Source organism: Actinoplanes subtropicus (genome assembly GCF_000721705.1).
Taxonomy (GTDB): Bacteria; Actinomycetota; Actinomycetes; order Mycobacteriales; family Micromonosporaceae; genus Actinoplanes; species Actinoplanes subtropicus.
Genome location: NZ_JOJL01000011.1, coordinates 1 through 113,281, shown reverse-complemented (window position 1 = coordinate 113,281; position 113,281 = coordinate 1). Strand labels below are relative to the sequence as shown.

101 protein-coding genes and 3 pseudogenes (1 of these 104 cut by a window edge) are annotated in these 113,281 nt (G+C 72.5%); 52 read left to right on the top strand and 52 right to left on the bottom strand.

All coding sequences use genetic code 11. The features are described from left to right. On the top strand, positions 1 to 496 hold the end of the coding sequence (locus IH26_RS0116940; protein ID WP_051808212.1) for an MFS transporter. Its footprint begins 767 nt before the window's first position; only the last 496 of its 1,263 coding nucleotides appear in the window; its start codon lies beyond the left edge, outside the window; its stop codon occupies positions 494 to 496. Between the two features lie 175 nt (positions 497 to 671). Here IH26_RS0116940 and IH26_RS0116935 read toward each other — a convergent pair whose 3' ends face one another. Beyond that, the gene (locus IH26_RS0116935) at positions 672 to 1,472 is read right to left on the bottom strand and encodes a DUF4142 domain-containing protein (RefSeq protein WP_030437169.1); all 801 of its coding nucleotides are present in this window, start codon (positions 1,470 to 1,472) and stop codon (positions 672 to 674) included. A 140-nt stretch (positions 1,473 to 1,612) separates the two neighbouring features. Next, a complete protein-coding gene (locus IH26_RS0116930; RefSeq protein WP_030437168.1) occupies positions 1,613 to 2,194 on the bottom strand; it encodes a TetR/AcrR family transcriptional regulator in 582 nt (193 codons plus the stop codon). 110 nt (positions 2,195 to 2,304) lie between these two features. Between IH26_RS0116930 and IH26_RS0116925 the strand changes: the two genes are divergently transcribed. Beyond that, a complete protein-coding gene (locus tag IH26_RS0116925) occupies positions 2,305 to 3,756 on the top strand; it encodes an MDR family MFS transporter (RefSeq protein WP_051808211.1) in 1,452 nt (483 codons plus the stop codon). Positions 3,757 to 3,803: 47 nt separating this feature from the next. On the opposite strand, the gene IH26_RS0116920 is transcribed toward IH26_RS0116925, so the two are convergent. The 10 genes from IH26_RS0116920 to IH26_RS0116875 all read right to left on the bottom strand — a co-directional run bounded on the left by IH26_RS0116920 (position 3,804) and on the right by IH26_RS0116875 (position 15,743). Next, positions 3,804 to 4,787, bottom strand: coding sequence for an LLM class flavin-dependent oxidoreductase (locus IH26_RS0116920; RefSeq protein WP_030437166.1), 984 nt, complete (start codon positions 4,785 to 4,787; stop codon positions 3,804 to 3,806). Positions 4,788 to 4,892: 105 nt separating this feature from the next. Beyond that, positions 4,893 to 5,588, bottom strand: a complete 696-nt coding sequence (locus tag IH26_RS0116915; RefSeq protein WP_030437165.1) for an endo alpha-1,4 polygalactosaminidase — start codon at positions 5,586 to 5,588, stop codon at positions 4,893 to 4,895. Positions 5,589 to 5,673: 85 nt separating this feature from the next. Further along, positions 5,674 to 6,642, bottom strand: coding sequence for an NAD-dependent epimerase/dehydratase family protein (locus IH26_RS0116910; RefSeq protein ID WP_030437164.1), 969 nt, complete (start codon positions 6,640 to 6,642; stop codon positions 5,674 to 5,676). Further along, positions 6,639 to 7,952, bottom strand: coding sequence for a nucleotide sugar dehydrogenase (locus IH26_RS0116905; RefSeq protein WP_034215440.1), 1,314 nt, complete (start codon positions 7,950 to 7,952; stop codon positions 6,639 to 6,641). The genes IH26_RS0116910 and IH26_RS0116905 overlap by 4 nt, the downstream gene beginning before the upstream one ends. A gap of 19 nt (positions 7,953 to 7,971) precedes the next feature. Next, on the bottom strand, positions 7,972 to 9,018 hold the full coding sequence (locus IH26_RS53620; protein ID WP_245665249.1) for a glycoside hydrolase family 191 protein: 1,047 nt from the start codon (positions 9,016 to 9,018) through the stop codon (positions 7,972 to 7,974). Next, positions 9,015 to 9,893, bottom strand: coding sequence for an NAD-dependent epimerase/dehydratase family protein (locus IH26_RS0116895; RefSeq protein WP_030437161.1), 879 nt, complete (start codon positions 9,891 to 9,893; stop codon positions 9,015 to 9,017). Before IH26_RS0116895 ends, IH26_RS53620 begins: the two co-directional genes overlap by 4 nt. Next, positions 9,890 to 10,618 carry a sugar phosphate nucleotidyltransferase gene (locus IH26_RS0116890; RefSeq protein ID WP_030437160.1) on the bottom strand — a complete coding sequence of 243 codons (729 nt, stop codon included), beginning with the start codon at positions 10,616 to 10,618 and terminating at the stop codon, positions 9,890 to 9,892. The genes IH26_RS0116895 and IH26_RS0116890 overlap by 4 nt, the downstream gene beginning before the upstream one ends. 28 nt (positions 10,619 to 10,646) lie before the next feature. After that, positions 10,647 to 12,098: a hypothetical protein gene (locus IH26_RS0116885; protein WP_030437159.1), complete on the bottom strand. Its 1,452-nt coding sequence runs from the start codon at positions 12,096 to 12,098 to the stop codon at positions 10,647 to 10,649. Continuing rightward, positions 12,095 to 13,594 carry a GT4 family glycosyltransferase PelF gene (pelF, locus tag IH26_RS0116880; RefSeq protein ID WP_245665247.1) on the bottom strand — a complete coding sequence of 500 codons (1,500 nt, stop codon included), beginning with the start codon at positions 13,592 to 13,594 and terminating at the stop codon, positions 12,095 to 12,097. The genes IH26_RS0116885 and pelF overlap by 4 nt, the downstream gene beginning before the upstream one ends. A 28-nt stretch (positions 13,595 to 13,622) precedes the next feature. After that, positions 13,623 to 15,743, bottom strand: a complete 2,121-nt coding sequence (locus IH26_RS0116875) for an Agd3-related carbohydrate-binding protein (protein ID WP_030437157.1) — start codon at positions 15,741 to 15,743, stop codon at positions 13,623 to 13,625. 618 nt (positions 15,744 to 16,361) lie between these two features. On the opposite strand from IH26_RS0116875, the gene IH26_RS0116870 reads away from it, so the two are divergent. From IH26_RS0116870 to IH26_RS0116855, 4 genes and pseudogenes are all read left to right on the top strand, one after another. Continuing rightward, positions 16,362 to 18,998, top strand: coding sequence for a TIM barrel protein (locus IH26_RS0116870; RefSeq protein ID WP_063763698.1), 2,637 nt, complete (start codon positions 16,362 to 16,364; stop codon positions 18,996 to 18,998). Positions 18,999 to 19,071: 73 nt separating this feature from the next. Next, positions 19,072 to 19,545 (top strand): DUF6197 family protein, encoded by a 474-nt coding sequence (locus IH26_RS0116865; RefSeq protein ID WP_157437227.1) that lies wholly within the window; start codon positions 19,072 to 19,074, stop codon positions 19,543 to 19,545. A gap of 1,133 nt (positions 19,546 to 20,678) precedes the next feature. Next, a pseudogene (locus IH26_RS64490) lies at positions 20,679 to 20,828 on the top strand (carbohydrate-binding protein); the annotation flags it as partial. Between the two features lie 125 nt (positions 20,829 to 20,953). After that, complete coding sequence (locus tag IH26_RS0116855) at positions 20,954 to 23,794, top strand: GH92 family glycosyl hydrolase (protein WP_030437153.1); 2,841 nt, start codon at positions 20,954 to 20,956, stop codon at positions 23,792 to 23,794. A 56-nt stretch (positions 23,795 to 23,850) separates the two neighbouring features. On the opposite strand, the gene IH26_RS0116850 is transcribed toward IH26_RS0116855, so the two are convergent. From IH26_RS0116850 to IH26_RS0116835, 4 genes are all read right to left on the bottom strand, one after another. Beyond that, positions 23,851 to 25,446, bottom strand: a complete 1,596-nt coding sequence (locus IH26_RS0116850) for a GMC oxidoreductase (protein WP_030437152.1) — start codon at positions 25,444 to 25,446, stop codon at positions 23,851 to 23,853. A gap of 3 nt (positions 25,447 to 25,449) precedes the next feature. Further along, positions 25,450 to 27,204, bottom strand: coding sequence for a 3-oxosteroid 1-dehydrogenase (kstD, locus tag IH26_RS0116845; protein ID WP_030437151.1), 1,755 nt, complete (start codon positions 27,202 to 27,204; stop codon positions 25,450 to 25,452). Between the two features lie 65 nt (positions 27,205 to 27,269). Next, positions 27,270 to 28,325, bottom strand: coding sequence for an LLM class F420-dependent oxidoreductase (locus IH26_RS0116840; protein ID WP_030437150.1), 1,056 nt, complete (start codon positions 28,323 to 28,325; stop codon positions 27,270 to 27,272). A gap of 1 nt (position 28,326) precedes the next feature. Then, positions 28,327 to 29,421 (bottom strand): Zn-dependent alcohol dehydrogenase, encoded by a 1,095-nt coding sequence (locus IH26_RS0116835; RefSeq protein ID WP_030437149.1) that lies wholly within the window; start codon positions 29,419 to 29,421, stop codon positions 28,327 to 28,329. An 89-nt stretch (positions 29,422 to 29,510) separates the two neighbouring features. Here IH26_RS0116835 and IH26_RS0116830 point away from each other — a divergent pair, with 89 nt between their 5' ends. The 4 genes from IH26_RS0116830 to IH26_RS0116815 are packed head-to-tail and all read left to right on the top strand — an operon-like array spanning position 29,511 to position 32,265. Continuing rightward, positions 29,511 to 30,116 carry a TetR/AcrR family transcriptional regulator gene (locus IH26_RS0116830; protein ID WP_030437148.1) on the top strand — a complete coding sequence of 202 codons (606 nt, stop codon included), beginning with the start codon at positions 29,511 to 29,513 and terminating at the stop codon, positions 30,114 to 30,116. A gap of 46 nt (positions 30,117 to 30,162) precedes the next feature. Then, positions 30,163 to 30,918 (top strand): glucose 1-dehydrogenase, encoded by a 756-nt coding sequence (locus IH26_RS0116825; protein WP_030437147.1) that lies wholly within the window; start codon positions 30,163 to 30,165, stop codon positions 30,916 to 30,918. Between the two features lies 1 nt (position 30,919). Continuing rightward, entirely contained in the window at positions 30,920 to 31,819 is a 900-nt protein-coding gene (locus IH26_RS0116820) for an SDR family NAD(P)-dependent oxidoreductase (protein WP_030437146.1), read from the top strand. Continuing rightward, positions 31,816 to 32,265, top strand: coding sequence for a pyridoxamine 5'-phosphate oxidase family protein (locus tag IH26_RS0116815; RefSeq protein WP_030437145.1), 450 nt, complete (start codon positions 31,816 to 31,818; stop codon positions 32,263 to 32,265). The genes IH26_RS0116820 and IH26_RS0116815 overlap by 4 nt, the downstream gene beginning before the upstream one ends. Here the strand turns inward: IH26_RS0116815 and IH26_RS0116810 are convergent. Further along, entirely contained in the window at positions 32,237 to 32,959 is a 723-nt protein-coding gene (locus IH26_RS0116810) for an SDR family oxidoreductase (protein ID WP_030437144.1), read from the bottom strand. The two genes, IH26_RS0116815 and IH26_RS0116810, sit on opposite strands and share 29 nt — an antisense overlap. 46 nt (positions 32,960 to 33,005) lie before the next feature. Between IH26_RS0116810 and IH26_RS0116805 the strand changes: the two genes are divergently transcribed. Genes IH26_RS0116805 through IH26_RS0116790 form a run of 4 tightly spaced genes read left to right on the top strand, consistent with a single transcriptional unit; the run spans position 33,006 to position 36,310 of the window. Continuing rightward, positions 33,006 to 33,743 (top strand): enoyl-CoA hydratase family protein, encoded by a 738-nt coding sequence (locus IH26_RS0116805; RefSeq protein WP_030437143.1) that lies wholly within the window; start codon positions 33,006 to 33,008, stop codon positions 33,741 to 33,743. 13 nt (positions 33,744 to 33,756) lie between these two features. Continuing rightward, positions 33,757 to 34,575, top strand: coding sequence for a CoA transferase subunit A (locus IH26_RS0116800; protein ID WP_030437142.1), 819 nt, complete (start codon positions 33,757 to 33,759; stop codon positions 34,573 to 34,575). Beyond that, the gene (locus IH26_RS0116795; protein WP_030437141.1) at positions 34,572 to 35,264 is read left to right on the top strand and encodes a CoA-transferase subunit beta; all 693 of its coding nucleotides are present in this window, start codon (positions 34,572 to 34,574) and stop codon (positions 35,262 to 35,264) included. The genes IH26_RS0116800 and IH26_RS0116795 overlap by 4 nt, the downstream gene beginning before the upstream one ends. Then, positions 35,261 to 36,310 (top strand): NAD(P)H-dependent flavin oxidoreductase, encoded by a 1,050-nt coding sequence (locus IH26_RS0116790; protein ID WP_030437140.1) that lies wholly within the window; start codon positions 35,261 to 35,263, stop codon positions 36,308 to 36,310. Before IH26_RS0116795 ends, IH26_RS0116790 begins: the two co-directional genes overlap by 4 nt. On the opposite strand, the gene IH26_RS0116785 is transcribed toward IH26_RS0116790, so the two are convergent. Continuing rightward, the gene (locus IH26_RS0116785; protein WP_030437139.1) at positions 36,294 to 37,427 is read right to left on the bottom strand and encodes an acetyl-CoA C-acetyltransferase; all 1,134 of its coding nucleotides are present in this window, start codon (positions 37,425 to 37,427) and stop codon (positions 36,294 to 36,296) included. The two genes, IH26_RS0116790 and IH26_RS0116785, sit on opposite strands and share 17 nt — an antisense overlap. 68 nt (positions 37,428 to 37,495) lie before the next feature. On the opposite strand from IH26_RS0116785, the gene IH26_RS0116780 reads away from it, so the two are divergent. Genes IH26_RS0116780 through IH26_RS0116770 form a run of 3 tightly spaced genes read left to right on the top strand, consistent with a single transcriptional unit; the run spans position 37,496 to position 40,555 of the window. Then, positions 37,496 to 38,656, top strand: a complete 1,161-nt coding sequence (locus IH26_RS0116780) for an acyl-CoA dehydrogenase family protein (RefSeq protein WP_030437138.1) — start codon at positions 37,496 to 37,498, stop codon at positions 38,654 to 38,656. A 28-nt stretch (positions 38,657 to 38,684) separates the two neighbouring features. After that, positions 38,685 to 39,686 carry an acyl-CoA dehydrogenase family protein gene (locus tag IH26_RS0116775; protein ID WP_030437137.1) on the top strand — a complete coding sequence of 334 codons (1,002 nt, stop codon included), beginning with the start codon at positions 38,685 to 38,687 and terminating at the stop codon, positions 39,684 to 39,686. Next, positions 39,683 to 40,555, top strand: coding sequence for a TIGR03619 family F420-dependent LLM class oxidoreductase (locus IH26_RS0116770; RefSeq protein ID WP_030437136.1), 873 nt, complete (start codon positions 39,683 to 39,685; stop codon positions 40,553 to 40,555). The genes IH26_RS0116775 and IH26_RS0116770 overlap by 4 nt, the downstream gene beginning before the upstream one ends. A 4-nt stretch (positions 40,556 to 40,559) precedes the next feature. Here the strand turns inward: IH26_RS0116770 and IH26_RS0116765 are convergent, their stop codons facing one another. Genes IH26_RS0116765 through IH26_RS0116755 form a run of 3 tightly spaced genes read right to left on the bottom strand, consistent with a single transcriptional unit; the run spans position 40,560 to position 43,632 of the window. After that, positions 40,560 to 41,684 carry a sulfotransferase family protein gene (locus IH26_RS0116765; RefSeq protein ID WP_030437135.1) on the bottom strand — a complete coding sequence of 375 codons (1,125 nt, stop codon included), beginning with the start codon at positions 41,682 to 41,684 and terminating at the stop codon, positions 40,560 to 40,562. A 10-nt stretch (positions 41,685 to 41,694) separates the two neighbouring features. Then, positions 41,695 to 42,471: an SDR family oxidoreductase gene (locus tag IH26_RS0116760; protein WP_030437134.1), complete on the bottom strand. Its 777-nt coding sequence runs from the start codon at positions 42,469 to 42,471 to the stop codon at positions 41,695 to 41,697. Between the two features lie 3 nt (positions 42,472 to 42,474). After that, complete coding sequence (locus IH26_RS0116755) at positions 42,475 to 43,632, bottom strand: hypothetical protein (protein WP_030437133.1); 1,158 nt, start codon at positions 43,630 to 43,632, stop codon at positions 42,475 to 42,477. Between the two features lie 88 nt (positions 43,633 to 43,720). Here IH26_RS0116755 and IH26_RS0116750 point away from each other — a divergent pair, with 88 nt between their 5' ends. Both IH26_RS0116750 and IH26_RS0116745 read left to right on the top strand, forming a co-directional pair. Then, entirely contained in the window at positions 43,721 to 44,701 is a 981-nt protein-coding gene (locus IH26_RS0116750) for an alcohol dehydrogenase catalytic domain-containing protein (protein ID WP_030437132.1), read from the top strand. Positions 44,702 to 44,737: 36 nt separating this feature from the next. Beyond that, on the top strand, positions 44,738 to 45,607 hold the full coding sequence (locus IH26_RS0116745) for a M15 family metallopeptidase (protein ID WP_157437226.1): 870 nt from the start codon (positions 44,738 to 44,740) through the stop codon (positions 45,605 to 45,607). Between the two features lie 5 nt (positions 45,608 to 45,612). On the opposite strand, the gene IH26_RS0116740 is transcribed toward IH26_RS0116745, so the two are convergent. Further along, positions 45,613 to 46,710 carry an NAD(P)H-dependent flavin oxidoreductase gene (locus IH26_RS0116740; protein ID WP_030437130.1) on the bottom strand — a complete coding sequence of 366 codons (1,098 nt, stop codon included), beginning with the start codon at positions 46,708 to 46,710 and terminating at the stop codon, positions 45,613 to 45,615. Beyond that, positions 46,700 to 48,310, bottom strand: a complete 1,611-nt coding sequence (locus IH26_RS0116735; RefSeq protein WP_030437129.1) for an acyl-CoA synthetase — start codon at positions 48,308 to 48,310, stop codon at positions 46,700 to 46,702. Before IH26_RS0116735 ends, IH26_RS0116740 begins: the two co-directional genes overlap by 11 nt. Positions 48,311 to 48,369: 59 nt before the next feature. Here IH26_RS0116735 and IH26_RS0116730 point away from each other — a divergent pair, with 59 nt between their 5' ends. The 5 genes from IH26_RS0116730 (at position 48,370) to IH26_RS0116710 (ending at position 53,288) form a co-directional block, all read left to right on the top strand. After that, complete coding sequence (locus IH26_RS0116730; RefSeq protein ID WP_030437128.1) at positions 48,370 to 49,149, top strand: crotonase/enoyl-CoA hydratase family protein; 780 nt, start codon at positions 48,370 to 48,372, stop codon at positions 49,147 to 49,149. A 128-nt stretch (positions 49,150 to 49,277) separates the two neighbouring features. Continuing rightward, the gene (locus IH26_RS55875; RefSeq protein ID WP_030437127.1) at positions 49,278 to 50,039 is read left to right on the top strand and encodes a cellulose-binding domain-containing protein; all 762 of its coding nucleotides are present in this window, start codon (positions 49,278 to 49,280) and stop codon (positions 50,037 to 50,039) included. 89 nt (positions 50,040 to 50,128) lie between these two features. Then, positions 50,129 to 51,073: a Zn-ribbon domain-containing OB-fold protein gene (locus tag IH26_RS0116720; RefSeq protein WP_030437126.1), complete on the top strand. Its 945-nt coding sequence runs from the start codon at positions 50,129 to 50,131 to the stop codon at positions 51,071 to 51,073. After that, the gene (locus IH26_RS0116715; RefSeq protein ID WP_030437125.1) at positions 51,070 to 52,128 is read left to right on the top strand and encodes a thiolase domain-containing protein; all 1,059 of its coding nucleotides are present in this window, start codon (positions 51,070 to 51,072) and stop codon (positions 52,126 to 52,128) included. Before IH26_RS0116720 ends, IH26_RS0116715 begins: the two co-directional genes overlap by 4 nt. Then, positions 52,125 to 53,288 (top strand): thiolase domain-containing protein, encoded by a 1,164-nt coding sequence (locus IH26_RS0116710; protein WP_030437124.1) that lies wholly within the window; start codon positions 52,125 to 52,127, stop codon positions 53,286 to 53,288. The genes IH26_RS0116715 and IH26_RS0116710 overlap by 4 nt, the downstream gene beginning before the upstream one ends. On the opposite strand, the gene IH26_RS0116705 is transcribed toward IH26_RS0116710, so the two are convergent. Continuing rightward, positions 53,260 to 54,492 (bottom strand): cytochrome P450, encoded by a 1,233-nt coding sequence (locus IH26_RS0116705; protein ID WP_030437123.1) that lies wholly within the window; start codon positions 54,490 to 54,492, stop codon positions 53,260 to 53,262. The genes IH26_RS0116710 and IH26_RS0116705 overlap by 29 nt on opposite strands. A gap of 117 nt (positions 54,493 to 54,609) precedes the next feature. Between IH26_RS0116705 and IH26_RS0116700 the strand changes: the two genes are divergently transcribed. Next, positions 54,610 to 55,725 carry a steroid 3-ketoacyl-CoA thiolase gene (locus IH26_RS0116700; RefSeq protein ID WP_030437122.1) on the top strand — a complete coding sequence of 372 codons (1,116 nt, stop codon included), beginning with the start codon at positions 54,610 to 54,612 and terminating at the stop codon, positions 55,723 to 55,725. On the opposite strand, the gene IH26_RS0116695 is transcribed toward IH26_RS0116700, so the two are convergent. Continuing rightward, on the bottom strand, positions 55,709 to 56,899 hold the full coding sequence (locus tag IH26_RS0116695) for an MATE family efflux transporter (protein ID WP_051808210.1): 1,191 nt from the start codon (positions 56,897 to 56,899) through the stop codon (positions 55,709 to 55,711). The two genes, IH26_RS0116700 and IH26_RS0116695, sit on opposite strands and share 17 nt — an antisense overlap. A gap of 43 nt (positions 56,900 to 56,942) precedes the next feature. Here IH26_RS0116695 and IH26_RS0116690 point away from each other — a divergent pair, with 43 nt between their 5' ends. Both IH26_RS0116690 and IH26_RS53610 read left to right on the top strand, forming a co-directional pair. Next, the gene (locus tag IH26_RS0116690; protein WP_245665245.1) at positions 56,943 to 58,646 is read left to right on the top strand and encodes an MmpA family trehalose lipid delivery protein; all 1,704 of its coding nucleotides are present in this window, start codon (positions 56,943 to 56,945) and stop codon (positions 58,644 to 58,646) included. Further along, positions 58,625 to 58,828 (top strand): hypothetical protein, encoded by a 204-nt coding sequence (locus IH26_RS53610; protein ID WP_034215434.1) that lies wholly within the window; start codon positions 58,625 to 58,627, stop codon positions 58,826 to 58,828. Before IH26_RS0116690 ends, IH26_RS53610 begins: the two co-directional genes overlap by 22 nt. Positions 58,829 to 59,064: 236 nt before the next feature. Here IH26_RS53610 and IH26_RS0116680 read toward each other — a convergent pair whose 3' ends face one another. Together IH26_RS0116680 and pgfA are read right to left on the bottom strand one after the other, a co-directional pair. Further along, positions 59,065 to 60,228, bottom strand: a complete 1,164-nt coding sequence (locus IH26_RS0116680; protein WP_030437119.1) for a glycosyltransferase family 4 protein — start codon at positions 60,226 to 60,228, stop codon at positions 59,065 to 59,067. 16 nt (positions 60,229 to 60,244) lie between these two features. Next, positions 60,245 to 61,297: a cell envelope lipid trafficking protein PgfA gene (gene pgfA / locus IH26_RS0116675; RefSeq protein ID WP_051808208.1), complete on the bottom strand. Its 1,053-nt coding sequence runs from the start codon at positions 61,295 to 61,297 to the stop codon at positions 60,245 to 60,247. Positions 61,298 to 61,371: 74 nt separating this feature from the next. On the opposite strand from pgfA, the pseudogene IH26_RS57925 reads away from it, so the two are divergent. Beyond that, positions 61,372 to 62,511 (top strand): annotated as a pseudogene (locus tag IH26_RS57925) (acyltransferase family protein); the annotation flags it as partial. Here IH26_RS57925 and IH26_RS62870 read toward each other — a convergent pair. Genes IH26_RS62870 through IH26_RS0116655 form a run of 3 tightly spaced genes read right to left on the bottom strand, consistent with a single transcriptional unit; the run spans position 62,493 to position 69,075 of the window. Beyond that, positions 62,493 to 67,103 carry an alpha-(1->3)-arabinofuranosyltransferase domain-containing protein gene (locus IH26_RS62870; RefSeq protein WP_084598871.1) on the bottom strand — a complete coding sequence of 1,537 codons (4,611 nt, stop codon included), beginning with the start codon at positions 67,101 to 67,103 and terminating at the stop codon, positions 62,493 to 62,495. The pseudogene IH26_RS57925 and the gene IH26_RS62870 overlap by 19 nt on opposite strands. Then, positions 67,100 to 67,888, bottom strand: a complete 789-nt coding sequence (locus IH26_RS0116660; RefSeq protein ID WP_030437115.1) for an SDR family oxidoreductase — start codon at positions 67,886 to 67,888, stop codon at positions 67,100 to 67,102. The genes IH26_RS62870 and IH26_RS0116660 overlap by 4 nt, the downstream gene beginning before the upstream one ends. After that, positions 67,885 to 69,075 (bottom strand): acyl-CoA dehydrogenase family protein, encoded by a 1,191-nt coding sequence (locus IH26_RS0116655; protein WP_051808206.1) that lies wholly within the window; start codon positions 69,073 to 69,075, stop codon positions 67,885 to 67,887. Before IH26_RS0116655 ends, IH26_RS0116660 begins: the two co-directional genes overlap by 4 nt. Before the next feature lie 72 nt (positions 69,076 to 69,147). Between IH26_RS0116655 and IH26_RS0116650 the strand changes: the two genes are divergently transcribed. Genes IH26_RS0116650 through IH26_RS0116630 form a run of 5 tightly spaced genes read left to right on the top strand, consistent with a single transcriptional unit; the run spans position 69,148 to position 74,665 of the window. Next, positions 69,148 to 70,671, top strand: coding sequence for a FadD3 family acyl-CoA ligase (locus IH26_RS0116650; RefSeq protein ID WP_030437113.1), 1,524 nt, complete (start codon positions 69,148 to 69,150; stop codon positions 70,669 to 70,671). After that, positions 70,664 to 71,500, top strand: a complete 837-nt coding sequence (locus IH26_RS0116645) for an enoyl-CoA hydratase (protein WP_030437112.1) — start codon at positions 70,664 to 70,666, stop codon at positions 71,498 to 71,500. Before IH26_RS0116650 ends, IH26_RS0116645 begins: the two co-directional genes overlap by 8 nt. 10 nt (positions 71,501 to 71,510) lie before the next feature. After that, entirely contained in the window at positions 71,511 to 72,623 is a 1,113-nt protein-coding gene (locus IH26_RS0116640; RefSeq protein ID WP_030437111.1) for an acyl-CoA dehydrogenase family protein, read from the top strand. A gap of 55 nt (positions 72,624 to 72,678) precedes the next feature. Beyond that, the gene (locus IH26_RS0116635; RefSeq protein ID WP_030437110.1) at positions 72,679 to 73,659 is read left to right on the top strand and encodes an acyl-CoA dehydrogenase family protein; all 981 of its coding nucleotides are present in this window, start codon (positions 72,679 to 72,681) and stop codon (positions 73,657 to 73,659) included. Beyond that, positions 73,646 to 74,665, top strand: a complete 1,020-nt coding sequence (locus IH26_RS0116630) for an acyl-CoA dehydrogenase family protein (protein ID WP_030437109.1) — start codon at positions 73,646 to 73,648, stop codon at positions 74,663 to 74,665. Before IH26_RS0116635 ends, IH26_RS0116630 begins: the two co-directional genes overlap by 14 nt. A gap of 78 nt (positions 74,666 to 74,743) precedes the next feature. On the opposite strand, the gene hsaB is transcribed toward IH26_RS0116630, so the two are convergent. The 4 genes from hsaB to hsaA are packed head-to-tail and all read right to left on the bottom strand — an operon-like array spanning position 74,744 to position 78,209. Then, on the bottom strand, positions 74,744 to 75,304 hold the full coding sequence (gene hsaB, locus IH26_RS0116625) for a 3-hydroxy-9,10-secoandrosta-1,3,5(10)-triene-9,17-dione monooxygenase reductase subunit (RefSeq protein WP_051808205.1): 561 nt from the start codon (positions 75,302 to 75,304) through the stop codon (positions 74,744 to 74,746). 7 nt (positions 75,305 to 75,311) lie between these two features. After that, positions 75,312 to 76,217 (bottom strand): iron-dependent extradiol dioxygenase HsaC, encoded by a 906-nt coding sequence (gene hsaC / locus IH26_RS0116620; protein WP_030437107.1) that lies wholly within the window; start codon positions 76,215 to 76,217, stop codon positions 75,312 to 75,314. Then, positions 76,214 to 77,026, bottom strand: a complete 813-nt coding sequence (gene hsaD / locus IH26_RS0116615; RefSeq protein WP_030437106.1) for a 4,5:9,10-diseco-3-hydroxy-5,9,17-trioxoandrosta-1(10),2-diene-4-oate hydrolase — start codon at positions 77,024 to 77,026, stop codon at positions 76,214 to 76,216. The genes hsaC and hsaD overlap by 4 nt, the downstream gene beginning before the upstream one ends. A gap of 7 nt (positions 77,027 to 77,033) precedes the next feature. Next, positions 77,034 to 78,209, bottom strand: a complete 1,176-nt coding sequence (gene hsaA / locus IH26_RS0116610) for a 3-hydroxy-9,10-secoandrosta-1,3,5(10)-triene-9,17-dione monooxygenase oxygenase subunit (RefSeq protein WP_030437105.1) — start codon at positions 78,207 to 78,209, stop codon at positions 77,034 to 77,036. A 94-nt stretch (positions 78,210 to 78,303) separates the two neighbouring features. On the opposite strand from hsaA, the gene IH26_RS0116605 reads away from it, so the two are divergent. From IH26_RS0116605 to IH26_RS0116595, 3 genes are read left to right on the top strand one after another with little or no spacing between them, the layout of a single operon-like run. Further along, on the top strand, positions 78,304 to 79,437 hold the full coding sequence (locus IH26_RS0116605; protein WP_030437104.1) for a 3-ketosteroid-9-alpha-monooxygenase, oxygenase component: 1,134 nt from the start codon (positions 78,304 to 78,306) through the stop codon (positions 79,435 to 79,437). Next, complete coding sequence (locus IH26_RS0116600) at positions 79,434 to 79,670, top strand: hypothetical protein (RefSeq protein ID WP_157437225.1); 237 nt, start codon at positions 79,434 to 79,436, stop codon at positions 79,668 to 79,670. Before IH26_RS0116605 ends, IH26_RS0116600 begins: the two co-directional genes overlap by 4 nt. Continuing rightward, positions 79,670 to 80,653, top strand: coding sequence for a ferredoxin--NADP reductase (locus IH26_RS0116595; protein ID WP_030437102.1), 984 nt, complete (start codon positions 79,670 to 79,672; stop codon positions 80,651 to 80,653). The genes IH26_RS0116600 and IH26_RS0116595 overlap by 1 nt, the downstream gene beginning before the upstream one ends. Positions 80,654 to 80,727: 74 nt before the next feature. Here IH26_RS0116595 and IH26_RS0116590 read toward each other — a convergent pair whose 3' ends face one another. Continuing rightward, positions 80,728 to 81,771: a LysR family transcriptional regulator gene (locus IH26_RS0116590; RefSeq protein ID WP_051808204.1), complete on the bottom strand. Its 1,044-nt coding sequence runs from the start codon at positions 81,769 to 81,771 to the stop codon at positions 80,728 to 80,730. Between the two features lie 90 nt (positions 81,772 to 81,861). On the opposite strand from IH26_RS0116590, the gene IH26_RS0116585 reads away from it, so the two are divergent. Then, entirely contained in the window at positions 81,862 to 83,022 is a 1,161-nt protein-coding gene (locus tag IH26_RS0116585; RefSeq protein WP_030437100.1) for an NAD(P)/FAD-dependent oxidoreductase, read from the top strand. Beyond that, a complete protein-coding gene (locus IH26_RS0116580; RefSeq protein ID WP_051808203.1) occupies positions 83,019 to 83,891 on the top strand; it encodes a class I SAM-dependent methyltransferase in 873 nt (290 codons plus the stop codon). The genes IH26_RS0116585 and IH26_RS0116580 overlap by 4 nt, the downstream gene beginning before the upstream one ends. Here the strand turns inward: IH26_RS0116580 and dmpG are convergent. Genes dmpG through IH26_RS0116560 form a run of 4 tightly spaced genes read right to left on the bottom strand, consistent with a single transcriptional unit; the run spans position 83,854 to position 88,022 of the window. Continuing rightward, complete coding sequence (gene dmpG / locus IH26_RS0116575) at positions 83,854 to 84,864, bottom strand: 4-hydroxy-2-oxovalerate aldolase (RefSeq protein WP_030437098.1); 1,011 nt, start codon at positions 84,862 to 84,864, stop codon at positions 83,854 to 83,856. The two genes, IH26_RS0116580 and dmpG, sit on opposite strands and share 38 nt — an antisense overlap. Continuing rightward, entirely contained in the window at positions 84,861 to 85,715 is an 855-nt protein-coding gene (locus IH26_RS0116570; RefSeq protein ID WP_030437097.1) for an acetaldehyde dehydrogenase (acetylating), read from the bottom strand. Before IH26_RS0116570 ends, dmpG begins: the two co-directional genes overlap by 4 nt. Beyond that, entirely contained in the window at positions 85,712 to 86,500 is a 789-nt protein-coding gene (locus tag IH26_RS0116565; protein WP_030437096.1) for a 2-keto-4-pentenoate hydratase, read from the bottom strand. The genes IH26_RS0116570 and IH26_RS0116565 overlap by 4 nt, the downstream gene beginning before the upstream one ends. Further along, the gene (locus IH26_RS0116560; protein WP_030437095.1) at positions 86,484 to 88,022 is read right to left on the bottom strand and encodes an FAD-binding protein; all 1,539 of its coding nucleotides are present in this window, start codon (positions 88,020 to 88,022) and stop codon (positions 86,484 to 86,486) included. The genes IH26_RS0116565 and IH26_RS0116560 overlap by 17 nt, the downstream gene beginning before the upstream one ends. 22 nt (positions 88,023 to 88,044) lie before the next feature. On the opposite strand from IH26_RS0116560, the gene kstD (IH26_RS0116555) reads away from it, so the two are divergent. Next, on the top strand, positions 88,045 to 89,733 hold the full coding sequence (gene kstD, locus IH26_RS0116555) for a 3-oxosteroid 1-dehydrogenase (RefSeq protein WP_084598869.1): 1,689 nt from the start codon (positions 88,045 to 88,047) through the stop codon (positions 89,731 to 89,733). Then, positions 89,733 to 90,563: a MaoC/PaaZ C-terminal domain-containing protein gene (locus tag IH26_RS0116550; RefSeq protein ID WP_030437093.1), complete on the top strand. Its 831-nt coding sequence runs from the start codon at positions 89,733 to 89,735 to the stop codon at positions 90,561 to 90,563. Before kstD (IH26_RS0116555) ends, IH26_RS0116550 begins: the two co-directional genes overlap by 1 nt. On the opposite strand, the gene IH26_RS0116545 is transcribed toward IH26_RS0116550, so the two are convergent. From IH26_RS0116545 to IH26_RS0116530, 5 genes and pseudogenes are all read right to left on the bottom strand, one after another. Then, the gene (locus IH26_RS0116545) at positions 90,550 to 91,677 is read right to left on the bottom strand and encodes a lipid-transfer protein (RefSeq protein ID WP_030437092.1); all 1,128 of its coding nucleotides are present in this window, start codon (positions 91,675 to 91,677) and stop codon (positions 90,550 to 90,552) included. The two genes, IH26_RS0116550 and IH26_RS0116545, sit on opposite strands and share 14 nt — an antisense overlap. After that, complete coding sequence (locus IH26_RS62865; protein ID WP_245665271.1) at positions 91,674 to 92,024, bottom strand: hotdog family protein; 351 nt, start codon at positions 92,022 to 92,024, stop codon at positions 91,674 to 91,676. The genes IH26_RS0116545 and IH26_RS62865 overlap by 4 nt, the downstream gene beginning before the upstream one ends. Continuing rightward, positions 92,013 to 92,903, bottom strand: a pseudogene (locus IH26_RS0116540) (bifunctional MaoC family dehydratase N-terminal/OB-fold nucleic acid binding domain-containing protein); the annotation flags it as partial. The pseudogene IH26_RS0116540 and the gene IH26_RS62865, both read right to left, overlap by 12 nt. Before the next feature lie 10 nt (positions 92,904 to 92,913). Further along, on the bottom strand, positions 92,914 to 94,047 hold the full coding sequence (locus IH26_RS0116535; RefSeq protein WP_030437090.1) for an acyl-CoA dehydrogenase family protein: 1,134 nt from the start codon (positions 94,045 to 94,047) through the stop codon (positions 92,914 to 92,916). Further along, positions 94,028 to 94,954: an acyl-CoA dehydrogenase family protein gene (locus tag IH26_RS0116530; protein ID WP_030437407.1), complete on the bottom strand. Its 927-nt coding sequence runs from the start codon at positions 94,952 to 94,954 to the stop codon at positions 94,028 to 94,030. Before IH26_RS0116530 ends, IH26_RS0116535 begins: the two co-directional genes overlap by 20 nt. Before the next feature lie 88 nt (positions 94,955 to 95,042). On the opposite strand from IH26_RS0116530, the gene kstR reads away from it, so the two are divergent. Beyond that, entirely contained in the window at positions 95,043 to 95,663 is a 621-nt protein-coding gene (kstR, locus tag IH26_RS0116525; protein WP_030437089.1) for a cholesterol catabolism transcriptional regulator KstR, read from the top strand. Between the two features lie 7 nt (positions 95,664 to 95,670). On the opposite strand, the gene IH26_RS0116520 is transcribed toward kstR, so the two are convergent. Further along, a complete protein-coding gene (locus IH26_RS0116520; protein ID WP_030437088.1) occupies positions 95,671 to 96,102 on the bottom strand; it encodes a type II toxin-antitoxin system Rv0910 family toxin in 432 nt (143 codons plus the stop codon). An 84-nt stretch (positions 96,103 to 96,186) separates the two neighbouring features. On the opposite strand from IH26_RS0116520, the gene IH26_RS0116515 reads away from it, so the two are divergent. Beyond that, on the top strand, positions 96,187 to 96,825 hold the full coding sequence (locus IH26_RS0116515; protein WP_030437087.1) for a PaaI family thioesterase: 639 nt from the start codon (positions 96,187 to 96,189) through the stop codon (positions 96,823 to 96,825). 121 nt (positions 96,826 to 96,946) lie between these two features. Further along, positions 96,947 to 98,311: a PQQ-binding-like beta-propeller repeat protein gene (locus tag IH26_RS0116510; protein ID WP_030437086.1), complete on the top strand. Its 1,365-nt coding sequence runs from the start codon at positions 96,947 to 96,949 to the stop codon at positions 98,309 to 98,311. 48 nt (positions 98,312 to 98,359) lie between these two features. Here the strand turns inward: IH26_RS0116510 and IH26_RS0116505 are convergent, their stop codons facing one another. Then, a complete protein-coding gene (locus tag IH26_RS0116505) occupies positions 98,360 to 99,448 on the bottom strand; it encodes a hypothetical protein (RefSeq protein WP_030437085.1) in 1,089 nt (362 codons plus the stop codon). Continuing rightward, the gene (locus IH26_RS0116500) at positions 99,445 to 99,960 is read right to left on the bottom strand and encodes a SigE family RNA polymerase sigma factor (RefSeq protein ID WP_342668281.1); all 516 of its coding nucleotides are present in this window, start codon (positions 99,958 to 99,960) and stop codon (positions 99,445 to 99,447) included. Before IH26_RS0116500 ends, IH26_RS0116505 begins: the two co-directional genes overlap by 4 nt. A gap of 97 nt (positions 99,961 to 100,057) precedes the next feature. On the opposite strand from IH26_RS0116500, the gene IH26_RS0116495 reads away from it, so the two are divergent. From IH26_RS0116495 to IH26_RS0116485, 3 genes are all read left to right on the top strand, one after another. Then, the gene (locus IH26_RS0116495) at positions 100,058 to 100,957 is read left to right on the top strand and encodes an SMP-30/gluconolactonase/LRE family protein (RefSeq protein WP_211268662.1); all 900 of its coding nucleotides are present in this window, start codon (positions 100,058 to 100,060) and stop codon (positions 100,955 to 100,957) included. A gap of 77 nt (positions 100,958 to 101,034) precedes the next feature. Next, the gene (locus IH26_RS0116490; protein ID WP_051808245.1) at positions 101,035 to 101,925 is read left to right on the top strand and encodes a glycosyltransferase family 2 protein; all 891 of its coding nucleotides are present in this window, start codon (positions 101,035 to 101,037) and stop codon (positions 101,923 to 101,925) included. Next, on the top strand, positions 101,919 to 102,632 hold the full coding sequence (locus IH26_RS0116485) for a polysaccharide deacetylase family protein (protein ID WP_030437081.1): 714 nt from the start codon (positions 101,919 to 101,921) through the stop codon (positions 102,630 to 102,632). The genes IH26_RS0116490 and IH26_RS0116485 overlap by 7 nt, the downstream gene beginning before the upstream one ends. Here IH26_RS0116485 and IH26_RS0116480 read toward each other — a convergent pair. Together IH26_RS0116480 and IH26_RS0116475 are read right to left on the bottom strand one after the other, a co-directional pair. After that, positions 102,629 to 103,303, bottom strand: coding sequence for a DUF3159 domain-containing protein (locus IH26_RS0116480; RefSeq protein ID WP_030437080.1), 675 nt, complete (start codon positions 103,301 to 103,303; stop codon positions 102,629 to 102,631). The two genes, IH26_RS0116485 and IH26_RS0116480, sit on opposite strands and share 4 nt — an antisense overlap. 51 nt (positions 103,304 to 103,354) lie before the next feature. After that, complete coding sequence (locus IH26_RS0116475) at positions 103,355 to 104,824, bottom strand: phenylacetate--CoA ligase family protein (RefSeq protein ID WP_051808201.1); 1,470 nt, start codon at positions 104,822 to 104,824, stop codon at positions 103,355 to 103,357. 54 nt (positions 104,825 to 104,878) lie between these two features. Here IH26_RS0116475 and IH26_RS0116470 point away from each other — a divergent pair, with 54 nt between their 5' ends. After that, positions 104,879 to 105,295 (top strand): universal stress protein, encoded by a 417-nt coding sequence (locus IH26_RS0116470; protein WP_030437078.1) that lies wholly within the window; start codon positions 104,879 to 104,881, stop codon positions 105,293 to 105,295. Positions 105,296 to 105,532: 237 nt separating this feature from the next. Next, a complete protein-coding gene (locus tag IH26_RS0116465; protein ID WP_169789762.1) occupies positions 105,533 to 106,591 on the top strand; it encodes a lysylphosphatidylglycerol synthase domain-containing protein in 1,059 nt (352 codons plus the stop codon). 85 nt (positions 106,592 to 106,676) lie between these two features. Here IH26_RS0116465 and IH26_RS59790 read toward each other — a convergent pair whose 3' ends face one another. Beyond that, positions 106,677 to 106,826, bottom strand: a complete 150-nt coding sequence (locus tag IH26_RS59790) for a hypothetical protein (protein WP_157437222.1) — start codon at positions 106,824 to 106,826, stop codon at positions 106,677 to 106,679. A gap of 216 nt (positions 106,827 to 107,042) precedes the next feature. Beyond that, entirely contained in the window at positions 107,043 to 109,982 is a 2,940-nt protein-coding gene (locus IH26_RS0116455; RefSeq protein WP_157437221.1) for an ATP-binding protein, read from the bottom strand. A gap of 190 nt (positions 109,983 to 110,172) precedes the next feature. On the opposite strand from IH26_RS0116455, the gene IH26_RS0116450 reads away from it, so the two are divergent. The 4 genes from IH26_RS0116450 to IH26_RS0116435 all read left to right on the top strand — a co-directional run bounded on the left by IH26_RS0116450 (position 110,173) and on the right by IH26_RS0116435 (position 113,061). Then, positions 110,173 to 110,715, top strand: coding sequence for a hypothetical protein (locus tag IH26_RS0116450; protein WP_157437220.1), 543 nt, complete (start codon positions 110,173 to 110,175; stop codon positions 110,713 to 110,715). A 10-nt stretch (positions 110,716 to 110,725) separates the two neighbouring features. Then, positions 110,726 to 111,454: a hypothetical protein gene (locus IH26_RS0116445; RefSeq protein ID WP_051808200.1), complete on the top strand. Its 729-nt coding sequence runs from the start codon at positions 110,726 to 110,728 to the stop codon at positions 111,452 to 111,454. Positions 111,455 to 111,490: 36 nt separating this feature from the next. Continuing rightward, positions 111,491 to 112,186, top strand: a complete 696-nt coding sequence (locus IH26_RS0116440; protein WP_030437073.1) for an NUDIX hydrolase — start codon at positions 111,491 to 111,493, stop codon at positions 112,184 to 112,186. A gap of 275 nt (positions 112,187 to 112,461) precedes the next feature. Next, complete coding sequence (locus IH26_RS0116435) at positions 112,462 to 113,061, top strand: hypothetical protein (RefSeq protein ID WP_030437072.1); 600 nt, start codon at positions 112,462 to 112,464, stop codon at positions 113,059 to 113,061. Between the two features lie 15 nt (positions 113,062 to 113,076). Here IH26_RS0116435 and IH26_RS61295 read toward each other — a convergent pair. After that, the coding region (locus tag IH26_RS61295; RefSeq protein WP_034215422.1) for a hypothetical protein at positions 113,077 to 113,281 on the bottom strand (205 nt) is incomplete at its 5' end.

Here is a 113,281-nt window from a genome sequence, read left to right as displayed (position 1 = left end):
CCCGCTCGGCACGCTCAGTTCCGCGCTCGCCGGCCGCCTGGCCGACCGCTACGGCCGGCGCGCGGTGCTGCCGTTCGGATGCGCGCTCACCGCGATCGGCTTGCTGCTCACGCTGCCCGACCGTCTGCCGTACGTGATCGGCGGCCTGGCCGTGATGACCGCCGGCTTCTTCGTCGTGCACGGCGTGGCCAGCGGCTGGGTGCCGGTCCGCGCCCACCTCGGTGGCGTACCGGCCGGCCAGGCGGCCTCGCTCTACCTGGTCGCGTACTACGCCGGCTCGTCGGTGTTCGGCAGTCTTTCCGGCGTCGCATGGACGCTGGGCGCGTGGCCGGCCGTGGTCCTGCTGGCCGCCGCGTTCGTGGCGCTCAGCAGTCTCCTGGCTGCCGCCCTCCGACGCATCCCGGCTCTGACGCCCGCTCCGCCACCGACGGCCACCGGCCCCGCCGCCACGAACGGGACGCTGACGAGCCCGCCCGCGACACCGACGAGGGCGTGAACCCCGACACACTCACGCCGAGCGAGATACTCGCCAGCAAGATACTCGCGTGGCGAGATACTCGCGTGGCGAGATACTCGCGCGGCGAGAGAAGCGGGCGCCGTGCGCCGACGTCCGCGGAGCGGTGCGCCACGCGCTCGAGCGTCTCTTGGTGCGCGCCGCGGTGGTGGCGTGGCTAGCGCGACGAGGACGTCGGGGAGGGCCGCCGGGTCACGCCCACCGGGTAGACCTCCGCGGAGTGCCGCGGGCGCCGCGACCGGGTGCGCAGCCGCCAGGTCAGGGCCAGCACCACCACCAGCGCGGTGGCCAGCACCCCCAGGCGTACGGGAATGGTTGCCATGAAGGACCCACCACCGGAGCGCGCCTTGGCCATCAGGTCCTGGTTGTACGGCACGCCGCCGGGCAGTTTCGCGGCCGCCGGGGCGGACGCGGCCGGGGTCACCGCGGTCCGCAGCAGGCCCGACTTCTGCAGCAGCGGCAGCTGACCGGTGGTGATCGCTTCCGCCCGTTCGGACAGTTTGCGCACCGCGGCGTTCTTCGTGGTGGCGCGCACCGTGGTCGCCACCGGCAACAGGTCGCTGTCCAACGACCACAGATAATTCACGAAGTACGCGTCGAAAACCGATCCGGTGTGCTGCCGCAGCGTCGCCAACTGGGCCTTCTCGTCGGCCGGCAGCGGATCGGTCAGCGTCAGCTTCAGCGTCGCGGCGGTGGTCCGGGCGAGCGTGCCGAGCTGCGCGTCCTCGGTGTCGACCCGAGCGGCGAGCGTCTTCACCGCGGCGGCCGCGCTCATGTCCTTGGCCAGCGCGGCGGCCGGCGCGACGCCGAGGACCGTGTCGTGCACGCGCCGGACGAAGTCGAGATCGAGCGTGCTGGCCGCGCCGTCCTTCGCCTCCGCGTGTGCCGCCACCGGCGCCGAGGCGAGCAACAGGGCCGCCGCGAACAGGGTGAGGGCGGTTCCGGTGCCAGGCCTCAAAACGGTTCTCCCCACGCTCGACTGAGCCCGGTTCGGGCGGGAGGCAGTCTAGGGACCGATGCTATGAACACCGCCGAACTTACGACTCCTCTAAGGAAATCATGAGGTTTACGGCGAAGCCGGGCACGGCGGCGTGACGCTCAGCAATCGGGCCGGCACACCAGGGGCAGGAAGATCTGGTCGAGGATCTCGGCGAAGAGCCGGTCGGCGGCGGCCTCGTCGAGGACCTGCCACGCGCCGGGACTGCGCAGGCCCTCATAGCGGATCAGGTTGAGCGGCAAGGCGGCCACCCGCTCGGGCAGATCGGCGGTCGGGATCTCGCCGCGGGCGGCCGCGTTGCGCAGGATGGGGGTGATGACCTCGGGAAGGGTGGCGAAGACCTCGCCGCCGAACTCGGGCATCTCGGAGAGCAGGCCGTACAGCAGCTCGGGCGTGTAGTGCCGGGCCCGGGCGGCCATCGCGCGCAGCACGGCGAGGTAGTCACCGCGCAGCGAGCCGGTGTCCGGCACCTCGGGCACCAGCGGGCCGAGGGCGTGCCGGATCGCGGCGACGGTCAGCCGTACCCGGTTGGGCCAGCGGCGGTAGAGCACCTGTTTGCCGGTGTGCGCCCGGGCGGCAACGCCTTCGACGGTCAGCCGCTGGTAACCGTTCTCCCGGATCTCGGCCCACGCCGCCTCCAGGATCGTGGCCTCCAGTTCTTCCCCGCGGCGCCTGCTCGGCACGGCGCACCGCCTTCCTGAGAACCCTGAGAAGAGACGTTGCGTCTCTTACGACCCGAGCCTACCATTCCGACTTAGAGACGCATCGTCTCTTATTCGGGAAAGGGAAGCCCATGAAACACCGAGAGACCAGCCCGCTGGTCGTGGCGCTGGTGATCGTCCTGGGGCTGATCGCCCCGCTGCTGGACACCACGATCGTCAACGTGGCGATCCCCACGCTGCGCCGGGACCTGGGCGCCACGGTTTCCACCATCCAATGGGTCAGCACCGGATATCTGCTGGCCATGGCGATGGCGATCCCGGTGACCGGGTGGGCGTCGCGACGGTTCGGGGCTCGCCGGGTCTGGCTGGCCGCGCTGTGGCTGTTCCTGACCGGTTCGGTGCTCGCCGGCCTCGCCTGGAACACCGGCTCGCTGATCGGTTTCCGCGCGCTGCAGGGCATCGCGGCCGGCCTGCTCATCCCGATCATGCAGACGCTGCTGATCGGGGGCGCCACCGGCGGCGCGGGCGGCGGCGCGCGGATGCGGAACATGATGGCGCTGGTCAGCCTGCCGGCCCTGCTGGGACCGGTGTTCGGACCGGTGATCGGCGGCCTGATCGTCAACCACATGTCCTGGCGGTGGATCTTCTACGTGAACCCGCCGATCTGCCTCGCCGCGATCGTTCTGGCCACGGTCTTTCTGCCGCTCGACGCCGGCCACCGCACCCATCGGCTCGATCTGATCGGTCTGCTCCTGCTCTCCCCCGCTCTGGCCGGCATCGTGTACGGCCTGAGCGAGCTCGGCAACCGCGGTGGCGTCGCCCATCCGGCCGTCCTGCTGCCGCTCATCGGCGGAGCGGTCCTGCTCGGCGTCTTTCTCCGGCAGGCCCTGCGCGCGGCCGAACCCCTGGTCGACCTGCGGCTGTTCAAGGTGCGGACGTTCTCGGCGGCGAGCGTGCTGATGTTCCTCACCGGGATGGCGTCGTTCGGCGCGCTGCTGCTCCTGCCGCTGTACTACCAGCAGCTGCGCGGCGACAGCGTGGTCACCGCGGGGCTGCTGATGATGCCGCAGGGAGTCGGCATCGCGCTGTCCCGGGCCGTCGCCGGGTTCGCCGAACGGTGGGGCGCCCGCGTGGTGGTGCTCACCGCGGTGCTGCTGTCGATCGCCGGGACGCTGCCGTTCGCCTTCGCCGGGCCTCACACCAGCCCGGTCCTGCTCGCGGGCGCCCTGGTCGTCCGGGGCGCCGGGCTGGGCACGGTGATGATGGCGGTGCTGTTCGGCGCGTACGACGGACTGGCCGAGCCGCAGGTCCCGCACGCCAGCACCACCACCCGGATCATGCAGCAGCTGGGCGGGTCGTTCGGCACCGCGATCCTGGCCGTGCTCCTGCAGCGCGGGCTGGCCGCGCACGCCGCCGACCCGGCGGTCGCGTTCGATCACGCCTTCGCCTGGTCGATCGCGCTGAGCCTGCCCGCCCTGATCGCGGCGTTCTTCGTGCCCGGACGTAAGAAGTCCGGTGTTGCGGGGGCGGCGGGCGATCGTGCGCGGATGGGTGGCCGCCCAGTCGTCGCGGATCGGCGTTGAGCGACTCCGAGTGCAGCCGGCCTACGCCCGGACCGCCACGAAATCGTTCACCAATGGCCACCGACGAGCTCGATGGAGTGGATCCGATCGGCGGTCTCCGGCGCCTGATGCGTCGTGATCAGCTCGTCCGCCTGGCAGCTCTTCGCGAAAGCGGTCAGATATTCGGTCACCTCGTCGGCGGTGCCCACCGCGGTGTACCGCGTCATCGAGGCCAGCTGCGAGCCCTGCGGCGAGGCCAGGAACTCGTCGATCTCGGCGTCGGTGAAGTTGCCGCCGAGCGGGCCGCGAGCGATGAAGGCCCGGGTCCGCGCGCGGTAGGCCACCCGCATCTGCTCCACGGCGCGGTCGTGCTCGCCGGCCGCGAACACGTTGACCCCGGCGATCACGTACGGCTGGGCAAGCTGTTCGGACGGCCGGAAGGTGTCCCGATAGGTGTCCACCGCCCGGTGCAGGGCGTCGGGAGCGAAATGCGAGGCGAAGGCGTACGGGAGTCCGAGGCGCGCCGCGAGTTGGGCGCCGAACAGCGACGATCCGAGGAGATACAGCGGGACGATCTCGTCGGCCCGTGGCACTGCCTGCACGCCCGGCACCCGGGTGTGGCCGCTCAGGTAGCCCTGCAGCTCGAGCACGTCGTCGGGGAAGGTGTCGGCCGAGGCCGGGTTGCGGCGCAGGGCGAGCATCGTGTTCTGATCGCTGCCGGGCGCCCGGCCGAGGCCCAGGTCGATCCGGCCCGGGTGCAGCGCGGCGAGCGTGCCGAACTGCTCGGCGATCACCAGCGGCGAGTGGTTGGGCAGCATGATGCCGCCGGCGCCCAGCCGGATCGACTCGGTGTGATCGGCGACATGCCCGATCAGCACGCTGGTCGCCGAGGAGGCGATGGTCGGCATGTTGTGGTGCTCGGCGTACCAGACCCGGCGGAAACCGCTGCGCTCGGCGGCGCGGGCCAGCTCGACGGAGGCGGCGAAGCTGTCCTTGGCGGATTGGCCGCGCCGGATCGGCGCGAGGTCGAGCAGGGAGAGAGCTACTGACACGATCCGACAGTAGCTCTCCGCGGGCGAGTCGATCGGCGCGCCGGCCGCCATGAGCCGCAGCTCACGCCGGCCGGTCAGCCGAGCCGGCCGTCGAGGGCCGCCGCCTCAGACCCGCGACAACGCCCGGTCGCTCACCACGCACTGCATGCCGAACTGCCGCGCCCGGCGGACCGCGAAGTCCGTCAGCCCCGGCGTGTCCGCGTAGTCCAGCGCGTACAGGTCCAGCTGCAACCGCAGCAGTTGCTCGGCGATCTGGGCGTGGAACTCCAGCACGTCCGGCGGCCACGGCGCGTAGCCGTCGTCCGTCCAGCGCGCCGAGAACGACTCGAACACCACCCCGTCGACCAGTTCGGCGAGCCGGGGCAGCATGCCGAAACCGCGGTTGGCCAGCAGGTAGCCGTCCCCGACCTCGGCGCGCAGCGCAGCCACCAGCGTGAGCAGGTGCGGCACGTCCTCCGGGAAGGTCAGCTCCACGTTCAGCGTGTCGAGGAACAGCCCGTCGAAGCCCGCCTCCTTCGCCGCCCGCGCCTGCCCGACCACGTGCTCCACCCACTGCGGGTGTCCGACATGGACGAACGAGCCGCCCCAGTCGGGGTTCTTCTCGGTCCGCTGCCACGGCGCCGGGGGCCCCTGGTCCTCCGACAGCGACAGGTAGCCGAGTGTCTGCACCCCCTCGCCGGACAGGTACTTCAGCTCGGCCGGCGTGTAGAAGTCGGGTTGCAGGACGACCCGCGGGTACTCGGCCAGTTCGATGAGATGGCCGTTGCCGTAGTAGAACCAGATCGGCGGCGTGTCGCTCATGCTGTGCCCTCCTTTGGCATGCCCTTCTGGCCCTCGCCTGCGGCCTGGGCGGGCAGCTTGCGGAGGTGCCGCTCGGTGCAGGCGGTCATGCCGGCCTCCCCTGCGACGCGTACCAGGCGTAGGTGGACAGGACGCCGTCCTCGAGCGACACCTTCGGCTCGTACCCGGTCAGGTCGCGCAGGCGGGTCAGGTCGGGGCAGCGGCGGGTCACCGAGCCGCGCGGCGCCGGCGAGGCCTTGATGGTCGCGCCCGAGCCGGCCACCCGCAGGACGAGCTTGGCGAGATCGCCGATGTTCGTCTCGCCGCGATCGTTGCCGATGTGCACGATCTGACCGGCCGCCTCGGGGGTCGCCATCAGCCGCACCATGGCCTCGACCGCGTCGTCGACGTGGCAGAACGCTCGGAACTGATCGGCACCGGGCACCCGGAACGGGTCCTCGCCGGCCCGCGCGCGCAGCGCCATCTCCGGGATGACGTGGTCGGCGCCCATCCGAGGGCCGTACACGTTGTGGAACCGGCCCACGACCGCCTCGAAGCCCCGGGCCCGGGCGGTGTGCAGGAAAGCGGCTTCCCCGAGGAGTTTGCTCACGGCGTACGCGAATCGGGGTTGGGTGATGTCGGAAATCATCGTGGGCACGTTCTCGGCGGTGGGCACCGCAACCACGCCCGCGTCGACCCCGCCGGCGTAGACCTCGCTGGTGGAGGCGAAGAACACCCGCTCGCCCGGCGCGACCCACTCGACCGTGTGCATGGCCACCAGCGTGTTGACCCGCACCACGCGGGCCGGATCCTGCTCGACGTTGCGCACGCCGACGACCGCGGCGAGCAGGTAGATCTGGTCCCAGCCGTGCGGGAGCGCGGCATACGTGGCCGGATCGGTGAGGTCGGCCGAAACGATCCGGACGCGATCGTCGGCGCACACGGCCGCCAGCTCGGCGTCCCGGCGGCCGCGCGAGAAGTCGTCCACAATGGTCACTTCGCACCCGTCGGCGGCGAGCCGGCGGGCCAGATGCAGGCCGATGAACCCGGCGCCGCCCAGCAGCAGAACCTTCATGCCAGAGCCTTTCCCGTACGCGGAAGGTAGCCGAGAGCCGCATAGCGGATGCCGGCCGCGGCGATCGCCGGGCCGTCCAGCACCCGCCACGAGTCGTAGATGAGCGCCGGGCGGCCGGCGCCGAGCACCTCGGTAACCTCGATCGCCCGGTAGTCGGGATGGTCGTTGATGACCAGGATGGCGTCGCTGTCGGTGAACGCCTTGTCCAGGCTGATCGGCTCGCCGCCGTACTGCCGGATGACGTCGTCGTGCACCATCGGGTCGTGGCCGGTCACGGTGATCCCGGCGGCCGAGAAGATCGGCATCATGGCGGCGATCGGCGTGCCGCGCATGTCGTCGGTCGGCGGCCACCCCTTGTACGCCCAGCCGAGCACGGCGAGCCGGGCGCCGCGCGTCGCGCCCCGCAGTTCCTGAAGCTGCCGCACCACCGTCTCGGCCACGTGGACCGGCAGGAACTCGTTCAGCTCGCGGGCCTTCCCGACCAGGAACGGCCGGTACCCGCCGGAGCTGTCCAGCATGATGTACGGGTCCTTGGAGAGGCAGCCGCCGCCGACGTAGCCCGGCTTGGACAGGTCGGGCCGCGGGTAGCCGAGGTTCGCCGCCCGGATCACCTCGAGCGGGTCCAAGCCGTGCTGCTCGGCGATCAGCGCGATCTCGTTGCCGAACGAGTAGATCAGATCGGTGTGGCAGTTGTTGGAGAGCTTCACCATCTCAGCCGTCTCCAGCTCGGACACCTCGACGACGGTGTTCACCAGCCCGCGGAAGAACTCCGCCCCGGCCCGCCGGCTCGCCTCGTCCAGCCCGCCGACCACCTGCGGCAGCTCGACAAGCTCGCGCAGCGCCTGGCCCTGGATGGTCCGCTCCGGCGCCATCACCAGCCTGACGTCATCGCCCCACGCGGCGCGCAGTTCGGGCAGCACCACCCGGCGGCTCGTGCCGATCGGCACCGTGCTGCGGACGACGACGAGCGTGCCGGGCCGGCAGGTCGCCGCGACGCTCCGGGCCGCGGCCGCCAGGTTGGCCAAGTTCGGTCGGCGCGTGGACTCGTCGACCGGTGTCGAGACACTGATGACGGCCACGTCGACGGTGTCGCGCGGCAACTCGGCGGCGACGTGGATGCCGCGGCCGATCCGGGCCGCGAAGATCTCCGCGACGCCCGGCTCGAAGATGTGCGAGCGGCCCTGCGACAAGCTGTCGATCACCCTGGGCGACACGTCGGCGCCGTGCACGACGAACCCCTTGTCGGCCAGCGCCGCGGTCAGGGTGAGCCCGACGTAGCCGAGCCCGACGACCCCGATCGTCTGAGGCATTCTTCTCCTCCGGTTCCGGTTAGGCGCCGCGTGCGGGACACGGCGGGGTGGTGCGGTCGAGACCCAGCACGGTGACCGTGCCGGCGAAATGTTCGGTCGCGTACCGGGCGCAGGCCGCGCGCACGTCGGCCGGCCGGGTGGCGTAGTCGACGCCGAGCACGAACTTCCCCGCGGCGCGCAGCGCACGGGTCTCGGCGAGGTTCTCCGCGCAGTAGTCCTGGGCGCACCGCTCGTCGGTGGCCTCGTAGAACAGCTCCTCCATGCCGATGCCGTCGATCGCCGCGGTGTATCCCCGCTGGTGGCGCAGCTCGGGCGAGTTCTGCGGGACGATCAGGAAGCCGGGCCGGGCGGCCTTGGCGTACCGGCTGATCCGCACGATCAGTGCGGCCATGTCGCGCGCCAGGGCGGCACGGTCGCGGCCTTGCGTCGCTTTCAGATCGATTTGCTCGTACGCGAGCGGGGTGTCCAGATAGACGCCGTCGAACCCGGCGCGCAACGCCCGGTCGACCCGGGGCCGCACGACCATCGACCACCAGCGCGGATCGTAGTAGCGGGTGAAGTACTCGCCCGGCCACTCCGGCCACGCGTTGGCGATCAGGTCGGGCGCCGCCCGGTGCAGCTGCGAGTACTCCGGCCGGAAGTTCTCGATGCTGCCGATCTCGAAGTAGGCGAGTACGCGCTTTCCCGTGGCGCGGACCCGGGCGATCTCCGCGGCGGTGAAGTAGTCCGCGGCCGCGTCCCGGGCCAGGTCGACCACGATCAGCTGGTACGGCCCGCCGGCCAGCCGATCGAGCCGGCCGCCCGGATAGTCCTGCAACTGATACGCCCAGTCGCGGATGCCGAGCAACGGCGCCGTGGCCGCGGGTGGGCGCGTGACCGGCGGCGCGGGCGTGGCCGTGCGCGGCGACGCCGCCGAGGCCGTGGCCGGTGGCGTGGCGGTGAGCGGCGACGCTGCGGTGGGCGGCGAAGCGGGCGTGCGGGTCACCACGACGACGACCGTGACGGCGAACGCCACGACCACCGCCGCCGCGGCGACCATCCCCGCCGTACGCCATGAACGGGTCATTTCGAGGTTTCGGCGGCCCAGATGTCCTTGATGGACTCCGCCAGGTCGTGGGCGGGCGCCCAGCCCAGGTCACGGCCGGCGCGCGAGATGTCGGCCCGGATCCAGTCGACCGCGGCCGACCGCTGCGGACCCGCACCGGCCTCGTGCACCCTGCCCGTCCAACCCGCCTCGGCCGCGAGCAGCCCGACCGCCTCGCGCACGGTCACCGCCCGGCCGCTGCCGGCGTTGTAGACGCGACCGGGCACCTCCGGCGCCAGCACGATCGCGCGGATGAGCGCGGCCACGTCCCGGACGTCGACGAAATCCCGGTACGCGCCGAGCGGCCCCAGCGTGATCTCCGCCGACCCGATGGCAAGCGCTTCCCTGATCCGCAACGCCGCCCGGCCGAGCACGTTCTCGGCCGGCTGACCGGCGCCGATCGGATTGAACACCCGCACGGCGACCGCGTCGACCTCGCCGGCCAGCGCGAACAGCCGGGTGGCCGCCAGGTGACTCACCCCATAGGCGCCCACCGGCTCGGTCCGATCGTCCTCGGCCACCGACCGCCCGTGCGGCACGACGCCGTACTCCCCCGCCGAGCCGAGCCGGACCAGGCGGGCCGACGGCGCGGCCGCCGCCACCGCCTCGAGCAGCCTCGCCGCCACCATCGTGTTCGCCCGCACCAGTTCCTCGGCGCAGCCTGTGAGCGCTCCCACGCAGCACACCACGGCATCCGGCGCCGCCTCGGCGATCACCCCGGTGAGCTCGGCGACGTCGCCGTGGACCAGGTCGTGCCGGTCCCGGCCGGGGCAGACCACCTCGCCGATGTCCGCCAGCGCCGCGCGCACCCGGCCGCCGATGAACCCGGACGACCCGAACAGCAGGACGCGCCTCATACCGGCTCGCCCTCCCGCTGCCGCAGCAGCTTCCCCCGGTTCTCCTCGAAGCTGCGGTTGGCCTCGTCGTAGTCCTCGGGCCGGCCGATGTCGAGCCAGAACCCCGCGAACGGGTACGTGGCCGGGTTCTCGCCGCGGGCCAGCAGGTCCAGCACGAGCTGGTCGAAGCCGAACGACCGGCCGGGCGGGTACGGCGCCAGCGTCCGCCGGGACATCCCGTACACGCCCATGCTCACCTGATAGCGCAGGTCGGGCTTCTCGCGGAAGCCGACGACACGCGACGCCTCCACGTCGAGCACGCCGAACTCGATCCGGTGGGTGCGCTCGGCGATCGCCACGGTCAGTCCGCTCCCGCTGAGAGTGTGCTGGTTCAGCAGGTCGGCGTAGTCCAGGTCGGTCAGCACGTCACCGTTCATCACCAGGAACTCGTCGGGCAGCTTCTCCTTCAGCGCGAAGAGTGGGCCCACCGTCGACAGTGGCCGGTCCTCCTCGATGTAGTCGACGGTCAGGCCCCAGCGCGATCCGTCGCCGACGAAGGCCTTGATGAGCGGGCCGAGATGGTTGATCGCGAGGACCACCGACGTGAACCCGCAGCCGGCGAGCTGGTCCAGGACGATCTCGAGGATCGCGTGCTTGTCACCGATGGGCATGAGCGGCTTGGGCAGTGTGGTCGTGTACGGCCGCAGCCGTACGCCCTTGCCGCCGGCGAGAATGACCGCTTGCATCGCAGATCTGCCTCCCCAAGGTCGTGATCTACCGGTAGTGCCGGACCTGGCCGAGGATCGGGCGCAGGCCGAGCAGGAACAGGCCCAGCAGCGCGAGGGTGCTGCCGAGGTAGAGCGCCGTGTCGGCCGTCGGAGCGGACGTCCGGCCCAGCAGGGGCGCGGCGCCGAGCCAGGCGCCGATCCCGACGTGCGCCGCCATCGCGGTGAGCAGGCAGGCGCAGAGCCAGCCGAACCGCTCGAAGCCCGCCAGGACGAACGCGGAGTAGTAGGCGCCGCCGAGCACGACGTGCGCGGCGACCATCAGGGCGCCCGGTCCGGTCAGCCGGCCCGCCGCGTCCAGCCCGGCCAGCAGGACGAGGCCGAGCGCGGCCGGTACGGCGAGGCAGGCAAGCGTTTCCCTGCCGATCAGCCACCACATGCCGTGGCCGAACTCCCGCGGGCTGTGGCTGCGGCGGGTGAGCCCGACGGCCTCGGCCTGGAACCGTTCGGCGCGCCACTCGACGAAGCCCATCGCGAGGATGAGCGGCGCCACCGCGATCGCCAGGTCCAGCCGCGAGTTGAGGTACGGCGCCGAGGCGTGCAGCAGCAGGACGGCCGAGCAGAGGCCGTACCAGGTGACGCCGGCCAGTCCGGACAGGTCCGCGCGCGCCGGCCGCTCGTTCTCGCCGTGGCCGCGGGTGGCCAGAAGAGCGAACGCGAACGCCGCGGCCAGGCCGGCGGCCGCGGTGACCAGCGCGGCCGGGCGCATCGCCGGGCCGGCCGCCAGATACGCCAGCCCGGCCAGGACCGCGGGCGCCATCGCCGCTGCCTGGAGCGCCTCGCGGCGGTAGAACATCAGCACCGTGCCGGCCAATTGGTAGGCGAGCTGGCACGCGCAGAGCAGGACCAGCCCCCAGCCGCCGCCGGCCAGGCCGGCCACCGCGAGCCCGGCCAGCGCGCCGGCCGCCGGCGCGGCGAGCAGGGTGACGCGCAGCAGGCGGGCGGCCGCACCCGGCCGGTACGAACCGAGCAGGCGGTACGCGGCGAACGCCACCGAGCCGGCCGCCGTCCAGCCGAACACGCCCGCCACGACCAGCGCCGGGATCACCGCGCGCTGGTCGAGCACCGCGAGCACGGCCGGGAAGACGGCGGCCGGCAGGGCGTAGAGCGGCCCGTGCGCGAGCAACCGCAGCGCGGCGCGCCACCCGTGCGCCGCCCCGGCCGGCTCGGCCGTCGCCTCGGCGGGCGGGCCGAGCCGGCGGAACACCTCGGCGGCGAGGGCGAACACGTCCGGGAATCCGTACTCGACGCGGGCCACCCGATCGGTGCAGCCATCCGCCTCCAGCGCCGCGGCGACCTGCAGGGCGTCGACCGCCCGGGCCAGCGCCGGCCGGACCCGGTCGACCAGTTCGTCGAGCGGATCGGTCGAGACCCGCGGCAGCACGACGGTGTGCTGCGGCGGCGCGGTCTCCTCGACGGATTTCAGCTCGTCGATCGTCATCGCGCGCCGCCCCGGAGGTCGACCGGCACGGCGGGCCGCAGGACGCGTGGCGGCTCGGCGCCCGGCAGCGGCGCGGCCAGTCCCTCGTAGACGTTGCGGTACATCTGCAGCGACTGGCTGAGGGTGAAGTGCTCGATGACCCGGGCGTGCGCCGCGGCGCCGAGGCGGTGCCGCAGCTCGTCGTCGCGGAGCAGCCGCACGCACGCCTCGGCCACCGCGGCGTGGTCGCGCGGCGCGACGACGATGCCGGTGTCGCCGACCGCCTCGGCGACCCCGCCGACGTTGGTGCAGACCGTGGGCCGACCGCACGCCATGGCCTCGACCACGGTGTACGGGAATCCCTCGGAGATGCTGGTCAGCGCCACGATGCTGCCCGCGTGGTAGGCGTCCACGGCGTTGCCGATCCGGCCCTCGAGCACCGCCGCCCCGCCGAGACCGAGCTCGCCGATCAGCCGCTCGCACGACTCGTGGTAGATCCGGTTGACCGCCGGGGTGCCGCCGAAGATCCGCAGCCGCGCGGCCGGGATCTGCTCGCGGACCAGAGCGAACGCGCGGATGAGCGTGTGCAGGTCCTTGAGCGGGTCGATCCGGCCCATGAACGCGATGGTCGGCGCCTCCGGCTCGGCGACGGCCCGCGGGAACTCGGCCGGCTCCACCCCGTTGTACATCGTCCACATGCGTTCCGGGTCGGCCCCGTTGTGCAACTGCCAGCGGCGGTTGTACGCGGAGTGCGGCGCGAGCACATCCGTGATCAGGTACGCCGCGCCGGCCAGCGAGCGGAAGAAGCTCAACGCGAGGACCCGGACCGCGTGCGACGCGTCCTCGTGCAGGTAGGCGATGTACCGCTCGCGCAGGTAGATGCCGTGCTCGCTCATCACCAGCGGGGTACCGTGCCGCCACTTGGCGGTCATCGCGGGCAGGGTGGACAGTCCGTTCATCGAGCAGTGCACGATGTCGGCCTCGACCACCGGGGCGCTCAGCGGCCGCAGCATGTGCTCGATGAGCCAGGCCGCCTCGATCGCGTCGGCCACGGTCGGCGCCGGGCCGGTCTCCTCGACGCGCAGCTCGCGCCACGCGTCGAGGGTCATCCCGACGGCGTCGTTGGACAGCAGCGCGGCGCTCAGGTCGCCGCCCGTGGCCGCGTACTCGTAGAGCCCGCGCAGCGCGAGCAGGAAGAGGCTGCGGCTGGCCGCGGCCTGGTCGCTGCCGGTGGCCTCGAGCGGCGTGACGAGCGCGCGGAGGAACACCTCGTAGGACTCCCGGAACGCCGCGCCCGGCCGCGTCCCGCCCGCGGTGGGACGGCCGGTGCCCCGGCCGCCCCACAGCGGGATGGAATGAACGCGATCGAGATTGTCCGGTGCGGCGAAGACCGCCTTCTCGGTCCCGTCGACGGTCAGCGCCACGACTTCCCAGCGGTAGTCCGGGATGCCGCGGATGAGCTGCTCGCACCAGATGCTCACACCGCCCATCGCGTACGGGTAGGTCCCCTCCGACACCAACGCGACGCGCACGAGGCCCGCCGGCTCAGGCTCGCGGCACGGCGGCGAGCGTCACGGCCGTGTTCGCGCCGAGGGCCACCGGTGTCGTGACGTCACTGCCGTACGTGCGCGACGAGGCACCCTGCACCCCGGTGATCTCGACCGTCCCGGCCAGCGGCGAGGTCACCGTGACCGTGCCCGCCGACCGGTCGTAGACCGGGTCGACGCCCGCGCCGAGCTGGGCGAAGTGCGCGTCCCGCTCCGCCGTGTACCCGGCCAGCGTGGACCAGTCGAGGTTGAGCAGCGGCGTCGTGTAGTACGACGCGTACCGGCTCACGATGTTCTGCACCCAGTCGCCGACCAGCGTCCGGCCGGAGCCGTAGTCGTTGGTGTTGGCGATGTGGAAGGTGTTTGTGTTGATCGATCCCTCGACCACGTGCTGCAGCCCGATGCCGCCCTCGTACGCCACGATCTGGTCGTACGTGCGATCGGTCGGCCAGTACGGGAACTTGCCGTTCGGTCCGTAGAAGGAGTTGTAGAAAGCGGTTTCCTCGTCGGGCGTGGTGACGAAATAGGCGATGTTCGTCGGCCAGTCCGGGACCACCGAGATGCTCGGCTCCATCGGGTGCACGATGTTGGCGTTGTAGTGCGCCGGCACGTGGCTGGCGAACGACATGTTGCCGTGCAGGTACCTGATGTTCAGGTCCTTCGCGGCCTGCAGCAGGTTGGGGTTGGAGCCGGTCAGACCGTGGTCTACGGGCACGCAGGTGTCGCAGTTGGGGTCCTGGGTGTAGACGCCGAGGCCGGAGTACTCCGGGGTCTTCAGCACGTCGTCCGGCGGGGTCAGGCCGATCGCCTTGCCCGCGGTGCGGTTGTTGTTGATCTCGGCGTACGTCGTCGCGTAGTCGGTCGCGTTGAGCTCGGGATGGTTGAGCGTGTGGTTCAGCCACCGGAAGTGCGTCTCGAGGCACTTCGTGGTCGCGGTGAGCTGGGTGGCGTCGCCGTCCGGGCTGCACTGGTTGCCGGCGAACGGGTCGATGTCGGCGCCGTTGTAGGCGAGGTTGTACTCGAACGGGGCCGCCTGCGGGTACTGGGTGCGCAAAGCGATCTGCTGGTTGTCCAGGTTCACCATGTCGTGCGCGGTGACCTGCCAGCCCGGGGTGTACTCGACGTGGCCGTCCGGGTAGTAGTGATCGGACGTGTTGAACCAGTCGTCGATGTCGACGTTCAGGTAGTGCCGCTGCTCACCCAGGTAGAGGCCCTTGGTCGCCCACCGGATGAGACCGGGCACGAGCAGGTCGGACTGCAGCAGGTACTGGTTGGACGTGAACGTGAGCGCGAGCCGCTCCCGCCCGTCGGTGGAGGTGGTGCGCACACCGAGCACATTGGTGCCGTCGGTGAGCGTGGCGTCGGCCGAGCAGCCCGCGACGATGCTGGTCCGATAGACGTACGACTGCTGCACGGGGATCGTGGCGGTCGGCTGGAGATAGTCGAAGACCCCGGCGCCGGCCGGCGTGAGCGAGACGTTGAGCGGGGTGTCGCCGACCGAGGTCTCGCCCGCCGACTGCAGGCAGTAATCCTCCGGCCAGGTGCCGTAGCTGGTGTAGAGCGCGGCCTGGCGCACGCCGTAGTTCCGCTCGTAGGCCCAGAGAATGTTCCACTCCGAGCTGTCCAGGCCGGTGAGGTAGCTGCCGCCCGAGGCGTACAGCTGCATGCTGTTGGTCAGCAGGATCGCGTTGTACCGGCCGACACCGTCGGAGCGCACGAGGGTGTCGGTGGTGACCGTCGTGGTGGCGTCGTACAGCACGTCGTAGGCGACGCCGAGCCGGTCGAGGGTCGCGGTCAGCGTGGGCACGCCGAAGTCGTTGCTGTCGGTGGCGACGACCAGCGCGCGCAGCGCGACACGATCGGTGGCGCCGGCCGCGGCGAGACTCTTGGCGGCGGTACGCGTGACGGCAACCGAGCCGGTGCGCCGCGGCAGCGGGGCGGGCCGCGTCACCTTGGGCGGCGCGACCTGGCCGTAGCCGGCCACCTGCGGCGCGGCGCCGGGGTGCGAGGGGGGCTGGGCGTTCGCGGGGGCCGGCATCGCGGCGACGAGAGCGCCGGCGGCCAGTGTCGCGAGGAGGGTGCGCAGCGCTCGGCGGTACGCGGGACGAACCAGGGCCATCAGGGCGCCTCCTGGCAGATGCGAGTCCATTCGGGGAGCGGGCCGACGGCGAGTCTAAGAGAAACTTAAGGTTCCCTGCCGTCCCGCAATGAAGTCCTCTGCCGGACGCCCGGATTGATTGACACGCATTGACGATGGTGATAGCTGACCGGCTCGTTACCCCGATCGCGCCGTGTTACGCCACGGAAATATCCACCTGACAAGCGAGTTCACGGACATCGATGTCATCACTCGTTAACATTCTTCACGTGATCACCTTCGCACGGGAAGAGCAACCTTTGTCCACTTAGGGCACGGATCATGCTGACTTGGGTGATCTCGGCGGATCCTTGATGCATGCAAAACGGTCCGGTATAGACGGAGGCGGGCGACTCCGGATTCGCGGAAGTTACTCGCGCGTACCATTCCTCTTTGATCATTTTGACAATTCTCGAAAAACACGGTCAGGGCGAAGGCCGCCGTTCGACATTGCCGAACAAAGGCGTTCGAATACGTCGGCCGATCCATTCTCGGGGACCGATCACAGGCCCACTGAGCGGTACCGCTGGACCGCGAGGCGGACCAGGAGCTATCCTCAATGAACTAACCAGTACGTTCACTCGCCGGGAGGGGACGGCCATGGCCGATCACCGGATGTCGATCGCCACCGACTGCCTGTCCGGGACCCTCGAGGACAAGCTGGCCGCCGTCGCGGCGGCCCGGTTCCACGGGGTCGAGCTGGCCGAGAGCGACCTGGTCACCTCGTCCTGGTCGCCGGGACGGATCCGGGAGGAGTGCGCGCGGCGGGGGCTCACGGTCGACGCGTACCAGCCGTTCCCGGACTTCGAGGCGGTCCCGCCGGACACCTTCGCGGCTAATCTGCGCCGGGCCGAGCGCACCTTCGACGTGCTGGAGCGGATCGGCGCCGGAACGGTCGTGGTCTGTTCGTCGACCTCGGCCGACGCGGTGGACGACGACGACCTGGCCGCCGAGCAGTTGCACGCCCTGGCGGCCCGGGCCGAGGCGCGCGGGCTACGGATCGCGTACGAAGCCCTCGCGTGGGGTCGCTTCGTGAACACTTATGCGCACGCCTGGCGGATCGTGCGCCGGGCCGCCCACCCCGCGCTCGGCCTGTGCCTGGACAGCTTCCATGTGCTCTCCCGCGGCGACGATCCGGCCGGGATCCGGGTCATCCCCGGCTCGAAGATCTTCCATCTGCAACTGGCCGACTCGCCGCGGCCGACCATGGACGTGGCCGAGCGCAGCCGGCATCACCGGCTCCTTCCCGGGCTGGGTTCGTTCGACGTCGCCGGGTTCCTCGGCCGGGTGCTCAGCACCGGCTACGATGGGCCGCTCTCGCTCGAGGCGTCCAACGACGTGTACCGGCAGTCGGATCCCCGGCACGCGGCGATCAACGGGATGCGATCGCTGCTGGCGCTGCGGGAGGGTGTGCTCCCGGCCGCGCCGGAGCTGTCGGGCATCGTCTTCACCGAATTGGCGGTCGACCCGGTCTCCGGGCCGGAGGTGGCGCGGGCGCTCGCCGCGCTCGGCTTCGCGCACGCCGGTCAGCATCGCTCGAAGCCGGTCCAGCTGTGGCAGCAAGGGCGGGCGCGGGTGCTGCTGAACTTCGCCGCGGCCCGGGGTGTCGCGCCCGGGACGGCGACGATCGTGGCGCTGGCGGTGGGGACCGCCGATCCGGCCCGGTCGATCGATCGGGCCGAGCGGCTGCTCGCGCCGGTGCTCCCCCGCCTGCGGCAGCCCGGCGAGGCCGATCTGGCGTCGATCGCGGCGCCGGACGGCACCTCGGTCTTCCTGGTGAGCAACGAGGCCTGGCTGCGCGACTTCGAACCGGTCGGCGCTCCCGGCGGTGATCTGATCGGCGGGACCGACCACGTCTCGCTGACCGATTCGGTGGACGACTTCGACGAGGCGACGCTCTTCTACCGGGCCGTGCTCGGCCTGGGCGCCGGCGAGACCGCCGAGATCGCGGCGCCGTTCGGGCCGATCCGCAGCCGGGCGGCGAGCGACCCCGGCCATCGCGTACGGATCACGCTCAACACCGCGCCGATGCGCCGCGGCGACTGGGCGCCGGTGGTCCCCGACCCGCAGCAGGTCGCGTTCGGCACCGCCGACGCGATCGCGAGCGCTCAGGCGATGCGCGCGCTCGGCGCCCCGCTGCTGACCATCCCGGACAACTACTACGCCGACCTCGACGCCCGGCTCGCGCTCCCGCCCGATCTGCTCGCCGCCCTCCGCGCCAACTCGATCCTTTACGATCGCGACGAGCACGGCGCCTACCTGCACTTCTACACCGAGATGCTCGGCCACCGGGTCTGCTTCGCCGTGGTGCAGCGCGTCGACGCGTACGCCGACTACGGCGGCCCGACCGGCGCGCCCGTCCGGATGGCGGCCCACCGCGAGCGCCGGCTGCTCCGGCTGCGGCATTCCGTCCCGGACCAGCGCCACGACTTCTCGCTCGCACACCTGACCGCGCTCAGCCTGTCCCCGCCCGAACTGGTCGACGCCGCGGCCGAGGCCGGCTACCGGTACGTGGGCCTGCGGCTGACCCGGGTCACCCCGGTGGAGCCGCACTACCCGCTCGCGACCGATCCGGGCCTGATGCGGACCACCAAGGTGCGGCTGGCCGCGACCGGGATCGAGGTGCTCGACATCGAGCTCGCCCGGATCGGCCCGGACGACGACCCCCGCGACTTCCAGCGCTTCCTCGAGGCCGGCGCCGAACTGGGCGCCCGGCACGTCATCACCCAGCTGCCCGATCCCGACCGGGCGCGCAAAACCGATCGGTTCGCCCAACTGTGCGAGATGGCCCGGCCGCTCGGGCTCACCGTCGACCTGGAGTTCCCGTCCTGGACCGAGACGCCGGACCTGAACGCGGCCGTCCGGGTGCTGCGCGGCGCCGACCGGCCGAACGCCGGCATCCTGATCGACCTGCTCCATTTCGCGCGCTCCGGATCGAGCGTGGCCGACCTGCGGCAGTTGCCGGCCGAGTGGTTCCACTTCGCGCACGTGTGCGACGCCCCGCCGGGGGTGCCGGCCACCAACGAGGGACTGATCCACACGGCCCGGTTCGAGCGGCTGTTCCCGGGCGAGGGCGGGATCGACATCCACGGGATTCTCGGCGCGCTGCCGCCCGGGCTGCCGTACGCCCTGGAGATCCCGAAAGCCCAGCTCGTCGCCCAGGTCGGCGGCAAGGAGCACGCCCGCCTGGCGATCGCCGCCGCCCGTGCCCACCTGGACCGGCCGGTGGCGGCCTGAGCGGCGGATCACGTCCGGCCTGGCGCGAGCCACTGGAGGCGCGTGACAATCGAGGCCTGACCTGGAGGTGAACGTGCCCGTTATCTCGAAGCTCGCAGCCCCTGGCACCCAGCGTCACCAGGACGCCCTGGCGGTCCTCGACGCGACCCGAGCGGTCGTCGCCCTCGGCTGGACCCAGCGCACCTGGTTCGTCATGGAGACCCCGCGCGGCCGGCGCCGCCTGGCCCAGCGGTTCTTCCCGACCCGGCTGGACCATCGCCGCGTCGTCGAGGCGTGCCTGGTCGGCGCGGTGGTGCATGGCGCGCATCGGCTGAGCTCCCGCCCGGAGTATGCGTACCCGGCCCTCGACGCGCTCTGGAACGCGCTCTTCGATGCCGAGGCCACCGGCGACCCGGTCGGCCCGCTGACCCCGCCGCTGGTCCGGGCCGCCCGGGTCCGCGACCTCACCACCTGGAACGACCGGTCGTACCGGACCAGCCAGGATGTGCTCCGGCTGATCGACCTCGCCACCGCCCGCGTGTCCGGGGCGTACGCCCGGAGGAATTGACGGTCGTCGACGAACCATGACATCTGTCATGGGTGCGCGCCCCCCGAAACGATTAAGAAACTTTGTTAAAGGTTTCGGGAGGCCTCATGAAACGACTGTTCATAGCCGGGGCCGGCGCCCTGGCCCTCACAGCGGCCGGTGTCGCCGTGGCGACGCAGGCCGGCGCCGCCACCCTCAGCAGCAACTGGTACGCCTCCGCCCCCTACCTGATGCCGTTCGACAACAGCCCGCCCGATCCGGTCGAGGTCATGAACGCCACCAGCCAGAAGGCCTTCCAGCTGGCCTTCATCCTGGCCCCGAACGGCGGCGGCTGCTCGCCGACCTGGGACGGCACCCGAGCGGTCTCGTCCGACTCCGACGCCGGCGCGCTGATCGATCGGATCCGCTCGAACGGCGGCGACGTGAGCGTCTCGATCGGCGGCTATGGCGGCACCAAGCTCGGTCAGACCTGCGGCACGCCGGAGGCGACCGCGGCCGCCTATCAGCAGGTCGTCACCAAGTACGGGCTCAAGGCGATGGACTTCGACCTCGAGGAGCCCGAGTACGAGAACACCGCGGCCGTGCACAACGAGATCGGTGCCGCCCGGATCCTGCAGCAGAACAATCCCGGGCTGTACGTATCGATCACCACCGCGGGCACGGCGTCCGGCACCGGCTGGTTCGGCACCCAGATGCTCAACGAGGCGAAGTCGCAGGGCTTCACGCCGGCCAACTACTCGATCATGCCGTTCGACGGCGGGTTCAGCGGGGCGAGCTCGCAGGTGGCCGCGCTCGAGCAGTTCCACGCCCTCCTGATGAACACGTTCGGGTGGGACAGCGGCACGGCGTACGCGCATGAGGGCATCTCGCAGATGAACGGGCGCAGCGACTCCGGCGAGTACTTCCGGCAGGCCGACTTCCAGACCACCCTGGACTACGCGACCAGCCACGGGCTGGCCCGCTACACGTTCTGGTCGGTCAATCGCGATCGGCAGTGCGCCGATCCGAACCAGAGCACGACGTCGGGCACGTGCAGCAGCGTGCCGCAGAGCGCGTGGGAGTTCACGACCTACACGGCGCGGTTCGCCGGCGCGACGCCGCCCACCACCATTCCGACCACGAGCCCGACCACCGGCAACCCGGGCACGTGCACGGTGCCGGCCTGGAGCGCGACGGCGGTGTACGTCGCCGGCAACCAGGTGAGCCAGAACGGCCACAAGTACACGGCGAAATGGTGGACGCAGAACGAGTCGCCGGCCACGCACAGCGGCCAGTGGGACGTCTGGGCGGACAACGGCGCCTGCTGACTCCTCCGCGGGGGACGCAGACGCGTCCCCCGCGATCGTAGGTCATTGACATATTCCTGTATATAGATCGATTCTGGCCTGACATCGTTGTCATTGACATCGTTGTCAGGAAGGAAGTCCTCATGCTCAGAAGTGTCCTGGCCGCTCTCTCCGGACTGGCGCTGACCATCCCGACCGGCGCCGCCGCCCGGGCGGCCGACCGCACCGATCCGGTTTCCTACGTCAACCCGTTCATCGGCACCACCAACCTCGGCAACACCTATCCCGGCGCGGTCAAGCCGTTCGGCATGCTCGCCTGGAGCCCGCAGACCTCCCGGGGCAGCCAGATCTCCACCCCGGCCCCGGGCGGCTACCAGTACACCGCCACCAGGATCCGCGGCCTCAGCCTGACCCACCTCAGCGGAGTCGGCTGTTCCGGGGCCAACGGCGACATTCCCATCTTGCCCTTCGTCGGACGCCCGGCCACCTCGCCCAGCGCCGACACCACCGACTCGGTCTACGCGAGCACGTTCGCGCACGCCAACGAGGCCGCCGAGCCCGGCTACTACCGGGTCGGGCTGGACAGCGGCGCCGGCGCCGAGCTCACGGTCACCGACCGGACCGGCATCGGCCGCTTCACCTTCCCCGCCGACAAGCCGGCCAGCCTGCTGTTCCGCACCTCGCTGTCGGAGACCGGCAGCACCGACGCGACCGTCCACATCGATCCGTCGGCGCGAACGATCACCGGTTCGGTCAGCGCGGGCAACTTCTGCGGCCCGCAGAGCACCGACAACTCGCACGCGTACTACACGCTGCACTTCGTGGCGAAGGTCGACCAGCCGTTCGCGGCCACCGGCACCTGGAAGGACGGCACGCTCACCCCGGACAGCACCGACGCGCAGGGCGGCAGCGGCTACAGCGCGACCGGCCGGCCGGTCGCCGGGAAGGGCTCGGGCGGCTATGTCACGTTCGCGCCGGGCACCACGGCGGTGACGATGCGGGTGGCCATCGCGTACACCGATCTGGCCGGCGCGCAGCGCAACCTGGCGGTGGAGTCCCCCGACCGGACCGGTTTCGATCAGATCCGGGCGAAGGCCCGGTCGGCTTGGTCCGATCGGTTGCGCAAGGTCCGGATCGGCGGCGGTACGACCGATCAGCTGACCACGTTCTACACCGCGCTCTACCACTCCGCACTCGAGCCCACACTGACCAGCGACGCCGACGGCCGCTACTACGGCGCCGACGACAAGATCCACCGGTTGGCGCACGGCCAGCGTGCGCAGTACGGCACGTTCTCCGGCTGGGATCAGTACCGCGCACAGGTACAACTTCTGGCCATGCTCGACCAGCGGCAGGCGAGCGACTATGCGCAGTCGCTGTTCAACTACGCCACCCAGCGCGGCGGCGAGTGGGACCGCTGGCTGCTGGAGCACGGCAAGACCTCGGTGATGTCCGGCGACCCGTCGGCCGCCGCGATCGCCGCGATGTACGCGTTCGGCGCGCGCGACTTCGATGCCCGCGGCGCACTCGCGTCGCTGGTGCACGCCGCGACCGTGCCGACCGCGAACGACTCCAAGGACGACGGCTGCAACGTGGAGTGCGTCGGCCAGCGCCCGGCGCTCGACTTCGCGCTGACCAACGGCTACGTGCCGGCCGACGACTGCCACTGCTGGGGCGGCGCCGCCGAGACGCTCGAGGACGCGGCCGCCGACTACGGCATCGCGCAACTGGCCGGAGCGCTCGGCGACCGCAAGGCGTACCGGGCGTTCCTCGACCGCTCGCACAACTGGCGCAACGTCTACGACCCGGCCGCCCAGGCCGACCCGGGGCTCGCGCACAACATCCGCGAGCACATCACGGCGATCACGGCGAGCGGCGAGAACGCGCCGAACGAGGGCAAGGCGCAGGCCTTCGACGGCGACAAGGGCACCAAGTGGCTCACCTTCGCCACCACCGGCTGGATCGCCGCGCAGCTGGACGCGCCGCGCACGGTCGACCAGTACGCGCTCACCAGCGGCAACGACGAGCCCGGTCGCGATCCGGCCGACTGGCAGTTGCAGGGCTCGAACGACGGCAGCACCTGGACGACCGTCGACTCGCAGACCGGGCAGTCCTTCGACAAGCGGGGACAGACCCGGGTCTACTCGGTGTCCAGTCCCCAGCCGTACACCTCCTATCGGTTGACTGTCACCAAGAACGGCGGCGCCGACATCGTCCAGCTCGGCGAGCTCGAACTGGCCGATCCGGCGGTGCCGACGCCGGCGCCGATCGACAGCCCGTACGTCGGCTGGATGCGCGACAAGTACCGGGACGGCACCTGGGCCGAGGGCTTCAGCCCCTCCACCGGCAGCGGGTTCGTCGAGGGCACGAGTGCCCAGTACACCTGGATGGTCTATTCGGACCTGACCACGCTCGCGCGGAAGATGGGCGGCGACGACATCGCCGTGCAACGGCTGGACTCGTTCTTCCGCAATCCGGACGGCACGTTCGACCTGAGCGCCACCAAGGGCACCCGGATGGACGTCACCAACGAGCCGGACATCCAGACGCCCTATCTGTACAACTATCTGGGCGCCGCCTCGAAGACGCAGGAGACCGTCAAGGCCATCATCGACACGAAGTGGGGCAGCGGGACCGGCGGCATCCCCGGCAACGACGACGCCGGCACGATGAGCGCGTGGTACGTGCTGTCCGCGCTGGGCCTCTACCCGGCCGTGCCGACCCGGGCCGAACTGGTCCTGACCACGCCGCTGTTCCCGCACGCCGAGGTTCGCCTGGCTAGCGGGCGATCACTGGTGATCGATGCCCCCGGTACCGCATCGGCGCACTACATCGCGGGTCTCCGGGTGGACGGAAGGTCGACCACGAAGGCGTGGCTGCCGGCCCGGGCGGTCACGGCGGGAGCGCACCTGACCTATTCGCTCAGCACCACGCCGAGCGCCACGTGGGGCAGCGGACCGGGCGACGTCCCGCCGCAGAACTGACCGATCCGTTCGGCCGATCAGGGCGCGGCACCCGTCCGGGTGCCGCGCCCGATCGATCAGAAAGCGTCGGTGGCCAGGATCTTCTCGATGTTGCGCTCGGCGAGCGCGGTGATGGTGAGGAACGGGTTGACCCCGGTGCTGCCCGGGATCAGCGAACCGTCCGTCACGTACAGGCCCGGGTAGCCGGGCAGCCGCCCGTAGTTGTCGGTGGCCTGGTTGAGGATGCAGCCGCCGAGCGGGTGGTAGGTGAAGTCGTCGCCCCAGACCTTGTTCACGCCGAACAGGTCGCTGCGGTAGACCGTCACCTGCTTCGCGTTGATGGTGTCGAAGACGCGCTTGGCGGCGTCGATCGCGGGCTGGTTCCACGCCGTCTGCCAGCTGAGGTCCACCGCGCCGGTCGAGCTGTTGAAGCTGAACGCGGCCCGGTTGGGGTTCTTCGTGATGGCCAGGTAGAGGCTGATCCAGAGCTCGGTGCCGGCCGGGAACGGGGCGATCTCGGCGAAGACCGGCCCGGCGGCGTCGGCCCAGTTGTCGATGCCCATGGCCGGCATCCCGGATTCCACGGCACCGGTGGGGTTCCAGATGTGGTTGGCCCGGGCGACCATCACGTTGCCGTTGTTGCCCCAGCCCTGCCCGACCGCGCTCGGCAGGTTCGGCAGCAGGCCCTGGGCGCGCATCGCGACGAGCAGCTTGCTGGTGCCCACGCTGCCGGCCGCGAAGAACACCTTGTCCGCCCGGACCGTCTTGGTGGCCACCGTGGCGCCGGTCGTGTCGATCTGATTCATCGTGACCGTGTAGCCGCCCGCGGCGTTCGGCGCGACCGCGGTGACCACGTGCTGGGCGGTGACGGTCAGCCGGCCGGTGGCGGCCGCCGTGGCCAGGTACGTCTTGTCCAGCGACCGCTTGCCGTAGTTGTTGCCGTAGATGACCTCGCTGGCCAGCGCCGACCGGGGCACGGTGCCGGCCTGCTCCTTCTTCATGTAGTCGAAGTCGTAGACGTTGTTGAGGAAGGTGGTGGTGTAGCCGGACGCGTTGGCCTGGGCGCGGCTGACCCGGGCGAACTGGTAACAGTCGGCGGTCTCGAACCAGGCGGTGTCGATGGCGTTGACCCCCAGCCCGGCGTTGGCCCGCGGGAAGTACGTGTCGTACATCGAGGCGACGTCGACCGAGGGCAGGATCTGCGTGAAGTAGTCGCGCTTGGGCACGACCGCCATCCCGCCGTTGACCAGCGATCCGCCGCCGACGCCGCGGCCCTGGTAGACGCGGATGCCGGCGAACTTCTCCGAGTCGAGCACGCCGGTGTACTTCGGGATCGTCTTGTTGGCGCTGATGCCGAGGAAATAGCCGACCGGTTGATCGGTCGTGGTCCGCAACCAGTACGAGCGCTGGTCCGGGTTGAGCATGTTGCAGAACACCTTGCCGTCCGAGCCGGCGGTGTTCCACGCCATGCCCATCTCGACGATGGCGGTGGCGATGCCGGCCTGGGTCAGCCGCAGCGCGGTGACCGCGCCGCCGTAGCCGCTGCCGATCACCAGCGCCGGGACGTGGTCGCCGGAGGCGAGCGCGGCGCCGGCCGCGGAGGCCTTGGCGAGCAACGCGGCGGCCGGCGCGCCGAGCGCGGCGGCCTTGAGCAGGGTGCGACGACTGGCCATCTCTCAGGCCCCCTCGGCGAGACTGTTGGCGGCGATGTAGCCGAACGTCATCGCGGGGCCGATCGTCGAGCCGGCGCCCGCATAGCTGTGCCCCATCACGGCGGCGCTGGAGTTGCCCGCGGCGTACAGGCCGGGAATGACCGAGCCGTCCGCGCGCAGCACCCGCGATTTCGGGTCGGTGCGCAGGCCGCCCTTGGTGCCGAGGTCACCCGGCACGATCTTGCAGGCGTAGTACGGCGGCAGCCAGAGCGGCGCGAGGCACGAGTTCGGGACGACCGCCGGGTCGGTGTAGTAGTGGTCGTACGCGCTGTCGCCGCGGTGGAAATCGGTGTCCTTGCCGGCGAAGGCGAACCCGTTGAACCGGGAGACCGTGGCCGACAGCGCCGACGACGAGACCCCGATCTTTCCGGCCAGGGCGCTCAGCGTGTACTCCTTGAAGACCGCGCCCGAGCTGTACCAGGAGTCGGGGAACGGCAGGAGCGGGGCGACGTCCCGGAACAGGTACCGGTTGCGGTAGTTCTGATCGAAGATGAGCCAGGCCGGGATGTCCGGCGTGACGACGTTCTTGTCGTACATGACATGCACGACGTCGCTGTACGGCGCGGCCTCGTTCACGAACCGCTGCCCGGCGCTGTTCACCAGGATGCTGCCCGGCAGGGTGCGCTCGGCGAGGCAGAAGTACGGCTCCTCGGGCAGCGGGATCGCCGGGCCCCACCACGAGTCGTCCAGGAAGTCGGTCGCCGCGCCCGCGCGCAACCCCGCCTGGATGCCGTCGCCGGTGTTCTCCTTGGCGCCCACCGTCCAGTCGACGCCGATCGGCTGCCGCTGGTAGGCCAGCCGCATCGCCAGGTTGTGCTCGAAACCGCCGGCCGCTACCAGCACGCCGCGGTTGGCGGTGATGCCGGTCGCGACGCCGTCCTTGGTGACCACAACGCCGGTGACCCGGCCGCTGGTGTCGAGCTGCAGGTCGGTAAGGGGCGTGTTGAGCCAGACCGGTACGCCCGCGGCGACGAGCCCGGCCCGCAGTGCCCCGGCGAGCGCTTGACCCATGGTGAGCGGCGTCTTGCCGGCCGCCACCGCCGCGGTGTAGCGGGCGACGCACTCGGCCGCGACGGCGGTGCCCTTCACGTTGACCAGCGCGAGGTTGAGCCACTTGTAGTCGGCACTGAAGACGGTCAGGCCGGCCGGCGTCGGCAGGTACGCCGGGTTCAGGTTGGCCAGTTCCGCGCCGAGCAACTTGCCGTCGAACATGTCCGGCTCGATCGAGCGGCCCTGCGGCATCCCGCCGGGCAGTTCGGGGTAGTAGTCGGAGTAGCCGGACATGTAGCGGAAGCGCAGCGGGCTGTTCGCCAGCACGAAGTCGATCATCGACGGCCCGTTGTCGAGGAACGCCTGCTGCTTGGCGGTGGGCACGTCGCCGTTGACCACGGCGGCGAGATAGGCGGCCGCCTTGGCCGGGGTGTCCGGCACGCCGGCGGCCAGGATGACCTGGTTGTTGGGGATCCAGATGCCGGCGCCCGAGCGGGCCGCCGAACCGCCGAAGGTGGGTGCCTTCTCCACCACGAGAACGCTCAGCCCGCGTTTGTTCGCGCGCAGCGCCGCGGTCATGCCCGCGGCGCCGCACCCGATGACCACCACGTCGTAGCTGGGCTGGGCGGCCCGCGCCGGAATGCCGAGCGCGGACGAACCGGCGACGAGGCCGGTTCCGATGGCTGCGGCGCCGGTGAGGACCTGGCGCCGATTGAGGTGTGCGGACATCGCGGAGCTCCTCTGGAAGTTGGAGCTAGAACGCGTTCTACTATCAGCCCACTGTTAACAAGATGTCAAAGGGATGCGTCAATTAGAACTTGTTTCAAATCGGCGATATCCTTCACCCGCTCGGCGCGGCCGGCGGCCAACGGGGAAACCAGCAGCGTGGTGACGCCGGCGGCGGCCAGCGCGGCCACCTGGGCACGCAGCGAGGCCAGGTCGCCCACGAGCGAAGTGGCGCGCACCAACGGCTCGGGCACGGCGGCGATCGCCTCGGCCCGCCGTCCGCCCAGGAAGTGTTCCTGGACCGCCGCCGCCTCCCGCGGGTAGCCGTAGCGGCGTACGAGGTCGTTGGAGAAGTTCCGGCCCTTCGCCCCCATCCCTCCGATGTAGAGCGCCAGTTGCGCGCGGTGCCGGCCGAGCAACCGCTCGCTCGGCTCGCCGACCGCGAACGGCAGCGGCACCATGATGTCCAGCGGCCCGAGCGCCGGATCACGCCGGGAAAGGCCTTCCTCGAGCGCCGGCCCGAAGACCCGGGACAGTGCGGCCGGGTCGAGGAACAGCGCCTGCCAGCCCTCGGCCAGTTCGGCGGCGAGCGCGACGTTGCGCGGGCCCATGGCGGCCAGCAGGATCGGGATCCGGTCGCGGACCGGCCGGTTGATGAGCTTGAGCGGCTTGCCGAGGCCGGTCCCGGCATCGGCCGGCAGCGGGATCCGGTAGTGCGGGCCGTCGTGGACGAGCACTTCCCGGCGCCAGACCCGCCGGCAGATCTCCACCACCTCCCGGGTCCGCGCGAGCGGCGCGTCGTACGGGACCCCGTGGAAGCCTTCGATCACCTGCGGCCCGGAGGCGCCGAGCCCGAGCGAGAACCGGCCGCCGGAGACGTAGTCGATACCCGCCGCGGTCATCGCGGTGAGCGTCGGCGTGCGGGTGTAGAGCTGCATCACCCCGGAGGCGAGCTGCATCCGGCTGGTCCGGGCGGCGAGGTAGCCGAGCTGGCTGACCGCGTCGAAGCTGTACGCCTCGGGCACCACGACCAGGTCGGCGCCCGCCGCCTCGAACTCGACCACCTCCTCGACGGCCGCCGCGAACCCCTCCCCGCTGTACCCGAGCTGAATGCCCAGCCGCATGTCAGGCGCCGGCGTCGTGGACGATCACCTGGCGGATGACGTCGCCGCGGCCGAGGTTGGCGAGCGCGTCCTCGACCTCCTCGAGCCGGATCCGGTGGCTGATCATCCCCTCGAGATCGAGCCGGCCGGCGCGCCAGAGGGCGATCAGGCGAGGGAAGTCGCGCGGCGGGTGGCCCGAGCCGTACATCGACGGGATGATGCTCTTGCCCTCGAAGAGCAGCTCGAACGGGGTGAACTCGACCTGGTGCTCGGGCCGGCCGGCGCCGACCACGACGACGGAGCCGCCGCGGCGGGTCGCGGTCCATGCCGTCCGCAAGGTCTGCGGCAGAGCGACCACGTCGAAGGCGTAGTCGAAGCCCTCGCCGGCGGTGACCTCACCGACCAGGTCGCTGAGCCCGTCGGGAGTCACCGCGTGGGTGGCGCCGAAGCGGCGGGCCACCTCGAGCTTCGCCGGGACGGTGTCGACGGCCACGATGACGGACGCGCCGGAGAGCCGGCAGCCCTGGATCGCCGCGATGCCGACGCCGCCGCAACCGATCACCACGGCGGTCTCCCCCGGGCGCAGCTGAGCGGTGTTGACGACCGAACCGACGCCGGTCATCACGCCGCAGCCGACCAGGGCAGCCACCTCGTACGGCACATCGGCGTCGATCTGCACGGCGCCGATCCGCGGCACCACCATCTCCTCGGCGAACGCGCCGCAGCCCGCCATCCCGAACACCGGCAGGTCGCCGGCCATGAATCGGGGCATCGCGTAGCCGGTCATCACGTGGGTCATGCACAGATACGGCATGCCGCGCACGCACTCGGCGCACGTGCCGCAGGACGGCAGCCAGTTGACGATCACCCGGTCGCCGGGCGCCAGGTCGTCCACGCCCTCGCCGACCTCGAGCACGTCGCCGGCCGCCTCGTGGCCGAGCACCGCGGGCACCGGCTGGGGCAGGCCGCCGTCGCGGGCGGACTGGTCGGAGTGGCAGACGCCGGCCGCGCGCACGCGGATCCGGATCTCGCCCGGGCCGGGACCGAGCACGGTCACATCGTCGCGTATGTCGAGCTTCTCGTGGTCGCCGATCCCGTGGATAACCGCTGCCCGCACCTCGCCACCCCCTCTGGAAACTAGAACGCGTTCTACGCTATCGGCCGCTCCGGAACCGAGCAAGCGATTGGGCAAGTACGATCGGCCGGGTGACGACCACGAAGAAGGCCGCGCCGGCGTCCGAGCGCCGCGCCCATCTGGTCCGGCTGGCCGCCGACCTGTTCGCCGAGAAGGGTTTCCGGGCCACCACGGTTCGCGAGATCGCGGACGCCGCCGGCATCCTCTCCGGGAGCCTCTACCACCACTTCGACTCCAAGGAGTCGATCGGCGACGAGATCCTCCGGGAGTTCCTCGACGACGTACTCGGCGGGTACCGGGCGGCGGTCGCCGGCACCGACGACCCGCGGATCGCCATCGAGCGGATGGTCCGGTCCAGCACGGCGGCGCTCAGCCGGCACCGGGCCGCCCTCACCATGCTGCAGAACGACTGGGCCTACTTCAGCGCGCAGAAACGCTTCGCCTACCTGCGGACGGCGATGAAGGAGATCGAGCAGACCTGGATCGACCAGCTGGAGCGGGGCAAGCGCAGCGGGCAGTTCCGGGCCGATCTGGACGCGCGGCTCATCTACCGGCTGCTGCGCGACATCCTGTGGATCCCCACGTCGTGGAAGCAGAGCCGCGGCCAGTCGTGGAGCACCGACGAGATCGTGACCGGACTGCTGCACCTGCTTTTCGTCGGCATCAGCGCGCATTGACGGTGCTACCCTCCTCCCAAGCAAGCGCTTGGTAGGAGGGGGCCCGATGGGACGTCTCGATGGCAAGGTTGCACTCATCACCGGTGGCGCGCGCGGCATGGGCAAGTCGCACGCCCGGCATTTCGTCGCCGAGGGCGCCCGGGTCGTGATCGGCGACGTGCTCGACGACAAGGGGCAGGCGGTCGCCGACGGCCTCGAGGGCTGTCACTACGTGCACCAGGACGTGACGAGCGAGGCCGATTGGTCCGCCGCCGTGGCCGCGGTGCTCGACACGTACGGCAGATTGGATGTTCTGGTGAACAACGCCGGGATCCTGCGGCACGGGTCGATCGCCGAGATGGAGCCGGCCGAGTTCCGCCGGGTCATCGACGTCAACCTGGTGGGCTGCTGGCTCGGCGTGCACACGGTGGCGCCGGTGATGACCGCGGGCGGCGGCGGCTCGATCGTGAACGTGTCGTCGATCGAGGGATTCGCCGGCGCGGCCGGGCTGTCCGCGTACAGCGCCAGCAAGTTCGGCATCCGCGGCGTCACCCGGTCGGCGGCGCAGGAGCTGGGCCCGGCCGGCATCCGGGTCAACTCGGTGCACCCCGGCGGCGTGCTGACCTCGATGTCGCTGGGCGCGGCCGAGCACATGACCGGGATCGATCCGGCCGCGTTCCTCAAGGCGATGCCGATCGCCCGGTTCGCCGAACCGATCGAGATCTCCCGGCTGGTCGCCTTCCTCGCCTCGGACGAGTCGTCCTACACGACCGGGGCCGAGTTCGTCGCCGACGGCGGGCTGCTCAGCGGGCCGGGGTACTGAGATGACCTCCCTCGACGGAAAGATTGCCGTCGTCACCGGCGCGGGGCAAGGGCTGGGCGCGGCCGAGGCGATCGCGCTGGCGGCCGCCGGCGCCCGGGTGGTGCTCAACGACCTGCCGGGCCCGGGCCTCGACGCGGTGGCGGCGCACATCCGGGACGGCGGTGGCGAGGCGACGGTCCGCCCGGGTGACGTCGCCGAGTGGTCCATCGGTGAGGCGCTGGTGCAGGCGTACGGCGGCCTCGACATCCTGGTCAACAACGCCGGCGTGCTGCGCGACCGGATGATCTTCTCGATGTCCGAGCAGGAATGGGACACCGTGATCCGCGTCCATCTGCGCGGTCACTTCGTCACCACCCGGCTCGCCACGGCGTACTGGCGGAATCTGAGCAAGGCCGAGCAGAAGCCGGTGTACGCCCGGATCGTCAACACCTCGTCGGAGGCCTTCCTGCTCGGCTCGGCCGGGCAGCCCAACTACGCGGCGGCCAAGAGCGGCATCGTCGGGCTCACCGTCGCCACCGCTCGCGGCTGCGCCCGCTACGGCGTGCGCGCCAATGCGATCTGCCCGCGCGCCCGCACGGCGATGACCGGCGAGCTGATGGGTCCCGCCCCCGACGGCCCCGACCCGATGTCGCCCGAGCGCGTCACCCCGCTGGTGGTGTCGCTCGCCGGTCCGGCCGGGGAACGCGTCAACGGCGAGGTCTTCGTCGTGCACAGCGACGTGGTGGCCGTGCTCGACCCGCCGACCATCCGGCAGACCTTCCGCGCCACCGCCGGCGAGTGGACTTCCGACGAGCTGGACGCCACGCTGAGCGGCGTTTTCACCGCCGACCCGCCGGCGCCCGGCTTCGTCTGCGAGGACACCATGGCCCTGGCCGACGCCACGTTCGGGGAGAACTCGTGAAGCAGCGCGACACCGTGACGATGCCGCCCGACGAGGCACAGAAACTGCTCGAAGACGGCCGGAAGCTCCAGCTCGCCACCATCAACCCGGACGGCACGCCCCACCTGGTCAGCATGTTCTACGGGATGCGCGACGGCCGGATAGCGTTCTGGACCTACCGCGCCTCGCAGAAGGCGCGCAACCTCGCCCGCGACCCCCGGGTGACCTGCCTGGTCGAGGACGGCGACGATTACTTCGAGCTGCGCGGCGTGCAGGTGACCGGATCGGTGACCCGGATCGACGACCTCGCCGGCGTGACCGCGATCGGCAAGCTGATCGCCGGCCGGATGGCCGGGCAGGACGCCGAGGTGCTCGACGACTATGTCGCGCACGCGGCCGCCAAGCGATCGGCCTACCTGGTCGAGCCGCGCCGGGTGGTCAGCTGGGATCACCGTCGCCTGCTTTGAGCAACTTCGGGAGGTAGCCCGGCCACTCGCCGCCGCCGTGGACGGTCAGCGCCGCGCCCGTCACGTAGGCCGCCAGCGGCGAGGCCAACAGCAGGCAGACGCCGGCCACGTCCTCCGGCGTCGCGGGCCGGCCCATCGGCACGGTGCGCGCCACGGCCGAAGGGTCCAGCCCGGCGCTGCCCACCGGGCCCGGGATCACGCTGTTCACCCGCACCGCCGGCGCCCACTCGGCGGCCAGGCTGGTCGCCAGGTGGTGCAGGCCGGCCTTGGCCGCGCCGTAGGCGGCCGTGCCGGGCGACGGGCGGGTGCCGCTGACGCTGCCCACCATGAGGATCAGACCGCCGCCGGGTTGCTTCCGCATCACCGCGTTGGCCGCCTGGGCGACGTGCAGCGGGGCGATCAGGTTGAGCTCGATGATTTTCGCGTGCAGCCGGGGCGAGGCGGTGGCCGCCGGCGCCGCCGGCGCGCCACCCGCGTTGTTCACCACGACATCGAGCCGGCCGAATCGCTCGACCGCCGCGTCGACGAGGGCCGCGGCCTGTTCCGGATCGCGCACGTCGGCCCGAAACTCCGCCGTCTCATGGCGACCGCAGACCAGCACCTGGGCGCCGGCCTCCCGGAAGGCGGACGCGATCGCCGCGCCGATCCCTCTGGTGCCGCCGGTGACGACCACCGCGCGGCCGGTGAAGTCCATCGGCCGATGGTAGCCGACCAAGCAAGCGCTAGGTTAGCCTGTCGCGGTGGGCGTACACCTGGACCGCGGCGCGGTCGCCGAGGTGGTCATCGATTTCCCGCCGGTCAACGCGTTGCCGGCGGCCGGCTGGCTGGCCGTCGCCGACCTGGTGACGGCGGCCGGGGCCGATCCGGCGACCCGGGCGGTCGTGCTGTCCGCCGAGGGCCGCGGGTTCTGCGCCGGCGTGGACATCAAGGAGATGCAGCGCGGCCCCGGCCACGAGGTGCTGCTGGCCGCGAACCGGGGCTGTGCCGCCGCGTTCGCCGCCGTCTACGACTGCCCGGTCCCGGTGATCGCCGCGGTGCACGGCTTCTGCCTCGGCGGCGGCATCGGCCTGGTAGGCAACGCCGACCTGATCGTGGCCGCCGACGACGCCACCTTCGGCCTGCCCGAGGTTGACCGGGGCGCGCTCGGCGCCGCCACCCACCTGGCCCGCCTGGTGCCGCCGCAGCTGATGCGGGCGATGGTCTACACCTGCCGCCCGGTCACCGCCGCCGATCTGCACCGCTTCGGGACGGTGCACGAGGTGGTGCCGGTGGGCCGGCAGCGGGCCGCCGCCCGGGCGGTGGCCGAGGAGATCGCGGCCAAGGACCCGGTGGTCATCCGCCGGGCCAAGGAGGCGCTGAACGGCATCGACCCGGTCGACGTCAAGCGGTCGTACCGGTTCGAGCAGGGCTTCACCTTCGAGCTCAACCTCAACGGCGCCGGCGACCGCGCCCGGCAGAGATTCGTCGACGGGAGCTGACGTGGACATCGTCATGACGGCCGGCGACGTGGTCGGCGAGCTGCGCGACGGGATGACGATCGGGATCGGCGGCTGGGGCTCGCGCCGCAAGCCGATGGCGCTGGTCCGGGCGATCTGCCGGGCCGGCCTGCGCGACCTGACCGTGGTCACCTACGGCGGGCCGGATGTCGGGCTGCTGATCGCGTACGGGTGCGTGCGCCGGGTGGTCACCGGCTTCGTCTCGCTGGACAGCATCGCGCTCGAGCCACACTTCTGCCGCGCCCGCCAGGAGGGCGCGATCGAGCTGACCGAGTACGACGAGGGGATGCTCTACTGGGGGCTGCTGGCGGCCGCCAACCGGTTGCCGTTCCTGCCGATCCGGGCCGGGCTGGGCTCGGACGTCATGCGGGTCAACCCCTCGCTGCGCACGATCCGATCGCCGTACGCCGACGACACCGAACTGGTCGCGATGCCGGCGCTGACGCTGGACGCGGCGCTGGTCCACCTGAACCGCGCCGATCCCTCCGGCAACGCCCGCTACCTCGGCCCCGACCCATACTTCGACGACCTGTTCTGCCTGGCCGCCAAGCGCCGCTACGTCTCCTGTGAGCGATTGGTGAGCACCGCCGAGCTGATGGATTCCGGCCCGCCGCAAGGGCTGCTGCTCAATCGGATGATGGTGGACGGGGTCGTGGAAACCCCACGCGGCGCCCACTTCACCAGCTGCGTGCCCGACTACGACCGGGACGAGTCGTTCCAGCGGGAGTACGCGACGGCCGGCTGGGACCAGTTCCGATCGGCCTACCTGGACGGTGACGAGGAGAGCTACCAGAAGGCGGTGGCGGCGCGATGACCCGGGCCGATGTCTGCGTGGTCGCGTGCGCCGACGCGTGGCGCGGCGACGGCGCGGTGCTGGCCTCGCCGACCGGCCTGATCCCCCGGCTCGGTGCGCGGCTGGCGCAGCTCACCTTCGCTCCCGGCCTGCTGCTGACCGACGGCGAGGCGACGCTGCTGCGCGACGACGAGGCCGAGGGCTGGCTGCCGTACCGGGCGGTGTTCGCCGTGGTGGCGGCCGGCACCCGGCACGTGATGATGGGCGCGAGCCAGATCGATCGGTTCGGCAACCAGAACATCTCCTGCATCGGGGACTGGTCCCGCCCGAAACGGCAGCTCCTGGGGGTCCGGGGCGCGCCGGGCAACACCGTCAACCACGCCACCAGTTACTGGGTGCCCCGGCACGCGCCGCGCGTGTTCGTGCCCGAGGTCGACATGGTGAGCGGCGTCGGTCATGACCGCGGCGCGATCGAGATCCGGGTGGTGGTGACGAACCTGGCGGTGCTGGATTTCGCCACGCCCGATCGCTCGATGCGGCTGCGCTCGGTGCACCCCGGCGTGTCGGTGGCCGAGGTCCAGGCCGCCACCGGGTTTCCGCTCACGATCCCGTCCGACGTGCCGTCGACCCGGCGGCCGACGGCCGAGGAGCTGGAGCTCATCGGCGAGCGGCTCGACCCGGAAGGCCTGCGGGAGAAGGAGATCCGGTGAGGACCCGGCTCACCGAACTGCTCGGCTGCCGCCATCCGATCGTGCAGACCGGCATGGGCTACGTCGCCGGCGCCGGCCTGGTCGCGGCCACCTCGGCGGCGGGCGGCTTCGGGATCGTCGCGTCCGCGACGATGACCCTGGACAGGCTGCGGGAGACCATCCGGGAGATTCGCTCGCGCACCGATGCGCCTTTCGGGGTCAACGTACGCGCGGACGCGCCGGACGCGGCCGAGCGGATCGACCTGCTGATCCGGGAACGGGTCCGGCTCGCCTCGTTCGCGCTCGCGCCCAGCCGGGAACTCATCCGTCGCTGCGCCGACGGCGGCGTGCTCACCATGCCGTCGGTGGGAGCCCGCCGGCACGCCGAGAAGGTGGCTTCCTGGGGCGTGGACGCGGTGCTGGTGCAGGGCGGCGAGGGCGGCGGGCACACCGGGCCGGTCCCGACCACGCTGTTGCTGCCGCAGGTGGTGGACGCGGTCGGCATCCCGGTGGTGGCGGCCGGCGGCTTCTTCGACGGGCGGGGGCTGGTGGCGGCGCTCGCGTACGGCGCCTCCGGGGTGGCGATGGGCACCCGGTTCCTGCTCACCTCGGACAGCCCGGTCGGCCCCGAGGTCAAGCGGCAGTACCTGGCCGCCACGGTCACCGGCACGGTGGTGACCACCCGGGTCGACGGCGTGCCGCACCGGGTGTTGCGGACGCCGTTCGTGGACGGGCTGGAACGCGCCAACCGGCTCGCCGGCCTGCTCCGGTCGGCGCGGCACGCGGCCGCGTTCCGCCGCGAGTCGGGGCTGTCCTGGCCGGCCCTGCTGCGGGCCGGCCGGGCGGCGCGGCACGGGCGGGAACTCTCCTGGGCGCAGACGCTGATGGCGGCCAACACGCCGGCGCTGCTGCGCACCTCCATGGTCGACGGCCGGCCCGAGTCGGGCGTGATGTCGGCCGGTCAGGTGGTCGGCCTGATCGACGACCTGCCCTCCTGCGCCGACCTGATCGACCGCATCATGAAGGAGGCCGACGACCGGATCGCGGCGCTCACATCCGCTCGATGATGGTCACGTTCGCCTGGCCGCCACCCTCGCACATGGTCAGCAGGCCGTAGCGGCCGCCGGTGCGCTCCAACTCGTGCAGCAGGCTGGTGAGCAGCCGCGCGCCGGTCGCGCCCAGCGGGTGGCCGAGCGCGATCGCGCCGCCGCTGACGTTCACCCGCGACGGGTCGGCTCCGGTCTCCCGCAGCCAGGCGAGCACCACGCTCGCGAACGCCTCGTTCACCTCGAACCGGTCGATGTCGCTCATCCGCAGCCCGGCCTTCCGCAACGCGTGCGCGGTCGCCTCGATCGGCGCGGTCAGCATCAGCACCGGGTCACCGCCGCGCGCGGACAGGTGCCGCACCACCGCCCGCGGCCGCAGCCCGTGCGCGCTCACGGCCAGCCGCGAGGCGACCAGCAGAGCCGCCGCGCCGTCCGCGAGCTGGCTGGACGCCGCCGCCGTGGTGACCCCGCCCGGCCGCAGCGGGGCGAGCGCGGCCATCCGCTCGGCCGAGGTGTCCCGGCGCGGCCCCTCGTCGGTGCCGCACGCGCCGACCGGCACGATCTCGGCGCCGAACCAGCCCGCGTCGATCGCGTGAATCGCCCGCCGGTGACTCGACAGCGCCCACTCCTCGAGATCCGCCCGGGAGAGCGCCCACTTCGCCGCGATGTCGTCGGCGCTGCGGAACTGCGACACCTCCTGCTCGCCGTACCGCGCCCGCCAGCCCGCCGAGCCGGCATACGGCCCCGACGGCGCCATCGCGCTGCCGATCGGCACCTGGCTCATGCTCTGCACGCCGCCGGCCACCACGAGATCGGCCGTTCCGCTCATCACCGCCTGGGCGGCGAAGTGCACGGCCTGCTGGCCCGACCCGCACTGCCGGTCGACCGTCACCCCGGGAACGTGTTCCGGCAGCCCGGCCGCCAGCCAGCTGGTCCGCGCGATGTCGCCGGACTGCGGCCCGAGCGTGTCCACACAGCCCAGCACCACGTCGTCCACGGCGGCCGGATCGACGCCGGCCCGATCGAGCAGCGCCGCGATCACCTGCCCGGCCAGGTCGGCCGGATGCACCGCGGCGAGCCCGCCGCCGCGCTTGCCGACGGGCGATCGAACCGCCCCGACCAGATACGCCCTCTCCACGGTTGACGCCCCTCCGCCGGATGGACTCTACTAGAACAGGTTCTAATCTATGACACCGGGCGGCCACCATGCACGTGGGATACACACCGGAGCAGGAGCAACTACGCCGGGAGCTGCGCGCGTACTTCGCCGAGCTGATGACGCCCGAGTTACGGGCGGCGCTGACCGACGACGACGGCGAGTACGGCGACGGCGACGCGTACCGATCGGTGGTGCGGCAGCTGGGGCGGGACGGCTGGCTGGCGCTGGGCTGGCCGGTCGAGCACGGCGGCCGCGGACGGTCCCGGATGGACCAGCTCATCTTCGCCGACGAGGCGGCCATGGCCGGGGTGCCGGTGCCGTTCCTGACCATCTACACGGTCGGGCCGACCATCGCCCGGCACGGATCCGATCGGCAACGCGCCGAACTGCTTCCCCGGATCGCGGCCGGCGAGGTGCACTTCTCGATCGGTTACTCCGAGCCCGGCGCGGGCACCGACCTCGCCGCGCTGCGCACCCGGGCGGTCCGCGACGGCGACGAGTACGTGATCAACGGTCAGAAGATGTGGACCAGCCTGATCCGGTACGCGGACTACGTCTGGCTGGCCTGCCGCACCGACCCGGACGCGCCCCGCCACAAGGGCATCTCGATGCTCGTGGTGCCGACCGACGCGCCCGGCTTCTCCTGGACGCCGGTGCACACCGTGGCCGGCCCGACCACCAGCGCGACCTACTACAGCGACGTGCGGGTGCCGGTGTCCGCCCGGGTCGGCGCCGAGAACGAGGGCTGGCGGCTCATCACCGACCAGCTCAACCACGAGCGGGTGGCGCTCACCCCGGCCGCGCCGCTGCGTCGGGCGCTCGACGAGGTGACCGCATGGGCGGTCGAGAACCGCCGGACCGACCTGGAGTGGGTGCGGCTGCACCTGGCCCGGGTGCACGCCAAGACCGAGGTGCTCAAACTGCTCAACTGGCGGGTCGCCGCCGGTGACGACGGCGCGCCGGCCGCGGTGTGGGCCTCCGCCGGCAAGGTGTACGGCACGGAACTGGCGGTCGAGGCGTACCGCCTGCTGATGGAGGTGCTCGGCCCGGCCGCCACGGTGCGCACCGGTTCGCCGGGCGCCCTGCTGGCCGGGCGGATCGAGCGGATGCACCGCGCCTCGCTGATCCTCACCTTCGGCGGCGGCACGAACGAGGTGCAGCGGGACATCATCGCGGCCGGGGCACTCGGCCAGCCGATCCGGCGTTAGGCCGCGTATCAGAGTCTAGGGGGCTCCGATGGACTTCACGCTCAGCGGCGAGGCGCGCGATCTCGCCACCCTGACCCGGGACCTGGTGGCCTCCGGTCGTCCACTGTGGCCGGCGCTGGCCGAGGCCGGCGTGCTCGCCGCGGCGCTGCCCAAGCGGGCCGGCGGCGAGGGCTACGGGCTGCTCGAACAGTGCGCGATCCTGGCCGAGCTGGGCCGGGCCGCGGCGACCGTGCCGTACCTGCCGTCGATCGTCGCGGCGGCGTCCACGCTGGCCCGCTTCGGCACCGACGAGCAGGTGGCCGAGTGGGCCGAACCGGCCGGCCGCGGCGAGTCGGTGCTGACCGCCGCGACGGCCGACTGCGTCGACGCCCGCCCCGAGGGCGCCGGCTGGGTCCTGGACGGCGAGGTCACCGCGGTCCCGGCCGCGGATCGCGCTGGCCTGATCCTGGTGCCCTCCGGGCCGGATGTGTTCCTCGTGCGGGCCGGCGACCCGGGGGTCGAGGTCGACCCGCAGCGCGTCGAGGGCGGCCCCGGGGCGGGCCTGCTGCGGCTTTCCGGGGCGGCGGGCCAGCCGCTGGAGGGCGCGGCCGCCTGGCTTCGCGCGCACGCCACGATCGGCGCCTGTGCCGCCCAGCTCGGCGTCGTCGAGCGCGCCCTGGAGATGACGGCCGAATACGCTCGCTCCCGGGTCCAGTTCGGTAAACCGATCGGATCGTTCCAGGCGGTGTCGCAGCGCCTGGCCGACGCGTACGTCGACGGCGAAGCCCTCCGGCTGACCATCTGGCAGGCGGCCTGGCTGCTCGCCGCCGACCGCCCGGCGGCCGCCGAGGTCGCGACCGCCGCGTTCTGGGCGGCGGAGGCCGGCCACCGGGTGGCGCACACGGCCGTCCACCTGCACGGCGGCGTCGGCGTCGACGTCGAGTACCCGCTGCACCGCTACTTCCTGGCCGCCAAGTACCACGAGTTCCTGCTCGGCGGCGCCACCGGTCAACTGCTCACGCTCGCCGCCACCTTAGGAGAGAACGGATGAAGTTCAGCCTCGGCATCGCGCTCAGCCCCCTCGACCAGCTCATCGACCTGGCGCGCACCGCCGAGGAGTGCGGCTTCTCGTCGATCGCGCTGCCCGACTCGCTCTTCTACTCGGAGGAGGTCAGCGCGAAGTATCCGTACACGCCGGACGGCAGCCGCTTCTGGGACGCCGAGACGCCGTGGTCGGACCCGCTGGTGACCGCCGCCGCGCTCGGCGCCGCCACCACGACCATCCGGTTCTACACGCAGGTGCTCAAGCTCGGGCCGCGCAACCCGGTGCTGCTGGCCCGCCAGGTCGGCTCGGTGGCGCACCTGACCGGCAACCGGTTCGGGCTCGGCGTCGGGCTGGGCTGGTCGCCGGAGGAGTCGCTGTGGTGCGGCGCCCCGTTCAGCGATCGCGGCGCGCGCGGCGACGAGGCGATCGAGGTGCTGAAACTGATCCTCGGCGGCGGCATGGTCGAGTACCACGGCAAGCACTTCGAGTTCGGCAAGCTGCGGATGAGCCCGGCGCCCACCGCGCCGGTCCCGATCTACGTGGGCGGCCACGCGGGGGTGGCGCTGCGCCGCGCGGCCCGGGTCGGCGACGGCTGGTCGTCGGCGATGATGCGCTTCGCGGAGCTCCGTAAGGTCATCGACCGGCTGGGCGCGCTGCGCGCCGAGTACGGCCGGGCGGACGAGCCGTTCGAGATCCAGGCGGTCTGCATCGACCGGTTCGGCCTGGACGGCTTCCGCCAGCAGGCCGAGATCGGCGTGACCGACGCGATCGTCGTCCCGTGGCGCTTCTACGGCGTCGGCTTCGACGGTGACCTAGCCGCCAAGAAGGACGGCATCCGCCGCTTCGCCGACGAGGTGATCGCCAACCTGACCTGACGGGCTACTCGAACGCGGCGTCCACATCGGCCGGGGTCAGGCCGAAGTCGGCCAGATCGTAGCGGTGGGCCGGGCCACGTGGCCCGGCCTGCAGCGACGTCATGGCGGCCCGGGCCTCGGCGGTCAGGGTCGATCCGATCCGCTCGTAAACGGACTCGATCGTGCCGATCGGATCCGCGACGAAATCGTCGTAGTCGACGTCGACGAAGTGCGCGGGGTCGTGCCCCGCACGTTCGATCGCAAACTTTCGCAGGCCGCGCGACCACAGCTCCAGCTGCGCCCGCCCGAGCACCTCGCCCCGGAACAGTCCCGACCAGCCCTCGGATGCGTGCGCGTTCAGGCTGCACACCGAGGCGATCACGGTCCGCGGCGCGCGGTGGGTCTGGATGACCACCGCGTCCGGGTAGGCGGCGAGCAGCGCGTCCAGCGCGAACAGGTGGCTCGGGTTCTTCAGCACCCAGCGCCGATCGAGATCGTTCAGCCCGATCAGCTGCAGGTTGCGCCGGTGCCGCCGATAGGCGTCGGTCCAGTCGTGCGAATCGAGCCATTGCGAGTAGGACGGGATGTGCGCGATGCATTCGAAGGACACCGAGGTCATCGACTGCACGAGCAGCCGCCAGCACTCCTCCACCTGATCGGCCGCGATGTAGTGCACGCCCATGAACTCCGGGTCGGCCACGTGATGCTGCTCGTAACCGGCCTGCAGCGCCGCGAAGAACGGATTCGACGCCCACGTCTCCCGCGGCGGCCGGGGCTGCGGCGCCTCGGTCAGCCACAGCTCGGGACCCTGGTGCGCCGGGTCGGCGGTGAGCAGCCGGTGCAGCGCGGTGGTGCCGGTACGCGGCAGCCCGGTCACGAAGACCGGCCGGGTCACCGGCACGCCGGCGTGCTCCGGATACTGCCGCCAGGCCGCCTCGCTGAGCAGCCGGGAAACCAGCGCGGCGCGCAGCATGCCGCGGAACGCCTTGCTGCCCGCCGGGGTCAGGGCCGCTTCCGTCCGGTACGCGGAAAGCAGGGTCGCCATGCCCTCGCGATAGGAGTCGTCGCCGAAAACGTCGAGCCCGGTGAGCCGGGTGGCGGAGGCGTGCAGGTCCTCGATCGTGCCGACATCCGTACGCTCGCTCTGCATGCCGCCCCCCTCAGTGGTGGAACTCGCCGCAGTTGACGTCGAGGCACTGCCCGGTGATGCCGCGGGCCATCCCGGAGAGCAGGAACAGCACGGCGTCGGCCACCTCGTCCGGCTCGGGCAGCCGGCGCAGGTCGGTGGTGGCCGCGACCTCGTCGTAAATCTCCTGCGAGGGCACCCCGCGCTGCTCGGCCTGGTAGTCGAACCACCAGCGCAGGCTGTCCGCCCAGATCCACCCGGGGGCGACGGAGTTGACGCGTACGCCCCGCGGCCCGAGCTCGCCGGCCAGGTTCTGCGCGACCGCGAGCAGCCCGGCCTTGGCCAGCTTGTACGGCCCGAACGGTTTGCGGGAGTGGCGCAGCACCGCCGAGTTCACCATCACCACCGCGCCGCCCGACTCGACCAGCGCGGGGGTGAGCAGCCGGGTCAGCCGCAGCGCCGCCAGCACGTTGACCTCGAAGCTGGCCCGCAGCTCCTCGAAATCCACCTTGCCCAGGCTGCGCATCGGCGGCATCGCGAAGGCGTTGTTCACCAGGCCGTCGACGCGGCCGAACTCCGCCAGCGCGGACCGCACGAGCGTCGCGGACGCGTCGTCGTCGGTGAGATCGGTCGGCACCACCAGCGCTCGCCGCCCGGCCGCCTCCACCTTCCCGGCGACTTCGCTCAGATACGACCCGGTACGGGCGGCCAGCACCACGTCGGCCCCCGCCTGCGCGGCGCGCACCGCGACCGCTTGCCCCAGCCCGGGCCCAACCCCGGCGACCAGCACGACCTTGTCGGCGAGCAGCACGGCTCAGCCCAGCATCCGGGCCGCGGTGGCGGCCTGCCGCGCGGCGATCCGGTCCCGCCACTGCACGGAATCGATCGGTTCGTAGTACGGAAGTTGCTTGGGCAGGTCGTCCACGGCGATCACTTCCGATCGGGGGCCGTCGGCCTCGGTGAGCGCGCGGGACAGCCGCTGCCAGCGCAGCTGGATGTAGCCGCGATCGTGGCCGGTGCGTTCGATCCAGTTCGCCAGGCCCGGGTCGCGCTCGCTGATCACGTACCGGATCATGCCGTCCGGATCGACCCGCGCCTGCGGCACGGTGAGGCTGGTCTGGTGGTTGATGTAGTCCAGCGAGACGTACCACATGCTGCCCAGCTGGAGGCCCTGGTAGGGCGCGTCGCCGGCCGGGACGGTGACCACCATGGCCTGGTCGTCGGCGAGCTCGTAGTGCCCGACCGAGGAGTACTGGGTGGCCAGCCCGCCGGGGGTGAGCCGCGGCGGCGTCAGCGTGTTCACCGGCAGGTTCAGGTAGAACCGCTCGGCGAACGCCAGGAACGTGCGGATCCGGCCGACCAGCATCTTGCCGGCCACGGCGTACCGCTTGGCGATGGTCTCCAGGCTGAGCGGCGGCGGCGCCTGGCCGACCCGATCGGCCCGATGGATGCGCAGCATGCCCGGGCGCTCGGTGGCCCAGTCGCTGAAGACCTCGCGCACCACCAGCATCGCCGAGCCGGGCGCGAGCGGGAACGCGTTGCGACCGGACAGGCCCGGGCCGAACCGGATCTCGAAGGAGCCGTCCGGATCGATGTCGATCGCCCGGTCGTCGAACGCGGCGAGGCTGCCCGGCACGTTCACCGGCGAGTAGGACCCGTCGAGGACCTGGAAGCTCAGATCGGCGGTGCCGCCCCGGCGGCCGGTCACCACGTACTCGGCGTCGTCGCGCAGCCAGGCGTGGAAATACAGCGTGTCCGGGTTGTCCAGGCCCATCTTCGTGTACGGGCCGGTCGAGCGGACGAAATAGGGGAAGTCGCGGTCGAACGCCCACGCCATCTGGATCGACGCCCGGATGCCGCCGGCCAGGTAGTCCTGGCCCTCGATCAGGTCTTGCGGACCGCGGATGTGCGGCGCACCGGCGACGACGCGCTCGGCTTCCGCGATGGCTTCGGCGAACGGCTCGGTAAGCACGGTTCATGCTAGAACGCGTTCTAATCTCGGGTCAACGTACCCATCGGCGCCGCTTGACCGACGCTAGAACGTGTTTCACTCTTGAACGATGCGGGCGTTCCGATTGACCGACTGGGGCGCGGCCCCGGCGCACGAGGAGGTGCCGGTGCCGTCGCCCGGCCCCGGGCAGGTGCTGGTGCGGGTGGCCGGGTGCGGGCTGTGCCGATCAGATCTGACCATGCGGCAGATGCCGCGCCCGGTCGGCGAGAAGCTGGCCTGGCAGATGCCGTTCACGCTCGGCCACGAGACCGCCGGGTGGCTGGACGACGGCACCCCGGTCGCGCTCGCGGCCACCGCCTCCTGCGGCACGTGCTGGTTCTGCGTGCGCGGGCTGGAAAGCGGTTGCCCGCACGGCCTGACCGGCCGCGGCTACGGGCGGGACGGCGGCCTCGCCGAGTACGTGCTCGCCGACCGGCGCGGCGTGCTGCCGCTGGGCGGCCTCGACCCGCGGCACGCCGGGCCGCTGACCGACGCGGGCGCCACCGCCTACCACGCGGTGCGGCGGGCGCTCCACCGCATCGTGCCGGGCGGCGCCGCGGTGGTGATCGGCGCCGGCGGGCTCGGCGCGTTCGCGGTGCAGTTCCTCCGGGTGCTGACCTCCGCCCGGGTGATCGCCGTCGACCCGCTGGCCGGCCGCGTCGCGTACGCGGAAACGATCGGCGCCCACGAGGTGATGTCCGATGTGGAGCTGCTCCCCCGCCGGCTCGGCGCCGACGCCGTGCTCGACTTCGTCGGAAGTGATCAGACGATTGCGGCCGGCATCGCGGCGGTCCGGCCCGGCGGTGCGTACGGGCTGATCGGCTCGGCCGGCGGGCGGCTCGAGCGGCCCTGGTTCGGCACGCTGCCCCGCGACGGCGAGGTCTACACGTTCCAGGGCTCGACGATCGCCGACGCCCAGGAGGTCATCGCGCTGGCCGGGGCCGGGCTGGTGCGCAACCAGGTGGAGGAGTTCCCGTTCGAGAAGGTCGAGGAGGCCTACGAGCGGCTGGCCGCCGGCACGCTCACCGGCCGCGCGGTCGTCGTGCTCTGAGTCGCCGGGGTCGAAACCGCGAGGCAGACTGGCCCGGTGCGACTTCGGCGACTGACGACGACCCTGCTGGCCTGCGGCGTGGCGGCCGGCTGCTCCGGCGCGCCGCCCGCCGGGCCGGCGACGGCACCGACCGCACCGGCCGCCACCCCGGCGCCCCCCGCATCAGCCCAGCCGAGCCCGTCGGTCACCCGGATCGGCAACGCCACCGCCGCCCCGGCCTGGCTCGGCAAACGGGTGCTGCCGGTCGGGTCGAACGGCTTCGCCGCCGCCCAGGCCACCCCTCCCGAGCTGCGGAACCGCTCGATCATCACGACCGATTACCTGCCGCCACCGGCCGACGGCCGGTTCCACTCGACGATCGAGTCGGTGCCGCCGAGCGTCCTCGCCCGCTCCAGCTGGACGAGCGCCTGCCCGGTGAAATCCGCCGATTTGCGGTACGTGACGGTCGGCTTCCGCGGCTTCGACGGCCTGGCGCACACCGGCGAGATGCTGGTGCACAAGAGCGCCGCCGAGGGCCTGGTCAAAGTGTTCGGCCGGCTGTTCGCCGAGGGGTACCCGATCGAGGGGATGCGGGTCACCGGGGCGGCCGGGCTCACCGCCCCGCCGACCGGGGACGACAACATGACCGACGCGTACGCCTGCCGCCCGGTCCGCGACTCGAAGGTCTGGTCGCAGCACTCCTACGGGCTGGCCGTGGACGTCAACCCGTTCCAGAACCCGTACCACAAGGGCGAGATCGTGCTGCCTGAGCTGGCCACCTCGTACCTCGATCGGGGCACCGTCCGGCCGGGCATGATCCTGCCGGACGGCCCGGTGGTGAAGGCGTTCGCCGCCATCGGCTGGAAGTGGGGCGGCGACTACCACTCGCTGAAGGACTACATGCACTTCTCCGCCAACGGCGGCTGACCCTCCTACGGGACGAGCTTGCCGAGCCGGGCGAGCGTCTCGTCGGCCTCGGTGACCAGATCGGCGAGCACGTCCGCGACCGGGCGTACCTCGTTCATCCGGCCCACGATCTGGCCGACGGGCATCGGCACCACGGTCGGGTCGCCCGACTCCATCAGCCGGGTGTGCGCCTCGGCCACCAGCAGGTTCTGCAGCGGCATCGGGAGCGGCTTCGGCGCCTCGTCCTCGTTCCACGCGTCGGTCCAGCGGTTGCGCAGCAGCCGGGCCGGCTTTCCGGAGTAGATGCGGCTGCGTACGGTGTCGCTCGATCGCGCCTTCAGCAGCGCCTCACGCAGCGCCTCCGTGGTCTGGTACTCGGCCGTGCCGAGCCAGACCGAGCCCATCCAGACCCCGCGGGCGCCCAGCGCGAGGGCGGCCGCGATCTGCCGGCCGCTGCCGATGCCGCCGGCCGCGAGCACCGGCACGCCCTCCCCCACCGCATCGACCACCTCGGGCACCAGGACCATGCTGGCGATCTCGCCGGTGTGCCCGCCGGCCTCGTAGCCCTGGGCCACCACCAGGTCGACGCCGCTCGCCACGTGGCTGCGGGCGTGGTCGGCCCGGCCGGCCAGCGCGGCGACCAGCAGTCCGTGCTCGTGAGCCTGGGCGATGACGTCCGGCGGGGGCGGGCCGAGAGCGTTCGCGATCAGCCGGGGACGGTGGTTCAGCGCGACCTCGACGTGCGAGCGGGCCACCGAGTGCAGCCAGCCGAGCACTCCGGCCCGGCGGGACTCGTCCACGCCCAGCGGCGGCACGCCGAGGCGCAGCAGGGTGCGCTCGACGAAGTCGCGATGGCCCGGCGGGATCAGCTTGTCCAGGTCGGTCGCGGCGCCCTCGGTGGGCACATGGCTGGGCATCACCACGTCCACGCCGTACGGGCGGCCGTCGGTCGCCTCGTCGAGCCAAGCGAGCGCTTGCTCCAGTTCGTCGGCCTCGTTGTATCGGACGCAGCCCAGCACGCCCAGCCCGCCGGCCCGGCTGATCGCCGCGACCACGTGCTCGGACGGGCTGAAGCCGACGATCGGGTGCTCGATGCCGAGCCGCTCGCACAGCTCAGTCCGCATGGCTGACCTCCTCGGCCGGGTTTTCCGCGGCGTGTTGATGGGCCCAGCGGTAGTCGGCCTTGCCGCTGATCGTTCGGGAGATCTCGTCGACCAGCCAGACCGCGCGCGGCACCTTGTAGCCGGCGACCTGATGGCGCAGGTGGTCCTCGACGGCGACCAGGTCGACCTTCGCGCCGGGGCGGGGCTGGATGAGGGCGGCGACGCGCTGGCCGAGGCGGTCGTCGGGCAGGCCGATGACGAGCGCGTCGAAGACGTCGGGGTGGGTCTTCAGGGCGCCCTCGACCTCCTCCGGGAAGACCTTCTCGCCGCCGGTGTTCACGCACGTGGCGCCCCGGCCGAGCAGGGTGATGGTGCCGTCCTCCTCGAGCCGGGCCAGGTCGCCGGGGAACGCGTAGCGGACACCGTCGATCTCGGTCAGCAGCCGGGCGGTCTTGACCGGGTCCTTGTAGTAGCCGAGCGGGAGGTAGCCGCTCTTGGCCAGCCGGCCGATCTCGCCGGGCGCTACCGGCTTGTTGTCGTCGCCGAGCACCACGGTGGTCGGGCCGGGCATGACCCGCGGCTCCTCCACCGCGCCGCCGGGCACGTCGGCGACCACGCCCAGCCCGGTGAAGCCGGTCTCCGAGGCGCCGATCGCGTCGGTGACCAGCGCGGCCGGGAACAGCTCCAGGTACTGTCGTTTCACCACTGGGGAGAAGAGCGCGCCGCTGGAATTGACCGAGCCGAGCGAGGAGCCGTCGTAGTCGCCGGCCGCGTACGCCTCGATGATGGGCCGCGCCATCGCATCGCCGATCAGCACCATCATGTTGACCCGGTGCCGGTCGATGGCGCGCCAGACCTCGTCGGCGTCGAAGTGCGGCAGCATCACCACGGCGTCGCCGGCGAACAGGCCCATCAGGGCGGCCCACTGGGCGTTGCCGTGAATCAGCGGGGCCAGGCAGAGCCGGACCAGCCCGTCACCGGCGGCGCCGCGGATGGACTGCTGCCACTCGTCCTCGAGCGGGACACCGGTCATGAAGTCGACGCCGCCACCGAGCGTGCGCCACACGTCCTCGTGACGCCAGAGCACGCCCTTCGGATAGCCGGTGGTGCCGCCGGTGTAGAGCAGATAGATGTCGTCGGGCGAACGCTCGCCGAAATCCCGGCGCGGGTCGCCGGCGGCCAGCGCCTCTTCGTAGAGAACGTCGCCGGTTTCCGCGTCGGAGCCGTCCGGCAGCACGACCACGGTGTGCAGGCCGGGTGAGGCGTCCCGGACGGCGGCGACCCGGGGCGCGAACCGGCGGTCGTGGATCAGGGCCACCAGTTCGGCGTCGGCGAAGAGGAAGTGCAATTCGTTCTCGACGTATCGATAGTTGACGTTGACGACCGCGGCCCGCAGCTTGTAGACGGCGATCATCGCCACTACGGCCTCGATCGAGTTGCCCGCGTACAGGCCGACGTGGTCGCCCGGGCGCACTCCGCGATCATGCAGGAGGTGCGCCAGACGGTTGGCGCGCTCCTCCAGCTCGGCGTAGGTGATCGCCTGTTCGCCGAAGTACACCGCCGTGCGGTCGGCGAAGGCGTCGACCGCGTGCTCGAACAGGTCCGCAATATTTGCCGCCATCACCAGAAAGTAGAACCTGTTATTGTTCGTGACAAGCCCCAGCCGCCCGGAGGTTCGCCGTGGAATCGCATGCCCTCGTCGAGCAACGTGGACCGATCCTGATCGTCACGATGAACCGTCCCGAGGTCCGCAACGCGCTCTCGGCCGAGATGATGGCCATCATGCGCGAAGCCTGGGACCGGGTGGACGACGATCCGGCGATCCGGGTGTGCGTGCTGACCGGCGCGGGCGGGGCGTTCTGCGCGGGGGCCGACCTGCGCGCGATGACCCAGTCGCACCCCGGCGACAACTTCGACGGCGCCGACCTGTCCCGGATCGACGCGCTGCTCAAGGGACGCCGCCTGAGCAAGCCGCTGATCGCGGCGGTGGAAGGGCCGGCGGTCGCCGGCGGGACCGAGATTCTGCAAGCCACGGACGTACGCGTCGCGGCCGAGAGCGCGCGTTTCGCGGTCGCCGAGGCGCGCTGGGGTTTGTTCCCGCTGGGCGGTTCGGCGGTGCGGCTGGTGCGCCAGATTCCGTACACGATCGCGGCCGAGATGCTGTTGACCGGCCGGCAGCTGAGCGCGGCCGAGGCCCACTCGGTCGGTCTCGTCGGGCACGTCGTGCCGGACGGGCAGGCCCTGGCGAAAGCGCTCGAACTCGCCGAGGCGATCGCCGCGAACGGTCCGCTGGCGGTGCAGGCGATCCTACGTACGATCCGGGAGACCGAGGGCATGGCCGAGGAGGACGCGTTCGCCGTGGAGGCCAAAATCGGCATGGCGGTGTTCCGCAGCGACGACGCCAAGGAGGGCCCGCGGGCCTTCATCGAGAAGCGCGCGCCCCAATTCCACGGGCGTTAGCGGAGCGCGCACCGACCTTCGCAAGATCTTGTCGGGCTACCACCTTGACCAGGCCGGGACATAAAGCGACGCTTGTCGATGGAACCCGCGACTGCGGCCGTTCACCGTGCCCCGACCTGGAGAGCCCCATGTACCGATCGGCGCGAATCGTCATGCTGCTTGCCCTGATCGCCGGCGCCGCCGTGGCGGTGGCCGGACCGGCCCAGGCCACCTGCGGGGGAACCGGCAGCGCCGAGATCGTGTCGCTGACGTTCGATCCGCCCGTCGTCACGCCGGGCGACTCCGTCCAGGCGACGGTCACCGCGCAGAACTGCACGGCCGCCGCCCTGACCGCCCAGGTCCAGTGGTACGGGCGATTCACCGGGCCCGGCGGCGGGATCCCGGCGGGCTGCATCGCCATGGATCCCCTCGTCGTGCCGCTGACCCTACCGGCGGGTGGGACGGGCCGCGCCACCCTGACCTATTCCACGTTCGCGTCGTGCTCGGCCACCGGACTGCAGGTGAACGTCCAGCTGACGGCCGGTGGCGCCGTCGCCGACACGCGCACCGCGACGGTGCCGATCGGATCGGCCCCTCCGCCGGGCTGCAAGATCACCTATCGGCGGCTCTCCGAGTGGCCGGGCGGATTCGTCGCCGAGGTCACGATCACGAACACCGGGACCGCACCGGTCGCCGGATGGGCGGTCGGCTTCACGTTCCCGGGCGACCAGGTGGTCACCGGCGCGTGGAGTGCCGCGGTCACTCAGTCCGGCGCGGCCGTGGTGGCCACCAACCTCGCGTACAACCGGGTCCTGAACCCCGGCGCGGCCACGTCGTTCGGATTGCAGGGCGCCTGGCACACCAGCGACGCCCCGCCGACCGTTCTGACCTTGAACGGCCAGGCATGCTGACCGCCGATCGGTAACGCGTTCCAGCGGTGGGAAGACGGCCCATCGGCCAACCTTGCCGCACCAAGTTAGAACGTGTTTCACTTGCGTACGTGGAAACCGTGCTCGCTGCCCCGCTGGAGATCGGCTTCGATTACACCCGCTCGCTCGGCCCGGTCCTGGGCCGATTCATGACCGGCCTGCGCGACCGCCGGGTGCTCGGCAGCCGCACCGCCGACGGGCGGATCCACGTGCCGCCGCTCGAATACGACCCGGTCACCCACGCGCCGGTGACCGAGCTGGTCGACGTGCAGCCGACCGGCACGGTGGTCAGCTGGACGTGGACCGATCGGCCGCTCGACGGGCAGCCGCTGGACCGGCCGTTCGGGTGGGCGCTGATCCGGCTGGACGGCGCGGACACGGCCCTGTTGCACGCCGTGGACGCCGGCTCGCGAGACCGGATGCACACCGGTATGCGCGTGCACATCCGCTGGTCCTCCTCGCCGCACGGGCACATTCGCGACATCGAGTGCTTCGCCCCGGGCGAGACCGCCGCGGCGCCGGCCGAATCCGGCGGCGACCCGGTCACCATCATGACGACGCCGATCCGGCTGGCCTACACGCACACCACCTCGCCCGAGGAAGGCCGTTACCTGCGAGAGCTGGCGGAGGGCCGGCTGCTCGGGCAGCGCTGCCCGGTGTGCCGCAAGGTCTACGTGCCGCCGCGGGTCTGCCCGGCCGACGGCGTGCCGACCGAGGAAGAGGTCGCCGTGAGCGAGCACGGGACCGTCACCACCTTCTGCGTCGTGAACGTGCCGTTCGCCGGGCAGCGCCTGGAACCGCCGTACGTGGTGGCGCAGATCCTGCTGGACGGCGCCGACATGCCCATCCCCCACCTGATCCTCGGCCTGCCCGCGGACGAGGTGCGGATGGGCATGCGGGTGGCCGCGGTCTGGCGCGACCGGGCCGAGTGGACCACCAGCCCGACGAACATCGCGCACTTCCTGCCGACCGGCGAGCCGGACGCGCCCTACGAGTCGTACGAGGATCACTTGTGAGCGAAACTGTCGCCGTCATCGGTTTTGCCCAGGCCGCCAACCGGCCGTCCGCCGGGACCACCAGCGGTGTCGAGACGCTCGTGCCGGTCTTCCAGGAAGCCCTGCAATCCGCGGGCCTCGGCCGGCGGGAGGTCGACTTCTGGTGCTCCGGCTCCTCCGACTACCTGGCCGGGCGGGCGTTCTCGTTCGTGAACGCGGTCGACGCGATCGGCGCGTTCCCGCCGATCAGCGAGTCGCACGTGGAGATGGACGCCGCGTGGGCGTTCTACGAGGCGTACGTGAAAATCCTCGCCGGCGAGGCGGAGACCGCGCTGGTGTACGGGTTCGGCAAGTCGTCGGCCGGCCTGCTGCGGCGGGTGCTGGCGCTGCAACTCGACCCGTATGTGACCGCGCCGCTCTGGCCGGACTCGGTGAGCGTGGCCGCGCTGCAGGCCCGGCTGGCGCTGGACGCCGGGATCGTCACCGAGCGGGCGATGGCCGAGGTGGCCGCCCGCAGCCGCGCGGACGCGACCACGAATCCGTACGCGCAGGTGTCCGGGCCGGCCGATCCGGAGTACCTGCTGGCCGGGCCGTACGTGGCCGATCCGCTGCGGCGGCACGATTGCGCGCCGGTGTCGGACGGCGCGGCCGCGCTCGTGCTGGCGGGCGGCGAGCGCGCCCGGCGGCACCGTGAGCGACCGGCCTGGATCACCGGCGTGGCACACCGGATCGACCCGCAGGGCCTCGGCGAGCGCGATCTGACCGCGGTCCCGTCGGCGAGCGCCGCGGCCGAGGCGGCGGGCCTGCCGGACGACCTCGACGTGGCCGAGTTGCACGCGCCGTTCACCCATCAGGAGTTGCTGCTGCGCGCGGCGCTCGGCCTGGGCGATCGGGTGCGGATAAACCCGTCGGGCGGCGCGCTGTGCGGCAACCCGATGTTCTCGGCCGGCCTCGCCCGGATCGGCATGGCCGCCGAACAGGTGATGACCGGCCGGGCCCGGAAGGCGGCCGGGCACGCCACGAGCGGCCCGGCCCTCCAACAGAACCTGATCTGCGTGCTGGAGGCGGAATCGTGAGACGAGCGGCCGTGCTGGGGACCGGGCAGACGCACCATCGGACGCGACGTACCGACGTGTCGATGGCCGGGCTGTGCCGGGAGGCGATCGACCGGGCCCTCGAGGACGCCGGGGTGGACTGGCCGGACATCGACGCGGTGGTGCTGGGCAAGGCGCCGGACCTGTTCGAGGGCGTGATGATGCCCGAGCTGTTCCTCGCCGACGCGCTCGGCGCGAGCGGGCGGCCGCTGCTGCGCGTGCACACGGCCGGGTCGGTCGGCGGGGCCACCGCGATCGTGGCGACCAGTCTGGTGCGGGCCGGGGTGCACCGGCGGGTGCTCGCGGTCGCGTTCGAGAAGCAGTCCGAGTCGAACGCGATGTGGGCGCTCTCCGTCCAGCCGCCGTTCACCGCGCCGATCGGGGCCGGGGCGGGCGGCTACTTCGCGCCGCACATCCGCTCGTACATCCGGCGGTCGCACGCGCCCGGGCACATCGGGGCGCTGGTCGCCGTGAAGGACCGGCGCAACGGCGCGCTCAACCCGTACGCCCATCTGCGGCAGCCGGACATCACCGTCGAGTCGGTGCAGGCCTCCCCGATGCTCTGGGACCCGGTCCGGTACGACGAGACCTGTCCTTCCTCGGACGGCGCGTGCGCGGTGGTGATCGGCGACCAGGAGGCGGCCGAGGCGAGCGAGCGCCCGGTCGCCTGGATCCGGGCGACCGCGATGCGCACCGAGCCGACCTTCTTCGCCGGCAAGGACCACGTGAACCCGCGGGCCGGCGCCGAGGCGTCCCATGCTCTGTGGCACGCGGCCGGCATCACCGACCCGTTCGAACAGGTCGACGTGGCCGAGATCTACGTGCCGTTCTCCTGGTTCGAGCCGATGTGGCTGGAGAACCTGGGCTTCGCCGAGGCCGGGCACGGCTGGAAGCTGACCGAATCGGGCGAGACCCGGATCGGCGGGCGACTGCCGGTCAACCCGTCCGGCGGGGTGCTGTGTTCGAATCCGATCGGTGCCTCCGGCATGTTGCGCTTCGCCGAGGCGGCCATGCAGGTCATGGGCCGGGCCGGCGACCACCAGGTGGCCGGGGCCCGGACCGCTCTGGGTCACGCGTACGGCGGCGGATCGCAGTTCTTCTCGATGTGGGTGGTCAGCGATACCGCACCGGCAAGTGCTTGATGCTGTGCAGCCAGCCCGAGCGCAACCGCTCGGGCTCGCCGGCCAGGGCGATGTCGGGCATGTGGTCGGCGATCGCGTTGAAGATCAGATCGATCTCCAGCCGGGCGAGGTTCGCGCCGAGGCAGAAATGCGCGCCGCTGCCGCCGAAGCCGAGGTGCGGGTTGGGGCTGCGGGTGATGTCGAACCGCTCGGGGTGGTCGAAGACCTCCTCGTCGAAGTTCGCCGAGCCGTAGAACAGGCACACCCGCTGGCCCTTCTTGATCTGCTGGCCGCCGAGCTCGGTGTCCCGGGTGGCGGTGCGCTGGAAGACGTTCACCGGCGTGGCCCACCGGACGATCTCGTCGACCGCGGTGCGCGGGCGGGTCGCCTTGAACGCGGCCCACTGATCGGGGTGCTGCAGCATCGCGAGCATGCCGTGCGAGATCGCGTTGCGCGTCGTCTCGTTGCCGGCCACCGCCAGGATCAGCACGAAGAATCCGAACTCGTCGGTGGACAGGTGCTCCCCGCCGATCTCGGCCTTCACCAAGGTGGTCACGATGTCGTCGCGCGGGCACTCCTGCCGCTCCTCGGCCATCTTCATCGCGTAGCCGAGCAGCTCCATCGCCGGCTCGAGCGGATCGCTCGCGGCGCTGTACTCCGGGTCGTCATAACCGATCATCGCGTTCGACCAGTCGAAGACGTCCTTCCGGTCGCTCTGCGGCACGCCGAGCAGCTCGGCGATCGCCTGCAGGGGCAGCTCGCAGGCGACCTGGGTGACGAAGTCGCCGACGTCCGAGGCGTCCGTCTCGGCGACGATCCGCTCGGCGCGCTCGTTGAGGGCGGCGCGCAGGCTGTTGATCGCCCGCGGGGTGAAGCCGCGGGACACGATCGATCGTTGCTGGGTGTGCTGCGGCGGGTCCATGTTGAGCAGCACGTACCGCTGCATCTCGATGCGATCCCGGGGCATGTCCGCCTGGAACCGGGCGATCGCCGTGTTCTCCCAGCTCGACCACGTCTCGCTGTCGCGCGACACGGCCATCACGTCGGCGTGCCGGGTCACCGCCCAGTAGCCCTCGTCGTCGAAGCCGGCGCTGCCGCGCCGCTGCGGGATCCACCAGACCGGTGCGTTGTGCCGCATCTCGGCGAACTCCGCGTGCGGGATGCCGCGGACAAGGATCTCCGGGTCGGTGAAGTCGATACCGGTGGGGACACGGGGCTCGGCCACGGCTCCTCCTACGGGAACAGGTTCTACCGATTCAAACACGCACTCCGCTCCCAGCGGTATGCCTATTGTGGTTTGATATAGAAACACGTTCTAGATTTGGAGATCTTGGAGGCCGCCGTGGGCGTTCCGGTGATCGTCGACGCGGTTCGCACGCCGATCGGGCGCCGTCGCGGCGCGCTGGCCGGCCTGCACGCGGCCGAACTGCTCGGGGCGGCGCAACGGGGGCTGCTCGACCGCGCCGGGATCGATCCGGGCGAGGTCGAGCAGGCGATCGGCGGGTGCGTCACGCAGGGCGGCGAGCAATCCAACAACATCACGCGTACGGCGTGGTTGCATGCCGGATTGCCGTACGCGACCGGGTGCGCCACGTTGGACGCCCAGTGCGGATCGGCGCAGCACGCGACACATCTGATCGCCGGCCTGATCGCGGCCGACGCCATCGAGACCGGGGTCGCCTGCGGGGTCGAGTCGATGAGCCGGGTGCCGCTGCGGGCGAACCTGGGCGAGGCGGGTCTCCCCCGGCCCTCGTCGTGGGAGATCGACCTGCCCAACCAGTACGTGGCGGCCGAGCGGATCGCCTCCCGGCGCGGACTGACCCGGGACGACCTCGACGCCTTCGGCGTACGCTCGCAGGCCAACGCGGCCCGGGCCTGGCGGGAGGGACGCTTCGACCGCGAGGTGATCCCGGTCGGGGCGGTGAACCGCGACGAGGGGCTCCGCGAGACCACGATGGAGGGGCTCGCCGGGCTGCGGCCGGTGCTGCCGAACGGCATGCACACGGCGGGCACCTCGTCGCAGATCTCCGACGGGGCGGCCGCGGTGCTGGTGATGGAGGCCGATCACGCCCGCCGGCTGGGGCTGCGGCCGCGCGCCCGGATCCTGGCGCAGTGCCTCGTCGGGGCGGAGCCGTATTACCACCTCGACGGGCCGATCGCGGCCACCGACCGGGTGCTGGCCCGGACTGGGATGAAGATCGAGGACGTCGACATCGTCGAGGTGAACGAGGCGTTCGCCAGCGTGGTGCTCTCCTGGCTGTCGGTGCACAAGGCCGATCCCGACCGGGTCAACGTGAACGGCGGGGCGATCGCGTTGGGTCACCCGGTGGGCAGCACGGGGGCGCGGCTGCTCGGCTCGGCGCTGCACGAGTTGGAGCGGTCGGGCGGGCGGACGGCGCTGGTCACGATGTGCGCGGGCGGGGCGATGTCCACGGCGACCATCATTGAGCGGATATGAACGACGACCAGCGCGCCCACCATGCGGCAGCGGTCGACACCGCGCTCAGGACGGCCGCGCCGGTCGCGCAGACCAGCAGCTCCGGCACCGTCTCCGGGCGGACCACCAGGACGAGGACCACCAGGCCGATCGCCGCCGTCCAGACCCCCGCGGCGGGCCACCGGGCGCCGTCGGCGATCCGGGCGTTGACCAGGAACACGGTGATCGCGTACACGGCGCCGAGCAGCACGAAGTACGGCGCCAGGCCGGCCAGTGCGGCATATCGGCCGCCGCCGATCACGCCGACCAGGAAACCGCCGGTCAGCACCGTACCGGCGAACAGGACCAGGCCCGCCCCGAACAAGAGCTTCAGCCCGACGAAAAATGCGGCACCGCCGCGCGCCAGCCTCGGCAGGGCCAGGATGGTCACCACCTGCGGAGCCCAGATGGCGGCCCGGGTGAGCACCGCGCCGACCGCGTACGCCCCGGACTCGCCGGCCGGCAGCAGCCGCCGGGCCAGGATGAGATCGGCGTAGGAGGCCACCAGGATGGCCATCGACGCGCTCGCCGCCGCGAGAACCGCCCGCCCGCGCAACACGCCGGCGGACCCGTCGCCCCTGGGCGGCGCCAGCCACCGCAGCAGGAGCGGGACCGACCAGGCCACCAGCGCGCCGAGCGCGAAGGAGCCGATCAGCCCGAACCCGGCGGCCAGCCCGATCACCACCCCGGCGTACCGCCCGACGGCCAGCACCACCGTTCCGGCGGCCAGGCGGCCGAAACGCTCGGCGCCCTGGAAGAGGCCGAGCGGCCGCCCCGCCAGCACGGCCGGAACGGTCATCGCGGCCAGCAGCGGCGGCAGGCCGAGCGGCAACCGGAGCACGGCGGACAGCAGCGGCGTGCCGAGCAACAGCGCTCCCCCGCAGGCCAGCGCGGTCAGCCGGGCCAGCCGGGACGCCCCGACCGGCACACCGGAGCGAGCGGTCGCCACCGCCACCGCGGTCTGCAGCCCGACACCCGGCATCGTCGCGATCGCCACCAGCGCCAGCGCCGTGGCCAGCGCGCCCAGATCGGCCGGCGACAGCCGGCGGGTGGCGAGCAGCGGCGGCAGGTACGCCAGCAGGTTCGCCGCCGCGGTGGCGGCGGTGACGAGCAGGCCCGCCCGTCCCCAAGTGGTGATGCCCGGCGAAGAGTCCACTGTGCCTCCGGAAGGTGCGCCCAGGGTAGCCCGGGACGGCCGGATGCTCTACGCCTGCGCGGCGGCCGTCGTGGTGGCCGTGCTGGCGCCGCTCGCCCGGGCCGGCTACGTGCTGCGCTACGACATGGTCTTCGTGCCGCGCCAGCCGCTGCGCTGGGACCTGCTGGCGCCGGCCGGCACGCTGCCCCGGGCCGTGCCGCAGGACGCTCTGGTCGGTCTGTCCGCGGTGGTCGCGCCGGGTTGGCTGGTGCAGCGGGTGGTGCTCGCCGCCGTGCTCGCCGCCGCGGCGATCGGAGCGGGACGGCTGGTCCCGGCGCGGCGTGCTCCGGCCCGGGTGGTCGCGGCGATCGGGTACGCTTGGACGCCGTTCCTGGCCGAGCGCCTGCTGATCGGGCAGTGGGGGCTGCTCGTCTGCTACGCCGCGATGCCGTGGCTGATCCGGGCGGCCCGCGACGTCCGGCTGGGGCGGCCGGGCGCCGGCGCCCGGGTCGTGCTGGCGGCGGCCTGCGCGGCGGTGACCCCGACCGGTGGGCTGATCGCGTTGGTCACGACCGTCGTTCTCGTACGTCCGGCCGGGTCCTCCCCGCACGGCCCGGCCGGGCCCCGCCCATGGCGACCGGTGCCGGTGTTGCCGGTCGCGGTTGCGGCGTTGAACGCGCCCTGGGTGGTGGTCGCGGCCGGATCGGGAGCGCTCGCGACCTCCGACCCGGGCGCGGTGGGCGCGTTCGCGGCGCGGGGCGAGAACTGGGGTGGCATGCCGGCCGCGCTGGCCGGCACCGGGGGCATCTGGAACGCCGCCGCCGTGCCGGGGAGCCGGAGCGGGCCGCTCGTTCCGCTCGTGACGGCCGGACTGCTCGTGCTGGCGGGGTTCGGGTTCGGGGCGCTGCGGCGGCGCTGGGCCGAGGGCACGGCGACCCGGCTGGCGTGGCTGGCCGGCGGGAGTCTGCTGGTGTCCGCGCTCGGGGCGGTGCCGGGCACCTCCGGGGCGTTGCGCGCGGTGGTCGACCAGGTGCCCGGGGCCGGGCTGCTGCGGGACGGACAGAAGTTCCTCATCCCGTACGCCATCTGCTTGGTCCTGTGCTTCGCGCTCGGGGCGGAACGGATCGCCGATCGGGTGCCGGGAACGGGCGGCCGGGTCGTGCTGGCCGGCCTCGCGCTGCTGCCGGTGGTGGCGCTGCCCGATCTGGCGTGGGGTGCGGGCGGGAAGTTGCGGCCGGTCGAGTATCCGGCGGAGTGGGAGACGGTGGCGGCGGCGGTGCGGGCCGATCCGGGGCCGGTGGTTTCGCTGCCGATGTCGGCCTATCGCGCCTATCCGTGGAACTCGGGGGCGATCGTTTATGACCCGGCCGGCCGCTATCTTGCGGCGCCGGTGGTGGCCGACGACCGGTTGCGGGTGGGCGACACGGTGCTCAGCGGGGAGAGCGCGGCGGCGGCGGAGATCCGGGCGCGGCTCGCGGATGGTCGCCCGGTCGCGGATGAGCATGTGCGGTGGGTGCTTGTGCAGCGGGACACCGGCGGGAGCGTGCCGCCGGCCGGGCTGGGAGCGCTTACCGAGGTCCATCGTGGACCGGCGTTGGTGTTGTACCGCAATCCGGGCTATGCGGCCGCCGCTCCGGACGGAGATCGACTGTCGGCGCTAGTGGGTTACCTGCTGGCCGGCATGGTGGTCGTGGTCGCGGGGTGGCGGCGGTTCGCGCGTACCAAATCGATCAGAAGGAGGCAGGAATGGGCAGGTTCACGACCCTGATCGTCGGCGCGGCGGTCGGCGCGCTGCTCGCGGTCGTCGGGGTGGCGGCGGCGATGGCCGCGCTCAACCCGTCCGCGAGCAAGGTGGCGACCCAGATGGCCGACGAGGCGAAGGCGAACGGTCAGGGCGGCAGGGCGGCGGAGGATCCGCTCGACCCGCCCAACTTCTACGGCGCCCGCTGACCCGGCCACGCACCGATCGGCGCACGGCCGGCGCCGCTCCGAACGGCACGCGGCGACCCGGCCGAGCGACGCAGTCTGAACGGCCGCGCTCGCGAACGGCCGCGCTCGCGAACGGGTGCGCTCGCGAACGGGTGCGCTCGCGAACGGGTGCGCTCGCGAACGGGTGCGCTCTGAACGATTCTGGGCGGCAGCCCGCACGGCGACCGGTGCGGAGCGACCATGTGCGGCCGGGACTTCTACGGCGCCCGGTGGTCGGACGTGAGCACGCCGTCGACGAGGGTGGCCAGCTGGTTGCCCGCGGCCGGCCAGGTGAAGGTCTCGGCGTACCGGCGCGCGGCCTCGCCCATCCGGCGGCGCGCGCCGTCGTCGGTCAGCAGCCAGCGGACCTTGGCGATGAAGTCGTCGGGATCGTCGGCGAGCAGGCCGGTGCGGCCGTGCCGGATCGCGTCGCACACGCCGCCGGCGCCCCGGAAGGCGATCGCCGGGGTCTCGCGGGTCGCCGCCTCCATGATGGTCAGGCCCCAGCCCTCCTTGAGCGACGGGACCAGCGCCAGCCAGCCCTGCGACAGCAGCTCGTGTTTGCGCTGCTCGGTCACGTAGCCGGCGAATTCCGTGCGGTCCGCCACCCCGAGCCGGGCGGCGTACTCCCGCAACCGCGGCTCCCACCAGCCGCGACCGGCGACGATCAGGCGCAGGTCGGGCAGCTCGCCGGCGAGCGCGGCCAGGGCGTCCAGCGCGTACTCGACCCGCTTGTGCGGCACCAGGCGACCCAGGACCACGAGGCAGGGGTACGCCGCGCGCCGGACCGGCTCCTCGCTCGGGCCGGGCAGGCCGTTCTGGATGATCGAGATCCGGGCGGCGGAGACGCCCAGCCGGACCAGTTCGTCGCGGGTGGCTTTGGAGACCGTGACGTAGCGGCAGCGACGGTAGACCCGCGGCGCGACCCGGGACTCCAGCCACCAGCCGAACCGGCCGCGCCAGTCGCCGAAGACGACCGGCCACTGTTCGCGATGCACGTGGTGGACCACGACGACCGTGGGGCATCGCGCGTACAGGGGGGACAGGAACGGCACGCCGTTGCAGACGTCCACGATCAGGTCGGGCCGGCCGCGCACGCCGGCGGCCAGCCGGCCGAGATGACACGCGCCGGCCACGTAGGTGAGCGCCGCGCGGAGGTACACGGTGTGCCGGCCGCCGCGCCGCAGAACGTGGACATCGCTCGGCAACACCTGTTCGGCGGGCGCGTCGCCGTGTGCGGCGCACAGCAGCGTCACCCGATGGCCGTGCGCGACCAGTTCCGCCGCGATCCGCTCGGTGTAGACCTCGGAGCCGCCACCCTCGGGGTTGTTCGTGTCCCGCCAGTTCAGGAAGAGGATGTGGCGGGCCGGCGCGGCGGGCACGGCGGGCTACGGCCGCTCAGCCCTGCGGCACGGCGGACGCCTCGGGCGCCGGGGTCTCCGGCGCGGCGTGCCGTCCCGGAGCCGGGACCCGCCGGGTGACCATCACCCCGGCGACCATCGCGACGAGGCCGGCGACCAGCAGGCCGATCGGCAGGTAGCGACCGAACACGAGCAGTTCGGTGCGGCCGCTTCGGGCCTGGTCGACGATCGTGTCGCCGGTGGCCTTGTCGTACTGGAAGGTGGCGTTGAGGATGTCGATCGGCTGGCCGCCGTCCGGCACGAGCTGGCGGTGCTCGCGGTCGGTGTAGGCGACGATCGCGCCGGTGGCCGGCTCGACCCACAGCGTACGGGAGGCCTCGTAGTTCATCGTTCCGGTCTTGGCCTTGGGCGCGAGGAAGCCGAGCAGGCCGCTGAGCGTCTGCTGGTCGACCTCGAGGTTCTGTTGCGGCACGGTCTGCTGGAAGCGGTACGTCTGGAGGCCGGCGACCTTCTCCTGGCCCTGGTACGTCATCGGCAGCGACTTGCGCAGGGTGCCGTCGAAGTACTGGTACGTCGTCTTTTTCGTGCCGAACGGGAAGAGATAGAGCTGCCCGGTGTAGCTGATGTTGCCTTCCTCGCAGGTGCTGGCGTCCTGCTTGCCGACCTTCACGTCGTTGTAGCACTGGCCCTTCCACGGCACGGCGGCGCCGGACCGCCGGTCGAGCGCTATCCGGCTCTCCGATCGGTTGATCGGTTGGTTCTGCTCGACCCAGTCGGTCGCCTGATACACGTTCCAGATCAGCGTCTTGCCGGCGAGGCTTCCGGTGAGGTCGGCGGCCGCCTTGTAGTCGGGCTTGACGCCGGTCATGTTCCGCAGCGTGCCCTGCTCGACCGTGATCGACGGGGCACCGCTGGGCAGCGTACGAGCGCTCACAAACGTCGCTCCCGGGGCGTTGAGCACGACATCCGGGGGCTTCATGTCATAGGGAACCTGCTTGAGCCTGGGCACTATCAGCCACGCCAGCGCCGCGCCGGCGACCACACAGAGCAATCCGAGACCGAAGAGCATCGCACCGGCAACCCGCCGCATGAGCGCACCCCCTCCGAGGTAGAACTTGTTACAATCTACTGCCGCGTAACCGTCTGCGAAACCCCGGGAGAACGATGTCTTCCGCATCGGCGCCACCCCGCCTGCCGGCCCTCGACGCACTGCGGGCCGGCGGGGCCGCCGCGGTGGTGGCCGTCCACGTCGGATTCGCCACCGGCTTCACCGGCAGCAGCGCGTGGGGCGGGATGGTGGCGCGGCTCGACGTCGGCGTCGCGATCTTCTTCGTGCTCTCCGGATTCCTCCTGTTCCGGCCGTACGCGTACGCGATGGCGCACGGCGCTCCCCGGCCGAGCGCCCGCCGGTACCTGTGGCGGCGCGCGCTGCGGATCCTGCCCGCCTACTGGCTGACCGTGGCGGTGTGCCTGCTCGTGCTGCCGGGCAACGCCGGGGTGTCCTGGGGCGAGTGGGTGCGGTATGCGACCTTCACCCAGTTCTACGGGCGCGGCCACCTGCACGACGCGCTCGGGCACACCTGGAGCCTGACCGTCGAGGCCGCCTTCTACCTCCTGCTGCCGGTGCTGGGCGTGCTCGCCGTGGGCCGTTCATGGCGCCCCATGCGTACGGTCATGCTCCTGTGCGTGTTCGGCGCCGTCGTCACCGGCGGCTGGCTCGCCGCGATGGCCGCGGGCGGGCTGGACATGGGCCTGCACACGACCTGGCTGCCCGCGTTCGCGTCGTGGTTCGCCGGCGGGATGGTCCTCGCCACCGTGCACGTGGCCGCCGATGCGGGCCGCCCGTCGCGCCTGGCCGAGGTCGCCGCCAAGGCGCCGCTCACCTGCTGGGCGCTGGCGGCCGGGCTGTTCGTCATCGCCTCGACGCCGCTGACCGGCCCGCGCGGCCTCGACGAGCCGACGCCGGGGCAGTTCGCGACCCGGATGGTGCTGTTCCTCGCCGTCTCGGTGACGGTCGTGCTGCCGGTCGCGTTCGCCCGATCGGGACCGATCGGCGCGGCGCTCACCTCACCGGTCGCCGGGTGGCTCGGTCTGGTCTCGTACGGGCTGTTCCTCTGGCATCCGTTCGTGCTGGTGCTGCTGCGTCCGGTGATGGGCGCGCCGACGGTCGCCGGGCTGATCCGGACGTATGTGCTCACGATGGCGGGCGCGCTCGCTCTGGCGACGCTCAGCTGGTACGGACTCGAGCAGCCGATGCAACTGCTGGGCCGCCGGCGTAAGCCTGCTCAGGTTTTGCCATCTCCGGCTCCGGTCTCGGCGAGCGCACCTCCGGTCTCCGCGGGCGTATCGCCGGTCTCCGCGGGCCCAACTCCGGTCACCGCGGGCCCATCCCCGGTCTCCGCGGGGGCATCGCCGGCTTCCGCGGGCGGGTCTCCGGCCGAGGCGCCGCCGGGCGCAGAGGCGCGGCCGAGTGCCGGCGGCAGCGCGCCGAGCCAGAGCGCGGCGAACGCTGCCAGCCCGGCGAACTGAGGTCCGATCGCGATGTGCGGCGTGGCCGCGCGCAGCGACAACACGCACGCGAGCGCCCAGAGGATCACCGGCGCCCACCGCTCGGCCCGCCGGATCCATGGCCGGCCGCGGAAGATGAGCAGCGCCAGGACGCCGAGCAGGGCCGTTGCGGCCGCGGCGTAGCCGCCGGCCACGACCAGGAAGACGGCGCCCAGGAAGAGCAGGAAAAGGTCGCGCCGCCGCTTCTTCCGGACCGGCATGGCCGGCACCCGGCCGAACGGCAGGATCGCGGCGAGCGCGACCAGTCCGGCGAGGGTGGCGCCGCCGATCAGGCCGGCTCGATACCAGCGATCCGGGGCGAAATCGATGGTGACCGTGCCGGACAGGCCGGCCGGGACGATCCAGCCCTGCTGCCAGCCGTCGATCACGATCGGTCGCAGCGCCCGGCCGCCGATCCGGGCCCGCCAGCCGGCGTTGGTGTTCTCGCGCAGCACCAGGACGCGGGAGGCGGCCCACGGCGCGAGCGTGACCTGCCGCCGATCGGGCTGCCAGCGATCGATCGAGAGCACGCTGTCGACCGGCGTCGCGGCCGCCGTGCCCGCGGCGGGCAGCAGCGCTATCCGGGTCGGCTCGGCCTCGGTGCTCGCGGTCGCGACCACGCGCACCGGGCCGGCCGTCGCGTCCGGTCGGATCTGGTCGGTTGCGCACAGTCGCATCGGGAGCTCGCGGCGCTGGACCAGATCGGCGACGGTGGCCGCGAACGCGGTAGTGATGGTCTTGCCGCTGACCTCCAGGGTCGGGCCGCTGCCGCACGGGAGGCGGACCACGGTGGCCGGTCCCCCGGCGAGGCGTGCCGGGCCGCCCTTGCCGAGCACGGTCAGCTCGCTCACGCCGACCGGGAGGCGCTCGAAGTCGCCGGCGTACGGATCGAACGAGGTCGCGACCGGTCCGCCGGTGAACAGGACGGTGATGTCGTCGGTGTACACCGCGCGGTCGAAAGTGAGCGTTCCGTCCGCGTCCAGGGTGCCGCTGCGCGGGCCCGAGTCGGTCAGGACGGTCACCGACCACGGCCGTGCGGCGGCGGCCCGCGGGCCGAGCGTGAGGTGCAGGCCGGTGATCAGCCGCGGGAACACCCAGTCGAGACGCAGCCAGGGCGAGTGGTCCTCGTCGCTCGCGTACCAGGTGGTGTCCGGGTCGCCGTCGACCACCGCGCCGGGCCGGGCCGCCGGATCGGCGACGCCGGTCGAGGACGCCGTGACGCGCGGGGTGTCCGGGCCGGCCAAGGTGCGATCGATCAGCGCGTCGAGTGCGGGTCCGGCGCGCGGCCGGCCCCACAGCTGAGCGCCGTACACACCGTTCAAGGACCATGGCACCGTACGGTCGAGAACGGTCCCGTCCTCCGACCCGCGGGCCGCGTCGGCCGCGCAGTACGGGTGCCCGGCGAGGAAGAAGCAGGACGGCACGGACGGGGCCGCCTCGAGGAGCACGGCCGGGGCCGGTGCGCGATCGGCCAAGGAGACCGGGGTGTCCCCGGAGCCTCGCGGCTCGGCGGGCAGCACCAGGGTGCGCGCCGCCCGGACGCCGGGGATGGTCAGTTCGGCGATGCCGACGCCGCCGTAGCCGAGCCGGACGCTCCACACCGCCTCGATCACGACGGTGAGCCGGCTGACCGGGAACCAGCCGTCCAGCGGCACGGTCACCGTCTCCCCGGAGACGTTCAGCTCGTGCCATTCGTCGCCGGCCCGCACGCCGATCCGGGTCGGGATGGCGTCGGCGCCGAGATCGAAGGTGATCCGGACCTGTTTCAGCACGCGCGGGCGGTCGAGGGCGACGCTGAGCCATTGGCCCACCGCCACGGTGCCGGGCGCCGACCGCCAGGACGTGCCGGGATCGCCGTCGATCGCCGCGAAGGGCAGGTGTTCCGGCCGGTTCGCGGCCAGCGGCAGGGCCTGGGCGTACGAGCTGGAAGCGCTCACCTCCTGTACGCCCTGGTATTGGGCCACGGTCTGCCAGCGGGTCGAGTCGGTCGAGGTGTAGTCGTGCGCCGGTTGGGCGAGGCGCCACGGTTCGGTGGCGGTCATCGTCGCCGAGGTGTTGTCCCTGGCCTGGCCGAACGTGACCTCCCGGCGGCGTTCGCCGTCGGTGACCACCGTTGCGCCGGTGCGCAGGTCGGCGGGCCGGTCGGAGGCGAGGACGGTGGGTGCGGCGGTCAGCCGGCCGGCGTCGGCCAGTTGCAGGAGGGATTCGGGGCCGCCGACCACGGTCTGGACGTCGTTCAGGTCGTAGGCGCCGATCGGGGCGGCGGGCTGGTCGACCTCGTACACCTGCAGGGCGGGGACCCGGACGTCCAGGCCGCGGTCCACAAAGGAGGTGAAGGGCTGGCCGCCCACGTCGGGGCCGAACCTGAGGCCGGGGCGGAGGCCGGGTGAGGCGTCGAGGGTGGCCCGCACGGTCAGCTGTCGCTGGGAGTCGGAGCGGCCGGTGTCCAGGTCGGCTCGGAGCAGCAGGTAGCGGACGCCGGAGCGGGACAGCAGGGTGGCCAGGCCGGGTTGGCTCCGGCCGGTGGCCAGGGCCGATTCGATGGTGTCCAGCAGCCGGACGGTGGCGGGCGGGACCAGCGGGATCGAGTTCCGCACGGCCCAGTCGGCGGTGAGCAGCGGTTGGACCATCTCGTCGCCGGGAGCGCCCCAGAGGTAGTTCGGGAAGCGGGCGCCGGGGACGACCAGGACCCGGCCGGTGCCGGTGTGGTCGTTCAGCCAGGTGGCGGCGGTGCGCCAGTAGCCGGGGACGTCGGTGAACGAGCCGGAGCCGGGGAGGTTGCCGCCCAGAGCGGGCCCGGCCAGGAGGGCGAGGGCCGTGGCCGCGGCGAGGACGAGCGTGACAGCTCGGATGCGCGCGATCGGCAGGCGCACAGCCGGTGGGCGTGCCGGCTGCACGTGCACGGCCGGGTGGGCGGGTGCGCTGCGCGCGTCTGCGTCTGGCGTGTCCGCGATCGGGGTGTACGCGTCGCGCGTGTGCGTGTCGCGCGTGTGCGCGTCCGTCTTGCGCCCGGCAGCAACGTGCACGGCCCGTAGCACCGTGCCGAGCAGGTGGGTGAACCCCAGGGCGAGCGGCAGCCGGAGCAGCACATCGAACTTGTGGAGATTGCGTAGCGGCGCGCCACCGTGGTCCAGCCACCCGTGAGCGCTCACGGCACCGAGGCCGGGCACACCGGAGAGGTGTCCGAGCCCGACGGCCGCGATGCCCGCCAGGACCGCCGCGATCAGGAAGCGCCGGTACGGCATACCGCGCCGGGCCAGGCCGGCAAGACCCAGACCGGCCACCACCATCGTGGCCACCACCAGCGGAAACTCGGTCGCCAGCCGCCAACCGGCCGGCCACGTGGGTCCGTAGGCGCCGGTCAGGTACGCCAGCCAGTGCGACGTCCCGCGCACGGTGCTCACCACGTCGGTGGTCCGGGTGGTGGTCGCGGCCGTCTCGATGTACTCCAGGAACGGCGGGCTGTACCGGCCGAGCAGCAACAACGGCACCACCCACCACGCGGTGGCGCAGCCGACGGCGATCCCCCAGGCCGTGGCCACGATGAGCCGCCACCGCAGCGGACGCACCGTGAGCAGCCAGAGCAACGGCAGCGGCAGCACGGCGAGCACGGCGGTCGCGTTGACCCCACCGGCCGTGGCCACCGCGAGCCCGGAGAGCGCGACCGCCCGCACCAGCCGCCGGCCCGGAACAGGGTCGTCAGCACGCCCGAATCGCGCAGCCCATGGCCATCGGCGACGAGGCGACACCTCGTCCGACCGCTCGCCGTGTGCGACCGATCGCCATCCACCACCCGGTGACTCCTCGTCCGACCGCTCGCTGTTCGCGACCGGTCGCGGTCGACGGCCCAGGACCGGGCCCGCCGTGAGCGCGACCAGCGGCAGCAGCACCCACGGCGCCACCGCGCTCGGCCACGCCTCGACCGAGACCGGGCCCAGCTCGCTGAGGATGCGCGGGGAAAGCGCGAACACCAGGCCACCCGCGAGTCGCGCCGCCGGGGTGCCGATGCCGAGGCGGCCGGCCAGGAGGACCACGCCGGTGAACGCCGTGCAGAGCAGCAGCGCCCACCAGAGTCGCTGCACGGCCCACTCGGGCACGCCGATGAGTTTCCCGACCGCGAAGAACGGGCCCATCGGCCACAGGTAGCCGTACGCCTGGTTCTGCATCTGGCCGAAGTTGCCCACCGGGTCCCACGCGTGCAGCGCCCGGGCCAGCCACGCGCCGGGCGCGACGACCAGGTCCACCTTGGTGTCCGGCACGATCCGGCCGGGCTGCTGCCAGAACGCCAGCGCGGTGAGCAGCACGCAGCCGGTTGCCACCCGCAGCCGCCACACCACGTGAGCGCTCACGGATGCTGGCTGCTAACCGAGATCACCTCGCCGGTGAGGTACGAGGCGTAGTCGCTGGCCAGGAACGCGATGACGGTGGCCACCTCCCACGGCCACGCGGCCCGGCCGAACGCTTCGCGACGGGCCAGGCCGGCCAGCTCCTCCTCGCTCATCACCTTGGCCAGGAACGGGTGGGCGGCGATGCTGGGCGCGACCGCGTTGACCCGGATGCCGTGTGCGGCCACGTCCAGCGCCGCACATCGGGTGAACGCCATGACACCGGCCTTGGCGGCGGCGTAGTGCGCCTGCCCGGCCTGGGCGCGCCAGCCGAGCACGGACGCGTTGTTGACCACGACTCCCCCGCCGCCCTGCGCGATCATCTGGGTCAGCGCGGCGCGCGTGCAGCGAAACGTGCCGTTCAGCGTCACGTCCAGGACGCGGGACCACTCCTCGTCGGTCATCTCGGTGACCGGCCGGTTGCCGCCCAGCCCGGCGTTGTTGATCATCACGTCGAGCCGCCCGTGAGCGCTCACGGCGCCGTGCACCAGCGCTCGCACCGCCCCTTCGTCCGTGACGTCGCACGGCACGGACCAGACCTTCTTCCCGTACGTCTCCGCCAGCCGGTCGTGTGCCTCGGCGAGCCGGCGTACGTGGCTGTCGCTGAGCACCACGTGAGCGCTCTCGGCCAGACAGCGCTCGGCCACGGCGTTCCCGATCCCCGTGCCGGCCGCGGCGGTGACCACGACGACCTTGCCCTCGAGCAGCCCATGCCCGTCGGGAGGTTTCGGTGGCGGGATCGGCGTCATCGGCGGTCCTGGCGCGGCAACCCGAGGACGCGCTCGGCGAGGATGCCCCGCTGGATCTCGTTGGAGCCGCCGTAGATGGTGTCGGCCCGGCTGAACAGGAACAGCCGCCGCCACCGATCGACCTCGGCGTCACCGGACGGTGCGGCGATCCCCGCTGGGCCCAGGACGGTCATCGCCAGCTCGCCGATTCCCTGCCGCCACCGCGACCACAACAGCTTGATGACCGAGGCCGTGCCCACCGCCGGCGGCGCGGCCAGCACCCGGAGCGTGTGAGCGCGCAACACCGTCAGGTCGATCCACGCGCGGGTGAGCCGCTCGCGCACGGCCGGATCGTCCGCCGCGCCGGTGCGGCGGGCCAGCGCCACCAGATCGTCCAGATCCTGCTGGAACCCGACCTGCTGGCCGACCGTGGCCGCGCCGCGCTCGAAGCCGAGCGTGGCCATCGCCACCCGCCAGCCCTGGCCCGGCTCGCCGACCACCAGGTCGCGCGAGGTGCGGGCCTCGTCGAAGAAGACCTCGTTGAACTCGCTGTCGCCGGTCAACTGGCGGATCGGCCGGACCGTGACCCCGGGCTGCCGCATCGGCACCAGCAGGTAGGACAGCCCGGCGTGCCGGGACGCCCCGGCGGGGACCGGCGCCGTGCGGGCCAGCACGAAACACCAGTCCGCCACGTGCGCCAGCGACGTCCACACCTTCTGCCCGGTGAGCACCCACTCGTCGCCCTCGAGCCGGGCGCGGGTGGTCACCGCCGCGAGGTCGGAGCCGGCGCCCGGCTCGGAATAGCCCTGGCACCACAGCTCGGTCGCCGAGGCGATGCCCGGCAGGAAGCGCGCACGCTGCTCCGGGGAGCCGAGCGCCATCAACGTGGGCCCCACCATGGTGACGCCGATGTGGTCGACGCGACCGGGGGCGCCGGATCGCGCATACTCCTCGTGGAAGATGACCTGCCGGGCGAGCGACGCGCCGCGGCCGCCGTGCTCCACCGGCCAGGCGAGCGTGCTCCAGCCGGCCGCGGACAGCTTGCGGGCGAACGCCAGCCGCTGCTCGAAGGCCTCGTTCTCCCGGCCCGCGCCGCCGGCGCCGCGCAGCTCGCCGGTCACGTTCGCGGCGAGCCAGTCGCGGATCTCGCGCCTGAACTCCTGGTCATCGTCCACTGGCGTCGCCTCCCGCTCCGCGCGTAGGCTCACCCTACCAAGCACTTGCTTGGCTGACCATCCATTCCGGCCCGGTCAGGAGGCCCGGTGACCTCGAAGATTCCGGTGACCTCGACGATCCCGGCTGCCATCGCGGAGGCGGCCCGCGAGTTCGGCCCGGCGCCGGCCCTGGTGGAGCCGGGCGGCGGGCGATGGAGCTGGGAGCAGCTGCACGCCGAGGTGCGCACGGTGGCGCGGGCGCTGATCGGGTACGGTCTCCAGCCGGGCGGCCGCCTGGCGATCTGGGCGCCGAACGGCGCACAGTGGATGCTCACCGCCCTGGGCGCCAGCTACGCGGGCCTCACCCTGGTGCCGGTCAACACCCGATACACCGGCGTCGAGGCGCTCGACATCATCCACCGCAGCGGCGCCGGCGGCCTGGTCGTGACCGGGCCGTTCCTCGGCGTCGACCGCCTCGCCGCGCTGCGGGCCGCCGCGGCGGACGAGGGCATCCCCCTCCCCCGGCTGATCGTCACGCTCCCCGACGAATGGAAAACCTTCCTTGCGTGCGGGGATGACGTGCCCGAGGGCAGGGCCGACGCGCGGGCCGACGCGGTCGCGCCCGACGACGTCGCGGACATCCTGTTCACCTCGGGCACCACCGGGCGCAGCAAGGGCGTGATGAGCGCGCATCGGCAGTCCCTCGCCGTCGCCGCCGCGTGGGCCGGGATCGCCGGGCTGCGGCCCGACGACCGTTACCTGGTCATCAACCCGTTCTTCCACAGCTTCGGCCTGAAGGCGGGCATCCTGGCCTGCCTGAGCAGCGGCGCGACGGTGGTACCGCAAGCGGTCTTCGACGTGCCGCGCACGGCCGGCCTGATCGCCGCCGAGCGGATCACCGTGCTGCCCGGGCCGCCGACCCTCTACACCAGCCTGATGGACCACCCGGACGCCGGCGGCCACGACCTGTCCAGCCTGCGGCTCGCGGTGACCGGCGCGGCCACCGTGCCACCAGCGCTCGTCGAACGGATGCGCAAGGAACTCGGCGCCGACGTGCTCACCGCATACGGGCTCACCGAGGCGGTGGTGGCCACCATGTGCCGGCCGGGCGACGACGCGCGGACCGTCGCGGAGACCAGCGGACGGGCGGCGGCCGGCTTCGAGGTGCGGATCGGCGAACCGGGCGGCGAGGTGCTGCTGCGCGGGCCGAACGCGATGCTCGGCTACCTCGACGACCCGGCCGCCACGGCCCAGGCGATCGATTCCGAGGGCTGGCTGCACACCGGCGACATCGGCCGGCTCGACGAGAACGGCTACCTGACCATCACCGATCGCCTCAAGGACATGTACATCTGCGGCGGCTTCAACGTGTACCCGGCCGAGGTCGAGCGCGCCCTCGCCCGGCTGCCCGGGGTGGCCGAGTCGGCCGTGATCGGTCTGCCCGACCCGCGGCTCGGCGAGGTGGGCCGGGCGTACATCGTGTGCCGCCCCGGCCGGGAACTGAGCGAACCGGAAGTCATCGAGTTCTGCCGGGGGCGGCTGGCCGGCTACAAGGTGCCCCGCTCGGTCGAGCTGCGCGCCGAGCTGCCGCACAACGCTTCCGGCAAGGTCCTGAAATACCTGCTGCGCGCGGAGGCCGCCGATGCCTGACGAGGTTCTCTACGAGCGCCGCGGGCCGCTGGCCGTCGTGACGATGAACCGGCCGCGGTATCGGAACGCACAGAATTCCAAGATGACGTACGCGTTGGACGCGGCGTTCGCCCGCGCGGTGGACGACGGTGACGTGCGGGTGATCGTCCTGGCCGGCGCCGGTGACCACTTCTCGGCCGGGCACGACATCGGCACCCCGGAGCGCGACGCGGACACCACGTTCCCCCGCCGCGCCGGGATCTGGTGGGACCACACCGACAAGGCGGGCGCCGACCGGCGGTACGCCCGGGAGATCGAGGTCTACCTCGGGATGTGCCGGCGGTGGCGGGAGATCCCGAAGCCGACGATCGCGATGGTGCAGGGCGCGTGCATCGCGGGCGGACTGATGCTGGCCTGGGTGTGCGATCTGATCGTCGCCGCCGAGGACGCGTTCTTCGCCGACCCGGTGCTGCGGATGGGCATCCCGGGCGTCGAGTACTTCGCCCATCCGTGGGTGCTCGGGCCGCGGTTCGCCCGGGAGGTGCTGTTCACCGGTGACCGGTTCGACGCGCGCCGGGCGTACGAGATCGGCATGGTCAATCGCGTCGTGCCGCGCGCCGAGCTGGAATCCGCCGTGGGCGCTCTCGGCGAGCGGATCGCCGCGATGCCGGCGTTCGGTCTCGCGCTGGCCAAACGGGCGGTCAACCAGTGCGAGGATCAGATGGGCATGCGCGCGGGCATGGATTCCGTGTTCGGGCTGCACCACGTCGCGCACGCGCACAACGCCGAGGTCACCGGCAACCCGCTCGCCGGTCTCGACCCGTCCGCGATGAAGAAGGCCGCCTCGTGAGGGCCGCCTCGTGAACCTGGACCTGGACGCGGACGCGCTGGCGTTCCGCGACGAGGTGCGCGACTGGCTGGCGGCCAATGTTCCCGCCGAGCGTCTGCCCAGTGTGGACACTCCGGAGGGCGACGCCGCACACCGCGCCTGGGAACGCACATTGTCCGACGCTCGGCTCGCGGTCGTGTCGTGGCCGGAGCGGTACGGGGGCCGGGCGGTCCCGCCGCTGCACGCGCTGCTCTTCGAGGAGGAGTACCACGCCGCCGGCGGTCCGGCCCGGATCGGCCAGAACGGCCTCTTCCTGCTCGCCCCGACGCTGTTCGCGCACGGCACGCCCGAACAGTGCGACCGGATCCTGCCGCCGATGGCCCGCTCCGAACAGGTCTGGGCGCAGGCCTGGTCCGAGCCGGAGGCAGGCAGCGACCTGGCCGCGATCCGCTCCCGGGCGCGGCGCACCGAGGGCGGGTGGCTGCTCTCCGGGCAGAAGACCTGGAGCTCGCGGGCGGTCATCGCCGATCGCGCGTTCGGGCTATTCCGCAGCGATCCCGAGGCCGAGCGCCATCGCGGCCTCACCTATCTGATGTTCGACCTGCGCGCGCCCGGCGTCACCGTGCGGCCGATCCGCCAGCTGGACGGCGACCCGGGCTTCGCGGAAATCTTCCTGGACGACGTGTACGTTCCGGACGCCGACGTGATCGGCTCGCCCGGCGACGGCTGGCGGGTGGCGATGAGCACGGCCGGCCACGAGCGCGGCCTGACCCTGCGCAGCCCCGGCCGTTTCCTGGCGGCCGCCCGGCGACTGGCCGACCTGTGGCGCGAGCACGGCGACCCGGCCGACACCGGGCTCCGCGATCGCGTGGTGGACGCGTGGCTCGGCGCCCAGGCGTACCGGATGCACGCTTTTGCCGCCCTTGATCTTCCAACCCGCGACGCGAGCCTCACCAAACTGTTCTGGTCCGAATTGGACGTTGCGCTGCACGAGACCGCCCTGGACGTGCTCGGCCCGCACGCGGAGATCGACCCGGCGTGGCCGGACGGGTATCTGTTCGCGCTGGCCGGCCCGATCTACGCGGGCACCAACGAGATCCAGCGCGGCCTCGTCGCCACCCGGGTGCTGGGACTCCCCCGATGAGCGGCGCCCCGGTCCGGCGCGCGTTCGCCGCCACCCGAGCGACGGGGGTACCGCGATGAGGCTGGTCCTGTCTCCGGAGCAGACCGCGTTCCGGGCCACGCTGCACGACCTGCTCGCGTCGGCGCACGTGCCCGAGGCCGCGGCGCGCTGGGCGGAGGGCGACCACGGGCCCGGCCGGCGCATCTGGTCGCTGCTGGCCGAGCTGGGCGTGACCGGGCTCGCCGTGCCGGTCCGGTTCGGCGGGCTGGGCGCCGACGCGGCCGATCTGGTGGTGGCAGCGGAGGAGTTGGGACATCATGCGCTGCCGGGTCCGGTCGCCGAGTCACTCGCCGCCGTGCCCACGGTGCTGGCCGAGTCCGGTGAGGCGGAGAAGTGGCTGCCCGAGCTGGCGGCCGGGCGAGTTCTCGCGACGCTCGCCGCACCACCGTGGCTGCCGTACGCGGCCGATGCCGACGCCGCCGACCTGGTGCTGCTGGTCGAGGGCGAGGCGGCCGGGGTGGGGCGGGCAGGCGTACGGGCATCTCCGTCGTTCGACCGGACGCGGCGGCTGTTCGAGGTGTCCGCCGGGTGCACGCTCACGGCCTGCCCGGCGACCGGCCGTGCGATGAACCTGGGCGCGCTCGCCTGTGCCGCACAACTGCTCGGCGCCGGGCGGGCGCTGCTCGAGGCGGCGGTGACGCACGCGCACACACGGCAACAGTTCGGTGGGCCGATCGGCCGCTTCCAGGCCGTGCAGCACCGGCTGGCCGACGTGGCGGTCGCGCTCGAGTTCGCCCGGCCGCTGCTGCACGCGGCCGCGGTCACGCTCACCGCCCGGGACGTCTCGGCGGCCAAGGTGGCCTGTGCGGAGGCCGCGCAACGGGCCGCCCGCGCGGCGCTGCAGGTGCACGGCGCGATCGGGTACGCCGAGGAGCAGGGGCTGGCGCGCTATCTGACCAAGGTCCGGGCGCTGTCCCTGTCCTGGGGCACCCCGGCCCAGCACCGGGCACGGGTCATGGCGGAACTGACCAGGGAGTATGCGCATGGAACTCAGTGAGGAACACCGGGCGCTCCGCGATGCCGTGCGCGGCCTGCTCGCCGGCTACCCGGCCCGGGCGGCGATCGAGCAACCGGCCGGCTACGACGCCGGCCTCTGGCAGCGGCTGTGCAAGGAGATCGGCGTCGCGGGGCTGGCGATTCCCGAGGCGTATGGCGGGGCCGGGGCCTCCCTGCTCGAGTCGCACATCGTGCTCACCGAATGGGGCCGGCAGCTCACCCCCGGCCCGATGCTCGGCAGCGTGCTCGCCACCCAGGCACTGCTGCGCGCCGGCGACGAGGAACTGCTGCCGGCCCTGTGCGCGGGCGACCGGATCGCCGCGCTCGCCTGGCGGGGCGACCTGTCCGCCGACGACGCGGGCCGGCTCACCGGCGTCGCCCACCACGTCATGGACGCCGAAGCCGCGGACACCCTCCTCGTGGCGACCGACGACGCCCTCTACGAGATGGCACCGAACGCGCCCGGCGTCACCGTGGAACCGGCCGACGTCCTCGACGCGACCCGAAGGCTGGCCACCATCCGGCTCGCCGGCGCCCCCGCCCGCCGGATCGGCGACGGCGGCCCGTTGACCTGGCTCCGCGATCTGGCCTGCGTCACCCTGAGCGCCGATCAGATCGGCGCCGCCTCCCGGGCCTTCGACCAGACGCACGAATACGTTCAGCAGCGCGTCCAATTCGGCCGCCCGATCGGCTCCTTCCAGGTCCTGCAGCACCGTCTCGCCGAGGCCTACCTGCGTCTCGAAGCCGCCACCACCGCCTCTTGGACCGCCGCCGAGGCGCTGGTCTCCGACAGCCCCGAAACCAGCACCCTGGCCGCCATGGCGAAGGTCCACTGCTCCGAAACGCTCCAGGCGATCGCCGCCGAGATGGTCCAGATGCACGGCGGCCTGGCGATCACCTGGGAGCACGACGCCCACCTCTACCTGCGCCGCGCCTACGCCGACGCACAACTGTTCGGCTCCCCGGGCGAGCACCTCGACCGGCTCGCGGCGACATTGCTGACCTGAGCAGAACGCGACCCCGGTCGCCGAGAACCCCGGCTTCCTCCAGTACCGGATGGACCTGCCCTGACGCCCGTACGTCCGCTACATCCAGTCGGTGTGCCGGGGCCAGGCCAGCAACGTGTCGACCACCTCGGGTTCGGCGGTCGCCGCGACCGGTGACGCCGCGTGGTAACGGCCCTTGAAGAACAGCAGCGGGCCGTCGCCACGGCACTCGCCGAGCGTCAGCACCCGGCCGACCACAATGGAATGGTCGCCGCCCGGATGGACCGCCTCCACCCGGCACTCCGCCCAGGTGAGCGCCCCGGCGAGGATCGGCATGCCGGCCGGCGACGGCGACCAGTCGACGCCGGCGAACTTGTCCGGTCCGGGGCCCCCGAACGCGCGCGAGACCTCGTCGTGTCCCTCGGCCAGAACATTGACCCCGAACATTTGCGTACGCCGGATCCGTCGCCAGGTCTGCGACCCCGCCTGCGGGCAGAACAACACGAGCGGCGGGTCGAGCGACAGCGGCGCGAACGCCTGACACGCGAACCCGGCCGGCCCCTGTTCGTCGGCCGTCGTGACGATGGTGACGCCGGTGGCGAAGTGGCCGAAGACCCGGCGGAACTCCCGCGAGTCGAGCCCGGCCGGGATGACGCTCACCCCGGCCTCAGTGCCCGGCGCCGGCCGCGAACCGGTGCCCCCACACGCTGTGCGCGGTGGTCTGCCGGGCCACCCAGGTGGCGTCGTCGACGGTCAGCCCGCCGGTGCCGTACTCGATGTCGAAGCCGCTCGGCGTCCGCACGTAGAAGGAGATCATATGGTCGTTGGCGTGCCGGCCGAGCGTGGAAATCATCGGCGCCTTGTTCTTCGCGCAGCGGTCCATCGCCAGGCCGACGTCGTCGATCGTCGCAGTCTCGGTCATCAGGTGGATCAGGCCGCTGGGCGCGGGGATCGGGGCCAGCGCGACGCTGTGGTGCCGCGGGCCGCAGCCGAGGAAACGCATCCACAGTGGCCGGTCGCCGGGCGGCAGGCCGATCGTCTCGGGGATCAGCAGCATCGAGTCGCGCAGCCGGAAGCCGAGCACGTCGACCCAGAACCGCAGCGACGCCGCGTCGTCGAAGGCGGGCAGCACCACGTGCCCCATCCCCTGATCGCCGGTGACGAACCTCGTCCCGTACGCGCCGAGGGCGGGCCGGCTGTCGAGCGCGGCGCCGCAGTAGAACTCCAGCCGGTTCCCGGACGGGTCGTCCACGCTGACCATCTGGGCCACCCGCCGATCGGCGAGCTCGTCGCCCCCGGCGGTCTTGACCGCGACGCCGGCCTCCTCCAAGGCGGAGACCAGCCTGCCGAACGCCGTCGGGTCGGCCAGCTCCCAGCCGCTCGCGGCCAGCCGATCGCGCTCACCGGGCACCACCACGATCCGGGCCGGCAGGTCGTCCATCCGGAGATACAGAGCCGACCGGTCGGGACCGCGGCCCTCGACCATGCCGAGCACCTTGACCCCGAACGCCCGCCAGGCGTCGATGTCGGTGGCCTCGACCCGCAGGTAGCCGAGGGATCGGATGAGACTCACGACCTGTCCCCTTCCAGGAAGTCGAACGCCAGCCGGTTGAACTCGTCGAACTTCTCCAGGTGCGCCCAGTGCCCGCAGCCGCCGAAGACGTGCAGCCGGCAGCGGCGGATCACCTTCAGCGCGACCAGCGCGCCGTCGAGCGGATTGACCCGGTCTTCCCGGCCCCAGACCAGCAGCACCTCGTTGCGCAGCCGGTGCGCCTCGCGCCAGAGCATGCCGTCCTCGTATCGCGCCGGGTCGGTGAACGAGGCGCCCATCGCGCGCAGGGCGTGCAGCGCGGCCGGGGTGGAGGCGGCGGCGAGACGCTCGTCGATCAGCTCGTCGGTGATCAGCGAGGGATCGAAGACGAGCGTACGCAGGAACGCGGCCAGCCGATCGCGGCTCGGGCCCGCGCCGAACGCGCCCAGCCGCTTGACGCCCTCGGTGGGATCGGGGGCGAACACGTTGAGGCTGAGCCCGCCGGGGCCCATCAGCAGCAGTTTCCCGGCCCGGGCCGGGTGGCGCAGCGCGAACCGGACCGCGGTGCCGCCGCCGAGCGAGTTGCCGATCAGATCGACCCGCTCCAGGCCGAGCTCGTCCAGGGTCGCGGCGAGGGCGTCGGCCGAGTGGGTGAAGTACTGCTCCGTGATGTCGCCCAACTCGGACCCGCCATATCCGGGCTGGTCGACGGCGACGGTGTCGAAGCGTTTGGCGAAGACCGGGATCGTACGGCCGAAGTTGCTCCACGCCGATGCACCCGGCCCGCCGCCGTGCAAGAGCACGACCGGCGAGGTACCGGCCGGTCCGGCCCGGTGGAAATGGAGAGTCATCGCAGCCTCACACCATCGCGTCGGCGACGGACAGGCCGAACTCGCCCCGCCCGTACATGGAAAGCGCTCTTTCCGGGTCGTTGATCGCGTGCACCCGGCCGGCGTGTGCGTCCCGCCAGTACCGCTGGATCGGATGGGTCTGGTAGATGGACCGGCCACCGGAGTTCTCGAAGAGCCGGTCGATCGCCTGGATCGCCAGCTCGGTGCCGTGCACCTGGTCGCGGCGCACCCGCAGGCGCAACCGCATCGGCAGCTTCTCCCCCGCCCGGACCAGCGCCATCAGCTCCGTCATGTTGGCGGAAAGCGCATTCCAGGCGGCGTCGATGTCGGCCGCCGCGCGGGCCACCCGGACCTGCGAATACGGATCCTCGGCCGCGCGCACCCCGGCGTACGCGGCCCGGACCCGCTCGCGCATGTAGGAGACGTGCGCGTCGTACGCCCCGGTCGCCATCCCGATGACCGGGGTGGTGATCGAGTACGGGAAGATCGAGCCGTACGGGATCCGGTACAGCGGCGCCGTGTTCTGCTCCTGGCCGGGCCCGTAGCAGCGGGCCGTGTCGGCGAAGCTGAGCGACCGGTACGCCGGGACGAACGCGTCGGCGACCACGATGTCGTTGCTGCCGGTGCCGCGCAGCCCGATGGTGTGCCAGACGTCCTCGATCGTGTAGTCCTGAGCCGGGATCAGGAACGTGCGGAAATCGGCGGGAGCGCCGTCCTCACCGGGCGGGACGATGCCGCCCAGCAGCACCCAGCTGCCGTGCTCGGAGCCGGACGAGAAGCTCCACCGGCCGCTCACCCGGTAACCGCCCTCGACCTGCCGGACCTTGCCGGTCGGCGCGTAGGACGAGGACATCAGGGTGCCCGGGTCCTCGCCCCAGACGTCCTGCTGGGCCTGGGCGGGGAAGAGCGCGAGCTGCCAGTTGTGCACCCCGATGACCGACGCGACCCAGCCGGTCGACCCGCAGGCGCTCGCGATGTCGCGTACGCAGGTCAGGAAGTCGATCGGATCGGCCTCGAGGCCGCCGAACCGGGCCGGCTGCAGCAGCCGGAAGAAGCCGGTCGCGGCGAGCGACTTGAGCGTCTCGGCGGAGACCTGCCGCCGGTCCTCCGTCTCCTGCGCCCGGTCCCTCAGAACAGGTAGCAGTTCCTGCACGCCCGACGCGACCGCTGCGGCGCCTTCCATGAGAACCCTCCGCTGGCTTGGCTGGCGAACTCAACGGTCCCTATACTAGAACACGTTCTACCTGACGGGCTACCGCCGAACTGGGGGGCGACACATGAGCGACGGCGCGGAGGCACGCACGATCGACACCGGGGCGCTGCCGGCCAGGTTCGCCCGGGGCTGGCATTGCCTGGGCCTGGCCGACTCGTTCCGGGACGGCAAACCGCACGCGATCGAGGCATTCGGCACCAAGCTCGTGGTCTTCGCCGACTCGGCGGGCGCGCTGCATGTGCTCGACGGTTACTGCCGGCACATGGGCGGCGACCTGACGATGGGCACCATCAAGGGCGACGAGGTGGCCTGTCCGTTCCACGACTGGCGCTGGCGCGGCGACGGGCGGTGCGCCGCGGTCCCGTACGCGCATCGCGTCCCGCCCCGCGCCCGTACCCGCTCCTGGCAGGTCCTGGAGGAAAATCGCCAGCTGTTCGTCTGGAACGACCCGCAGGGCTCCACTCCCCCGCCGGAGCTGGCCATCCCGCGGATCGAGGCGGCCTTCTCCGACGAGTGGAGCTCCTGGACCTGGGATTCGATCCGGATCGACGGCGCCAACTGCCGGGAGATCATCGACAACGTCGTCGACATGGCGCACTTCTTCTACATCCACTTCGCCTTCCCGACCTTCTTCAAGAACGTCATGGAGGGTCATGTGGCGGCGCAGTTCCTGCAGACCCGGCCGCGGCCGGACGTGCCGATCACGGCGAAACAGTCCGGCGACGCGACGCTGCGCTCGGAGGCCGCGTACTACGGCCCGTCGTACATGATCGATTATCTCTACAACAACTACAAAGGCATCGACGTCGAATCGGTGCTGATCAACTGCCACTACCCGGTCTCGGCGAACTCGTTCGTGCTGCAGTGGGGCGTGATCGTCAAGCGCTTGCCCGGCCTCACCACCGAGCAGGCCGAGCGGGCCGCGGCGAAGTTCGCGAAGAGCATCGGGATCGGTTTCGAGCAGGACGTGGAGATCTGGAAGCACAAGAGCCGGATCGACAACCCGCTGCTGTGCGCCGAGGACGGCCCGGTCTACCAGCTGCGCCGCTGGTACGAGCAGTTCTACGTGGACGTCGAGGACGTCACCGAGGACATGGTGGCCCGGTACGAGTTCGAGGTCGACACCACCCGGGCGGTCGAGACGTGGACCGCCGAGGTCGAGGACAACATGGCCCGTCAGGCCGACACGGCGGCATGATGCTCACCGAGCGGCAGGAATACCTCGAGGGCGGGTACGCCGAGCTGTCCTGCGCCCGCTGCTACGCCCTGGTCCGGGTCCGCAAGTCGAGCCCGCAGCAGACCAGCGTGCAGTGGACGACGTCGGCGGCGAAGGCCTGCCCCAACCGGCTGACCGCGCTGGTGCCGACCTGTCTCGACCTGCGCGCCAGCATCGACGACGCGGTGCGCGCGGGCAAGCTGGAGGTGAGCTGATGGTCCACCGGCTGCGCGTCGCCGAGGTGATCGCCGAGACGCCGGACGCGCACTCGCTGGTCCTGTCGGTGCCGCCGGCGCTGGCCGCGGCGTTCGCCTACCGGCCCGGCCAGTACCTGACCGTGCTGGTGCCGCGCGACGGCGGCAACGTGGCCCGCTGCTACTCGCTCTCCAGCTCCCCGCACACCGACACCGACCTGAAGATCACGGTGAAGCGGGTACGGGACGGACAGGCGTCGAACTGGATCTGTGACCACGTCCGGGCCGGTGGCACCCTGGACCTGCTGCCGCCGGCCGGCGAGTTCACCCCGGAGACGCTCGACGACGACCTGCTCCTGCTGGCCGGCGGCAGCGGCATCACGCCGGTGATGGGCATCATCAAGTCGGTGCTCGCGCACGGCCGCGGCCGGGTGGCGCTGGTGTACGCGAACCGCGACGAGCGATCGGTCATCTTCGGTGCCGAACTGGCCGCGCTGCGCGAGCGGTACGGCGACCGGCTGACCGTCACGCACTGGCTGGACAGCGACCGCGGCGCACCGGACCCCGCCACGCTGGCCGAGATGATCGCCGAGGCGAAGACACGCGAGGCGTACGTCTGCGGACCGGAACCTTTCGTGGCGGTGAGCCGCAAGGCGTTGCAGCAAGCCGGGGTGCCGGAGGAAAGGATCCGCGTGGAGCGGTTCGAGATCGACCAGGAGGGCGACGGCACCGACGCCACGCTCGAGGTGGAGATCGACGGCCAGACCCACCGGCTGCCGTGGGCGGCGGGCAAGCGCTTGCTCGACGTGGTCATCGAGGCCGGCCTCAACCCGCCGTTCTCCTGCCGGCAGGGCCATTGCGGCTCGTGCGCGCTGCGGTTGCTGAGCGGCGAGGTCGAGCTGGTCAACAACGAGGTGCTCGAGCAGGAGGACTTCGACGAGGGCTACACCCTCGCCTGCCAGGCGGTGGCCCGCAGCGAGAACGTGAAGGTCACCTACTACTAGGCGGGTCGCCCATGCCGCATGTGGTCGCCGGCGACGGGGTTCGGTGCCACGTGCCCGCGGCGGCCCAGGAGCGGCTATACCGTGCCGTCCCCGGCTCCGAGCGCGCCATCGGGAAAGGCCGCGTCCATCTGATGTTCTACGAGGAGCCGCAGACCTTCGACGACCTCGTGGCCGTCTTCCTGGGCTGACGACAGGTAGGCCAGTTCCGACGGCGGCAGCCAGCAGGTGGCCGGGTCCCACTCGGGTGGCGCGTCGGCCACGGCCGCCCGGGTCAGCGCGACGCGGAGCAGGGCCAGTTCCTCCTCCCGGTTACCGGTGCGCCAGATCATCGTCCAGGCGTTGTACGGCGCCGGGCCGACGATGGGCACACACCGCGGGTCGATGGCCAGCGGAAGCACGACCAACCGGTCGGGCCGATCGGCGAGCCCGGCGAGCAGGTGGTGCAGGCCGAGGTTGCTGCCGCTCTCGTCGGAGCGCAATTCGTACCGCGCCGCCAGCTGGCGGTAGAGGCCGATCAGCTCGGGGTCGCTGCCGGTGGACGGGTGCCACAGCGTCGACCCGCGCAGGTCCCGGGCGGTGATCGCGGCCCGGCCTGCCAGCGCGTGTCCGGGTGGCACCACCGCGCCCAACTGATCCAACCCGATCAGCGCGAGGGACAGCCCGGGCGGCAGCGACCGCCGGGGTGGGATGCAGAACGCGGCGTCGATCTCGCCGCGGTCGAGGGCCTCGACGGCGGCCGGAGCGTTGCGGCGCATGCTGATGTCCAGCGGGAGCGCGCGATCGATCGCCGGCAGCCGGCCGATCCAGCGCAGCGGTGCGTGCAACTGGCCCCAGACGTCGACGCGCAGCGGGGTCCGGCCCCGGCGGGTCGCCGCGATCGCGGCCGCGGCGGTCCCGAGCAGTTGCTGGGCGTGCGGCAGGAAGCGGCGCCCGGCCGCGGTCAGTTCGACGCCGCGGCCGTCCCGGATGAACAGCCGTTCGCCGAGGACCTGTTCCAGCCTGGTGATGCGGTGCGACAGACCCTGCTGGGTCAGATGCAACTGCTGCGCCGCGCGGCCGAAGTGCAGCGTGTCGGCGGCGGTGACGAACGCCTGAACGTGATTCAGGTCGAGGTTCACACCCCTACCTTGACCGACAACAATCTGTTGGTCCAGCGCCGACGGTTTGTTGTTGGCGCCGGCCGGGGCGCCGGTGCTCGACTGAGGACCATGAGGAAACCACCGCACCGGATCGTCGTCGCGGGGGCCGGGTACGCGGGCATGATGGCCACCATCGGCCTGGCCCGGCGCACGCGACGCCTCGGAACACAGATCACGCTGGTCAATCCCTCGTCGCGGTTCGTCGAGCGGTTGCGCCTCCACCAGATCGCGGCCGGGCAGGACCTGCCGGTCCATCGCATCCCGGACATCCTCGCGGGCACCGGCGTCCGATTCGTGGAGGGCCGGATCACCGCCATCGACCCGATCCGACAAGCGGTCGAAATCGATCGCGACTGGCAGGAATACGACACCCTCGTGTACGCCGTGGGCAGCGCCACCGCGACCGCGGCCGTGCCCGGCGTCGCCCAGCACGCGTACACCCTCAATGGACTCGACGCGGCGAAGGCCTTCGCCGCCCGGCTTCCCGGCGCCGCCCGGGTGATGGTCTGCGGCGGCGGGCTGACCGGCGTCGAGGCCGCCACCGAGGTCGCCGAGTCGCACCCGCGCCTCGCCGTGACCCTGGTCAGCGAGACACCGCCGGGAACCATGATGGGGCCCAGGGCGCGCGACCACCTCTACCGGGGGTTCGAGCGGCTCGGCGTCGCCGTCGTCCCCGGTGTGCGGGTGACGAAGGTGCGCCCCGACGGCGTGGACCTGGCCGACGGCGGCTCGTTCCCCGCCGATGTGGTGCTGTGGACCAGCGGCGTCGAGGTGACGCCGGTGGCCGGGGCCGCCGGGCTCAGCATCGACGAGCACGGCCGGGTCATCACCGACACGAGCCTGCGCTCGGTCTCCCACCCCCAGGTCTTCGCGGTCGGCGACGCCGCGGCGGTGCGGCAGCGCTGGGGCACCATCCACGGCACCTGCCAGAGCGGTATTCCCACCGGGGCGTTCGCCGCCCAGGAGATCGCCCGGCAGTTGGCCGGCCGCGAGCCGCGACCGTTCCGGTTCGGCTACGTCCATCAACCGGTCAGCATCGGCCGGCGCGACGCGGTCATCCAGTTCACCTTCGCCGACGACACGCCGCGCCGAGCGTACCTGACCGGCCGGCCGGCGATCCTCTACAAGCAATTCGTCAGCAGCAGCCCGATCTACACGTACCGGCTGGCGAGGCGCCTCAAGGTGTCCGCCCGGATGCTGGCCGGCACGGGCGGGAGAAGACAACGATGACGACCCGGCCGAAGGTTGCCGTCGATCTCACCGGGACGCGCGTCACCGCCCTCGTCACGCTGTACCTGCGGTGGCTCGACAGCCGGGAGAAGCACCCGATCCTGGGCGACCCGTGGGCGGCTCGGGTCGTGCAGGGCCTCGACTTCGACTTCGCCTCGCTGCGTTCGTGGGCGATGGACGCCGGCCGGTTCAACGTCGCCGTGCGGACGCGCATCCTCGACGAGTGGGTGGCGGCGTATCTCGCCGGTCATCCCGGCGCGGTGGTGCTGGATCTGGGCTGCGGGCTGGACAGCCGGGTGTTCCGGATCGATCCGCCGCCGGGCTGCGCCTGGTTCGATGTGGACCTGCCCGAAGTGATCGCCGTACGCGACCAGTTGTATCCGGCGCGCGCCGGGCACACCTCGATCGGCGCCTCGGCGGACGAGCCGGCCTGGCTGGCGGGCGTGCCCGCGGATCGGCCCGTGGTGGCGGTGGCCGACACGCTGCTGATGTGGCTCTCGAAGGAGCAGGTCGGCCGCCTGATCCGGCAGGTCGTCGAGCACTTCCCCGATGGCGAGCTGGTGGTCAACGCCTACTCGCGGGCGGTCAAGCAGCGCCTCGACCGGCGGCCGGGCCCGGTGTTCGGCAAGTACGGCGCGGTCATGGGCTGGACGATCGAGGAACCGGAGGAGGTGGAACTGTTCGACGACCGGCTCGGCCTCGCCGAGGAACGCAGCCAGCTCGACCCGCGGCTGCTGGCCCGGTCGCCGTTGCCGTACCGGCTGATGTTCCGGCTGGTGAACGCGGTCCCCGCGTGGCGGCACGAGGGCCGCGTCCTGAAGTACGCCTGGTCTACCGACCGGCGGCCAGCTGCACGGCGATATCGATGAGCTGGTCCTCCTGGCCGCCGACCAGGCGCCGTTCGCCGGCCCGCACGAGGATCTCGGCGCCGGAGACCTGGTAGCGCTCGGCCAGCGTGAAGGCGTGCCCGAGGAAGCTGGAGTAGACCCCGGCGTACCCCATGATGAGCGCCATCCGATCGAGTTTGCACTCGTCGGCCATCACCGGGCGCACCACGTCCTCGGCGGCGTCCACGATGGCGAAGAAGTCCACGCCGGTCTCGATGCCGAGCTTGTCGCAGACCCCGACGAACGCCTCGACCGGCGTGTTGCCGGCGCCGGCGCCGAACCTCCGGGTGCTGCCGTCGATCTGTTTCGCGCCGGCCCGCACGGCCAGCACCGAGTTGGCCACGCCGAGGCCGAGGTTCTCGTGGCCGTGGAAGCCGACCTGCGCGTCGCCGCCGAGCTCGGCGACCAGCGCGGCGACCCGGTCGGCGGTCTGGTCGAGCACGAGCGCGCCGGCCGAATCGACCACGTAGACGCACTGGCAGCCGGCGTCGGCCATGATGCGGGCCTGCTTCGCCAGGGCCTCGGGCGGCTGCGAGTGCGCCATCATCAGGAAGCCGACCGTCTCCAGGCCGAGCCGGCGGGCCAGGCCGAAATGCTGCTCGGTGATGTCCGCCTCGGTGCAGTGACTGGCGATCCGGCAGACCGTGGCGCCGTTCCCCGCCGCCGCGCGGATGTCGTCGAACAGGCCGATCCCGGGCAGCATGAGGAAGGCGATTTTCGCGCGCTCGGCGGTCCGTACGGCCGCTTTGATGAGTTCCTGTTCGGGCGTACGGCTGAGTCCGTACGTGAACGACGACCCGCCCAGGCCGTCCCCGTGCGTCACCTCGATCACCGGCACGCCCGCCGCGTCCAGCGCCGCCACCACCGCGGTCACCTCGTCGACGGTGAACTGGTGGCGCTTGGCGTGCGAGCCGTCGCGCAGCGAGGAGTCGGTGATCCTGATGTCGGCGGTCATCGCGCCAGTTCCTCCCCGACCCGGACCGCGGCCGCGGTCATGATGTCCAGATTTCCCGCGTACGGCGGAAGGAAGTCCCCGGCGCCGCTGACCTCGACGAAGACGGCCACCCGGCCGTCGTGGAACTGTGGTTCGTTGAGCAGCCGGTACCCGGGCACGTAGCGGGCCACCTCGTCGGCCCTCTTCCGGATCGATTCGGCGATCGCTTCGGTGTCGGCCTCCGGCCCGATCGCGCAGAAGATGGTGTCGCGCATGATGAGCGGCGGATCGGCCGGGTTGAGCACGACGATCGCCTTGCCCCGCGCGGCGCCGCCGACCAGTTCCAGCGCCCGGCCGGTGGTGCGGGTGAACTCGTCGATGTTGGCCCGGGTGCCCGGCCCGGCCGAGCGCGACGCCACGGTCGCCACGATCTCGGCGTAAGCGACCGGCGTGCATCGGGAGACCGCGTGCACCATCGGGATCGTCGCCTGCCCGCCGCAGGTGATGAGGTTGAGGTTGGGCGCGCCGAGGTGCTCACGAAGGTTCACCTCGGGCACCACGAGCGGCCCGACCGCGGCCGGGGTGAGGTCGATCGCGCGGATCCCGGCCTCGGCGTAGCGTGGCGCCGCCGCCGAGTGCACGGCCGCCGAGGTGGCCTCGAAGACCAGGTCGGGCAACGGATCCTGGGCCAGCAGCCAGTCGACACCCGCGGCGCTGACCGCGAGCCCGAGGTCGGCGGCGCGGCGCAGACCCGGGCTCTCCGGATCGATGCCGACCATCCACCGCGGTTCGATCAGATTCGATCGCAAGAGCTTGTGGAGCAGGTCGGTGCCGATGTTGCCGGACCCGACGATGGCTGCCGTGGCGGTCACCCGATCACCTTCTCGAAACTGAGCCGGACCTCGCCGAGGCCGGTGAAGACGGCATGGAACTCGTCGCCGGGCCGCGCGTCGACCGCGCGGCAACAGGCGCCGGGCAGGATGAGATGACCGGCCCGCAGTTGCACGCCGAAGCCGGCGACCGTGCGGGCGAGCCAGGCGACCGCGGTCACCGGATTGCCGAGCACCGCGTCCGACCGGCCCCGGGCGACCGCCTCGCCGCCCCGGTACAGCACGGCGTCGATGCCGCGCGGGTCGATCCGGCCGGGTGGCACGCGACCGGACCCGACCACGAAGCCGGCCGAGGAGGCGTTGTCGGCGATCGTGTCCGGCAGGCTTATCTTCCAGTCCCGGATCCGGCTGTCGATGAGTTCGATCGACGGCGCGAACGCCTCGGTCGCGGCCAGCACGTCCGCCTCGGTGCAGCCGAGGCCGGGCAGGTCGGCACCGAGCAGGAAGGCCACCTCGATCTCGACCCGCGGAAAGCAGTACCGCCCCGCGTCGACCGGTTCCTCCTCGGACAGCCGCATGTCGGCCATCAGGTGCCCGTAGTCGGGCTCGTCGACGCCCATCATCTGCTGCATCGCCTTCGACGACAGCCCCACCTTGTGCCCCACCACTGTGCCCCCGCGGCGATGAATGTTGAAAAGCTGGATGGCGTACGCGTCGGCCGCGGTCAGCTCCGGCCGGTCGTGCACCAGCGGCGCGATCGGCGCCCGGTCGCGCTCGGCGTCGCGCAGCCGGTCGGCGAGCGCGCGGCAGTCAGCCTCGGTGAGCATGCAGTCCTCCACGGTCCTCGGATGCGACGCTCCGGCCCGCGCGGCGCCCGGAGAAGACGCAATCGGCCAGCGACAGCCCACTGACGTAGCTGCGTGAACAGATGCCGACGGCGGTGCGGCCGGCCGCGTACAACCCCGGCACGCCCACCGCCTGCCCGGTCTCCTCGTCGACCCGCAGCCCGCCGAGGGTGAGCATCGGCGCCGGGGCGGCGACCCGGCTCCGGACCGAAACATCGATCATCGAGTACGGCGGGGTGCCGGCATAGTCGGTCAGTCCCGCGGCATCCACGCCGGCCCGGCGGGCGACCGCCGCCAGTGTCGGGCCGCTGACCCGTCCCGCGGTCAGCAGCCAGTACGCCTGCCAGCGCTGGAACCAGAGGGTCTGCGACCACACCTGACGGCGGCACTCCTTGAGCGCCGGCGCGTCCAGCAGCAGCCAGGCCCGGCCGCCGGGCGAGCGCAGGACCGCCTCGCCGATCGCGGCGCCGTACCGGGTCTCGTCGCAGACGTGCTTGCCGTCCCGGTCGATCAGGCGGCCGCCGAGCATGGCCGAGGGCGGGGTGAGGAACCGCCAGATGCTGACCCGGTCGAGGAACGCCGTGCCGGCGCCGGCCGCGACGCCGAGGAGAATGCCCGAGCCGTCGTCGCCGGGCGTGCCCAGCCGCAGGCCGCCGCGGTAGTCCGGGGCGTGTTCGCGCATCATCTGCCGGTTGAAGACGAAGCCGCCGGCGGCCAGCACGACGCCGCGGGTGGCGCCGATCCGCAGCGGGCGGCCGTAGCGGCGCTCGATCGCGGCCACCCGGCGGTGCAGCACGCGGCCCAGGCCGGGCAGGTAGACGCCGGGCTTGACCGAGAAGCGGTGCAGCACCCGGTGGGCGAGCCGGGCCCAGGCCGGCGCGCCGCGCAGGGTGCGGCACTCGACGCCGGTCACCCGGCCGGTGCCCGGCTCGGTGATCAGTCGCTCGGCCCGGGTCTGTGCCCGGACGCCGACGCCGCGATCGCGCGCGGCGGCGGCCAGCCGGGCCGCCAGCACCCGGCCGGAGGTGCCGCGCGCGTAGACCCGGTGGCCGCGCGGCGCGGGCCGGCTCACGTCGGCGAACGCGGTCTCGCTGCCCGAGTAGTACAGGTAGTGCCGGTTGGTGGGATACGAGGTCTTGTACGGACACAGCCGGGCGTCGAACGGCACGCCGAGGCCGGCCAGCCAGTCGACCATGTGCGCGCTCTCGTCGCAGAACCGGCGCAGGGTGCCGGCCGTGACCGTGTCGCCGGTCTCCTGGCGCAGGTAGTCGTACATCGCCCGCGGGGTGTCGGTGACGCCGGCGGCCCGCTGCTGCGCGGTGCCGCCGCCGGCGTAGACGACGCCGCCGGAGATCGCGGTCGCCCCGCCCCCGCCGAAACGGTCGAGAACGAGCACCCGGGCGCCGGCATCGGCGGCCTCGATCGCGGCGCAGGCGCCGGCCGCGCCGAAACCGACCACGACGACGTCGGCCGTCTCATCCCAAGGCCCGGTGGTGGCGTCCACGGAAAAACTATAACCTGTTCTAGTGACGGTGGCGGAAGAGGAATACGACGTTGTCGTGGTCGGCAGCGGCGGCGCGGGCATGGTCGCGGCGCTCGCCGCGGCGCACCACGGGTTGAGCGCGGTCGTGCTGGAAAAGGCGGCCACGTACGGCGGATCGACCGCACGCTCGGGCGGCGGCCTGTGGATGCCCGGCAACGAGGTGCTCGCGCGGGCCGGCATCACGGGCGACGCCACGAGCTATCTCGCGCACGTCGCGGGACCGGACGCGACCGCCGCGCGGCAGAACGCGTTCCTGTCCGCCGGGCCCGGCGTGCTCGCGTTCGTGAGCGCTCACACGCCGCTCGAGTTCGCCTGGGTGCCCGGCTATGCCGACTACTACCCCGAGGCTCCGGGCGGGGTCGCGGCCGGGCGCAGCGTCGAGCCGAAGCCGCTGGACGCCCGGCTGGTGGGGGCCGATCTGGACCGGCTGGCCCCGCCGTACCAGGCGGCGCCGGACGGGATCGCGGTCACCCAGGTGGACTATCGGTGGCTGTCGCTGGGGACCAGGCACCCGCGGGCCGTCCTCACCGCGGCCAAGCTGGCGGGGCGGGGCCTCGCCGCGCGGCTGCTGGGGCGACGGCGCCTCGCCTTGGGCCAGGCCTTGGCCGGCGGGCTACGCGCGGGGCTCCGGACTGCGGGCGTGCCGGTGCTGCTCGACACCCCGATGACCGACCTGATCCTCGCGGACGGTGACGGACCGGTCCGGGTGGTCGGGGTGCGGTCGGGTGAGCGGACGTTCCGCGCGCGGCGGGGCGTGCTGCTGGCCAGCGGCGGCTTTGAGCACAACGAAGCGATGCGCCGGAAATATCAGGATATCGGCACGGAGTGGACGGTCGGCGCGGCCGGCAACACCGGCGACGGCATCGAGGCGGGTGCGCAGCTCGGCGCGGCGCTCGACCTGATGGACGAGGCGTGGTGGGGGCCGTCGATCCCGCTGACCGGCGGGCCGTACTTCTGCCTCGCCGAGCGCAACCAGCCCGGCTGTCTGCTGGTGGACAGCACCGGCAAGCGCTTCGTCAACGAGTCCGCGCCGTACGTCGATGCCGTGCACGCCATGCTGTCGCCGGAGGTGACCCTGCCCGCCTGGCTGATCGCCGACCAGACCTACCGGGACCGCTATCTGTTCGCCGGGCGGGGGCCGCGCGCCCCGCTGCCACGCCGCTGGTTCGCCGCCGGGGTGGCGCACAGGGCCGGATCGCTCGACGACCTGGCCGCCGCGATCGGCGTGCCGGCCGGGGCGCTGGGCGAGACCGTGCGGCGGTTCAACGGGTTCGCGGCGGCCGGCCTGGACGAGGACTTCCGCCGCGGCGACTCGGCGTACGACCGCTACTACGGCGACCCCCGCCAGCGGCCCAACCCCTGCCTGGGCGCGCTGGCCAAGCCCCCGTTCTACGCGTTCCGGATGGTCCCCGGCGACCTGGGCACCAAGGGCGGCCTGCGCACCGACGAGCGGGCCCGGGTGCTGCGCCCGGACGGCACACCCATCCTCGGCCTGTACGCGGCCGGCAACACCAGCGCGGCCGTGATGGGCCGCAGCTACGCCGGCGCGGGCGCTACCCTCGGTCCGGCCATCACCTTCGGCTACCTGGCCGCCCTCGACCTCGCCGCCCTCGATCCGGCGGCGAGCGCGGCGGGCAAGCCGACTTCGCTCGATCCCGCCGAGGAGGGCTGATGCCGATCGACCCCGCCACCGCCGTCGGCGCCGAGTTGCCCGGCCGCGACCTCAGCTGGGACAGCACCGACGTGCTGCTGTACCACCTGGCCGTCGGCGCCGGCCCGGACGAACTGTCCTACGTGTACGAGGACGCGCTGCGCGGCGTGCTGCCCACCTTCGCCACGGTCGCGACCACGCTGCGCGACACCGATCCGCCCGCGGTGAAGATGCCCGGCATCGACGTCGACCTGGCCCGGGTCGTGCACGGCCGGCAGGAACTCGTGCTGCACCGCCCGATCCCGGTGACGGGCCATTGCCGTGCGCGCTCACGGATCGCCGCCGTCCACGACAAGGGCACCGCCGCGGTCATCGTCACCGAGACCGTGACCGACCTGTTCACCAGCCGGAACACCATCTTCGCGAAGGGCGAGGGCGGCTTCGGCGGCGACCGTGGCCCGTCCACCAAGGTGCCGGTGCCGGATCGCGCTCCGGACCACGAGGTCCTCTCGCCCACCGATCCGCGGCAGGCGCTCTGGTACCGGCTGTGCGGCGACCGGAATCCGCTGCACGTCGACCCGGCCTTCGCGCACCGGGCCGGCTTCCCGCGACCGATCCTGCACGGTTTGTGCACGTACGCCGTCGTGGCCAAGGCGGCGATCGACGCCGAGTTCGACGGCGACCCGGACCGGCTCGGCGGTTACTCGGCCCGGTTCGCCGGCGTCGTCTTCCCCGGCGAGACCCTGCGCACCCGGATCTGGCGCGAGGACGGCCGCCTCGTCCTGCTGACCACGGTCGCCGACCGCGACGACGTCCCGGCCCTCGCCGACTCGGTCATCACGCCGCGCTGAGGATCAGGCCGCTCGTCGGCACCCCCGTCCCGGCCGTGACCAGCACCGGCCCGTCGCCGGCGATCTGGTTGGCGGCCGTGCCCCGGATCTGGCGCACCGCCTCGGCGATCCCGTTCATGCCGTGGATGTACGCCTCCCCCAGCTGCCCGCCGTTCGGGTTGATCGGCAGCCGATCGGAAGCGATCAGATGCCCCGCCTCACCCCGGCCGCAAAAACCCAATTCCTCCAACTGCAGCAGCACGTACGGGGTGAAGTGGTCATAGAGCACCGCCGCCCGGACGTCCCCCGGCGTAAGGCCGGACTGGCTCCACAACTGCCGCCCGACCACGCCCATCTCCGGCAACGCACCCATGTCGTCGCGGTAGTAGCTGGTCATCGTGAACTGGTCGGGCCCGCTCCCCTGCGCCGCCGCGGCGATCACCACCGGCGGCCGGCGCAGGTCCCGGGCCCGCGACGCCGAGGTCACCACCACCGCGACCGCGCCGTCGCTCTCCTGGCAGCAGTCCAGCAGCCGCAGCGGCTCGGCGATCCAGCGCGACGCCTGGTGGTCGTCGAGGGTGATCGGCCGGCCGAAGAACCACGCGGCCGGGTTGGTCGCCGCGTAGCGCCGGGCCGCCACGGTCACCCGGCCGAAGTCCTCCGTGGTGGCGCCGTAGTCGTGCATGTACCGCCGGGCCACCATCGCCACCATCGCCGCCGGCGTGGCCAGCCCCATCGGGTAGTGCCAGCTCGCGTCCAGGCCCGGCGCCATCGTCGCCTGCCCGAAGCGGCGACCGGATCGTTCGTTGAGCGCCCGGTAGCAGACCACCGTCCGCGCCACCCCGGTCGCCACCGCGAGCACCGCCTGCTGCACCACCGCGCACGCGGCCCCGCCGCCGTACCCGATCCGGCTCAGGAACGTGAGCTCGCCCGCGCCTATCTCCCGGGCCACCGCCGTCTCGGCGTTGTCGTCCATGGTGAAGGTGACCAGCCCGTCCACGTCGGACGGTTGCAGCCCGGCGTCGTCGAGCGCGGCCCGCACCGCCTCGACCGCCAGCCGCAGCTCGCTGCGCCCGGAGTCCTTGGAGAACTCGGTGGCCCCGATGCCCGCGATCGCCGCCGCCCCCGCGATCACGACGCCACCCGCACGGTCCCGGAGACGTGCTCGCCGCCGGCGGTCCGCCCGCTCACCGTGACCGCACCACCGGAGGCCGTGCCCGTGAAGGTCAGCGTGTCGTACGGGTAGCAGGGCGCCCCGAGCCGGATCGCTATCCCGCTCAGCACCGCCCCCGGCCCGGCCCAGTCGGTCACATACCGCTGCACCAGCCCGGTCGTCGTCAGGATGTTCAGGAAGATGTCCTTGCTGCCGCGCCGCACCGCCGCGTCCCGGTCGTGGTGCACGTCCTGGAAGTCGCGGGTGGCCAGCGCCGTGCTGACCACGACGGTCGGCGTCACCTCGAGCGAAAATGGCGGTAGCACCACCTGCCCGGCCGGCCGCCACACCGGCAGCCCGTCCGCGAACAAGGCCCGCACCTCGTCGCCGATCCGCACCTCGTCCGGCCGGACGCCGAGCACCTCCCCCACCATCCGCACTCCCTCGTCCAGGTCGACCAGCGCGACCACCACCGGCGACCGCCGCCCGGGCAGCGGCGGATGGTGGTGCACCACGTAGCTGTGGATGCGCCCGCTCCCGGACGCCACCGCATACTCCGGCTTCAGCGCCCCGCACCGCGGGCAGGCCGGCCCCGGCGGATGCCGCAGCGCGCCGCAGTCACCGCACCGCTGGATTCGCAACTCGCCGGCCGAGACACCGTCCCAGAAGAAAGCGCTGTCCTGGCCGATCACCGGCCGGATCGGGGGCGAAACGGGCCCGGCCGGCCGGGCCGTGCCCGGCCGGAACTTCAGGATCCGGAACCGCATCCCGGCCACCGGCTCGTCGCCCACCACCCAGGTGCTCTCAGTGGTGAAGAACCAGCCCTCGCCGAGCGCGGTCCTCTTCGGACCGATCACGTCGGTGAGCCGGCCGGTCACCGCGACCGTTTCCCCCTCGCGCAGGTAGCGGTGGTACGTCTGCGCACAATCGGTCGCGACCACCGAGGTGAAGCCCGCCTCGTCGAGCACCGCCGACATGGCCCCCAACGGGTCGGCCGGATCCCGGAACCCGAGCAGCCCCGGCATGGTCCACACCTGGATCATCGCGGGCGGGGCAAGCCCTTTCCGCTCGTAGACCGGGTTGGTGTCGCCGATCGCGGCCAGCCAGTCGCGGATCGCCGGCATGTTCACCGGATCCCGGGCCACCCGCGCCGGCGACGGCCCGGCCGCCGCGATCCGGTGCGCGGCCTCCTCGATCGACTCCGCCACCCGAAACCCCCTACCTCGGCACCCGGGGCAGGCCGAGCCCCGCCGCCGCGATGATCTCCCGCTGGATCTCGTTGACCCCGCCGCCGAAGGTCAGCACGAGGTTCCGCTTGGCCTGCACATCCAGCCAGGTGAGCAACTCGGCGGTCGCCGGATCGGCCGGGTCGCCGTGCCGCCAGACCGCCTCCTCCAGCTCCTGGGCGTGCCGCAGCAGCCGTTCCGAGGAGAACACCTTGGTGGCCGAGGCGTCGGCCGCGTTCGGCTCCGCGCCGGCCACCTGCCAGTTGAGCAGTTCGTTCACCCGCAGGCAGGCGGACGCGCGCGCCAGCGCCCGGCGTACGTCGGAGTGATCTTGACCTTGAAAGAAGTCCGCGACCCGGTCGACGATGGCGCCGAGCCGGCCGGCCGGGCCGAGCATGACGCGCTCGTGGTTGAGCTGGGTGGTGAGCAGCCGCCAGCCGCCGTTCTCCGCGCCCACCCGGCGCGACACCGGCACCCGGACGTCGTTGAGGTAGACCGAGTTGATGTGGTGCGCGCCGTCGAACGTGATGATCGGCGTCCACGAGTAGCCCGGATCGGCCGTGTCCACGATCAGGATCGACAGTCCTTTGTGGCGCGGCGCGTCCGGATCGGTCCGGCAGGCCAGCCACAGATAGTCGGCGTCGTGCGCGCCCGTGGTGAACGTCTTCTGCCCGTTCACCACGTACTCGTCGCCGTCGCGCACCGCCCGGGTGCGCAGCGCGGCCAGGTCGGTCCCCGCCTCCGGCTCGGTGTAACCGATCGCGAAGTGCAACTCCCCGGCCAGGATCGGCGGCAGGAAGAACCGTTTCTGCTCGTCCGATCCGTGCGCGAGCAGCGTCGGCGCCACGGTCTGCAGCGTCACCGCAGGCAGCGGCACGTCGGCGCGCGCCGCCTCGTTCACGAAGATCTGCTGCTCCATCGGCCCGAGCCCGCCCCCGCCGTACTCGCGCGGAAAGGCCATTCCCAGCCACCCGTCGCGCCCGAGCCGCCGCACCAGTTCGCGGTAGACCCCGCCGTGCCGCTCGCGCAGCATCGCCGTGCGCTCTTCGGCGGACAAAACCTCGCGAAGGTACGCCCGCAGGCGCGCCCGCAGGTCGTGTTGCTCCTCAGTCAGGTCGATGAACACCGTCGGCTCCCATCCGATCCAGGTGGCGAACCAGATCGCGGACCAGGGCGGTGTGCCGGTGCAGCGGGTACTCGACGTCGAGCCCGAGCCCGCCGTGCAGGTGGTGGCAGGTGCGCAGGGCCGGCAGCGCCTCGCTCGACAGCCAGTACGCGGCGGTGGACAGGTCCTCGTCGTCGAGGGTCCAGCTCGCCGCCAGCGACACCAGGTGCATCGTGCGGGAGGCCACGTAGACGTCGGCGATCTGCTGGGCGACCGCCTGGAACGTGGCCAGCGGCCGGCCGAACTGATGGCGGTCCCGCACGTGGTCGGCGGTCATCGCCAGCGCACCGGCGAGCGCGCCGGCACCGAGCGCGCAGGCCCCGGCCACGGCGTACCTCCGCAAAGCTTTTGCATCGCCCCCGATCGGCTCCACGGGGGCGTCCCGGAGGCGCAGGACCGGTTCCAGCGTCACGCCCGGCCCGGCCGGATCGACCAACGCCAGCCCCGCCTCGGTCGGCACGATGACGCGGTAGGCGCGGTCGGCATCCGGCGCCACGCTCCACTGCCCGCTGATCCGATCGGTTCCGGTCCCCGGCGCGCCCAGCGCGGCGGTCAGCACGCGGCCGGTCAACAGGTCACGCTGCTGCTCCGGACTGCCCCAGCGGGCCACCGGCAGCACCCCGAGCGACAGCGTGGACCAGGCCGGCACCGGCGCCGCGTGCCGCCCGATCTCGGTCAGCAGCAGACCGGTCTCGACCACACCGAGCCCGGCGCCGCCCAGTTCGGCCGGCGCCGCGAGGCTCAGCAGCCCGGCCTGGCCGAGGGATTTCCAGAGATGTTCCGGCGTGCCGGTGTCGTCGCCGAGCACCTCGCCGGCGAGGCGGACGATCGCCTCCTGAGCTTCGTCGAGCGCGAAGTCCGGACCCATTCCGCCATTAGAACACGTTTCAGTTCCAGCGGCGAAACAATCCGTTGCTACGCTGATGGGAGGACCCGAGCCGCCGCGAGAGGTAACGATGGCAGCACCGAGAACGAATACCAGTACTGGCGCCGTCCGCAGCACGCTCGACGGCGAGCAGGGCTCCGCCGCCCAGCGGGACAGGCGCCGCCGGATCCTCGAGGCGACGCTGCAGCTGGCGTCCAAGGGCGGCTACGAGGCGGTGCAGATGCGCACCGTCGCGGAGCGCGCCGAGGTCGCCCTCGGCACGCTGTACCGCTACTTCCCCTCGAAGATCCACCTGCTGGTGTCCGCGCTCGCGCTGGAGCTGGAGCAGATCCAGGAGAAGCTGGAGCGCAAGCCGATCCCCGGCGACAGCGCGCACGAACGCATGCAGTTCGTGCTCGCCCGGGTGACCCGGTCGATGCAGCGCGAGCCGCTGCTCGCCGAGGCGATGACCCGGGCGTTCATGTTCGCCGACCCCTCGGCGAGCGCCGAGGTGAACGCGGTGGCCCGCCTCATGGAGGAGATGTTCACGCGCGCCATGCACGACGGCGAGCCGACCGCCGACGACCGGGCCAAGGCCCGGGTCATCGGCGACGTGTGGCTCTCCAACCTGGTGGCCTGGGTGACCCGCCGCGCCTCGGCGAACGACGTGGCGAATCACCTGGAACTGGCCAGCCGGCTGCTGCTGCGGTAGGGCCTGGCTATTCGACCAGCCCGACCAGCTTCTCCAGGGCCTGCTTGCCCGCGGCGCCGGCCTGCTTCTCCAGCATGCCGGCCATCGGGCCCTTGAGCGCCGGGCCGACGAACTCCATCTCGTACGTGATGTGCGAGCCCGCGTCGGTCGGCTCGACCACGAAGACGTTCTTCGCCTTAACGCCCATCGGGCCGTCGCCGGCCTGCTCGAGCCGGCCGGGCGCGGCCGCCGTGGTGACCCGCCAGGCCATCTCGGCGGGCATGCCCATCAGCTTCACCTTCTGCTTGTACGTGTCGCCCTCGCCGAGGGTCGCGGGCACATCGCCGGTGAATCCCTCGTGCATCGTGTTCCATTCCGGGACCCGTGCCGGGGTCGCCAGCACGTCCCACACCCGCTGCGGATCTGCCTTGGCATCGGCCTCGACGGTCACCTTGGTCATCGCGTTCCTCCCTCGATCGAGCAACTAGAACAGGTTATAGCAGTGTGACTTGATTCACTAGGTCATGAGAGCGGTGAGCAGGCGATGCTGTTGGTTGTGGACGACACCCGAACCGCGCGGCGCGAGGCCATCAGCGAGCTGGGCGAGGCGCTGCGGACGCTGATCGAGCACGCCACCAAGACCGAGGCCCCGGCCGCCGAGCTGCTGCGGGCCGCCGGCGAGCTCCGATCGGTCGCCGCGCGCCTCGGTGAGCAGGCCCGCGGCGCCGCCGTGCCGGCCGTCGACGACCTGCTGCGCGGCGTCCGCATGTACAACCCGGTGACCGGCCACGGGAGCGCCCTCGCCCCGCCGCTGCACATCGAGGTGGCCGGCGGGGTGGCGATCGGCCGCTGCACGCTCGGGCTGGCCTTCGAGGGGCCGCCGACCTTCGCGCACGGCGGCGTGAGCGCGATGCTGCTCGACCAGATCCTCGGCCACGCCGTCGGCGCCTCCGGAAACCCGGGCATGACCGTACGGCTGGACACCAGCTACCGGGCGCCGGTGCCACTGCGTACCCCGTTGCGGCTCACCGCCGTGGTCGACGAGGTGGCCGGCCGGCGGGTGACCGCCACCGGGACCATCGCCACCGAGGCCGACCCCGGCACGATCCTGGTCTCGGCGACCGGCACCTTCGTCGGGCTGCGAGCCGATCAGGCCCGCCGCCTGTTCGGCCCCGCCCTCTGAAAGCCCCCGTCCCCTGAAAGCCCCGCCGTCTGACTGCCCCTTTCAGCGTCGTTCCAGTCGCGCTCCAGCGTCGGACGGACACTGACAGTCATCATTTGACGGCACGAAGTTTGGGGGAACTTTGCGTGCTTTCCGGTACCTGACGATGCTGGCCCTGGTCGTCGCCGGCCTGGCCGTACCGGCCGCCGCGACGGCGGCCCCGGTCAACGAGTGGCCGCAGTACGGGCAGAACGCGCTGCACACCAGCACGAACCCGGCCGAGAACGCCTTCACCTCGCGGAACATCGCGAACGTGAAGGTGGTGTCCAAGGCCCACTTCGACGACAACGGCCAGAACCACGGCGGCCCGGTGGTCGTCGGCGGCCGCCTCTACATCACCGACTTCGACGGCAACCTGTCCGTCTTCGCCAGCGCCGGCTGCGGCGACGCCTCCTGCGAACCGCTCTGGAAGGCGCACATCGACGGCAGCATCGACGCCACCCCGGCGGTCGCCGGCGGCCTGGTGTTCGTCGCCTCCACCAACGTCCACTCGCTGTTCGCCTTCCCGGCCGCCGGTTGCGGCGCGGCGACCTGCCAGCCGGTCTGGACCGGCCGGATGCTCGACGGGGCCACCGGATCGGTCACCGTCGCCGGGGGGATCGCCTACGTCGGCGACTTCACCGGGCACCTGTACGCGTTCCGCGCCACCGGCTGCGGCCGGGCGGTCTGCTCGCCGCTGTGGACCGGGGTGGGCGCGTCGAACGAGAACCTGCTCACGCCCGCGGTCGGCAACGGCTACGTGTACGTCGAGTCGTTCCGGTCGACGCCCGAGCTGTTCACCGGCCGGCTGCTGGCCTTCCCGGCCCTCGGCTGCGGCACGGCCACCTGCAAGCCCGCCTGGACCGCCGACGCCGGCGGGCCCGGCAGCGGGCTCGCGATCGCCGGCACCACCGTGTTCGCCGGCTCGTCGACGCTGTTCGGCGACGGCGTGAACACCGACTTCCACCTGATGGCGTTCGCCGGCGGCGGCTGCGGGCAGGCGACCTGCAAGCCGCTGCGCAGCTACTTCACCGGCGGCTTCGGCGTCGAGGGCGGCCTGGCGATCGCCGGGAACACGCTGCTCGCCAGCGACAACGACACCATCGACCCGCGGTTCATCGGCGGCGTCTTCGCCTACCCGCTGGCCGGCTGCGGCCAGGCCCAGTGCCAGCCGAGCTGGATGGGCCTGAGCTTCGCCACCGCGCCGGCCTCCCCACCGGTCGTGGTCGGCGACGTGGTGCTCGTCGGCAAGGGCCCGGCCAACGGGTTCCCGGTCGACTCCGGCTTCTTCTCGTACAACCTGAAGGGCTGCGGCGCCGCGGTCTGCCAGCCGATCTCGCTGCTCACGTTCGGCGATCAGATGGGCTACCTCGGCGGCCCGATGGCGGTGGCGGACCACAAGATCTTCATGGCCTCCACCGACAACACCGACAACCACACCAACGTCTACACGGCCGCCCTGACCTGATCCGTTTCACCCCCGATGGGTGAGGGTCCCCGCCCCGGGCGGGGACCCTCACCGCCAGGTCGACGGGTCCGAACCGCCGGTCCAGTCGCAGTCGGCGGCGATCCGGCGGACCACCGCCGGGTCGTACTGACCGGAGGCGGTCAGCGAGAGCACCGCACCGTCCTCGTCGACGGTCACCTCCATGATCGGCGCCCCACCGTCGCCGGCGTGCTGCACGACCCGGGCGGGCCGGCCGCCGAGCTTCTCGTTCGGCTGCGCGACCCGGCCGGCCTCGGTGGTGACCAGGATGCTGAACGTCTTGTCGGTCACGCTCAGCATGCTGCCGGCCGTGCCGCCGTGGAAGACCACCGAGCAGCTCTCCGGCTTCATCGTGGCCGGCAGCGACGGCAGCCGATACGGCGCGGCGCATCGATAGGTGCGGTCCAGCCGGACGCCGGCCGCGACCGCCGAGGCCTCGGCCGCGTCCCGCGCGCCCGCCACCTGCAGCCACAGGCCGTTGGCGGCCCGCCAGCGCAGGACGACATTCCGCGCGTCGCCGGCGAGCGTGCCGGGGCGTCCGCCCACGACGACGGCCTGGTGCGTGCCGGAGAGCGGCTCCCAGTCCTGGGTGGTGGCGCCCACCCGCACGGTGAGCTCGCGGCCCCGGCCGTGATCGGTGCCGTCGACGGTGAGCAGCTCCTGCCGCGCGCCGATCAGCTGCTGGTACTGCGCGTCGTCGGTCGGGAACGGCGCCCGGTCCAGGCTGAGGTGCAGCCTGAGCGGGCGGCCGACCTCGGCGGCCGAGTCGGCTGCCGAGACGCCACCGGCGACCACCGGCGGCGTTGGCACCGTCGTCATCGGCACCGCGCTCGGCGTCGGCGTGAAGCGCGGCGGCGCGGACGGCGGCGCCGCGGAGGACCCGGACCCCGGCGCAGGCCCCGGCCCCGCGCTCCGGCCCACCGCGGCCGTCACCGTCATCGAGAGCGCCAGCACGGCGGCGCCGGCCGACACGCTCGCGCCCACCCCGAGGCCGATCCGCCGGCGGCGGCGGTAACGGATGCCGCTCGCGCGTGCGCCGGCGAGAAGCCGCTCGACGTGCACGTCCTCCTCCGCGACACGGGTCAGCGTGCTGTGCAGGGCTCGATCCAGGTCGGTCATCGCGTTCCCTCCTTCGCGTACAGCTCCAGGTCGGCACCCAGCTGGGTACGCAGGGTCGCGAGCGCCCGCCGCACCTGCGTGCGAACGGTCACCGGAGTGCAACCCAGCAGCTCGGCGATCGACGCGTCGTGCAGGTCCTCGTAGTAGCGCAACACGATCGCCGCCCGCTGCTTGGCCGGCAACCGCCGCACGTGCTGCCACAGGACGTCCCGCTCGACCAGCTCCGCCTCGAGATCCGCCGCGCCGGCGGTGTCGAAGGTGTCGGCCACGGCGATCTCGTGGCTGGATCGCTTCCGCCAGCGGGTGATCGCCGCGTTGACCAGCATCCGGCGCAGGTACGGCTCGGGCGACTGCGCCGCCGAGATGGCCGGCCAGCGCACGAACGCCCGGGCCAGCACCTCCTGCGCCAGGTCCTCGCCGCGATGCCGGTCACCGGTCAACAGCCGCGCCAACCGCACCAGCGCCGCGCCGCGCGACCTCACGTAGTCGTCGAACTCCAAAATTCCGGCCACCCTCCCCGCCGCAGCAGACTCACATCCACAAATACGAGACGGGCCCCGCCGGCTGTTGCACGGTACGGCGGGAAAAACGCGGAGTAGAAAGAGGACCATGGTGGAGAAGGTCAGGGCACGGTTCGAGGTTCTGGACGAGCGCTTCGCGAAGGTCGGCGGCGACGAGTGGCTGGAGCGCGTCTTCGACGGCGGCCGGTGGACGGAGGGCCCCGCGTACGTGCCGGCCGGCCGGTATCTGGTCTTCAGCGACATCCCGAACGATCGCGTCCTGCGCTGGGACGAGACCACCGGGGCGGTCGGGGTCCTGCGGGCGCCGGCCGACTACGCGAACGGCCGCACGCTGGACCGGCTCGGCCGGCTGGTCAGTTGCGAGCAGGGTACCCGCCGGGTGACCCGGATCGAGCACGACGGATCGCTGACCGTGCTGGCCGACCGGTACCGGGGCAACCGGTTCAACAGCCCGAACGACGTGGTCGAGCACTCCGACGGCGGCATCTGGTTCACCGATCCCAGCTACGGCATCGACAGCGACTACGAAGGCATCCGGGCGCCCTCGGAGCTGGACGGCTGCCACGTCTACCGGATCGGCCCGGCGGGCGAGGTGGACCGGGTCGCCGGCGACTTCGAGCGCCCGAACGGGCTGGCCTTCAGCGCCGACGAGAGCATCCTGTACGTCGGCGACTCGGGCCGCGGGCACATCCGGCGGTTCACCGTCGACGGCGGGGCAAAGCTCGCCGGCGGCGAGGTCTTCGCCACCTGCGACGCGGGAACGTTCGACGGGCTGCGGCTGGACACCGAGGGCCGGGTCTGGGCGGCCGCGCACGACGGGCTGCACTGCTTCGCGCCGGACGGCGGGCTGCTGGGCAAACTGCACGTCCCCGAGGTCACCTCCAACCTCGCCTTCGGGGGAGCCCGGCGCAACCACCTGTTCATCACCGCCACCACCTCCGTTTACGCGATCCGCCTGAACATCAACGGCGCCGCCTACCCCAGTTGACCGGCCCCCAAATCTCGGGGTTGAATCCGGGTGATCATCTATGGTTCGGCTCGCCTGGGGGCAGCACAGTGATGGCCATGACATTCCGGTTCAGCGTCGTCGTCCCCTGCTACAACGAGGCGGCGTACATAGGTGAGGCGATCCGGTCGCTTCAGCGGCAGGATTTCGCCGGCGCGTACGAGATCGTGGTGGTGGACAACAACTGCACGGACGACACCGCGCGGATCGCCCGCGAGCTCGGCGTCCGGGTGGTCACCGAGTCCGCGCCGGGGGTGTGCAACGCGCGCGAGGCCGGCACGGTGGCCAGCCGGGGCGAGATCGTCGTCTCGGCGGACGCGGACACCACGTACGCGCCGGACTGGCTCTCGAAGATCGACCGCGGGTTCCGGTCGGACGACGAGGTGGTGGCGGTCGTCGGGCCGTGCCGGTACTCCGACGGCCCGCGCTGGGGCCGGGTCTTCGCCCGCTCGCTCTTCGGCGCCGTGCAGGCGGTCTACCGCGCGACCGGCCGCACCTACTACGTCAGCGCCACCAACATCGCCTTCCGCCGGGACCGCTGGACCGGCTACGACCTGCACCTGACCCAGGGCGGCGACGAACTGGACCTGCTGCGCCGGATGCGGCAAGAGGGCCGGGTCGTCTACGACCACACCAACCCGACCTTCACCTCGGGGCGGCGGTTCACCCGCGGGTTCTTCTACAACGTCTTCGTCTGCCTGTTCGTCTTCTACCTTTCCGCGTACGTGCTCAACCGGGTCACCGGCCGCCGGGTCATCGGCTCCGCGCCGGTCTTCCGGGGCAACAGCCGCCGTAAGCCGTCGCCCCGGCTCCGGCTGGCCGCCGCCGCGCTGGTCGCCACGCTGGCGCTGTTCGCGTTCCAGGCTCCCCGGACCTACCTGGAGGAGAAGGCGGACACCGCGGTCGACTACGTCCAGCAGCACACCGTGCCGGCGGGCCTCCATTGGTAGCGCTCGCGCTGATCGTCGCGCTGCTGCTCGCGTACGCCCTGTTCATGCTCCCGCAGTCGCAGGTGTTCGGCCGCTATCCCTACCGGGCCCCGCAACCGGAGCGGGTGGTGGCGCTGACCTTCGACGACGGGCCGAACGAGCCGTACACCTCGGAGATCGCCGATTTCCTGGAGAGCCGCGGCATCCGGGGCACGTTCTTCCAGGTGGGCCGCTGCGTGGAGCGCTACCCGGCGGCGACCGACCGGATCGCCGCCGCGGGCCACGTGATCGGCAACCACTCGCTGACCCACCGCTTCAGCACCTACCTGCGGCCGGGCGCCTTCCGCCGCGAGGTCGACCGGACCCAGGAGGTGCTGCGGGAGCGGCTCGGGCGCACTCCGGCGCTGGCCCGTACGCCGTGGCTGTGGCGGCAGCCCGCGCTGCTGCGGATGCTCCGGCAGCGGCGGCTGGAACCGGTCTCCGGGGTGTTCTGCCACCCGCTCGAGGTGTTCCACCGGGACGGCGCGGCGATGGCCCGGCGGGCGATCGCGCAGACCCGGCCCGGCACCATTCTGATCTTCCACGACGGCTTCGACGGGCGGGTCGGCGACCGGACCCAGACGGTGAAGGCGGTGCGGCTCACCGTGGACGGGCTGACCGAGCGCGGCTACCGGTTCGTCACGGTCGACGAGTTGCTGGGCGTTCCGGCGTACCGGGAAATGGTTTAGGTCTTCCGGGAGCGCAGCCGGAGCTGCACGCCCATCCGGCGCAGGGTGCGGAGCGCCCAGACCGAGCAGGCGGCGATCGTCAGCGCGCTCAGCAGACCGCTGAAGAACGGGCGGGCCACCAGCCCGAAGCCGACGCCCCAGTGCAGCAGGCCCAGGCTCAGCCCGGCGTCGAGCAGCCGGGAGACGCCCCACGCCACGGTCACCTGGGTGAACAGCCGGCGGATCCCCGGGTCGTGGAAGAGCTCGGCGGGCAGCGACACGAAATCCCGGGCCAGCCGGATGGTGACCGGCCGGCCGATCGCCGCGCTGCCCAGGAACAGCACGCCGAGCAGGGCCGAGCCGACCACCGGTTGCAGGACGTAGACCAGCGCGCTGGAGAGCACCAGGGCCAGCACCGCCCGGCCGCACAGCATGCCCGCGCTCAGCAGCAGCGTGCCCGGCAGCGGGTGGCCGAGCAGGCGGCGCAGGCCGAGCGCGAGGGCGCACCAGCCGATCACCACGGCCAGGCCCCAGCCCAGGCCGACGGTCTGCAGCGACACCCACAGCAGCAGGGTCGGCACCGCGATCGTCTCGGCGAGGACGCGAGCGCCCCGGACGAGCTGGGGCCGCAGCCTGCCGAGCTCGATGACGACCTCGGGGGCGGGCAGTGCCGTGCTCGATGTCGTGGTCATCCTCGGTCCGGGTGTCGGCGACAGGCCCGGCAAGGGTACCGGACCGGAGCACTACGGCCGCGTGTAGCGGTGCTTCACGCCGGCCGGGAAGTACTCGGGGTCGCCCGGCGGCCGCAGCTCCACCACCGGCGTCTGGTGCGAGGCGGGCACGTAGTTGGCGAACTCGCTGTTGAGCCGCCGCAGGTCGGCCCGCAGCGCCTCGGCCAGCAGCGTCGTCGCGCCGGACGGCGGCACGGCACCGGGCGCGATCTCGACCACCACCCGCAGCCGCGGCTCGCCGGAGGCGTCGACGAACAGCACGAACTTCCCGGTCACCCACGAGTTGACCGCGTCGCCCTCGAGGGCACCGGCGACGTTCTCCGGGTACACGTTGGCGCCGAAGAAGGACACCGCGAACAGCGAGCGGCCGAAGACGTACACGAACGGCAGCCGGGCCGTCTCCCGCTCGGCCAGCTCCGCCATGGGATCGAAGCCGTGGCCGCGGCAGAAGTGCATCATCTCCTCGTACGGGACCAGGCCGCCGTCGTCCGCGATGTGGTACCGGATCAGCGGCACGCTGCCGTCCCCGGTGAACACCAGCGTTCCCTCGTGCGTCTCGAAGAACCGGACCGCCGGGTCGTACTGCACCAGGGTCGGCATCCGCCGGGTGCCGAACAGCTCCTCGGCCAGCTCGGGCCGCCCGGCGAGGAACCGGCGCACGGTCACGCTCAGCGGCGTCTCGTTGCCGAGCACGCCGGCGTCCGCGGTGCCGTAGAGCGACACCGAATCGGTCACCGCGCCGGTCATTCCGGCCCGCCGCCCGACCAGGTCGCGCCAGGCCTCGCTGAACACCTCGCCGGCCAGCAGCAGCTTGATCGAATACCGCTCCCAGCCGGTGCCGGCGTCGATGACGATCTTGAGGAACGGCGGGTAACCGGCCAGCACGACCTGGTCGTAGAGCGGGCCGAGCTCGCCGACCACCCGCAGGATCTCGGCCACGTTGTTGCCCGGCGTCGCCACCGTGAGCGGATAGCCCTTGGCCGCCAGATGCCGGCAGGCCGCGGCGGTGTACATCCCGCCGACCCAGGACCCGAGCGGAAAGCAGACCACCGCGAGCGTACGCCGAGCGTCGGCGCGGAAACTGGAGTACAACGCGTGCTCGAAGCGCCGCGCGACGGCCAGTTCGTCGAGCACGGTCCGGGGCCAGACGGTCGGCCGGCCGGACGATCCGGACGAGACCGCGACGGTGTCCGCGCCCGCCAGCCGCCCGTCCCGGCACAGCTCGGGCAGCGGGTGCCGGCGCAGGTAGTTCTCCTTGGTCAGCAGCGGCACCCGGGCGAAGTCCTCCGCCGTACGGACGCCGGCCGGATCGATGCCGTGCTCGGCGAGCAGCGCGCGATAGGCCGGCACCCGCTCGGCGACCTCGCGGAACAGCGCGAGCGCGGCCGCGGCACCGGCACCGGCACCGGGCTCGGCGATCGGCGATCGGCGGGGCCTCGTAGAAGGCGCGCAGCCCGTCCAGCACGGCCCGGGCGTGACCACTGACGTCCATGATGCGTCGATCGTACGGGCGACGGACCGGTCACACTGGACGGCATGTCGCGTGTCGTCCTGGTCGGCGTCGACGGCTCGACCGGATCGATGCGGGCCGCCGGGTACGCCGCCGGCCTGGCCCGCCGCGAACGGTGCCGCCTGGTCGTCGCGCACGTGATGACCCCCGGCCCGTTCGAGTGGGCCGTCCTGGGCGGCGGCGGGCTCCTGGCCCAGCTGCGCGCCGACCTGAGCCGTACGGTCGAGGCCGAGGTCCGCGCGGTCACCGAGGACAACCCCGGACCGGTCGCCTTCGTCAGCCGCGTCGGCCGTCCCACCGAGAGCCTCGCCGCGATCGCCGACGAGGTCCGCGCCGACGTGGTGGTCGTCGGCGTGTCCCGGGGCTGGCGCCGCTGGTTCGGCGTCTCGGTCGCGGCCGGCCTGGTCCGGGTAGGCCGTTGGCCGGTGGTCGTGGTTCCCTGAACCCGGCGGGAGTTCACCGATCGGACGGCCGCTGATCGCGTGCGAGTAGCCCGCGGTTGCGACCATCTCCTTCAGCGTTCCCTCAGCCGTCGGCTGCGACCGTGGCCGGGTCCGATACGGCCGAGTGATGGAGGCTCCCGTGCCGGTCATGACAGTGCCTACTTGGTCATGCCCTTCTGGCCCTCGCCTGCGGCCTGGATGCGCAACTTGCGGCAGTGCCGCTCGGTGCAGGCGGTCATGACGGAGGCGGTGCTCGAGCGCGAAGCATCAGCGCCCGCGGCGACCGCCCGTACGAAGAAGGTCCGGCGCGCGGTTCTCGCGGTGCTGGTGCTCGCGGTGGCGGCCTGGGCGATCGGCCGGGCGTCGGCGGCCGGCGCCTCGCTGCCGGCCGCGCTCGGGCTGATCGGCGGCCTCCCCTGGTTCGAGCTGCTCGGCCTCGGCTGCCTGTGGCTGACGGCGGTCGCCCTGCACGCGGTCGTGCTCGCCGCGGCGCTGCCCGGGCTGAGCCACCGCCGCGCGGTCTCGATGAACCTGGCCGGCTGCGCCGTGTCGGCCGTGCTGCCGCTGGGCGGCCTGGCCGGCACCGCGCTGAACCTCGCGATGGTCCGCTCCTGGGGGCACGGCCGGCTCGATTTCGCCCGCTACCTGATGGTCTCGAAGGCCTGCGACGTGATCGCCCGGCTGCTGATGCCGGCGGTGGCGCTGGCCGCCCTGCTCGCCACCGGGGTCCTCGCCCCGCCGGCGGCCGGCGCGTGGGCGCCGTTCGCGGCCGTCGCGTTCCTGGCCGCCGCGCTGCTGCTGTGGGCGCTGTGCGGGCGGGCGACGCCGCTGCTGCGGCTGGTGGAGCTGACCGCGCGGACGGCGTCCCGGCTCGCCGGCCGGCCGGTCGGCGCCGGGTGGCCGGCGACCGTGTCCGAGCTGCTGGCAAGCGCCGGCGGCCTGGTACGGCGGCGCCGGCCGGCGCTGACGCTGGGCACCGCCGGGTTCTGGGTGGCGCACGGCGCGCTGCTGTGGTGCTGCCTGCTGGCGGTCGGCCGGCAGCCGATGCCGGCCGCGGTGGTGCTCGCCGGGCTGGTCGCCGAGCGGACGCTGACGCTGGTGGTGGTCACCCCGGGCGGCGCCGGCCCGGCCGAGGCCGGCGCGGTGACGGTCCTGATCGGCCTGGGCGCCGACCCGACCGGCGCGCTGGCCGGGGTGCTGCTGTTCCGCGCGTTCGTCCTGGTCGCGGCCATCCCGGCCGGGGCGGCGCTGGGCCTGGGCTGGTGGGCCGCGCACCGGCGGCCGGCCCGCCGCTAGGCGGTCCCGGACCTCGCTGCCGGACGGTCCCGGACGGAGTGCGCCGGCGGCACCCGAGGGTGCCGCCGGCGTACCTGTCCCGGCGTCAGACGCAGCGTTGCAGGACGTTGTCCCAGGTGGTGCTGCCCGGACAGCCGACGGCGGAGGTGACCGGCGCCGCGGCGCCCTGTCCGGTGAGGGCGACCACGACGGCCGCGACGATGGTCAGCAGGAAGTAACGGTGACGTGCGCGCATGACCTTTCCTTTCCGAAAGGTTGCGGTTGACGGTTGGGGCGGCACACGCGTTCGCCTGGTCCGGCCGAACGGCGGCGACGGAGGCTGGCCGACCTCCCCGCGCGTGCCGACGCGCGCGATCGACAGCGCGGCCGGCGCCTCGCCCTGGTCGTCCGCCCCGGTTCGGGGCACCAGCCTTACTGTCAGAATGACACTAAGCCCGCGGCGAGGTTTGTGTCAAGAAGACAATAAGCGGCGGTCCCCCGGTGGCACGTCTCCCTGGTCGTACAGCTCCGCGATCCGGTCGCGGGCGGTCCGGGCCGCGCCGGCGTCACCCATCCGGTCGTACGCGTCGGCCAGCTCCGCCTGGACCAGCATCTCCAGCCACCGGTTGCCGGACGCCCGGATCGGCCCGAAGGCCCGCCGTAGGGCCGCCAGCCGGTCGTCGGGCCGGTCGGCGGCGGCCTCCACCGCCGCGATCGACAGGCAGACCCGCGCCTCCAGGCCGGCGTCCGCGGCCTCCCGGGAGAGCGTCTCGGCCCGCTCGAGCAGGTGGCGGGCGGTCCCGGTGTCGCCCCCGGCCAGCGCCAGATCGCCGAGGCCGTGCAGCGCGTACGCGTGCGCGAGGCCACTGTCCGGCGGGGACAGCCGCTGCACCTCGTCGAACGCCGCGGCCGCGGCCGGCCGGTCGCCGCCGGCGAGGTACGCCTGAGCGAGCCAGTACAGGGCCGGGGCGAGCACCCGGGCCTGACCGCTGTTCCGGGCCAGCTTCTCCGCCTCGAGCAGCACCGCGACGGCGTCCTCGGCGTCGCCGCCGTCGAGGTGGGTCTGCCCGACGAAGCGCAGCGCCTGCTGGCTGCCGACGACGTCGCCGCTCTCCTGGTAGTGGGCCAGCGCCTCGGTGAACAGCTCGAGCGGCCGGGCCAGCTCTCCGTTGCGCCGCAGCGCGTTGGCGAGGGTCCGCTGGGCCACCGCGAGGGCGTGCCGGTCGCCGGTCTCGGCGAGCAGGTCCACCGCCCGCTGCAGCTCGGGGACGCCAGACACCCCGGCGCTACCGCTGGCGACCAGCGGCGGCATGCCCAGCATGGTCAGCACGATCCCCTCGCCGCGGCGGTCGCCGGCCGCCCGGCAGGCCGCGAGGGCAACCTCGTGGGTGGCCCGCCAGTCGTCGAAGTACCCGCCGATCGCGTAGAACTCGTGCGCCGAGACCGCCAGGTCCCAGCACAGGTCGGCGCTGCCCAGCTCGGCGGCCTGCTCGACCGCGGCCCGGATGTTGGCCCGCTCCCGCTCGAACCACACCCGCGGCTCGGCCGCCGCCTGGGCCAGCTCGGCCGCCGGGACCGGCGCATCGGCCGCCGCGCCGTGCGTCACGTCGAAGTCCCCGCCGTAGAACGCGGTGTGCGCGTGCCGGGTGAGGGTCAGCAGCGCGCGGCACACCCGCAGCGCGGGCTCGCCCAGGCCCGCCGCCCAGGACGGCGCCGTGTCGGCCAGGCCCCGGGCGTACTGCCGGGTCAGGTCGTGGAAGCGGTAGCGGGCCTCGCCGGGCACCGGGTCGACCATGCCGATCGCGGCGAGCTGGGTCAGCGCCTCGCCGGCCGCCGGGCCGCGCTCGTCCAGCACCGCGGCCGCCGTCCACTCGGCGAAGACCGGCAGGGCGAGCCGGCCCAGGCCGAGGAAGAGCCGGCGGGCCCGGTCGTCCAGGGGCACGAGCCCGGCGCCGAGGGTGCGGGCGAGGCTTTCCTCGCCGTACGCGAAAGCGGTCGGTCCCTGTTCGACCAGCCGGCGCAGCAGCTCACCGGTGGAGCGGTGGTAGGACTCCACCCGCAGCAGGGCGGCCATCCGGACGGCCAGCGGCAGGCCCCCGCAGAGCCGCACCACGTCGCCCACCGCCTCCTGCTCGCCGGCCAGGTCGACGTGCCCGTCCGCGGCGATCCGGTGGAACAGCTCCCCCGCGGTGACCGCGTCGAACGCGCCCAGCGGCGCCACGTGGTGCGCGGGTGCGCCGAGATCCGGCAGCCGCCGCCGCGCGGTGATCAGCACGACGCTCCGGCCGCCGCCCGGCAGCAGGTCCCGCACCTGGGCGCCGTCGGCGGCGTCGTCCAGCAGCACCAGCACCCGGCGCCCGGCCATCGCCGAGCGGTACAGCGCCGCCCGCTCGCGCCGGGTCTCCGGCACGGCCGGCACCCCCAGGGCCCGGAGGAACTCGGCGAGCACCTCCGCCGGGTCGGCCGGCTGGTCCCGGGTCCCGCACAGGTCCGCCCACAGTTGCCCGTCCGGGTAGGACCCCGCGGCCTCGTGCCCGGCCTGCAGCGCCAGCGCGGTCTTGCCCATGCCGCCGGGCCCGGTGATCGCCAGCACCGGCAGCCGCGGCTCGCGCAGCAGCCAGCGCACCTCGGCGAGCAGGCCGTCGCGCCCGACGAAGTACGGCGGCCGGGGCGGCAGCTGCTGGGGCGCCGGGACCGCCGGCTCGGGCACGTCGCCGCGTACCATGGCGTACGCCTGCCGGCGCAGCCCCTGGTCGGGCGCCTCGCTCGCGGCCTCGTACCGCTCGATCGCCGGGATGATCCCCTCCACGTGACCGTCGCGGTAGAGCGCGGTCAGCAGCAGCGCACAGAGCTTCGTGTCGTCCGGAAACTCCGTCGCGAAGTGGGTCAGGTCCTCCAGCACGCCGGCGTGCCCGCCGCGGTCGATCTCCAGCCCGAACAGCCGGGTCGCGGCGCGCTTACGCTGGCGGCGCAGGGCCTCGATCTCCGCGGTCGCCGACTCGAGGCGCACGTTGGACAGCGGCCGGCCGGAGCGCCAGAGCGCGAGGGCGGCCCGCAGCGTCGCGATCTCCGCATCCGACCCGTCCCGCCGCTCGTCCGCCTCCCCGACCAGCCGGCGGAACATCAGCAGGTCCAGGTCGTCCTCGGCGGCGACCAGCTCGTAGCCGTACCGGTTGTGGGTCTTGAGCGGGACGCCGAAGCTCTTGCGCAGCGCCGAGGCGGCCTTGTGCAGCTGGGCATGGCTGACGCCCTTCTCGCCCCAGGCCGCGGCGATCAGGTCCTCCGTGGCGACCGGGCGGTTCGCCCGCAGCAGCAGCGTGGCCAGCACCGCACGGGTATGCCCGGCGGGCAGCACGACCTCGCCGCCGCCGGAGTCACGAACTTCGAGATCTCCGAGGATCCGGAACCGCATGAGCTTGTCCACTTCGTTGCCGCCACAACGCCGAGCCGCCACCGTAGGTGCCAAGTCAGCCGGAAGCCATTACCGTGACGGCCATTTGGCACCCCCAGCGGACGGCGCCCGCGGAAGCAAACCGGTAGCTCGCCATGACCGAATCGCGGGGAGCAGTTGTCCCATCAGCACATCGTGACGGGGGTGCGCCATGTCTCATCGGGTGCGCGGCACATTGGACGCTCTGGTCGACGACGAGAACCGGCTGCTGCGGCCGATCGGCATGAGCGCGCGGGAGGCCGCCGCGCGGACCGGCGACCTTCTGGGCCGGCTGGCCGACACCCCGGGCGTCCGCGTCTTCGCCGGCGTGCGGCCGACGAAGTACTCGCCGCGGATCGGCTTCGCCGTCTGCACCGCCTCCCACGTGCTGCTCGTGGAGTCGGTGGCCTGGCCGTCCGGGGCCTACACCGTCACGGCGCAGGGTCGCGTCCTGTGCGACGGCACGTACATCGGCCAGTCGGTCCATCCGCTGCTGGGCTCGGTCCGGCTGCTGCGCCGGCTGGTCCACCGGCGGCAGATCGGTGCGGTCGTCGTGGTCCACCCCTCCGGCCGGGGCACGCCGACGCTGCCCGCCCGGTCACCGGCCGGCCCGGCCTGGCTGACCCCCGACGAGGTGCGCCCGCACATCGGCCGCCGGCTGCTGCTCCGGCGCCGGGAAACTACTTATTGTCATCTTGACACTAACTCTTGGTAGCATCGCAGTCATGGCGCGCATCTGGCAGTCCCTCGATCTGATCGCCGCTCTCGTCGTCTCGCTCACCGTCGGCACGCTCGGCATGTTCGACGTCGCCGACGGCCCGACCCTGTCCGGCGCCACCCTGGCCACGCTCGGCGTGCTGGCCGGCGGCGTCCTGCACGCCCGGTTCCAGGTCGGCGGGCTGGTCCGGCTCACCCGGCAGCACCTGGTCGACCCGCCGCCAGCCGACCGGCTGCTGCACCCCTCCGCCCCGGGCGCCGACGCGTCGCTGGCCGGGGCCAGGGAGATCGACATCGTCGGCGTGACGCTGAACCGGACCGTCCGCAACCATGCCGCCGCGCTCGCGCAGTGCCTGCGACAGGGCGGCACCGTCCGGGTCGCGGTCATCGACCCGGAGGGCGCGGTGCTCGGCGAGGCGGCCCGGCGGAGCACGGCGCCGGACGCCGCGCACGTCTTCGCGCACCGGCTCCGCCCCACCCTCGCGCTGCTCGACGAGCTGGCCGCGGCGCCCGGCCGGGGCCGCCTCGAGGTGCGGCTGCTGGATTTCGTGCCGGCCTTCGGGCTGCTGGCGGTGAACGGCCGCCAGGCGGACGGCCGCCTGCACGTGGACATCTACTCGCACACGTTCGGCGGCACGGAGCCGGCCATGGCCCTGCACTCCGGCCGGGACCACCCCTGGTACCAGCACTTCCTCGGCGAGCTCGAGCAGATCTGGGCCGCCGGTCGCCCGCACTAGTTTGTGTCAGATAGACAATTTCAGTACGCTCGGCGGGTGATCGAGCGGGAGCACACGTACCTCCGCCTCGCGGTCGACGTCGCCGTCCTGACCGTACGGGAGGGCGCGCTCGCGGTCCTGGTGATCACCCGGGCGAACGAGCCGTTCCGCGGCCGGCCCGCCCTGCCCGGCGGCTTCCTGCGCGAGGGCGAGGACATCCCCGAGGCCGCCGCCCGCGAGTTCGCCGAGGAGACCGGGCTCGACCCGACCGCCCTGCACCTCGAGCAGCTCAAGGCCTACGGCGCGCCGGACCGCGACCCGCGCGGCCGGGTGGTCAGCGTCGCCTTCCTCGCGATCATGCCGGACCTGCCGCTGCCCACCCCGGGCTCGGACGCGCGCGGCGCCGCCTGGGAGCCGGTCGACCGGGTCCGCGGCACCCTGTCCTTCGACCACGACCGGATCCTCGACGATGCCGTCGAGCAGGCCCGCAGCCGGCTCGAGTTCACCACGCTGGCGACGGCCTTCTGCGGAGCGGTCTTCACCATGGGCGACCTGCGCCGGGTGTACGAGGTGGTGTGGGGCCACGAGCTCGACCCGCGCAACTTCAGCCGCAAGGTGATCAACACGCCGGGCTTCGTGGAGCCGACGGGTGCGCACAAGACCTCCGAGGCGGGCCGTCCGGCCGCCCTCTACCGGGCCGGCGGGGGCACGACACTCAACCCGCCGATCCTGCGTGCCTCGGCCGGCGGCTGAGCGGCGCCCGTACGGAAGAAATGCGGAAGAACTCCGCGGGACACTCGGCCGTGCCGCCCGCGGGGGTGGCGGGCTCGCGGGCGGCTCGGCCGGCACGCCGGGCCGGATCGCGAGGCAACACGCCCGCCTCAAGACCGGCCCGGCGTGCCCCGCCGGATTCCCGCCGTTCGGACGCGCCGCCGCGACCGGCCGTGAGAGCGTGCCGGATTCCCGCCGTTCGGACGCGCCGCCGCGACCGGCCGTGAGACCGTCGGGTGAGAACCCGGGAGGATCCGATGATCACGGTGCCCGCCGGCAGCACCCTCATCCTGCGCTGTCCCGGCGGGCCGGATCTGGCCCTGGTCACCCTCGCCGCGGTGCACGCCGACTTCGTGGCCGGCCTGCCGCCGATCCCGGTGCTCAGCCTCGACGACCCGGCGACCCGGCGGAGCGGCGTTCTCGAGCTGGTCACCAGCGCCGGGGTGACCTGGGTCGAGGCCGAACTGCGCGGCGGCCGGCTGACGGTGGCCGGCGACCTGCCCACCGACGTGGTGCAGCGGCGGGAGGCGCCGCGCCGGCCGGGGACGTACCCGGCGACCGGCACCGCGCAGGTCGACTCCGAGCCGGGCCGCCGGCTGGTGCGGGTGACCGGGTACGTCGAGGACGTCTCCACCGGCGGCCTGCTGCTGCGGGCCACCGGCGGGGGCGGGCCGCACCTGCCGGCCGGGATCGTGCGCACCCTGCTGCACGTCGGCATGCCGTGGGGCGATCTGACCGTGGCCGTCACCACGGTCGAGCAGATGGCCGACCAGCTGCGGGGAACCTACGAGTGGATCGGCCGGGCCGACGCGGCCGCCCTGCGCGACTTCCTAGAGGGCTTGGTCGCGGATTTTTGATTTGGGGAGTCGTGTTCAGGTGATCAAGTTTGCGTGGCGGGCGTAGTCGTCGAATGTGGTTTGGAGTTGGTCGAGGCGGTGGCGGATGGCGGGTGGGGTGGTGGGGCTGGTGGTCATGAGGTGGGCCAGTCCGGGTCTTAGGAGTCGGGTGTAGGTGCGGGTGAACAGTTGTGCGGTGCGCCAGCCGAGGTCGGTGACGTGGTAGCGGTGGCTGCCGGGG

What these genes read in the sequence shown, in the direction of transcription:
- IH26_RS0116580 (WP_051808203.1), top strand. Translation starts at nt 83,019, where the DNA reads ATGACGACCCGGCCGAAGGTTGCCGTCGATCTCACCGGGACGCGCGTC.
- IH26_RS0116445 (WP_051808200.1), top strand. Translation starts at nt 110,726, where the DNA reads ATGGCGCGCATCTGGCAGTCCCTCGATCTGATCGCCGCTCTCGTCGTC.
- IH26_RS0116520 (WP_030437088.1), bottom strand. Translation starts at nt 96,102, where the DNA reads ATGACCAAGGTGACCGTCGAGGCCGATGCCAAGGCAGATCCGCAGCGG.
- IH26_RS0116530 (WP_030437407.1), bottom strand. Translation starts at nt 94,954, where the DNA reads ATGGGTCCGGACTTCGCGCTCGACGAAGCTCAGGAGGCGATCGTCCGC.
- IH26_RS0116750 (WP_030437132.1), top strand. Translation starts at nt 43,721, where the DNA reads ATGCGGGCGTTCCGATTGACCGACTGGGGCGCGGCCCCGGCGCACGAG.
- IH26_RS0116470 (WP_030437078.1), top strand. Translation starts at nt 104,879, where the DNA reads ATGTCGCGTGTCGTCCTGGTCGGCGTCGACGGCTCGACCGGATCGATG.
- IH26_RS0116795 (WP_030437141.1), top strand. Translation starts at nt 34,572, where the DNA reads ATGACCCGGGCCGATGTCTGCGTGGTCGCGTGCGCCGACGCGTGGCGC.
- IH26_RS0116905 (WP_034215440.1), bottom strand. Translation starts at nt 7,952, where the DNA reads ATGCCTCAGACGATCGGGGTCGTCGGGCTCGGCTACGTCGGGCTCACC.
- IH26_RS0116450 (WP_157437220.1), top strand. Translation starts at nt 110,173, where the DNA reads ATGTCTCATCGGGTGCGCGGCACATTGGACGCTCTGGTCGACGACGAG.
- IH26_RS0116435 (WP_030437072.1), top strand. Translation starts at nt 112,462, where the DNA reads ATGATCACGGTGCCCGCCGGCAGCACCCTCATCCTGCGCTGTCCCGGC.
- kstR (WP_030437089.1), top strand. Translation starts at nt 95,043, where the DNA reads ATGGCAGCACCGAGAACGAATACCAGTACTGGCGCCGTCCGCAGCACG.
- IH26_RS0116550 (WP_030437093.1), top strand. Translation starts at nt 89,733, where the DNA reads ATGCCGATCGACCCCGCCACCGCCGTCGGCGCCGAGTTGCCCGGCCGC.
- IH26_RS55875 (WP_030437127.1), top strand. Translation starts at nt 49,278, where the DNA reads ATGTACCGATCGGCGCGAATCGTCATGCTGCTTGCCCTGATCGCCGGC.
- IH26_RS0116840 (WP_030437150.1), bottom strand. Translation starts at nt 28,325, where the DNA reads ATGCGGCTGGGCATTCAGCTCGGGTACAGCGGGGAGGGGTTCGCGGCG.
- IH26_RS0116585 (WP_030437100.1), top strand. Translation starts at nt 81,862, where the DNA reads ATGAGGAAACCACCGCACCGGATCGTCGTCGCGGGGGCCGGGTACGCG.
- IH26_RS0116810 (WP_030437144.1), bottom strand. Translation starts at nt 32,959, where the DNA reads ATGGACTTCACCGGCCGCGCGGTGGTCGTCACCGGCGGCACCAGAGGG.
- IH26_RS0116480 (WP_030437080.1), bottom strand. Translation starts at nt 103,303, where the DNA reads ATGACCACGACATCGAGCACGGCACTGCCCGCCCCCGAGGTCGTCATC.
- IH26_RS0116605 (WP_030437104.1), top strand. Translation starts at nt 78,304, where the DNA reads ATGAGCGACGGCGCGGAGGCACGCACGATCGACACCGGGGCGCTGCCG.
- IH26_RS0116870 (WP_063763698.1), top strand. Translation starts at nt 16,362, where the DNA reads ATGGCCGATCACCGGATGTCGATCGCCACCGACTGCCTGTCCGGGACC.
- IH26_RS0116565 (WP_030437096.1), bottom strand. Translation starts at nt 86,500, where the DNA reads ATGCTCACCGAGGCTGACTGCCGCGCGCTCGCCGACCGGCTGCGCGAC.
- IH26_RS0116855 (WP_030437153.1), top strand. Translation starts at nt 20,954, where the DNA reads ATGCTCAGAAGTGTCCTGGCCGCTCTCTCCGGACTGGCGCTGACCATC.
- dmpG (WP_030437098.1), bottom strand. Translation starts at nt 84,864, where the DNA reads ATGACCGCCGACATCAGGATCACCGACTCCTCGCTGCGCGACGGCTCG.
- IH26_RS0116825 (WP_030437147.1), top strand. Translation starts at nt 30,163, where the DNA reads ATGGGACGTCTCGATGGCAAGGTTGCACTCATCACCGGTGGCGCGCGC.
- IH26_RS0116770 (WP_030437136.1), top strand. Translation starts at nt 39,683, where the DNA reads ATGAAGTTCAGCCTCGGCATCGCGCTCAGCCCCCTCGACCAGCTCATC.
- IH26_RS53620 (WP_245665249.1), bottom strand. Translation starts at nt 9,018, where the DNA reads ATGACCCGTTCATGGCGTACGGCGGGGATGGTCGCCGCGGCGGCGGTG.
- IH26_RS0116515 (WP_030437087.1), top strand. Translation starts at nt 96,187, where the DNA reads ATGCTGTTGGTTGTGGACGACACCCGAACCGCGCGGCGCGAGGCCATC.
- IH26_RS0116505 (WP_030437085.1), bottom strand. Translation starts at nt 99,448, where the DNA reads ATGACCGACCTGGATCGAGCCCTGCACAGCACGCTGACCCGTGTCGCG.
- IH26_RS0116910 (WP_030437164.1), bottom strand. Translation starts at nt 6,642, where the DNA reads ATGAAGGTTCTGCTGCTGGGCGGCGCCGGGTTCATCGGCCTGCATCTG.
- IH26_RS0116600 (WP_157437225.1), top strand. Translation starts at nt 79,434, where the DNA reads ATGATGCTCACCGAGCGGCAGGAATACCTCGAGGGCGGGTACGCCGAG.
- IH26_RS0116885 (WP_030437159.1), bottom strand. Translation starts at nt 12,098, where the DNA reads ATGACGATCGACGAGCTGAAATCCGTCGAGGAGACCGCGCCGCCGCAG.
- IH26_RS0116895 (WP_030437161.1), bottom strand. Translation starts at nt 9,893, where the DNA reads ATGAGGCGCGTCCTGCTGTTCGGGTCGTCCGGGTTCATCGGCGGCCGG.
- IH26_RS0116465 (WP_169789762.1), top strand. Translation starts at nt 105,533, where the DNA reads ATGACGGAGGCGGTGCTCGAGCGCGAAGCATCAGCGCCCGCGGCGACC.
- IH26_RS0116630 (WP_030437109.1), top strand. Translation starts at nt 73,646, where the DNA reads ATGGAACTCAGTGAGGAACACCGGGCGCTCCGCGATGCCGTGCGCGGC.
- IH26_RS0116850 (WP_030437152.1), bottom strand. Translation starts at nt 25,446, where the DNA reads ATGGCCAGTCGTCGCACCCTGCTCAAGGCCGCCGCGCTCGGCGCGCCG.
- pgfA (WP_051808208.1), bottom strand. Translation starts at nt 61,297, where the DNA reads ATGCGGCGGGTTGCCGGTGCGATGCTCTTCGGTCTCGGATTGCTCTGT.
- IH26_RS0116820 (WP_030437146.1), top strand. Translation starts at nt 30,920, where the DNA reads ATGACCTCCCTCGACGGAAAGATTGCCGTCGTCACCGGCGCGGGGCAA.
- IH26_RS0116925 (WP_051808211.1), top strand. Translation starts at nt 2,305, where the DNA reads ATGAAACACCGAGAGACCAGCCCGCTGGTCGTGGCGCTGGTGATCGTC.
- IH26_RS0116595 (WP_030437102.1), top strand. Translation starts at nt 79,670, where the DNA reads ATGGTCCACCGGCTGCGCGTCGCCGAGGTGATCGCCGAGACGCCGGAC.
- IH26_RS0116875 (WP_030437157.1), bottom strand. Translation starts at nt 15,743, where the DNA reads ATGGCCCTGGTTCGTCCCGCGTACCGCCGAGCGCTGCGCACCCTCCTC.
- IH26_RS0116635 (WP_030437110.1), top strand. Translation starts at nt 72,679, where the DNA reads ATGAGGCTGGTCCTGTCTCCGGAGCAGACCGCGTTCCGGGCCACGCTG.
- IH26_RS0116690 (WP_245665245.1), top strand. Translation starts at nt 56,943, where the DNA reads ATGCTCTACGCCTGCGCGGCGGCCGTCGTGGTGGCCGTGCTGGCGCCG.
- hsaA (WP_030437105.1), bottom strand. Translation starts at nt 78,209, where the DNA reads ATGGAAGGCGCCGCAGCGGTCGCGTCGGGCGTGCAGGAACTGCTACCT.
- IH26_RS0116765 (WP_030437135.1), bottom strand. Translation starts at nt 41,684, where the DNA reads ATGCAGAGCGAGCGTACGGATGTCGGCACGATCGAGGACCTGCACGCC.
- IH26_RS0116915 (WP_030437165.1), bottom strand. Translation starts at nt 5,588, where the DNA reads ATGAGCGACACGCCGCCGATCTGGTTCTACTACGGCAACGGCCATCTC.
- IH26_RS0116490 (WP_051808245.1), top strand. Translation starts at nt 101,035, where the DNA reads ATGACATTCCGGTTCAGCGTCGTCGTCCCCTGCTACAACGAGGCGGCG.
- IH26_RS0116800 (WP_030437142.1), top strand. Translation starts at nt 33,757, where the DNA reads ATGACGGCCGGCGACGTGGTCGGCGAGCTGCGCGACGGGATGACGATC.
- IH26_RS0116775 (WP_030437137.1), top strand. Translation starts at nt 38,685, where the DNA reads ATGGACTTCACGCTCAGCGGCGAGGCGCGCGATCTCGCCACCCTGACC.
- IH26_RS0116660 (WP_030437115.1), bottom strand. Translation starts at nt 67,888, where the DNA reads ATGACGCCGATCCCGCCACCGAAACCTCCCGACGGGCATGGGCTGCTC.
- IH26_RS0116645 (WP_030437112.1), top strand. Translation starts at nt 70,664, where the DNA reads ATGCCTGACGAGGTTCTCTACGAGCGCCGCGGGCCGCTGGCCGTCGTG.
- IH26_RS0116890 (WP_030437160.1), bottom strand. Translation starts at nt 10,618, where the DNA reads ATGCAAGCGGTCATTCTCGCCGGCGGCAAGGGCGTACGGCTGCGGCCG.
- IH26_RS53610 (WP_034215434.1), top strand. Translation starts at nt 58,625, where the DNA reads ATGGGCAGGTTCACGACCCTGATCGTCGGCGCGGCGGTCGGCGCGCTG.
- IH26_RS0116780 (WP_030437138.1), top strand. Translation starts at nt 37,496, where the DNA reads ATGCACGTGGGATACACACCGGAGCAGGAGCAACTACGCCGGGAGCTG.
- IH26_RS59790 (WP_157437222.1), bottom strand. Translation starts at nt 106,826, where the DNA reads ATGCGCGCACGTCACCGTTACTTCCTGCTGACCATCGTCGCGGCCGTC.
- IH26_RS0116455 (WP_157437221.1), bottom strand. Translation starts at nt 109,982, where the DNA reads ATGCGGTTCCGGATCCTCGGAGATCTCGAAGTTCGTGACTCCGGCGGC.
- hsaD (WP_030437106.1), bottom strand. Translation starts at nt 77,026, where the DNA reads ATGACTCTCCATTTCCACCGGGCCGGACCGGCCGGTACCTCGCCGGTC.
- IH26_RS0116740 (WP_030437130.1), bottom strand. Translation starts at nt 46,710, where the DNA reads ATGCGGACTGAGCTGTGCGAGCGGCTCGGCATCGAGCACCCGATCGTC.
- IH26_RS0116495 (WP_211268662.1), top strand. Translation starts at nt 100,058, where the DNA reads ATGGTGGAGAAGGTCAGGGCACGGTTCGAGGTTCTGGACGAGCGCTTC.
- kstD (WP_030437151.1), bottom strand. Translation starts at nt 27,204, where the DNA reads ATGTCCGCACACCTCAATCGGCGCCAGGTCCTCACCGGCGCCGCAGCC.
- IH26_RS0116735 (WP_030437129.1), bottom strand. Translation starts at nt 48,310, where the DNA reads ATGGCGGCAAATATTGCGGACCTGTTCGAGCACGCGGTCGACGCCTTC.